This is a genomic window from Stutzerimonas zhaodongensis (assembly GCF_003696365.1).
Lineage (GTDB): Bacteria > Pseudomonadota > Gammaproteobacteria > Pseudomonadales > Pseudomonadaceae > Stutzerimonas > Stutzerimonas zhaodongensis.
On record NZ_RFFM01000002.1, the window covers coordinates 341,465 to 455,615 of the forward strand.

The 114,151-nt window shown below is 59.2% G+C and carries 106 protein-coding genes and 4 tRNA genes (2 of these 110 cut by a window edge); 32 read left to right on the top strand and 78 right to left on the bottom strand.

All coding sequences use genetic code 11. From position 1 onward, the window contains the following. Window positions 1-1,369: the 3' portion of an ATP-binding protein gene (locus EA797_RS09930; RefSeq protein ID WP_167468798.1), read on the top strand. It extends 320 nt beyond the left edge of the window; only the last 1,369 of its 1,689 coding nucleotides appear in the window; its start codon lies off the left edge, out of view; its stop codon occupies window positions 1,367-1,369. Between the two features lie 32 nt (window positions 1,370-1,401). On the opposite strand, the gene EA797_RS09935 is transcribed toward EA797_RS09930, so the two are convergent. The 13 genes from EA797_RS09935 to EA797_RS09995 all read right to left on the bottom strand — a co-directional run bounded on the left by EA797_RS09935 (window position 1,402) and on the right by EA797_RS09995 (window position 10,288). Beyond that, a complete protein-coding gene (locus tag EA797_RS09935) occupies window positions 1,402-2,454 on the bottom strand; it encodes an EscU/YscU/HrcU family type III secretion system export apparatus switch protein (RefSeq protein WP_122165047.1) in 1,053 nt (350 codons plus the stop codon). A 2-nt stretch (window positions 2,455-2,456) separates the two neighbouring features. Beyond that, window positions 2,457-3,269 carry a type III secretion system export apparatus subunit SctT gene (gene sctT / locus EA797_RS09940; protein ID WP_122165048.1) on the bottom strand — a complete coding sequence of 271 codons (813 nt, stop codon included), beginning with the start codon at window positions 3,267-3,269 and terminating at the stop codon, window positions 2,457-2,459. A gap of 14 nt (window positions 3,270-3,283) precedes the next feature. Next, window positions 3,284-3,553, bottom strand: coding sequence for a type III secretion system export apparatus subunit SctS (sctS, locus tag EA797_RS09945; protein WP_122165049.1), 270 nt, complete (start codon window positions 3,551-3,553; stop codon window positions 3,284-3,286). Between the two features lie 2 nt (window positions 3,554-3,555). Next, window positions 3,556-4,215: a type III secretion system export apparatus subunit SctR gene (gene sctR, locus EA797_RS09950; protein WP_122165050.1), complete on the bottom strand. Its 660-nt coding sequence runs from the start codon at window positions 4,213-4,215 to the stop codon at window positions 3,556-3,558. A gap of 13 nt (window positions 4,216-4,228) precedes the next feature. After that, on the bottom strand, window positions 4,229-5,299 hold the full coding sequence (sctQ, locus tag EA797_RS09955) for a type III secretion system cytoplasmic ring protein SctQ (protein WP_122165051.1): 1,071 nt from the start codon (window positions 5,297-5,299) through the stop codon (window positions 4,229-4,231). Beyond that, on the bottom strand, window positions 5,296-5,778 hold the full coding sequence (locus tag EA797_RS09960) for a hypothetical protein (RefSeq protein ID WP_122165052.1): 483 nt from the start codon (window positions 5,776-5,778) through the stop codon (window positions 5,296-5,298). Before EA797_RS09960 ends, sctQ begins: the two co-directional genes overlap by 4 nt. Then, on the bottom strand, window positions 5,775-7,100 hold the full coding sequence (locus tag EA797_RS09965) for a FliI/YscN family ATPase (RefSeq protein ID WP_122165053.1): 1,326 nt from the start codon (window positions 7,098-7,100) through the stop codon (window positions 5,775-5,777). The genes EA797_RS09960 and EA797_RS09965 overlap by 4 nt, the downstream gene beginning before the upstream one ends. Next, complete coding sequence (gene sctL / locus EA797_RS09970; protein WP_122165054.1) at window positions 7,097-7,684, bottom strand: type III secretion system stator protein SctL; 588 nt, start codon at window positions 7,682-7,684, stop codon at window positions 7,097-7,099. Before sctL ends, EA797_RS09965 begins: the two co-directional genes overlap by 4 nt. Further along, the gene (locus tag EA797_RS09975; protein ID WP_122165055.1) at window positions 7,681-8,292 is read right to left on the bottom strand and encodes a type III secretion protein; all 612 of its coding nucleotides are present in this window, start codon (window positions 8,290-8,292) and stop codon (window positions 7,681-7,683) included. Before EA797_RS09975 ends, sctL begins: the two co-directional genes overlap by 4 nt. Then, the gene (gene sctJ, locus EA797_RS09980) at window positions 8,289-9,059 is read right to left on the bottom strand and encodes a type III secretion system inner membrane ring lipoprotein SctJ (RefSeq protein WP_122165056.1); all 771 of its coding nucleotides are present in this window, start codon (window positions 9,057-9,059) and stop codon (window positions 8,289-8,291) included. Before sctJ ends, EA797_RS09975 begins: the two co-directional genes overlap by 4 nt. 2 nt (window positions 9,060-9,061) lie before the next feature. Next, window positions 9,062-9,403: a hypothetical protein gene (locus EA797_RS09985; protein WP_122166222.1), complete on the bottom strand. Its 342-nt coding sequence runs from the start codon at window positions 9,401-9,403 to the stop codon at window positions 9,062-9,064. A gap of 98 nt (window positions 9,404-9,501) precedes the next feature. After that, window positions 9,502-9,705 (bottom strand): hypothetical protein, encoded by a 204-nt coding sequence (locus EA797_RS09990; RefSeq protein WP_122165057.1) that lies wholly within the window; start codon window positions 9,703-9,705, stop codon window positions 9,502-9,504. 31 nt (window positions 9,706-9,736) lie between these two features. Continuing rightward, entirely contained in the window at window positions 9,737-10,288 is a 552-nt protein-coding gene (locus EA797_RS09995; RefSeq protein WP_244214093.1) for a type III secretion protein, read from the bottom strand. A gap of 177 nt (window positions 10,289-10,465) precedes the next feature. Here EA797_RS09995 and EA797_RS10000 point away from each other — a divergent pair, with 177 nt between their 5' ends. Continuing rightward, on the top strand, window positions 10,466-11,278 hold the full coding sequence (locus EA797_RS10000) for a tetratricopeptide repeat protein (RefSeq protein ID WP_167468799.1): 813 nt from the start codon (window positions 10,466-10,468) through the stop codon (window positions 11,276-11,278). A 38-nt stretch (window positions 11,279-11,316) separates the two neighbouring features. On the opposite strand, the gene EA797_RS10005 is transcribed toward EA797_RS10000, so the two are convergent. The 9 genes from EA797_RS10005 to EA797_RS10040 form a co-directional block, all read right to left on the bottom strand. Further along, window positions 11,317-11,733, bottom strand: coding sequence for a hypothetical protein (locus tag EA797_RS10005; RefSeq protein ID WP_244214094.1), 417 nt, complete (start codon window positions 11,731-11,733; stop codon window positions 11,317-11,319). Between the two features lie 10 nt (window positions 11,734-11,743). Beyond that, window positions 11,744-13,015 (bottom strand): type II and III secretion system protein family protein, encoded by a 1,272-nt coding sequence (locus EA797_RS10010; protein WP_122165060.1) that lies wholly within the window; start codon window positions 13,013-13,015, stop codon window positions 11,744-11,746. A gap of 11 nt (window positions 13,016-13,026) precedes the next feature. Continuing rightward, complete coding sequence (gene sctV, locus EA797_RS10015; protein ID WP_122165061.1) at window positions 13,027-15,171, bottom strand: type III secretion system export apparatus subunit SctV; 2,145 nt, start codon at window positions 15,169-15,171, stop codon at window positions 13,027-13,029. Next, window positions 15,168-15,524, bottom strand: a complete 357-nt coding sequence (locus EA797_RS10020; RefSeq protein WP_122165062.1) for a tetratricopeptide repeat protein — start codon at window positions 15,522-15,524, stop codon at window positions 15,168-15,170. The genes sctV and EA797_RS10020 overlap by 4 nt, the downstream gene beginning before the upstream one ends. Beyond that, window positions 15,521-15,883: a hypothetical protein gene (locus tag EA797_RS10025; RefSeq protein WP_122165063.1), complete on the bottom strand. Its 363-nt coding sequence runs from the start codon at window positions 15,881-15,883 to the stop codon at window positions 15,521-15,523. The genes EA797_RS10020 and EA797_RS10025 overlap by 4 nt, the downstream gene beginning before the upstream one ends. Window positions 15,884-15,886: 3 nt before the next feature. Then, complete coding sequence (locus tag EA797_RS10030; RefSeq protein WP_167468800.1) at window positions 15,887-16,825, bottom strand: SctD/MshK family protein; 939 nt, start codon at window positions 16,823-16,825, stop codon at window positions 15,887-15,889. A 148-nt stretch (window positions 16,826-16,973) separates the two neighbouring features. Beyond that, on the bottom strand, window positions 16,974-17,135 hold the full coding sequence (locus EA797_RS21815; RefSeq protein ID WP_167468801.1) for a hypothetical protein: 162 nt from the start codon (window positions 17,133-17,135) through the stop codon (window positions 16,974-16,976). A gap of 729 nt (window positions 17,136-17,864) precedes the next feature. Continuing rightward, a tRNA-Asp gene (locus EA797_RS10035) sits at window positions 17,865-17,941 on the bottom strand. A gap of 13 nt (window positions 17,942-17,954) precedes the next feature. Then, a tRNA-Val gene (locus EA797_RS10040) sits at window positions 17,955-18,030 on the bottom strand. A gap of 214 nt (window positions 18,031-18,244) precedes the next feature. Here EA797_RS10040 and rdgC point away from each other — a divergent pair. The 3 genes from rdgC to sugE all read left to right on the top strand — a co-directional run bounded on the left by rdgC (window position 18,245) and on the right by sugE (window position 20,619). Continuing rightward, entirely contained in the window at window positions 18,245-19,165 is a 921-nt protein-coding gene (rdgC, locus tag EA797_RS10045; RefSeq protein WP_122166226.1) for a recombination-associated protein RdgC, read from the top strand. A 63-nt stretch (window positions 19,166-19,228) separates the two neighbouring features. After that, window positions 19,229-20,173: a bile acid:sodium symporter family protein gene (locus tag EA797_RS10050; protein WP_122165065.1), complete on the top strand. Its 945-nt coding sequence runs from the start codon at window positions 19,229-19,231 to the stop codon at window positions 20,171-20,173. A 131-nt stretch (window positions 20,174-20,304) separates the two neighbouring features. Continuing rightward, window positions 20,305-20,619: a quaternary ammonium compound efflux SMR transporter SugE gene (gene sugE, locus EA797_RS10055; protein ID WP_122165066.1), complete on the top strand. Its 315-nt coding sequence runs from the start codon at window positions 20,305-20,307 to the stop codon at window positions 20,617-20,619. Between the two features lie 40 nt (window positions 20,620-20,659). On the opposite strand, the gene malK is transcribed toward sugE, so the two are convergent. Then, window positions 20,660-21,775: a maltose/maltodextrin ABC transporter ATP-binding protein MalK gene (gene malK, locus EA797_RS10060; RefSeq protein WP_122165067.1), complete on the bottom strand. Its 1,116-nt coding sequence runs from the start codon at window positions 21,773-21,775 to the stop codon at window positions 20,660-20,662. Window positions 21,776-21,881: 106 nt separating this feature from the next. Next, window positions 21,882-23,501 carry an alpha-glucosidase gene (locus EA797_RS10065; RefSeq protein WP_122165068.1) on the bottom strand — a complete coding sequence of 540 codons (1,620 nt, stop codon included), beginning with the start codon at window positions 23,499-23,501 and terminating at the stop codon, window positions 21,882-21,884. 335 nt (window positions 23,502-23,836) lie between these two features. On the opposite strand from EA797_RS10065, the gene EA797_RS10070 reads away from it, so the two are divergent. Beyond that, a complete protein-coding gene (locus EA797_RS10070) occupies window positions 23,837-25,117 on the top strand; it encodes a hypothetical protein (RefSeq protein WP_122165069.1) in 1,281 nt (426 codons plus the stop codon). 46 nt (window positions 25,118-25,163) lie between these two features. On the opposite strand, the gene EA797_RS10075 is transcribed toward EA797_RS10070, so the two are convergent. The 5 genes from EA797_RS10075 to malE all read right to left on the bottom strand — a co-directional run bounded on the left by EA797_RS10075 (window position 25,164) and on the right by malE (window position 32,322). After that, complete coding sequence (locus EA797_RS10075) at window positions 25,164-25,712, bottom strand: sugar O-acetyltransferase (protein ID WP_122165070.1); 549 nt, start codon at window positions 25,710-25,712, stop codon at window positions 25,164-25,166. Between the two features lie 69 nt (window positions 25,713-25,781). Next, window positions 25,782-28,526 (bottom strand): HTH-type transcriptional regulator MalT, encoded by a 2,745-nt coding sequence (malT, locus tag EA797_RS10080; RefSeq protein WP_122165071.1) that lies wholly within the window; start codon window positions 28,524-28,526, stop codon window positions 25,782-25,784. 73 nt (window positions 28,527-28,599) lie between these two features. Next, window positions 28,600-29,490 carry a maltose ABC transporter permease MalG gene (gene malG / locus EA797_RS10085; protein ID WP_122165072.1) on the bottom strand — a complete coding sequence of 297 codons (891 nt, stop codon included), beginning with the start codon at window positions 29,488-29,490 and terminating at the stop codon, window positions 28,600-28,602. Between the two features lie 11 nt (window positions 29,491-29,501). Further along, entirely contained in the window at window positions 29,502-31,067 is a 1,566-nt protein-coding gene (gene malF / locus EA797_RS10090; RefSeq protein ID WP_122165073.1) for a maltose ABC transporter permease MalF, read from the bottom strand. A gap of 67 nt (window positions 31,068-31,134) precedes the next feature. Then, entirely contained in the window at window positions 31,135-32,322 is a 1,188-nt protein-coding gene (malE, locus tag EA797_RS10095) for a maltose/maltodextrin ABC transporter substrate-binding protein MalE (RefSeq protein WP_122165074.1), read from the bottom strand. 258 nt (window positions 32,323-32,580) lie between these two features. Between malE and EA797_RS10100 the strand changes: the two genes are divergently transcribed. Both EA797_RS10100 and EA797_RS10105 read left to right on the top strand, forming a co-directional pair. Next, entirely contained in the window at window positions 32,581-34,647 is a 2,067-nt protein-coding gene (locus EA797_RS10100; RefSeq protein WP_122165075.1) for an alpha-amylase, read from the top strand. A 21-nt stretch (window positions 34,648-34,668) separates the two neighbouring features. After that, on the top strand, window positions 34,669-35,736 hold the full coding sequence (locus EA797_RS10105) for a protein kinase family protein (protein ID WP_122166227.1): 1,068 nt from the start codon (window positions 34,669-34,671) through the stop codon (window positions 35,734-35,736). A gap of 68 nt (window positions 35,737-35,804) precedes the next feature. Here the strand turns inward: EA797_RS10105 and EA797_RS10110 are convergent, their stop codons facing one another. Beyond that, window positions 35,805-37,475, bottom strand: a complete 1,671-nt coding sequence (locus EA797_RS10110) for a glucan 1,4-alpha-maltotetraohydrolase domain-containing protein (protein ID WP_122165076.1) — start codon at window positions 37,473-37,475, stop codon at window positions 35,805-35,807. Window positions 37,476-37,898: 423 nt separating this feature from the next. On the opposite strand from EA797_RS10110, the gene EA797_RS10115 reads away from it, so the two are divergent. Continuing rightward, complete coding sequence (locus EA797_RS10115) at window positions 37,899-39,170, top strand: maltoporin (protein WP_415846353.1); 1,272 nt, start codon at window positions 37,899-37,901, stop codon at window positions 39,168-39,170. Between the two features lie 162 nt (window positions 39,171-39,332). Continuing rightward, on the top strand, window positions 39,333-40,256 hold the full coding sequence (locus EA797_RS10120; RefSeq protein WP_122165078.1) for a MalM family protein: 924 nt from the start codon (window positions 39,333-39,335) through the stop codon (window positions 40,254-40,256). Between the two features lie 19 nt (window positions 40,257-40,275). Here EA797_RS10120 and EA797_RS10125 read toward each other — a convergent pair whose 3' ends face one another. The 4 genes from EA797_RS10125 to EA797_RS10140 all read right to left on the bottom strand — a co-directional run bounded on the left by EA797_RS10125 (window position 40,276) and on the right by EA797_RS10140 (window position 44,096). Next, window positions 40,276-42,153: an MFS transporter gene (locus EA797_RS10125; protein ID WP_122165079.1), complete on the bottom strand. Its 1,878-nt coding sequence runs from the start codon at window positions 42,151-42,153 to the stop codon at window positions 40,276-40,278. Between the two features lie 97 nt (window positions 42,154-42,250). Next, window positions 42,251-42,577 carry an AzlD domain-containing protein gene (locus EA797_RS10130; RefSeq protein ID WP_122165080.1) on the bottom strand — a complete coding sequence of 109 codons (327 nt, stop codon included), beginning with the start codon at window positions 42,575-42,577 and terminating at the stop codon, window positions 42,251-42,253. Further along, window positions 42,577-43,290, bottom strand: coding sequence for an AzlC family ABC transporter permease (locus EA797_RS10135; RefSeq protein ID WP_122165081.1), 714 nt, complete (start codon window positions 43,288-43,290; stop codon window positions 42,577-42,579). The genes EA797_RS10130 and EA797_RS10135 overlap by 1 nt, the downstream gene beginning before the upstream one ends. Before the next feature lie 236 nt (window positions 43,291-43,526). Continuing rightward, window positions 43,527-44,096 (bottom strand): GNAT family N-acetyltransferase, encoded by a 570-nt coding sequence (locus EA797_RS10140; protein WP_122165082.1) that lies wholly within the window; start codon window positions 44,094-44,096, stop codon window positions 43,527-43,529. A 495-nt stretch (window positions 44,097-44,591) separates the two neighbouring features. Between EA797_RS10140 and EA797_RS10145 the strand changes: the two genes are divergently transcribed. Both EA797_RS10145 and EA797_RS10150 read left to right on the top strand, forming a co-directional pair. After that, complete coding sequence (locus EA797_RS10145) at window positions 44,592-48,056, top strand: hybrid sensor histidine kinase/response regulator (RefSeq protein WP_122165083.1); 3,465 nt, start codon at window positions 44,592-44,594, stop codon at window positions 48,054-48,056. A gap of 80 nt (window positions 48,057-48,136) precedes the next feature. Further along, window positions 48,137-49,384, top strand: a complete 1,248-nt coding sequence (locus tag EA797_RS10150; RefSeq protein WP_122165084.1) for an MgtC/SapB family protein — start codon at window positions 48,137-48,139, stop codon at window positions 49,382-49,384. A 15-nt stretch (window positions 49,385-49,399) separates the two neighbouring features. On the opposite strand, the gene EA797_RS10155 is transcribed toward EA797_RS10150, so the two are convergent. Continuing rightward, complete coding sequence (locus EA797_RS10155) at window positions 49,400-50,875, bottom strand: DNA recombination protein RmuC (protein ID WP_122165085.1); 1,476 nt, start codon at window positions 50,873-50,875, stop codon at window positions 49,400-49,402. A 79-nt stretch (window positions 50,876-50,954) separates the two neighbouring features. Further along, window positions 50,955-51,308, bottom strand: a complete 354-nt coding sequence (locus EA797_RS10160) for a tetratricopeptide repeat protein (RefSeq protein WP_122166229.1) — start codon at window positions 51,306-51,308, stop codon at window positions 50,955-50,957. 558 nt (window positions 51,309-51,866) lie between these two features. Between EA797_RS10160 and EA797_RS10165 the strand changes: the two genes are divergently transcribed. The 3 genes from EA797_RS10165 to EA797_RS10175 are packed head-to-tail and all read left to right on the top strand — an operon-like array spanning window position 51,867 to window position 55,011. After that, window positions 51,867-54,434 carry an intermembrane phospholipid transport YdbH family protein gene (locus EA797_RS10165; RefSeq protein WP_122165086.1) on the top strand — a complete coding sequence of 856 codons (2,568 nt, stop codon included), beginning with the start codon at window positions 51,867-51,869 and terminating at the stop codon, window positions 54,432-54,434. 38 nt (window positions 54,435-54,472) lie between these two features. Continuing rightward, complete coding sequence (locus EA797_RS10170; protein WP_122166231.1) at window positions 54,473-54,664, top strand: YnbE family lipoprotein; 192 nt, start codon at window positions 54,473-54,475, stop codon at window positions 54,662-54,664. 2 nt (window positions 54,665-54,666) lie between these two features. Further along, the gene (locus EA797_RS10175) at window positions 54,667-55,011 is read left to right on the top strand and encodes a YdbL family probable chaperone protein (protein ID WP_122165087.1); all 345 of its coding nucleotides are present in this window, start codon (window positions 54,667-54,669) and stop codon (window positions 55,009-55,011) included. Between the two features lie 42 nt (window positions 55,012-55,053). Here EA797_RS10175 and EA797_RS10180 read toward each other — a convergent pair whose 3' ends face one another. The 9 genes from EA797_RS10180 to EA797_RS10220 form a co-directional block, all read right to left on the bottom strand. Continuing rightward, a complete protein-coding gene (locus tag EA797_RS10180) occupies window positions 55,054-56,280 on the bottom strand; it encodes a c-type cytochrome (RefSeq protein WP_122165088.1) in 1,227 nt (408 codons plus the stop codon). Then, the gene (locus EA797_RS10185) at window positions 56,277-58,043 is read right to left on the bottom strand and encodes a GMC family oxidoreductase (protein ID WP_122165089.1); all 1,767 of its coding nucleotides are present in this window, start codon (window positions 58,041-58,043) and stop codon (window positions 56,277-56,279) included. The genes EA797_RS10180 and EA797_RS10185 overlap by 4 nt, the downstream gene beginning before the upstream one ends. Further along, a complete protein-coding gene (locus EA797_RS10190; protein ID WP_122165090.1) occupies window positions 58,040-58,795 on the bottom strand; it encodes a gluconate 2-dehydrogenase subunit 3 family protein in 756 nt (251 codons plus the stop codon). Before EA797_RS10190 ends, EA797_RS10185 begins: the two co-directional genes overlap by 4 nt. Before the next feature lie 298 nt (window positions 58,796-59,093). Then, window positions 59,094-61,055, bottom strand: coding sequence for a PhoX family protein (locus tag EA797_RS10195; RefSeq protein WP_122165091.1), 1,962 nt, complete (start codon window positions 61,053-61,055; stop codon window positions 59,094-59,096). A gap of 35 nt (window positions 61,056-61,090) precedes the next feature. Then, complete coding sequence (locus tag EA797_RS10200; protein ID WP_122165092.1) at window positions 61,091-61,924, bottom strand: TonB family protein; 834 nt, start codon at window positions 61,922-61,924, stop codon at window positions 61,091-61,093. Continuing rightward, a complete protein-coding gene (gene tolR / locus EA797_RS10205; RefSeq protein WP_122165093.1) occupies window positions 61,921-62,382 on the bottom strand; it encodes a protein TolR in 462 nt (153 codons plus the stop codon). The genes EA797_RS10200 and tolR (EA797_RS10205) overlap by 4 nt, the downstream gene beginning before the upstream one ends. Before the next feature lie 12 nt (window positions 62,383-62,394). Beyond that, window positions 62,395-63,102: a protein TolQ gene (tolQ, locus tag EA797_RS10210; protein WP_122165094.1), complete on the bottom strand. Its 708-nt coding sequence runs from the start codon at window positions 63,100-63,102 to the stop codon at window positions 62,395-62,397. A 93-nt stretch (window positions 63,103-63,195) separates the two neighbouring features. Beyond that, window positions 63,196-65,127, bottom strand: coding sequence for a phytase (locus EA797_RS10215; RefSeq protein ID WP_122165095.1), 1,932 nt, complete (start codon window positions 65,125-65,127; stop codon window positions 63,196-63,198). Between the two features lie 86 nt (window positions 65,128-65,213). Continuing rightward, window positions 65,214-67,694 (bottom strand): TonB-dependent receptor, encoded by a 2,481-nt coding sequence (locus tag EA797_RS10220; RefSeq protein ID WP_122165096.1) that lies wholly within the window; start codon window positions 67,692-67,694, stop codon window positions 65,214-65,216. 415 nt (window positions 67,695-68,109) lie between these two features. Between EA797_RS10220 and EA797_RS10225 the strand changes: the two genes are divergently transcribed. Then, window positions 68,110-69,024 (top strand): GGDEF domain-containing protein, encoded by a 915-nt coding sequence (locus EA797_RS10225; protein ID WP_122165097.1) that lies wholly within the window; start codon window positions 68,110-68,112, stop codon window positions 69,022-69,024. A 2-nt stretch (window positions 69,025-69,026) separates the two neighbouring features. Next, complete coding sequence (locus tag EA797_RS10230; RefSeq protein ID WP_122165098.1) at window positions 69,027-70,055, top strand: AraC family transcriptional regulator; 1,029 nt, start codon at window positions 69,027-69,029, stop codon at window positions 70,053-70,055. Here the strand turns inward: EA797_RS10230 and EA797_RS10235 are convergent. From EA797_RS10235 to EA797_RS10245, 3 genes are all read right to left on the bottom strand, one after another. Beyond that, a complete protein-coding gene (locus EA797_RS10235; protein ID WP_122165099.1) occupies window positions 70,052-71,590 on the bottom strand; it encodes an L-lactate permease in 1,539 nt (512 codons plus the stop codon). The two genes, EA797_RS10230 and EA797_RS10235, sit on opposite strands and share 4 nt — an antisense overlap. Further along, window positions 71,590-72,591, bottom strand: a complete 1,002-nt coding sequence (locus tag EA797_RS10240) for a 2-hydroxyacid dehydrogenase (protein WP_122165100.1) — start codon at window positions 72,589-72,591, stop codon at window positions 71,590-71,592. The genes EA797_RS10235 and EA797_RS10240 overlap by 1 nt, the downstream gene beginning before the upstream one ends. 119 nt (window positions 72,592-72,710) lie before the next feature. Beyond that, window positions 72,711-73,358 (bottom strand): hypothetical protein, encoded by a 648-nt coding sequence (locus EA797_RS10245; protein ID WP_122165101.1) that lies wholly within the window; start codon window positions 73,356-73,358, stop codon window positions 72,711-72,713. A 158-nt stretch (window positions 73,359-73,516) separates the two neighbouring features. Between EA797_RS10245 and EA797_RS10250 the strand changes: the two genes are divergently transcribed. The 3 genes from EA797_RS10250 to EA797_RS10260 all read left to right on the top strand — a co-directional run bounded on the left by EA797_RS10250 (window position 73,517) and on the right by EA797_RS10260 (window position 77,238). Next, on the top strand, window positions 73,517-73,771 hold the full coding sequence (locus EA797_RS10250; protein ID WP_122165102.1) for a hypothetical protein: 255 nt from the start codon (window positions 73,517-73,519) through the stop codon (window positions 73,769-73,771). A gap of 498 nt (window positions 73,772-74,269) precedes the next feature. Next, on the top strand, window positions 74,270-76,555 hold the full coding sequence (locus EA797_RS10255; protein ID WP_122165103.1) for an MHYT domain-containing protein: 2,286 nt from the start codon (window positions 74,270-74,272) through the stop codon (window positions 76,553-76,555). Between the two features lie 413 nt (window positions 76,556-76,968). Beyond that, a complete protein-coding gene (locus EA797_RS10260; RefSeq protein ID WP_122165104.1) occupies window positions 76,969-77,238 on the top strand; it encodes a DUF1652 domain-containing protein in 270 nt (89 codons plus the stop codon). A gap of 392 nt (window positions 77,239-77,630) precedes the next feature. Here EA797_RS10260 and EA797_RS10265 read toward each other — a convergent pair whose 3' ends face one another. From EA797_RS10265 to dapA, 7 genes are all read right to left on the bottom strand, one after another. After that, window positions 77,631-78,542 (bottom strand): hypothetical protein, encoded by a 912-nt coding sequence (locus EA797_RS10265; RefSeq protein WP_147456814.1) that lies wholly within the window; start codon window positions 78,540-78,542, stop codon window positions 77,631-77,633. 164 nt (window positions 78,543-78,706) lie between these two features. Then, a complete protein-coding gene (locus EA797_RS21695) occupies window positions 78,707-79,408 on the bottom strand; it encodes a retron Ec48 family effector membrane protein (protein ID WP_147456815.1) in 702 nt (233 codons plus the stop codon). Then, a complete protein-coding gene (locus EA797_RS10270) occupies window positions 79,398-80,567 on the bottom strand; it encodes a reverse transcriptase family protein (RefSeq protein WP_122165106.1) in 1,170 nt (389 codons plus the stop codon). Before EA797_RS10270 ends, EA797_RS21695 begins: the two co-directional genes overlap by 11 nt. 515 nt (window positions 80,568-81,082) lie before the next feature. After that, window positions 81,083-81,172: transfer RNA gene (locus EA797_RS10275), tRNA-Ser, on the bottom strand. 138 nt (window positions 81,173-81,310) lie between these two features. Continuing rightward, on the bottom strand, window positions 81,311-82,180 hold the full coding sequence (locus EA797_RS10280; protein ID WP_122165107.1) for a phosphoribosylaminoimidazolesuccinocarboxamide synthase: 870 nt from the start codon (window positions 82,178-82,180) through the stop codon (window positions 81,311-81,313). A 132-nt stretch (window positions 82,181-82,312) separates the two neighbouring features. Continuing rightward, complete coding sequence (gene bamC, locus EA797_RS10285; RefSeq protein ID WP_122165108.1) at window positions 82,313-83,413, bottom strand: outer membrane protein assembly factor BamC; 1,101 nt, start codon at window positions 83,411-83,413, stop codon at window positions 82,313-82,315. 40 nt (window positions 83,414-83,453) lie between these two features. Next, a complete protein-coding gene (gene dapA, locus EA797_RS10290) occupies window positions 83,454-84,332 on the bottom strand; it encodes a 4-hydroxy-tetrahydrodipicolinate synthase (protein ID WP_122165109.1) in 879 nt (292 codons plus the stop codon). Between the two features lie 219 nt (window positions 84,333-84,551). Here dapA and EA797_RS10295 point away from each other — a divergent pair, with 219 nt between their 5' ends. Together EA797_RS10295 and EA797_RS10300 are read left to right on the top strand one after the other, a co-directional pair. Beyond that, the gene (locus EA797_RS10295; protein WP_122165110.1) at window positions 84,552-85,112 is read left to right on the top strand and encodes a glycine cleavage system transcriptional repressor; all 561 of its coding nucleotides are present in this window, start codon (window positions 84,552-84,554) and stop codon (window positions 85,110-85,112) included. A gap of 14 nt (window positions 85,113-85,126) precedes the next feature. Then, window positions 85,127-85,600: a peroxiredoxin gene (locus EA797_RS10300; protein ID WP_122165111.1), complete on the top strand. Its 474-nt coding sequence runs from the start codon at window positions 85,127-85,129 to the stop codon at window positions 85,598-85,600. A gap of 32 nt (window positions 85,601-85,632) precedes the next feature. Here EA797_RS10300 and EA797_RS10305 read toward each other — a convergent pair whose 3' ends face one another. Continuing rightward, window positions 85,633-86,712 (bottom strand): AI-2E family transporter, encoded by a 1,080-nt coding sequence (locus EA797_RS10305; protein WP_122165112.1) that lies wholly within the window; start codon window positions 86,710-86,712, stop codon window positions 85,633-85,635. A 17-nt stretch (window positions 86,713-86,729) separates the two neighbouring features. Continuing rightward, window positions 86,730-86,981, bottom strand: a complete 252-nt coding sequence (locus EA797_RS10310; protein WP_122165113.1) for a sulfurtransferase TusA family protein — start codon at window positions 86,979-86,981, stop codon at window positions 86,730-86,732. A 105-nt stretch (window positions 86,982-87,086) separates the two neighbouring features. On the opposite strand from EA797_RS10310, the gene EA797_RS10315 reads away from it, so the two are divergent. Beyond that, window positions 87,087-88,517 carry a M48 family metalloprotease gene (locus EA797_RS10315; RefSeq protein ID WP_122165114.1) on the top strand — a complete coding sequence of 477 codons (1,431 nt, stop codon included), beginning with the start codon at window positions 87,087-87,089 and terminating at the stop codon, window positions 88,515-88,517. A gap of 66 nt (window positions 88,518-88,583) precedes the next feature. Here EA797_RS10315 and nadA read toward each other — a convergent pair whose 3' ends face one another. The 17 genes from nadA to aspS form a co-directional block, all read right to left on the bottom strand. Then, a complete protein-coding gene (gene nadA, locus EA797_RS10320) occupies window positions 88,584-89,642 on the bottom strand; it encodes a quinolinate synthase NadA (protein ID WP_122165115.1) in 1,059 nt (352 codons plus the stop codon). 241 nt (window positions 89,643-89,883) lie between these two features. Continuing rightward, entirely contained in the window at window positions 89,884-91,380 is a 1,497-nt protein-coding gene (locus EA797_RS10325; protein WP_122165116.1) for an acetyl-CoA hydrolase/transferase family protein, read from the bottom strand. Between the two features lie 201 nt (window positions 91,381-91,581). Further along, window positions 91,582-91,657, bottom strand: a tRNA-Lys gene (locus EA797_RS10330). Window positions 91,658-91,715: 58 nt separating this feature from the next. Further along, window positions 91,716-92,387 (bottom strand): 7-cyano-7-deazaguanine synthase QueC, encoded by a 672-nt coding sequence (gene queC / locus EA797_RS10335; RefSeq protein WP_122165117.1) that lies wholly within the window; start codon window positions 92,385-92,387, stop codon window positions 91,716-91,718. A 40-nt stretch (window positions 92,388-92,427) separates the two neighbouring features. Beyond that, complete coding sequence (gene queE / locus EA797_RS10340; protein WP_122165118.1) at window positions 92,428-93,075, bottom strand: 7-carboxy-7-deazaguanine synthase QueE; 648 nt, start codon at window positions 93,073-93,075, stop codon at window positions 92,428-92,430. Window positions 93,076-93,191: 116 nt separating this feature from the next. Next, window positions 93,192-94,025, bottom strand: a complete 834-nt coding sequence (gene ybgF, locus EA797_RS10345; RefSeq protein ID WP_122165119.1) for a tol-pal system protein YbgF — start codon at window positions 94,023-94,025, stop codon at window positions 93,192-93,194. A 6-nt stretch (window positions 94,026-94,031) separates the two neighbouring features. Next, window positions 94,032-94,538, bottom strand: a complete 507-nt coding sequence (gene pal / locus EA797_RS10350; protein ID WP_122165120.1) for a peptidoglycan-associated lipoprotein Pal — start codon at window positions 94,536-94,538, stop codon at window positions 94,032-94,034. Between the two features lie 50 nt (window positions 94,539-94,588). After that, the gene (gene tolB, locus EA797_RS10355; protein ID WP_122165121.1) at window positions 94,589-95,890 is read right to left on the bottom strand and encodes a Tol-Pal system beta propeller repeat protein TolB; all 1,302 of its coding nucleotides are present in this window, start codon (window positions 95,888-95,890) and stop codon (window positions 94,589-94,591) included. Next, window positions 95,887-96,888, bottom strand: a complete 1,002-nt coding sequence (gene tolA / locus EA797_RS10360; RefSeq protein ID WP_122165122.1) for a cell envelope integrity protein TolA — start codon at window positions 96,886-96,888, stop codon at window positions 95,887-95,889. The genes tolB and tolA overlap by 4 nt, the downstream gene beginning before the upstream one ends. Then, window positions 96,888-97,340 (bottom strand): protein TolR, encoded by a 453-nt coding sequence (gene tolR / locus EA797_RS10365; protein ID WP_122165123.1) that lies wholly within the window; start codon window positions 97,338-97,340, stop codon window positions 96,888-96,890. The genes tolA and tolR (EA797_RS10365) overlap by 1 nt, the downstream gene beginning before the upstream one ends. Before the next feature lie 12 nt (window positions 97,341-97,352). Continuing rightward, window positions 97,353-98,045 carry a protein TolQ gene (gene tolQ / locus EA797_RS10370; RefSeq protein WP_122165124.1) on the bottom strand — a complete coding sequence of 231 codons (693 nt, stop codon included), beginning with the start codon at window positions 98,043-98,045 and terminating at the stop codon, window positions 97,353-97,355. Window positions 98,046-98,047: 2 nt separating this feature from the next. Beyond that, complete coding sequence (ybgC, locus tag EA797_RS10375) at window positions 98,048-98,491, bottom strand: tol-pal system-associated acyl-CoA thioesterase (RefSeq protein ID WP_122165125.1); 444 nt, start codon at window positions 98,489-98,491, stop codon at window positions 98,048-98,050. A 51-nt stretch (window positions 98,492-98,542) separates the two neighbouring features. After that, window positions 98,543-99,595 carry a Holliday junction branch migration DNA helicase RuvB gene (gene ruvB / locus EA797_RS10380; protein ID WP_122165126.1) on the bottom strand — a complete coding sequence of 351 codons (1,053 nt, stop codon included), beginning with the start codon at window positions 99,593-99,595 and terminating at the stop codon, window positions 98,543-98,545. Next, on the bottom strand, window positions 99,595-100,200 hold the full coding sequence (ruvA, locus tag EA797_RS10385; RefSeq protein WP_122165127.1) for a Holliday junction branch migration protein RuvA: 606 nt from the start codon (window positions 100,198-100,200) through the stop codon (window positions 99,595-99,597). Before ruvA ends, ruvB begins: the two co-directional genes overlap by 1 nt. Before the next feature lie 77 nt (window positions 100,201-100,277). Beyond that, on the bottom strand, window positions 100,278-100,802 hold the full coding sequence (ruvC, locus tag EA797_RS10390; protein ID WP_122165128.1) for a crossover junction endodeoxyribonuclease RuvC: 525 nt from the start codon (window positions 100,800-100,802) through the stop codon (window positions 100,278-100,280). A gap of 142 nt (window positions 100,803-100,944) precedes the next feature. Beyond that, on the bottom strand, window positions 100,945-101,691 hold the full coding sequence (locus EA797_RS10395) for a YebC/PmpR family DNA-binding transcriptional regulator (protein ID WP_122165129.1): 747 nt from the start codon (window positions 101,689-101,691) through the stop codon (window positions 100,945-100,947). A 76-nt stretch (window positions 101,692-101,767) separates the two neighbouring features. Then, complete coding sequence (gene aspS / locus EA797_RS10400; RefSeq protein WP_122166233.1) at window positions 101,768-103,543, bottom strand: aspartate--tRNA ligase; 1,776 nt, start codon at window positions 103,541-103,543, stop codon at window positions 101,768-101,770. A 370-nt stretch (window positions 103,544-103,913) separates the two neighbouring features. Here aspS and EA797_RS10405 point away from each other — a divergent pair, with 370 nt between their 5' ends. Next, window positions 103,914-104,384 carry a Dps family protein gene (locus tag EA797_RS10405; RefSeq protein ID WP_122165130.1) on the top strand — a complete coding sequence of 157 codons (471 nt, stop codon included), beginning with the start codon at window positions 103,914-103,916 and terminating at the stop codon, window positions 104,382-104,384. A 283-nt stretch (window positions 104,385-104,667) separates the two neighbouring features. Beyond that, window positions 104,668-105,300 carry a cold-shock protein gene (locus tag EA797_RS22120; protein ID WP_122165131.1) on the top strand — a complete coding sequence of 211 codons (633 nt, stop codon included), beginning with the start codon at window positions 104,668-104,670 and terminating at the stop codon, window positions 105,298-105,300. 67 nt (window positions 105,301-105,367) lie between these two features. Here the strand turns inward: EA797_RS22120 and EA797_RS10415 are convergent, their stop codons facing one another. Together EA797_RS10415 and EA797_RS10420 are read right to left on the bottom strand one after the other, a co-directional pair. After that, window positions 105,368-105,574 carry a SlyX family protein gene (locus EA797_RS10415; RefSeq protein ID WP_122165132.1) on the bottom strand — a complete coding sequence of 69 codons (207 nt, stop codon included), beginning with the start codon at window positions 105,572-105,574 and terminating at the stop codon, window positions 105,368-105,370. 5 nt (window positions 105,575-105,579) lie between these two features. After that, on the bottom strand, window positions 105,580-106,002 hold the full coding sequence (locus tag EA797_RS10420; RefSeq protein ID WP_122165133.1) for an HIT domain-containing protein: 423 nt from the start codon (window positions 106,000-106,002) through the stop codon (window positions 105,580-105,582). 461 nt (window positions 106,003-106,463) lie between these two features. On the opposite strand from EA797_RS10420, the gene EA797_RS10425 reads away from it, so the two are divergent. From EA797_RS10425 to EA797_RS10440, 4 genes are all read left to right on the top strand, one after another. Continuing rightward, the gene (locus EA797_RS10425) at window positions 106,464-107,753 is read left to right on the top strand and encodes an OprD family porin (RefSeq protein WP_122165134.1); all 1,290 of its coding nucleotides are present in this window, start codon (window positions 106,464-106,466) and stop codon (window positions 107,751-107,753) included. Window positions 107,754-107,913: 160 nt separating this feature from the next. After that, window positions 107,914-109,629: a proline--tRNA ligase gene (locus EA797_RS10430; protein ID WP_122165135.1), complete on the top strand. Its 1,716-nt coding sequence runs from the start codon at window positions 107,914-107,916 to the stop codon at window positions 109,627-109,629. An 8-nt stretch (window positions 109,630-109,637) separates the two neighbouring features. Next, a complete protein-coding gene (locus EA797_RS10435; RefSeq protein WP_122165136.1) occupies window positions 109,638-110,585 on the top strand; it encodes a hypothetical protein in 948 nt (315 codons plus the stop codon). Window positions 110,586-110,592: 7 nt separating this feature from the next. Continuing rightward, a complete protein-coding gene (locus EA797_RS10440; RefSeq protein ID WP_122165137.1) occupies window positions 110,593-111,165 on the top strand; it encodes a transglycosylase SLT domain-containing protein in 573 nt (190 codons plus the stop codon). Between the two features lie 19 nt (window positions 111,166-111,184). On the opposite strand, the gene EA797_RS10445 is transcribed toward EA797_RS10440, so the two are convergent. Then, window positions 111,185-111,640 carry a TlpA family protein disulfide reductase gene (locus EA797_RS10445; RefSeq protein WP_122165138.1) on the bottom strand — a complete coding sequence of 152 codons (456 nt, stop codon included), beginning with the start codon at window positions 111,638-111,640 and terminating at the stop codon, window positions 111,185-111,187. A 29-nt stretch (window positions 111,641-111,669) separates the two neighbouring features. After that, window positions 111,670-112,890, bottom strand: coding sequence for a virulence factor BrkB family protein (locus tag EA797_RS10450; protein WP_122165139.1), 1,221 nt, complete (start codon window positions 112,888-112,890; stop codon window positions 111,670-111,672). Window positions 112,891-113,048: 158 nt separating this feature from the next. Here EA797_RS10450 and arsC point away from each other — a divergent pair, with 158 nt between their 5' ends. The 3 genes in view from arsC to EA797_RS10465 are tightly spaced (each overlapping or abutting the next) and all read left to right on the top strand, a layout consistent with a single transcriptional unit that may run on beyond the window. Next, entirely contained in the window at window positions 113,049-113,402 is a 354-nt protein-coding gene (arsC, locus tag EA797_RS10455) for an arsenate reductase (glutaredoxin) (RefSeq protein ID WP_122165140.1), read from the top strand. Next, window positions 113,399-114,004 (top strand): NAD(P)H:quinone oxidoreductase, encoded by a 606-nt coding sequence (gene wrbA / locus EA797_RS10460; protein ID WP_122165141.1) that lies wholly within the window; start codon window positions 113,399-113,401, stop codon window positions 114,002-114,004. The genes arsC and wrbA overlap by 4 nt, the downstream gene beginning before the upstream one ends. Continuing rightward, a protein-coding gene (locus EA797_RS10465) for a DUF2069 domain-containing protein (RefSeq protein WP_122165142.1) crosses the window boundary here: on the top strand, window positions 113,997-114,151 show its 5' end (the start). 256 nt of this gene lie beyond the right edge of the window; only the first 155 of its 411 coding nucleotides appear in the window; its start codon is at window positions 113,997-113,999; its stop codon lies beyond the right edge, outside the window. The genes wrbA and EA797_RS10465 overlap by 8 nt, the downstream gene beginning before the upstream one ends.

A 114,151-nucleotide genomic window follows, 5' to 3' on the forward strand; every position in this document is an offset into this window, starting at 1 on the left:
TTGCATCGCGACGGTGCCCGGACGCGGCTATCGCTTCGTGGTCATCCCCAGCAGACAGAAAGAGCAGGCCAGCCGCTATGGTAGAGGTGACGCTCAGCCCTCCACCCTGCCTACGTTGATTCGCGAGACCATTGGCCGCGACACGGTGATCGAGCGGCTCTGCGAACAGGTCACCGATAACCGCATGACCTCGCTGGTCGGCCCCGGAGGCATCGGTAAAACCACCGTCGCTCTGGAAGTGGCGAAGCGCGTCGAAGCACGCTTCAAACGCGGAGCACGCTTTATCGATCTCAGCGAAGCGAACGACGCAGCTACGGTCAAGTCGGCGGTGAGTAAGGCGTTGGGCCTGACCGCTGACGATGAAGACCTTTGGGATCGAGCCCTGGCGGAAGTGCAGGACGGAGACATCCTGGTGGTGCTCGACAATTGTGAACACCTGCTGAGCGTGGTGTCGGACGTTGTCTGCTGCCTGCGAGAACGCGCACCCGGCTGCCGCATTCTGGCCACCAGCCGCGAACCGCTAAAGGCCGAAGGTGAGTGGGTAGAGCGCCTGCTACCGCTGGCACTACCCAGCAGCACGGAGACACGCCTTGGCGAACTTCTGCGCTCACCGGCTGTGCAAATGCTCGTTGAGCACGCTAGTGCGCAGGACAGCAACTTTGTGCTGCGCGAAGAAGATGCATCGGCACTCAACCAACTCTGCCAACGCTTGGACGGGGTACCGCTGGAAATTGAAATCGCCGCGGCGCGGATGGGCAGCTTCGGTATCGGTCCCCTGCTGAGCATGCTTGACGGTGAGTTTCGTCTGCAAATGGCTGGACGGCGTACCGCAGCAAAACGGCATCGGTCGATGGGCGCAGTGCTTGACTGGTCCTACATGAGATTACGCCCCCGCGAGCAGGCAGCATTGCGCCTGGCCTCGACCTTCACTGGCTCCTTCACCCGCAACGCGATCAGCACATTGATTGCCAGTGAGTTACGGCTCAGCAGCGACGAAGCGCTAACAACCGTGCAACACCTGGTGGACAAGTCACTGTTTTTGGCAGAAGAAGACGGCACTGGACGCTATCACCTGCTGAGCAGCACTCGCCTGTATGCAATGAGCAAACTGGAGGAAGTGGGCGGAACCCAGAGAGCGGTCATCCGTCACGCCGTATACGCCCTTGAAGTCGTGCGGAAAGCTGCCACCGACCGGAGGAGCTTTCCAGAGGCCTGGCAGCTCATACTCGGCGCCGAAGGTGATGTCGTGCGCTCTGCATTGGCCCAGGCATGTTCGGTTCCAGGCGAGGGATCGCCAAGCCTGGAATTGAAGATGGCCGCCCTGGGTCTCACCGTCACAACGCAGAACAGCCCTCTTGCAAATGGCTGACGACACGCCGTAGTCGGCCGGGCCGAAGGTCGCTAGATCAGTCGCGCCGCTACCAGTGCGTCTGCCACCGACTGAAACGCATTGGCTGGAATCGGCTCGCCAGGCTTAGCCATACGACCGATGCGCGCTGCAAGAGGGTCGTCCGCAGACCGTGGCACCCCGAGCTTGGCTGCCTGTTCAAACATTCCACGGGCGTTCTCCGGAGCCGCCGTACAGACCACTACAGGCACCGGCGTTTCGCCGCGCACATAGCGCACGCCGACCAGCCAGCCACCCTCCACACCAATCATCAAGGTGGCATGATTGAGGCCGACCTTGCGGCTGGTCAGGGTTTGCTGTTCGCGCCGCTGACGGTTGCGCTCGCGCTTGATCAATGGGTCACCATCGGCATCGCGCCGCTCTCGTTTCTGCTCGCTCTTGGTCATGCGCATCTCCCGGCTGAACAGCCAGCGCTGCATGAGCAGATCCAGCCCGCCCATGACCAGATAAGTGATCAGGACCGTAGCGACAAGAGGCTTGAGCAACAGGTAGAACACCGACTCCATGCACGAAGCGCCGCAGCGAGAGGACTCCATCAGCGTTTGCAACGCCACGCGCCCCACCACGTAGAACGCGGTGGACAGTACAGCGACTTTTCCCAGCCCCTTGAGAAACTCAATAAAGTTGCGCATGGAGAAGATGCGCTTGAAACCTTCCACGGGGTTGATGCGTTTGAAGTCGGGCTTGATCGGCTCCCCGGTGAACACCATGCCTTTCATGGTAATGATGTTGGTCAGAACCACGCAGCCCACGGTTATCGCCAGGATAGGCAAGGCTGTGGCCAACAGAATATGCTCGGCGGTATCAATCACCCTCGGCCACACCGTGGCAAAGGGTTCGGTGTAGATACCGGCAACCATGTCCAGCAACGCCCGCAGCTGCGCCTCGGTGCCCGATGCCAGATAGGCGATGCTCAGGGTGCATGCCAGGAGCACCATTGCCGACACCATGTCCTGGCTCTTGGACAGCTGCCCTTTCTTGCGCGCCTCGTCGAGCTTCTTGTCGGACGCCGGCTGCGATTTCTCTTCGCTGCTATCGCCGGCCATGATCAATCAGTTCCCGAAAGGGTCTTCAAGACTTCCACTACCCCGCGGAAATCTGCCAGCTGATCGAGCATCAGCGGAATCAGAAACGAGCAATAGATCACCATCAAAAACGTGAAGATAAGGTTCTTCACAGCCAGTGACAGGTCGAAGATATGCAGCTGCGGCGTCATTCGAGACAGGTAGGCCAGCATCATGTCAGCCACTAGCAGGGCGATGATCAGTGGAGCCACGATCATCAGGCCGATACGCATCACCTGGTCCAGAATCGCCAGCACGGCGTCCAGTGATGACACCGCAATGACCGGGGTAAAGGCCATCACCGGCCACAGGTTATAGCTGTGGTAGTAACCATCGACCATCAGGATGAAGCCGCCGGAAAGGAAAAACAGGGTAATCATCACCACCGTCAGGAGCGTTCCTGACACCCCGGCTTCGCCTGAGCCCAACGGGTCTACCAATTGAGCCATGGTCGAGCCGCGTTGCAGGTCGATCATTTCGCCTGCAGCCTCCGCCGCCCAGAAGGGAATGCCGAACAACAGGCCGACGGTCAAGCCGATCAGCAATTCCTTGACCATCAACCCGGCCAGGAAGAATCCGCTGTAATCCGGTTGGGTGGTCAACGCGATGTAGATTGGAAACGTCATGGGAATGGCGATGGCCACCGCCACGCAGCTGCGGATCATCCCCGTCAGGCCCAAGCGATTGAAGGCTGGCGTAATCAGCACCAAGCCCATGGCGCGGGATGCCGCCAACGCCGCTGAGGCGATGATCGGGTAGGCCACTTCAAGAAAACTCAGACCGAGCTCAGCATCCATGTTCTAGCGGTTACCTAGCGGGTCCAGGCGGGAAAACTATCCAGCACCTGGTTCATCAGATTGACCACCTGACCCGATAGCAGCGGGCCCAGCAGCATGACCACCAGCAACACCGCCACCAGCTTTACCGCCTGCGGCAAGGTCTGATCCTGGATCTGCGTAAGGGCCTGCAACAGGCCCACGCCGAGCCCAATGACGATGGCCACGATGAGCGCGGGCGCAGAGAGAATCAGCACGGTCATCAGGGCCTGCTTCATGAGCCCCAGGAATACGTCCTCACCCATGGCTACCCGCCTCCATAACTAAGGATCAACCCGTGCATGAGACGTGACCAGCCACTCACTGCGACGAAAAGAAAGATCTTCAACGGAATGGATATCAGCGTCGGCGAGACCATCATCATGCCCATCGCCATCAGCACGTTCGCGACCAGCAGGTCGATGACAAGAAACGGGATGTACAACAGAAAGCCGATCTCGAAGGCGCGGGTCAGCTCGGAGCTTACGAATGCCGGTATCAGCACCACCAGATCGTCATCGCGCAGGTCGGCTCGAGCTTCCTCTGACCATACGCTTTCAGTGGCCTGCATGAAAAAACCGCGCTCGGACGGGTTGGCGAAGCGTAATAAGTGCTGCTGCAACGGGGTGCGTAACGCCTCACCGAGGTCGCGAAACTCGTCCGCCTGCTCGAAGGTGAGGGAACGCCCCTCTACCTGGCGGTACATGTCCCCAATCAACGGCGTGGTGACGTAAACGGAAAGGATCAGCGCGATGCCATACAGCACCAGATTGGGCGGCGTCTGTTGAATGCCCAAAGCATTGCGGATCAAGAAAAGCACGATGGAGATTTTCAGGAAGCCGGTCAATGTGACGACGGCGAGCGGAATCAGACCGATCGTGGTGACAACCAGAATGATTTCAAGCAAGTTCGGTTGGTAGTCGGTCATCGTTGTCAGCCGATCACAGGCTAGCGAAACGTGTCAGGCGGACTCCCTGTCCGTCCCCCATTTTCACCAACTCGCCACGCCCCACACTGCAGCCATTGACCAACAGTTCGACGAAGTCACTGCCACCGTCTGGCAGCGCCAGCACACTGCCCTCCCCAAGCTGCTCCAGCTCGGCCAGCGACAGCTGGACGCTGCCTACCTGGCAGATCAGGTTCAATTGCACATCCCCCAACGAGACGTCGACGCTTTCTTCCGCTGCGCTTTGATTTTTAGCTCCGTCGCTGAAGGTTCCTTGACTCATCGGGTGCTCCCTTATTGGCTGACTACGATTTATCGCCTCGAGCAAGCGGATGCCCTGCTGCTCACGACGGGCTCGGGCCCGTCGACTATTTGCCAGAGACACCCATAGGTCGGCGTTGCCGGGCACCTCCAGCATCAACACATCGCCAGGACGCAAGCTGCGCAGCTCGCTGATGCTCAGCGCTTGCCAGCCAGCTTGCAGCACGAGTGGCAAGGTCAGACCCGGCATTTTCTGCGGTTGGCTGGGCAGCAAGCGGTCAAGCAAATCGGCGGTGATTTGCGCCGCGGGGATCGGCAACTCAATCAGCAGGGTGTGCAACTCGCCATCGGCCACCTGCACACCTAACCTGAGTGTCAGCGGCAAGATCAGGTCCGCTTCGCCCTGCACATCCACCGTTATCAGTTGCCCTAATTCCGCTTCCAGAGGTTCCAGCAACGGCAACAGCGCCTGTTCGAGCAAAATCGATTGGGCGTCCTTGGCGAGGTCTTCGAAGAACTCCAGCACGTCTTGGCCAGCCAGCAACTGGTTACGCAGGCTGAGGGGCAATAGCACGCGGGCGTAAAACTCACCGCTGGAAAGCCATAGAGGATAAGTACCAGCAGCGACTGCCCCGGCCCCCCCAGCCCAACTCAACGTCATGGCCTGGCCGGCACAGTGCGCATGAACCTTTTGCCGCCGGGCCTGCAAGCGGTTGTGCAAGGCAACGGTGTCAGGGTCAACAGCGTCGAGCAGTGGCCGTATCGCCTGCACCTCTGACGCTGCCAAAGTGATTTGGCAATTCATTGCGGCGCCTCCCAGCGCAGCGCAGCACGCTCGTCATACAGGTCTTCTTCGATGCTCTCATCGACACGCCGCTTTGCTCGCGCATGCTCGTCAAGCAATGGCTCGAGAGCGTCAGACTGCTGGCGACGAAGCATCAGAGCGTGTTGCAAAGCCGCCTTCCGCTGTTGCTCGGCAGCACTGTTCTGTTCCGCGCTTAGCAGCTGCTCATGCAGATACAGGCGATGCTGATCGAGAGCATCCAGCACTTCCAATGCCGCCTGGCAGGTACCCGCAGCCAGCGCGCCGGTACCCAGCAATTGCTGTAGGGCCTCCGCCTCACGTTGCAGTTGTTGCTTCGCCTGATCGATGGCCTCCTGTGCCCGATGCAATCTGGCAGTCGCGGCCATGCATCGTTCAGCCTGGCTGGCGAGTTGATTCTGCGCACGGCGTTCGCGCAGGTGCCGCAGCTGCTGCAGTTGCACAACCGCGTCGGCCTTCATGCCAGCACCGTGCGCAATCGCTGCAGACTGTCGTCAAAGCTGCTGTAGTCATCGCCATCCTGGCGTAGAAATTTCTCAATGGCGTCGTGGCGGGCAATCGCCTCATCGGCCAGAACGTCACTGCCCGCGACGTAGTCGCCGGTGCGCATCAACAACTCGATGTCCGCGTGACGCGCCATCAGTCCGCGCACATGGGCAGCCAACTGACGCTGCTGCGCACTGACGACTTTGTCCATCAAGCGGCTGCGGCTATGCAGCACGTCGATGGCAGGGAAATGGTTACGCTGCGCGAGTTCGGCGCTCAGCACGATATGGCCATCGAGAATCGAGCGGGCCTCTTCTGCTACCGGGTCCAGTCCGGCATCACCTTCGGTCAGAACCGTGTAGAGCGCGGTGATGCTACCGCGCTCTCCCGGGCCGCTGCGTTCGAGCAAACGCGGTAGTGCGGAGAAAAACGAGGGCGGATAGCCGCGCCGGGTGGGCGGTTCGCCGACTGCCAGACCGATCTCGCGCTGAGCCCGGGCAAAGCGGGTGAGACTGTCCAACAGCAACACCACATTGCGGCCCTGGTCGCGGTGGTACTCAGCCTGGGCGGTGGCCACATAGGCCGCTTTGACCCGTTCGGTGGCCGGTCGATCCGACGTCGACACCACAGCCACGGTGCGCGCTCTTGCCCCCTTCCCAAGGTGCACATCAAGCAGTTCACGCACCTCCCGGCCACGCTCACCAATCAAGCCAATGACGATCACATCGGCTTTGCAATGGGTGACGATCGCAGCCAACAGTGAGGATTTGCCCACTCCTGGCTCACCGAAAATGCCCACGCGCTGGCCACGAGCAACCGTCAGCAACGCATCGATAGCCCGAACCCCCAAAGGCATCGGCTCACTGATCAACTGCCTCGTGAACGGCGCAGGGGGCTCAGCCTGCAGGGGATAGCGCAGCAAGCCGGCTGTCGCAGAGGGCGCGCCGTCCAGCCATGAACCAAGTGGGCTGATGACACGACCCAACAACGCATCACCGACCAGGACGCCGGATCGCTCACCGGTGGCGACTATTTCAGTGCGGGTAGACAGCCCTTCCAGCGAGCCTATCGGCGCGAGAATCGCCTCGTCGCCATCAAAACCAACCACTTCGGCTTGCAAGGCGCGCTGACTCAAAGGGTCGCTCAGGTGACAGAGTTCGCCGATACCAACGCCCGCTACACTGGCGTGCACCAGGGTGCCACGGATGCTGCGAATGCGCCCGCGCATGGGCCGTGGCTGAGCATGACCCAGGCGTTTGGCCAAGGTCGGCAATAGGCTGTCCAGTGCAAACGTCATGCTTGCGACTCGGCGGTATGAGGCAACAAGCTCTGGCGGATGGCCCGCAACTGCGCCTCAAGGCCAAGTTCGACGGTGGCGATGGCGCTGCACAGGCGTGCCTGACCGGGTTCGACGGTCGCATCCGCCTCGAGGGTAATGCGTGCGGCCAAAGCCGGCTCGATGCGTGCTGTTAGCGTCTCCAGCTCGGTTGGCGCGACATACAGCGTCAGCGCCTGGCTGTCGCGAAATGCCGCCAGCGCCTTGCGCGTGCACCCAAGCAACAGATCACTGGAGCTCACGGGTTCCAGTACCTGACGGACGATATCCAATGCCAGGTCAGCCATGCTGCTTTCCAGGCCGGCCAGGTAGTTATCTACCTTGGCCGACGTCTGCACCAACAACACTGAAGCTTGCTCCAATCCTTCATCGCGGCCCTGGGCCAGTCCTTCGCTGCGCGCTTTTTCGACGATTTGCCGGGTGTTTGCGCGAATGGTTTTCGACTCTTCGCGCGCAGCTTCCAGAAAGGCATAGCCTTCGACCCACCGGGTCGCATCGTCGTGGCGAATGATCTTCTGCGGCGGCCGGCTCGGTAGTTCGTTCATCCAGCGAACTCCTTGGCCGCGATTTCCCGAATCAGGGTGATACCTTCAGGGGGAAAGTCGCTGAATTGCAGCCACCGAGAATCCAGGCGCAAGCGCAACCAGCGATGCAGGTCATCCGGGAGCGAGCAAAGCCACGCTCTGACACAAGCCTCGCCGTCGCGCTCGATGGCCTCGAGCAGTTGCTCTGCCTCGAAGTGCACACCCACCGCACCAGCCTGGTTGCGATGGGCCAGGGCAAATTCGAATACATCAGAACCCAACTTGTTCTTGAGCGCATGTACGGCGGTCCCGCGGATCTCACGAGCGAGTGCATTGGCATGCCAGGTCGCGCCGCATAGAAGCGCCAAGCGTGGTAGTTGCTCTACCGCGAGCAGCATGATGCGGATATCCGCCTCGACGCGTGGCTGTGAGAGCGGCACCAACTTGAAGTGATCGCTAAGCAGGCGTTCCAACCGCGTGCGGAAACGCGACCTGGCCAGTAACGCATTGAGCTGCTCGGCATTTAAAGAATGGGCGAAACACTCATTCAGACGTTCGGGCTGAACGTAGTTCAGCGGTTGGGCAGCGACGGCCTGCCACCGCTCGACAAGCGTGGGCTGCCCAGTCATTCACTTTCCTTCAATACGTAAATGCCCGGCGTCACCCGTTGCCGCCAGAAGTGCCAGGCAATCGCGCCTGCCATTCCCAACAAAAGAACCAGGCCGGAAAAAAGCATGACTTTGGCCCTCGCAACGCTCGCTTCGAGCATCCATAGACCAAGGAAGGATTTGAGTGGCGGCGTGCTGTCCTGGGAACGCACAACGGCCTTCACGGCAGTAACCGAGACGCCGTCATAGCCCAGCCCGGAAACACTGTTGGCGACGAGCGCCTTGATCTGTGGCACCAACTTGTCGACATCCGTGTTGGCCTCGTAGCGAATCAGTACCGAGGCCGATGACGGCGAGATCACACGCTTCAGCAGGTCGTTATCGGGAAGCACAACATGCACCCGTGCCGACAACACACCGTCAATCTGCGACACCGTATGTGACAGTTCTTCGCTCAGCGCATAGACCATCTGCGCGCGCTCCTGCACCGGCGAGGACACCAGGCCGTTGCCTTTGAACACATCACCCATATTGGAGAACTTCTGCTCAGGTAAACCGATGTCATCCAACAAGGTGACGGCTTGCGAGAGGCGATCCTGCGGCACGGTTACTGTCATCATGCCGTCGTCCTGTACCTTGCGCTGCGCAGCGATGCCATCACGCAGCAATGCGGCGACCATCTTGTTCGCTTCGCGCTCGCTGAGATTGGTGTAAAGCGAGGAATCGCAGCCTTGCAGCAGGGTAGTGAAGACGAGGATCAGCACCAGGTGCCAACTGCGCGTAGCCATGCCTACTGCCCTTTCATCAAGGTATTGGCTGAGCCAGAAATCTGTGTAGCACCACGCACCACCATTTGAGTTTCGATCGAGTAATCGAACACCCGGCTGAGTGCGCTCATCAGTTGATCGACCTGGGCTTCGCTGGTTTTGCCCGGCTCCACCGTTCCCGACTTGTCCACCCGAGTCATCTCAGGGCCACTGTTGGTATAGCGCTGATTGGTGGGTGACGTGCTGGATGCCCGCTCTGAGAAATGCTGGGAACGGTCGATGAAACCGTTAAGACGCTGCATCAGATTCTCGCCAACCTGATTAGGCCCAGCGCCAGCAGGCATGCCCTTGGAGTTGCTCGCCATGTGTTCGAACAGGTTCTGCGAGACGTGCGCCATCGCGTCCTGGCCCGCGACTGGCGGCGTAGCTACAGCTGCACTTGGAAGCATGTGCGACCTCGCGTCTATTCTTCGTCGTCGGCCTGGGCTTCTTTAAGTATTTCCTGAGCGCGCGGCATGATGATGAATTGACCACCTAGCACGATTGCCTGGCTGATCATCTGGTCCATCAGCTCTTCATCGTTCTGCGCGCTATTCAATGCTTCAGCGAAATCATCCGCCGAGTTGACCTGGCCGGCGGATGCGCCATCTACGGAATTCACTGCCATGATTTTCTCCTGGGTAGTAACTGGGTTGTGACTACTGCTTGGATTTCGCTTCCACCAATTCACTGGCGGCGCTGCCGCGGAACACCCTCACACCGTGCTCACGTACCGCCACCGGGCCGGGCTCAGGGCGGGCAATCTGCTCGATGCGTTGCTGGACCAACGCCATGAAGGCAGGAGGCCCTGAGACCATCAGCCCGTCGCCTTGAAAGCTGTTGCGCACGTGCAAGTGCTTTCCGCTGACACCAAGTTCATCGAGGCTGGCCTGCAGATCTTTTGCACTCAGGCCCACCGCTTCGAAGTTGCGAATCTGCAGATCGTCCTCACTGTCGACGTACAACATGTTGCCGTCTGAGAACCACGTAAGCGTGTTATTTGTTGTGAGTTTGTCGAGGAACGCGCCGGCGTTCGCTGCACGAAAGTTGGCCGGTGCCCGGCCTTTGACCTTGGCCGAAATCACCATCGGCACCCCCAGATTACGACCGAACGCCTGAAGTACACCGCGTACATCCTGATCGATAACCACGTAGGCATAAGGCCGAGAGGCCCATTCTGGCTGGTCTTGCGCGCTCGCCTCGGGTATCACCGAAAGCAATCCGACGGCGCAGAGAGCCGAAGCTGATACGCGACGTATCCGGCGATGCCAGACACAGGCCGCACAAATCACAAGTTTTCTCAGGCGGGCAATACGCCCGCCTTGTTGCACGCCGTTAGAATGGCCGCCGCGTTCGGCCAATTGGCCAGTACATTGGGAGTACCGAATTTGTTCAGCCCCGTTGCTTTTCGGCTGGTGTTTCTCGCCGCCAGCCTCGCACTCTCCGCCTGCTCCACAAGCAACAGCAGCCCCACTCTCCCGCCCACGCCAATCGACCAGACTAGCTACGGCCGCCTGATGAAACTGGCAGACGATGTTGACCAGCGCGGCGACCACGGCACCGCGGCTACTCTCTATCTGCGCGCGACTCAGGAACCGGGTGCCGGTATCGAAGCGTGGAACCGGCTGGGCGAGTTGAAGCTGGTAAGTCGCGATGCTGTAGGCGCCGAACGCGCCTTCCAGCAGGCGTTGGCACTGGACCCTGATAATCCGCATAGCCAGCTTGGGCTGGGAACGGCGCAACTGCGCCTTGGCTATGCCGAGCGAGCTCAACCGCTGCTCGCCAGCGCCGCACCGCGCCTGAACAGCGTGGCTGCCTTCACGCGACTGGGCGTCGCCGAAGCTTTGCTCGGACATACCGCCAGCGCTCAGGACGCTTTTTTCAGTGCCAAGACCTTGGCGCCCAATGACCTGGACACCCGCTGCAACCTGGCGCTGGCCTACATTCTGAATGACCAACCGGGCCTGGCTCTGGATGAAATCAACGGAGCCGACACGGCCCCTGCCGCGCAACCGCGCCACCAACGCAACGCCTTGCTGGTGCAGGTGCTGGTCGGCCGTCAGGGCAACCCCGCCGAGGTGCGCCTGGACGGTATTGATGCCCCTCAGCGGCAAGCGTTGATCGACGATGCCAAGCGTATCGCTGCTATCAAGGATCCCGCGACCAGAGCGCAGGCCATGGGTTTGGTTGAACGTCACTGAATGCTCGGTCATTGCCTGCCTGTCCATTGCACCCCTGGTCATTGCAAGCCTCCGGTGTCGCCCATGGCTTCCTGCGCTTCACGGCGGCGGCGCTGCAGTTCCGCCTCACTGCCCTGCAAGTAGTACTGGGCCGCCCGGCCAACGGGCGCAGCCAGGGTGGCGCCAGTGGTACGCCCGCGCTGAAGGTCTTCGCGCTGCTCAACCATCTGCAGCAGGTTGAAACTGTTGGCACAGCCAGGCGCCAGTTTCGTGGTCTCGTGCAGTTGCACCTCGACTTGAGGCGCACCCAGGCAGGCCTCGGGCAACAAGACCTGCCGTCCTTGGGCATCAGTCACACTCACGTAGTCGCGGGAATAGTCAGAGGACTGCAAACTCGTCGCGCAACCAGCAAGCAGTACGAAGATCGGCAGCACGGCCATCGATAGTGGCAGTTGCGGCAAAAGAGGCTTGCTCATGCACGACACCTCATTCCATGTAGAACCCGAACGGGCCGCCATCGCTGATGAGCGCGGCAGTAGTGGGTTGCGGTGGTGTATCGGTGGGTGACAACGTCGCTTTGGCGGTCTGGACGGGCTCGACCAGATACGGAGTGATGAGGATCACCAGTTCGGTTTCATTGCGCTGGAATCGCTTGGAACGAAACAGGTTGCCAAGGACTGGCATGTCGCCGAGCAATGGTAGTTTTTCCAGGTCTTGCGAGCTGTTGCGCTGGAACAGACCAGCAATCGCAAAGGTTTGCCCGCTGCCCACTTCCACCCTGGTATCGGCGCGTCGCACACGGAACGAGGGCACCTGATAACCGGAGACAGATAACGAAGCGTTACCCATCAAGGTACTTACCTCGGGCCGCACCTGCAGGGCGATGCGGTCGTTGGGCAGCAGCGTCGGGCTGAACACCAGCGAGACGCCATAGGACTTGTACTGCACCCCGACCAGGTCGCTGTTGACCGGCACCGGCACCGGTACTTCGCCACCAGCCAGGAAGCTCGCGGTCTCGCCAGTGCTGGCGGTGATATTGGGTTCGGCGAGAATCTCCAGTACGCCGTTGCTTTGCAGCGCCTCCAGCACCGAGTCGATATTGAAATGTCCCGAATCAAGACCCAAACCGATCAGGTTCGACGCCCCGGCAGCAGCCTGCGCCGGTAACGAGCCTCCGGTGAGCAGACCAAAGGAAAAGGTGCCGTTGTTGAACAAGGCATTCCAGCTCACCCCGTAACGCAACAGTTCGTCGCGGGACACCTCGGCGAAGCGCACGCGGATATTCACTTGCGCCGAGCCTCCGGCGAACTGGGCCGTATTGACCGAGCTTTCCCAGTCCTGCCCTTGCGGATCCAAAAGGGCGTTGAGGTTGATCGCCTCGCTGACGTCCCTTACCTGACCTTTAGCGGTCAGACGATTGCCGGCACCCGTCACCTGCACCCGGCCTTCGCTATTCAGCGCGCGGCTGACCGGCTGGGAATTGGCGCCCACATTGAGGCTCATGCCTGCAATCTGATTACTGTCCTTGTCGAGCGCCACCAGAGTGGTGTTGCCCGGGCGCTTACCGAATACGTAGATCACGCCAGGAGAAACCACCTGCAGGTCGGCAATTGCCGGCTCTGCAACAAGCACCGAATCCACGGGTTGGGTAAAGCGAATGACCCTGCCTTCGCCACTGCCCAGTTCAATTTCCGCATCCTGGACCTGAGCGATAGCCAAAGCCGGTAACAGGCTGAACGCAACCCACCAGCGGCGCATCCGCAGGCGGCTCAAGATGCGTTCGCCAAGGTATTGGCTTGGCTGTCAGCAGCCAGTGACGGCCTCGGGGCTGGCGCACTTTGGCTGATGACCTTGATCGCCTGCAGGCTGTATTCGGGCGCTAACTCGGTGAACGACAACACGGCAATCTCCAGTTCATCACGGGCACGCCAGCGCACGATATGGCGGCGCAATTCAGGGTGAACCACCAGCACCGCCTTCTGCGGGTCTGGCAGTGCAGCGCATTGGCTGCGCAGTTCTTTCATGAAGTGGCGGGCAATATCCCTGGGCCGCGCATCACCGCGCGCACTGTCTTGCGCACGCAACGTTTCAAGCATCTGCCCTTCAGTGCGCGCGCCGATCACGAAGGCCGCGATGACGCGATTGCCATCGCCGTACTGGTGGCTGATCTGCCGGGCCAAGGCCTTGCGCAGATGATCAGAAAGGCGTTCGGCGTCGCCGTCTCCATTCCACTCCACCATGGCCTCCAGCAAGGCGCGGCGATTGCGGATCGAGACGTTCTCGGCCACCAGGCGCCGCAGGGCATCGGCCATGCGCTGTACGGGCACTACACGCATAGCTTCTTTCACAAGCTCGGGGGCGCTCTCTTCCAGCTGCCCCAGCAGCTGGCGAGTTTCCTGTATCCCCAGAAAATCCCCGGCATAGCGGCGCAGGGCACGAGCAACCAGTTCCCGCAACAATTCGTCCGGGCGCAGGTAGGCAATGGCTGCCTCATCCAGCTGCGTGCAATGTTCTTGAGCGATCCATAAGGCTGGGCGACGATTGAGTGGCGACAACGCCTCAAGGCCCGGAACGTCGAGGAGCTCCAGATGCATGGGATCGTCCTGAAACAGCACGTGCTCCAGGTGCAAATCACCTTCATCGACGGGTATGCCTTCCAGGGCAATTCGGAAATGCCCCCCTACCCCGGCCTGGTCAACGTGCACCGCCGGCAACGGAAACTCGATACCCAGATCTGCGCGCAAATCGTTGCATAGCTCTTCCAGGCGCTGGCGCAGGGGGTGCAATGGCGCCGCCTCGGCTAGCGCAGGGCTGATTACCAGCAGTACTCGGCTATTGGGGGCGCCAGCGGGCTCGTCCGCTTCGTCCGGCTGGGGCACAGGAACCATTTCTTCAATAGCTTGCAGTGGCTCCTGCGGCTCGCCAGTCATCTTCGACTTTTCTCGGCGATGAAGGGTATACGCGCAAGCGCCGAGCACGCCCGACAAGCTGAGAAACACAAAGGCCGGAAAGCCGGGAATAAAGGCGACCCCCAGCAGAATCAAGGCAGTCAGCGACAGGGCGCGCTGGCTGGCGCCCATTTGGCGCATGATCTCGGTACCGAGGTCTTCTTCGATGTCCTCGTTATTGACACGGGTGACCACCGTGCCAGCCGCTACGGCAATCAGCAGCGCCGGGATCTGCGCGATCAGTCCGTCGCCAACAGTCAGAAGCGAATAGGTATGGGACGCATCGGCGAAGGTCATGCCGCGCTCTAGCATGCCAATCAGCAAGCCACCAATCAGGTTGACCGAGAGAATTACCAGGCCGGCGATGGCATCACCTTTGACGAATTTCATCGCCCCATCCATGGCGCCGAACAGTTGGCTTTCACGCTGCAAGTTGGAGCGCCGACGGCGGGCTTCTGGCTGATCGATATCGCCATTGCGCAGGTCGTTGTCGATGGCCATCTGCTTGCCGGGCATGGCATCGAGCGTGAAACGCGCGGCGACCTCCGCAACGCGCTCAGCGCCCTTGGTAATCACCACGAACTGGGCAATTGTGATGATCAGGAAGATCACCAATCCCACTACCACTTTGCCGGCAATCACGAACTCACCAAACGCCTCGACAATGTGGCCGGCATCGCCTTGCAGAAGAATGAGACGCGTGGTGGTGATAGACAGTGACAGGCGAAACAGCGTGCTGAGCAGAATCAAAGGTGGCAAAGCCGATAAATCGACCGGCTTGGCGATGTAGAACGCGACGATGAGAATGAGGATGCTCAGCGCGATGTTCACGCCTATCAGCATGTCCACCAGATAAGTGGGCAGCGGAATGATCATCATCACTACGGCCATCAGCATGAACGCGGCGATCACGACATCTGTCCGCTTAGCCGCCAGTCGGGCAAAGGCGCTCACACGACTCATCATGCGGCGTTGCTCCCGCGTCGGCTCAGGTATTGGCGAAACAACTGCCGCCCTTCATCTCCACGCCCGGCACGCAATAGCGCGCGGCTGCGCAAGAGCAGCAGCTCTGTGGGCTCATCCTCGCGCGCCCAGAGGCCGAGATGAGCGATGCGGTCCAGAGCAGCCAGCGCACGCTCGCCATCGCCCACCGCGGTGAACACCACCGCAAGGCGCCGCAAGAGTGTCGGATCGTCAGGAATGATCTGCGTAGCAAGCAGCAGCATCACCAGCGCCCGGGGGGACTGACCAGCACGCTGGTAGATATCCGCTAGCCCGTGGAGCAGGTGCGCCGCGTCACGATTCTCTCTGAGCATCATTCCCCCGAGTCCGCGCGCTGCTGATCCAGTGATCGACGGGTGTCGAGCTCGTCTCGCACCAGCGTCATGGCCAGGCTTTTGGTGTCTTCGTCGAGCTCGAGAGACGGCAGGATGCGCTCCAGGATGTCCTCAAGGATTTCGCCAGGGCGAGAGCCGGCAAAGAGCGAAGGATCGATGTTGCCAAGTTCACCGAGGCGCTCTACATCGCGGCGCAGCGAGCGGCCCGCGTGATCACCGACCGGAGTAGGCAGCAATGCATCGAAAAGCGCCGCCCGAGTTCGCTCAACGCGCTGCGCGCCTGCGCCGTCTAGAGGAGTGAGCAGCGTGTCGGAGGGGACGGCGCGCGGATCGACCTTCATCGCTTAGCTTTCGTCCGCCGGGGCTGCAGCCAAGGTGAAAAAGAAGATCTCGTCACCACGAGTCAGCTCCACCATTTCATTTCTGATGTCTTTGATCACCCAGCCGTCGCTAAGCGCCGCTCCTGCGTCTAGGCGAGCGCCAGAAGAATCGATGACATAGGGGTTTTCACCAAACCAAACCGCCTGAAAACTCACCCTTGGCTGAGCCCCTGACGCTCGCACGGCCACCTCGCTGCTTTGCAGGACAAAGTGGCGACCGTAGTGACCATCGAAGTATTGCTGCAGCGCGACCCATTGAGGGCGCTGCTCAGGAGTGATCGTGCCCTTGGCTTTGAGCTGGCCATTGGCAACGAGGAGATTCAGTTTTTTCAGACCAGCCTGGCTCGCTCTGGCGGCGAGATCGGCACGCACCTTGTCCAACGAGGGCACCTGTTCGACAGGGCGATCAACGCTGGTAGCGGCCAAGTTCTCCATAAAGGCCAGCGACTCTCCCGGCTGGGCGTCGCTGAACATCGCGAGCGCGCTGGCGCAAATGAACATGAAGGCGCCAGCGATCAGCCATTGCGGCTTGCCATACCATACCGGCGCTTCCGGGCGCGACGCACCGATAGGTGCCTGTAGTGAAATGCTTGCCTGGCCCACCTGGATTTCAAATGGCAACGCTGCCCGAAAGCCGTGCCCGCGGGCGATCCGCGTCGTCTTGCCGGCCGCGAGCAACTGAATGTCGCCGCCCAGCGCTTCGATGGTGACGTGCGATGCGGAAAAACGCAGGCGCACATGCTTGGTTTCGATGCCTGGATCGCCCAGCACCAGATCATCGCCCGGGCCGGCGCCGATCACGCAAACGGGCGCGTCCATTGGCAGCGACACTCCATGGTGCATGCCAGCGATGACCTGTAACGTCGGGCTGTCGTTATCTGCTTTGGACAAATGGGATGCCATGGCTGTCATTCGACCCACCCCGCCCAACTGCCGAAAACGGCACCAGGGCCTGAACGTACATGCACTCGCTGTGGGGCTTGCATGTACGCATTAATACGAAAAGTGAAGCAGGTTGCAGGCGGTGCAATACACCGCCTGCGAACCTGATTCAGTTCTGCGGACGCTGCTTGGTAGCGTCAAGCTCAGCTTTCTTAGCGGTAGTGATCTCGGTGATCTTGGCCGACTTCTCAATTGCCATATCGAAAACAGCGGCCATCTTGTCGATAGCGGCGTCCGAGTTACCGCTGCTTACTGCTGGTGTATCAGCCATGGGCTATCTCCACTTTCTTGAGGGTGTTTGCATTGGCGGTAACGCCCAGATAGACGCTACCGATTGCCGGCCATCCAACTTGTAATCGAACCGAGTCGAGTAGCTCTGCAACGCCTCAAATCCTAGAAGCAGAGAAACAGGGCGTGTTGTTAAAGGTTGTTAAAGCGCCTGGATGCAGACCACCTTCACGCTTTCGCACGGCCCCTGATCAGCGGTGTTGCCCGTGAACACCTCGTGAAAAAAGTTTGTGGCGGCGCGAGATGTCCGCTGCAGTTCCTGCCGATGGGTTTTCCGCGCTCTGCGCACAACTGCTGTGAAAGGGCCGCCACTCACCGAACGCCGAAGCGCACCGGCAAGCCCCATAGCCAGTTGTCAAAGATCGGCATGCGTACTGATCGACTTTATCTGAGCGACTTCAAGGGATGGATTCGGCGAAATGGTGAGGTCGTTCGCCCACCCTAGATGATCACAATGATTGCGATAAGAGAAAGCAGAGCAATGGGCAGGACGCAGCGCCGCTAATAGATGCAGGACTGCCAGCTTCGTCTCTGGTCAAGCAAAGTCTGGAGCGAACGAATTCGTGGTTGTGCGGGCGTGGTTGCGAAACGATGTGACAGTGTGTGGGGGCGGCTGCGAAGGAGTGCTCAGGAAATCCAGAAATAAAAAAAGCGACCCTAAGGTCGCTTTCTTGGCGCTATCAAGGCGTTCAGTGGTCCTTGATGGCAAATATGGCGCAGCGGACGGGACTCGAACCCGCGACCCCCGGCGTGACAGGCCGGTATTCTAACCGACTGAACTACCGCTGCGCTAAACCTCGAGTGGTGGGTGATGACGGGATCGAACCGCCGACCCTCTGCTTGTAAGGCAGATGCTCTCCCAGCTGAGCTAATCACCCGTTTGCTCTCGAAGTGGGGCGCATTCTAGAGAGGGTTCCTAACCTTGGCAACCCCCTTTTGAAAAAAAAATTGAAGAACTTACAAAGACTTAGGAAACCCTCTGTTTATTGCCGATTTTGCGGTTTCCATCGGCCTCCACGCTTTGCAGGGTTGGCCTGAGCCGCATGGAGGGGAATAATGCGCGCTTTGCTTTTACCGGAGTTTCAAATCGCCATGTGGTTTCGCAACCTGCTCGTCTACCGTCTCACCCAGAACGTCCCTTTCGATGTCGAGACACTTGAAGCTGCATTGGCCGCCAAGCCCGCCCGCCCCTGCGCAAGCCAGGAGTTGAGCACCTATGGTTTCGTCGCGCCTTTCGGCAAGGGCGAAGACGCCCCGCTGGTGCACGCCAGCCAGGGCTACCTGCTGATCTCCACCCGCAAGGAAGAGCGCATCCTTCCCGGCAGCGTCGTCAAAGACGCTCTGAAGGAAAAGGTCGACGAGATCGAAAACGAGCAGATGCGCAAGGTCTACAAGAAAGAGCGCGAGCAACTGAAGGACGACATCATCCAGGCCTTCCTGCCGCGAGCATTCATTCGTAAATCAGGCACCTTCGCCGCTATCGCACCTGAGCAAGGCCTTATCCTGGTCGACTCTTCCAGCCCCAAACGGGCCGAAGACCTTCTTTCCACCCTGCGTGAAGCCATCGGTTCACTTCCCGTTCGCCCTCTGACGGTCAAGATCGCGCCGTCTGCCACGCTGACTGATTGGGTCAAGACCCAGAAGGCAGCAGATGATTTCTTCGTGCTCGATGAATGCGAGCTGCGCGATACCCATGAAGATGGCGGTGTCGTGCGCTGCAAGCGTCAAGACCTGACCAGCGATGAGATCCAGCAGCATCTTGAAGTGGGCAAGCAAGTGACGCAGCTGTCGCTGGGCTGGCAGGACAAGCTGTCTTTCGTGCTAGACGACAAGATGGTGATCAAGCGCCTGCGCTTCGAAGAGCTGCTGCAGGATCAGGCCGAACAGGACGGTGGCGACGACGACCTCGGCCAGCAGGACGCGAGCTTCCTGCTGATGATGTTGACGTTCAAGGAGTTCCTCCCGGCTCTGTTCGAAGCCTTGGGTGGTGAGGAGATTCCGCAGGGCATCTAAACTGCCCTGTGCGCCGTCTGCCTGGCTGACGGCGCTCTCCCTTATAACCACAAGGTAAACCCGATGCGCGCTCTCGCCGCCCTCAGCCGCTTTGTTGGCAACACCTTCGCCCTCTGGGTTCTGCTCTTCGCCGTTCTCGCTTTCTTTCAACCCAGCTGGTTCCTCCCCGCCACCGCCTGGATCGTCCCGTTGCTCGGGCTGATCATGTTCGGCATGGGCTTGACCTTGAAGGCGGCCGATTTTGCCGAGGTCGCACGACGTCCTTTATGGGTCGCACTGGGTGTCGGCTCGCAGTTTCTGATCATGCCGGCACTCGCCTGGGTGCTCTGTCAGCTTTTGGGCCTGCCGGCTGAGATCGCTGTCGGTGTGATCCTCGTGGGCTGCTGCCCTGGCGGCACCGCTTCCAATGTGATTGCCTGGTTTTCGCGTGGAGACGTGGCGCTGTCGGTGGCGATCACTGCCGTCACCACCCTCCTCGCTCCGCTCGTGACGCCGGCTTTGATCTGGCTGCTGGCCTCAGCCTGGCTACCGGTCAATTTCGGCGCGTTGTTCATGTCCATTCTGCAGATCGTACTGTTGCCAATCGCGCTTGGATTGATCGTTCGCAGAGTGCTTGGCGATCGCGTCCATCACGTGGTGGATATTCTGCCGCTGGTGTCGGTAACCAGCATCGTCATCATTGTTGCTGCAGTGGTCGCGGCCAGTCAGGCCAAGATCGCCGAGTCCGGCCTGCTGATTATGGCGGTCGTGGTGCTACACAACAGCCTGGGGCTCGGAATCGGCTATCTGGTCGGACGCCTGTTCGGCCTGCCACTTGCGCAACGCAAGACACTCTCGATCGAAGTCGGCATGCAGAACTCAGGGCTCGGTGCGGCACTGGCCAGCGCGCATTTTTCGCCACTGGCGGCGGTACCCAGCGCGCTGTTCAGCGTCTGGCACAACCTTTCCGGTGCGCTGCTGGCAACCTTCTACCGGCGGATGAAGGACGACGATCAAACCACCCGTTAGCCATGCCGCCGCAGGTCCGGTCAACTTGCCCGGGCTTGCTGGCCATGCACAATGACACTTGCTGAGGACGACCTCAGGCTGCACAGACCCACCGGGGACGGCCCCACCCAATCACCGTCCCGGAGGTGCGTATGTCGTGGATCATCCTGTTCGTTGCTGGCCTGTTCGAGATCGGATGGGCTGTCGGCCTGAAGTTCACCGAGGGTTTCACGCGCCCTGTCCCCACCGTTCTCACCATTGCCGCAATGCTTGCCAGCCTGGGCTTGCTGGGCCTGGCGATGAAGGAACTACCGCTGGGAACCGCCTACGCCGTCTGGACTGGCGTAGGCGCTGTTGGAACGGTTATTGCGGGGATCATCCTGTTTGGCGAATCGATGAGTTTCTTTCGCCTGGGTAGCGTGCTGCTTATCTGCATCGGTCTGCTTGGTCTGAAACTCAGCCATTGATCAGGGACGGCAGCCGGTTGCCGACCGGCTGCCTAACCTTTCAGCCGAACAGTGCTGGCTCTCGATAGTGGCGCGCGCAGGCCGATCCGTCAGCGCGAAACAGGTGGCATTTGTTAGCCAGCAAACCGGTGGCATAGGTCTGCCCTACGGCGACGCGCCGATTGCCATCGCTGGCTACTGCGACCATATCGTCCACACCCTCGAAGTTCAGATGCAACAGGTTGTGATCACCGAGGCGTTCGGCTACGGCAATCTCGCCATTGAAGACGAAGTCAGCCTGTTCGGCGTCGACGAAGTGCTCGGGACGAATGCCCAGCGTCAGAGCGTCCCCAGGCGAGACCTGGCTGCCGTCAACAGGCAAGCGAAGTGAACTACCTCCCGGCATCGAAACCTCGACCGAATCGCTGCTCGCACTTACCGCCTGCACCGGCAGGAAATTCATCTGCGGCGAGCCGATGAAGCCGGCAACGAACTGGTTGTTCGGATAGTGGTAAAGCTCCAGCGGCGGCCCGACCTGAGCGATACGTCCGGCATTGAGCACGACGATCTTGTCGGCCAGGGTCATGGCTTCGACCTGATCATGGGTCACGTAGATCATCGTTGCCTGGAGGCGCTGGTGCAGGCGTGAGATTTCGATGCGCATCTGCACCCGGAGGAAGGCATCAAGGTTCGACAGCGGTTCGTCGAACAGGAAGACTTTGGGCTCTCGCACCATTGTCCGCCCTATCGCCACGCGCTGGCGTTGACCGCCGGACAGATCCTTGGGTTTACGGTCGAGCATCTGGTCAAGCTGCAGGATCTTCGCGACGGAATTCACCCGGCGATTGATTTCGCTTTTCTCGACCTTTGCCAGCTTCAAGCCGAACGCCATGTTTTCCGCGACGTTCATGTGTGGATACAACGCGTAGGACTGGAAGACCATCCCTACTGAACGGTCCATCGGTGGCAGCTCATTGACGCGTTCACCATCGATCTGCAGCTCGCCGTCGGTGATGTCCTCGAGCCCGGCGATCAGCCGCAGAAGGGTCGACTTTCCGCATCCCGATGGCCCGACGAACACCACGAACTCACCGTCGGCAATGTCCAGGTCGATACCGCGGGTAATGGGGACGTCGTCGAAGCTCTTGCAAATATTGCGCAGGGTAACGCTGGCCATTTTTGTTGTTCTCCTTGATACAGCCGCCGCGACGAATCGCGGCGAGCAAAGCAACGGGCGTCGGACTGGTTCGAGACGAGGCAGGCGCCTCGTCACGCCAGTGCAATTACCCGAGCCGGCGGGCAAATCCGAATCCATGCGCCGGCAAATGTACGCCATGACCCTCGAAAACCGCAGTCGCCGATGGCACGTGCAGGCCTTCGACCGGAGCTGACAGATCAAAGTGCCGCGCGCTGTCACCCATATTGAACAGGCACACCCAGACTTCGTCCCCCAGGCGACGCTCGTACACCAGCAGGGCTTCGTCATGGTAGACGGTGCGTATGCTGCCTTCGATCAGCAAGGGCTGATCCTGCCGCCAGGCGAGGAAGCGCCGATAGATGTTGAGCATCGAATTGGGGTCCGATTCCTGGGCGGCCACCGACATCGGCAGATGCCTGTCCGCCATCGGCAACCAGGGTTGCTCTCGGCTGAAGCCACCGTGCTGGTCCTGATCGTGCCAGGGCATCGGTGTGCGGCAACCGTCGCGCCCTTTGAACTCCGGCCAGAAGCGAATGCCGTAAGGATCGACCAGCTGCTCGAACTGCAGCTCGGCTTCATCCAGTCCCAGCTCTTCACCCTGATAGAGGCATACGCTGCCGCGCATGGTCAGCAGCATCGCCATGAACATGCGGCCGCGGGCCAGATCCGGCTGGTTTGCCAGCGCCCAGCGGCTCATGACCCGAACCACATCATGGTTGCCGATGGACCAGCACGGCCAGCCGTCGACGAGTTCGCGCTCGACGCAATCGATGGTGTGGCGCAGGAAGCCCGGACTGCATTGCTCGGTCAGCAGATCGAAGGAATACGCCATGTGCAGCGTATCGCTCCCGCCCGTGTACGCAGCCATGGTGCTCAAGGAATGATCGCAGCCGATTTCCGCGACGGTGGCACTACCGGGATAACGCTCAAGTAGCTGGCGGATGCGGCGCAGGAAATCGAGGTTCTCCGGCTGCGTCTTGTCATACACATGTTTCTGGAAGGCATAGGGATTGTCGGCACGGACCCCGATGCTGCCTTCGCGGATGTCATGGTTGGGCGGGTTGTCCCGTAGTTCTCGGTCGTGGAAGTAGAAGTTCGCTGCATCCAGACGGAAGCCGTCGACGCCGAGCTTGAGCCAGAACTCCATGTCCTCCAGCAGCTGCTGCTGCACTGCCTCGCAATGAAAGTTGAGGTCCGGCTGACTGGAGAGAAAGTTGTGCAGGTAGTACTGCTTGCGGCGGCTGTCCCAGGTCCAGGCCGGGCCTCCGAAGACTGAAAGCCAGTTGTTCGGGACGGTGCCGTCATCTTTCGGATCGGCCCAGACATACCAATCAGCTTTTTCGTTGTCGCGGCTCGAGCGGCTTTCCTTGAACCAGGCGTGCTGATCGCTCGAGTGGTTTAGCACCTGATCAATGAGAATTCGGATGCCACGTGCGTGGGCAACATCGATGACCTGCTTGAAGTCTTCCAGCGTGCCGAACAGCGGATCGACGCCGCGATAGTCGGACACGTCGTAGCCGAAGTCCTTCATCGGCGAGGTGAAGAATGGCGACAGCCAGATGGCATCGACATTGAGGCTGGCGATGTAGTCGATCTTCTCTACCACACCGAGCAGATCGCCGACCCCATCGCCATTGCTGTCGAAAAAGCTGCGCGGGTAAACCTGATATATGACGCCGCCGCGCCACCAGTCATTGCGATTCATACAACCAACCTTCGATGTTTGGGGGAACACGACGCCACTCTAGGTGCGTCAACCCGCCGCAACATCCTCCCGGCTATGCAATAGCGAGGCGTATCGATCGGGCGTAGAGGCATCCCGACCGGGGGGCGTAGAGCGGTCCGCTACCATTTCACCGATCCGAGTCAGTCACTCGTCATAAAAACGTCGACAAACAAGCGAATCGACACTTATCTGTCACGAGCGGCAGATAGGATCGATGCAGTTCCAGGACTGACCCCGCAGTAGCCGCCGCCCAGCAGATCTGCGCAGCCGCCCAGTCAGGAGCGACACGCATTCACAATCCATGGAGAGACGACATGTTCAAGTGCAAGCCCCTCGCAGCCGCCATCATCGCGATTCTGGCCACTCAGGCTCACGCCGACGACAACAGCGCAGAACAGAATCAGTCCGGTGCCGACAACATTGTCGAAGTAACCCAAACAGGCGGCCGGGACAATATTTCCTACCAGTCGCAGGTTGGTGCCAACAACGATGGCATGGTCACCCAGAATCAGGCCACGATGTCGGATGCCGTACAGACTCAGACAGGTAATCTGAATCGCGCAGACATCGTGCAGACCTCGACCGAGCAGACCGAGGCGATCCAGCTGCAGGATGGCGACAGCCATGACGCAAGCATCGTGCAGAACGACTCCTTCGGCGCCACGGCTCGTCAGTACCAGGAAGGCAGCTTCAACACTGCCATCACCGAGCAGACTGCCGCAGACCTGAGCACCGCGGTGATCGATCAGGACGGCAGCGATAACTTCGCCGAATCCATTCAGACCAACACTGAACTGAGCGTTTCGGAGCAGCGTCAGGTCGGCAACGACAACATCTCGCTGGTATGGCAGGAAGGCGGTGCGCGTAACGACGGCATGGTCAACCAGGAAGGTAATAGCAACGACGCCACCATCTACCAGGTGAACGCGTTCGATTCGAGCGCAACGATCGACCAGCAGGGTGATTCGCAGGTCGCATCCGTAGCCCAGGAAGGTTCCGAGCACAGCGCAGACATCCAGTCCCGCGGCCTGAACAACGAAGCCTACATCGACCAGAGCGGCTCGTTGCAAACAGCATCGGTCTACCAGGACGGCACCTCGAACAGCGCTGACATCTTCCAGGCTGGCGATAACAACACAGCCAGCACCGAGCAGACCGGCGACAACAACTACGCCGTTATCGATCAAGCTGACGGCAGCATGCTGACTGCCTCGCTGCAGCAGACCGGCGAGTACAACGAGGCTTACGTCACTCAGCAAGGCACAGGCAACCTGATCGACTTCGCCCAGGACGGCGCTGACAACCTGCTTACCGCCACCCAGAGCGGCAATGGCAACGAGCTGACCGGCTCCAGCTACGGTGACAACAACCGTGTTGACGTCATGCAGGGCGGCGACCTCAACGTAGCTGACATCCAGCAGATCTACGGCTCGGACAACGAAGTCAGCCTGACGCAAGATGGCCAGGACAACCTGGCGACCGTCATTCAGGGCGGCGTTGGCAACCAAGCCATGCTGATGCAGAGCGGTATGGGCGACTCGGCAATGGTGTCGCAGATGGGCTCGGGCAACATGGCCACCGTGACTCAGCAGTAAGTGGTATCGGCAGCCGGCCCAGCGCCGGCTGCCATTTCCCTCTCAATCAACGTGCACGAGCTGGATTACCCACCACCGTCGCCCCCGCCGCTACATCCCGCGTCACCACACTACCTGCCCCTATAACTGCGTCATCGCCGATGGTTACGCCCGGCAGGATGATTGCGCCCCCACCGATCCATACGTTCTCGCCGATCACCACCGGACGACCGAATTCCAGGCCGCTACGCCGTCCCTCGGCATCACGTGGATGGTCCGCCGAATAAATCTGCACGGCCGGGCCGATTTGGGTGCCGCTGCCAATGCGCACCTCGACCACGTCGAGAATCACGCAGTTGAAATTGAAAAACACATCGTCGCCCAGGTGGATGTTGTAGCCGTAGTCGCAGTGAAACGGCGGCCGGATCACTGCTCCCTCGCCGACGTTCCCGAGTAGCTCCTTGAGCAAGGCGCGGCGTAATGCCGGTGGTTCGCCGAGCGCTGCGTTGTAGCGCACCATCCACGCCTTCGCTGCAGCCTGGTCGGCTTGCAGCTCTGCGTCGCCAGGCCGATAGAGTTCGCCGGCAAGCATCTTCTGTTTCTCGGTCATCGACATGTAAGGCTCCAGTGGGACAAAAACGCACCCGATCTTGGACAGGCCGGATGCGCGATCACTCATGCAACGCTATTCGCCCTGGATCTTGCTCAACAGGCTGCGCGCCAGCTGCACGGCTTCGTTGCGATGGGTGATGTTGAGCTTCTGATAAAGGCTGCGGATGTGCGTTTTGATCGTCGTTGGGGCGACGTTCAGGTGCTCGGCGATCTGCTCGTTGGACTGCCCGGCGTGGATCAGGCTAAGCACCTGCCATTCACGCCTCGTCAGCGGCGAATGGCGGATCAGCTCGGGCACGTCCGGGCGATTGATGATGTCCTGTATCACCGCCTCGTCCAGGGTGATACGAATCGCCCGGCTGAAGTCGCGCTGCTGTTGGGCCAGCTGGATAAGCCGGTCGGCACGCTGGGCTTCGAGCTCATCGAGGCGACGTTCGTGCTGAAGGGCCTTGAGCATCGAGATGAGTAGCTTGCCGATGCGCAGGAAGCTGCCGATGGCACCGGTGCTGCTGGCCAGGGTCAATGCCAGCTGCAGGTTATCCAGCGCCTGCTGACGCTCTTCGCGCAACCAATGAAGCTGAGCGAGCAGGATGTGATTGCGGTTCAGATCCATCACCAGACCGTGCTGCTCGGCATCGATCTGCAACTGCCTAAGGATAGGCAGCGCCTTTTCGGTCTGTTTTAGCGAAAGGTAGGCACGCGCGTGGTTACGAGCGTTGTACTGAGCGAAATGATTGAGGCCGCGTTCGAGCGCTGGGGCGGTAAGCAACCACTGCTGGATCGCCGTCTTGTCCTGGGTCGAGTCCCAGTAGCTGAGCATTACCGCATGAGCATTGGCGAGCCAGTCGACGTGGTAATTATCGTCGGCCAGCATGCTCTGCATCTTGCCGATGTAATCCGCGCAGGCGCTCTGCTGGCCGCGGGCGTGAGCGATTCCGGCGAGCAGTGCATAGCATTGCAGCAGCCAGCGGTCGCCCACATCCTCCAGAATCTGAATACCCTGCAAGGCGCACTGCTCGGCCGCATCGAGGTGATGCCACTCAAGCAACACCTGCCCGCGCACCCGATAGATGAACTCCATGATCGGCGTTGCCTGCAACTCGGCCTGCTCGACGTATTGAATCGCCCGTTCCTGCAGCGAATAGGCTTTTTGCAGATAGCCCTGGGCGATGGCAATTTCCGAAAGCTGCCCAAGATTCCACACCACCAGATGCGAGGCGCGGATCTCCCGTGCGCGGCGCTCGGCCTCTTCATACTGCTTTTGCGCTTGGGGCAGCAGCCCTTGAACGAAGTGCGCCTCGGCCAGCCCGGACAGAGCCGCCACCTTGGAGGTTCGCATGATCAACGGCTCACGCTCCAAGGCTTCATGAGCCAAAGCGATGGCCTGCTGCTCGTCTCCCCGGTTCATCGCCACCTGAGCACGCACGGCATTGAATTCGCCGACGATGCGCGCCCAGTCCTCTTCCGAGCAGCTCTGTTGCAGCGCCTGCTCGCCGGCTTTGAACCAGCGCTCGACCTGGTCGAACTGGTATGAGTTCTGCGATACCCAGGCCTGCAGCAAGGTCATCAGTGGCGAACTGGCAATCACGGTTTCCGGGAGGGTCTCCAGGCATTGCTGCAGCAAGCCGAGGCGGCCTTGACGATAGAACTGGCGGCCGTGTCGCTCCAGCACTTCGCCGACCCGGGTTGGGCAGCCCGCCAGCACGGCATGCCGCGCAGCCTCTTCCGGCAGGCTTTCGGCCATCAGCGCTTCGGCAGCCCGCAGATGCAAGTCATAGAGCCGCTGCGGCTGGTGGGTGCGCAATTCTCCCTGCAAAAAAGTGGCGAACAACGGGTGGTAGGCGTACCACTGACGCAAGCTGTCGAGCGATTGCAGGAACAGCCCGCGCCGCTCAAGTTGCTCGATCATGTCGCGGGCGTTGCTGCCCAGGGTAAGGCGATCGGCAAGCGCGGCATTGAAACGATCCAGCAGGCAGGTGGCCTGGAGGAAGTCCAGGGTGGCGCTGCCAAGACTGGCAATCACCTGTTCACGCATGTAATCGCGGATATAGGGGTGGCCGAGCTGCAGGTTCTCCAGAAACACGTCCATGCCGCGGCCGGTCTGCACCTCCTGCAACACGAGCTGCAAGGCGCAGGGCCAGCCACCGATACGCCGGTTGAGGCGCTCGACCTGCTCGCGATTGATCGCGATGGGCAGGCCCAGGTCGAGCAATGCCTGCACTTCATCGGTCTCGAATGCCAGATGCTGAGCGTCGATGGTGAGGAGCTGGTGCTTGACCCGCAGATCGGCAACTCCCAGCTCCGGAAGCCCGCGACTGCAGACCAGCAGTGTCATCCAGGACGGCATGTTGCGAAGGAAGAAACGCAGTGCGGCAATCACCTCGGCGTCATGCAGGGCCTCGAATTCGTCCAGCACCAGCAGCAACGGCTCGTGCTCGCCGGGCAGCTCGGCCAGCAGATGGGTAAGCAGCGTTTCGAAGGCCTCTCTGCCCTGCCCCGCCAGCAACAGGCTACGCGGGCAGCCGTGTTCCAGCTGAGCATCGAGCACGTGCAGCAGATAGCGACCGAGCTGGAGCGGATCGTTGTCGCCCGGATGCAGTTGAAGCCAGGCAACTCGGCCATCGAAGGCCCGCGCCCATTGGCAGGCCAGTGTGGTCTTGCCGAAACCGCTGGGGCCATGCAGCACGGCCAGGCGGACCTCACCCAGGCGCTGGAACCACTCGTCAAGACGTGGCCTTGCCAGCACGCCGCGAGGCAACGAAGGCATGTTCAGTTTGGCCGGTATCAGCGGCAGAGGTGCAGGTATAGCGGCATTCATGGTCGTCTCCCGTGAATCATTCCCTGTTCGGGTGTCATGACGCATCGTGCTGTCCTGGGCAGATGCGCTCGCGCTAGCCTTTAACCCCACCCGCGGTCAGCCCGCCGACGATCCACTTCTGGCAATACAGGAACACTGCGGTGATCGGCAGTCCTGAGAGGACCGCTGCCGCCGCGAAATCACCCCAAAGGTAGTTCTGGTCGTAGAGGTATTGCTGAGCACCCACCGAGAGCGTGAGCTTGTCCACGTCCATCAACAGCACCGAGGCAATCGGGTATTCGGTAATGCTGGTGATGAAAGCGAGGATGAACACTACCGCCAGAATCGGCACGCTCATCGGCAACAGGATGTGCACGAAGGCCTGCCAGGTGGTCGCGCCGTCGACGATGGCCGCCTCTTCCAGCGAGCCATCGATGCTTTCGAAGTAGCCCTTGATGGTCCAGATATGCAGCGCCATGCCGCCCAGCGAGGCAATGATCACTGCCCCATGGGTGTTCACCCCGAGCCAGCTGACATGCTTGCCGAGCTGATCGAACAAGGCGTAGATGGCCACCAGCGTCAGCACTGGCGGGAACATCTGGAAGATCAACATGCCCTTGAGGATCGGCCCCTTGCCACCGAAACGGAGGCGGGCAAAGGCATAAGCGCTGGTTGTAGAGAGCATCAGGATCAGCACCGAGCTGATCAGTGCGATCTTCATCGAATTCCACAACCACGTAAGAACCGGGAACGGAGGGTTACTGACCTCGCCATTCTCATGGACGTATGGAATGCCCAACGCCAGCGACCAATGCTCCAGCGTCGGGTTGTCCGGCAGCAGGCTGCCAGTGGCGAAGTTGCCCTCGCGGAAGGAAATCGACACCACCATCAGCAGTGGAAACACGATCAGCGCGACAAAGGCGAGCAGCGCCGCGTGTGTCATCCAGATGCGGTATTTGACGGATTTTGGTTGAACCATGGCCATGTGCGTAATCCTCAGACCTTGACCTTGGAAAGTTTCAGGTTCAGCCAAGCCATGGCACCGACGACGATAAAGATCAGCGTGGCGATGGCGGCAGCCAGGGCGAAGTTCTGCCCCGAATCCTGGAAGGCGATGCGGTAGGTGTAACTGACCAACAGGTCGGTCGTGCCGGCCGGCGTCGTAGTGCCGAGAATGTCCGGCCCGCCGCGCGTCAGCAGCGTGATCAGCACGAAATTGTTGAAGTTGAAGGCGAAGCTTGCGATCAGCAGCGGCGCGAGCGGCTTGATCAGCAGCGGCAGCGTAATCTTCATGAGATTGTCCAGCGGCGTCGCGCCGTCCATTGCCGAAGCTTCATAAAGGTCGCGGGGAATCGCCTGAAGCAGCCCCATGCAGAGCAGCAGCATGTAGGGATAACCGAGCCAGGTATTGACCATCAGAATCATGCTGCGCGCCAGGGTCGGGTCACTGAACCAGTCCGGCCGCACCCCGAAGATGCTGTCGAGCATCAGGTTGATCTCGCCGAAACTCTGGTTGAACAGCCCCTTGAACACCAGGATCGAGATGAACGCAGGAACCGCGTACGGCAAAATCAGCATCAGCCGGTAGAACGCTTTGCCACGGACCATTTCCCACTGCAACAGACTGGCCAGCACCAGGCCGACGGCGAGGGTGAAGACCACCGTAAGCGCGGCGAAGCAGACCGTCCAGACGAATATCTGCAGGAACGGCCCACGAATCTTCGGATCAGTCAGCACCTTGGAAAAATTGCTCCAGCCGGCGTAGACCGTGTACCCCGGCGCGACTTTCTGTCCTTCGACATCGACGTAGAAGCCGATCTCATCGTTGGCAGTCAGGCGCTCGCCCGTCTGGTTGTTGACCAGCGAGCCGTCGTCGCGCAAGCGGTACAGCGGCTCCACGGCGGCTACTTCGCGCAGACCATATAGGCGCAGCAGCTGACCTTCGTGGCCGCGCATCACCCATTGTTCCAACTGGCTGCGTAGACCAATGACGTCGCGTAGCGGCAAGGCGTCGCCGAGGTCGTCGACCTCGGCTTCACGGCTCATGCCGAGGGGCTCGCCTTCAACCGGTTCGCCCTCCAGCGGAGCCGACACCCAAACGCCCTGCTCGCCCCGATCGACGCGCAGACGCATTTCATCTTCACCATTGTGGTGCAGGCTGAAACGGTAGCGGTCACCCGCCAGATAAGTCTGGTTGAGGTGGTAACGCTGGGCCTGCTCAAAGCTGAGCAGGTTGGTGCCACTGTAATTGGTGAAGCCGATGCCCACGGTATAGATCAGCGGGAATATGACGAACACCAGCATCCCGGCAATCGCCGGAAAGATGTAGCGGTGGGCGTAGGCGCGGCGATTGATGAAGACGAAACTGGCGATCCCCGCGACCACCAGTCCAAGCAGGGCAAACACGGTTTGCCCCTGGGCGTAGAGGGCGACGATCAGATATAGGGCGAAGGCATTGCACAGCAACCAAAGCCCCCATCGCATTGCAGCCGGCAACTTGGGCATGGACAGTTTCGGCACGGCACGGCCGGGCATCTCGGCGGGAACATTCACGGCGGACATCGGAATCTGAGCCTCGGGGCGCGCAGCCGAAGACACAGGTGTCCCCGGCTGCGGCTGCGGGTTGTCGTTACTTGACGATGCGTTTGGCGGCGTCATCCAGGGCGGCATCCACGGGTTGACGACCAGAGGTGATGTTCGTCAGGGCAGGCTCCATGGCCGACCAGAACACGCCCATCTGCGGGATGTTCGGCATCGGGCGGCCCTGCTGGGCGCTTTCGAAGGTGGCCTTGATCATCGGGTCTTCCGAAAGCTCGGCCATGTATTCCTTGTTAACCACGGCGCCCAGCGGCACGTCGGCGTTCACCGCCTTCAGCCCCTCGACCTTGAGAAGGTAGTTTTCCAGGAACTCGACCGCCAGCGCCTGGTTCGGGCTGGCTGCGTTGAGGGTTGCAGCCATCACGCCGGAGAACGGCTTGGACGGGCTGTCGCCAACTGCCGGAATCGGCGCTACGCCAAAGTCGATACCGCTCTTCTTGATGTTCGACCAGGCCCAGGGGCCGCTGATGAACATCGCAGACTCGCCCTTGTTGAATGCCGCTTCGGCCGCGCTGTAATCAGCGCCCTTGGGCATCACGCCTTCGTCGATCAAACGCTTGAGCATCGCTGCTCCCTGCTTGGCGCCGTCATTGTTGACGCCGGTCTTGCTGACGTCGAAACCCGAGCCTGTATCCTCGAACGCATAGCCGCCATTGGCAGCCAGCAACGCCCAGGTGAAGTAGGTGTTGTTGTAGTCCCAGAGGATCGCGCGCTTGCCATTGGCGGCGAGGTCCTTATGCATGGCCAGGACTTCATCGAAGGTTTTTGGAGGGGTCGACACCAGCGCCTTGTTGTAGATCAGCGCGGGTGCCTCAACTGCCATGGGATAGCCCCATAGCTTGCCGTTGTAGCTGACAGCGTCCCAGGCGAAGTCGGCAACCTCGCCTTTGGTCTCGGCGCTCGGAGTAACGGCGGTGATCAGGCCGCTTTGAGCCCATTCACCGAGGCGGTCGTGAGCCCAGATGAAGATGTCAGGGCCGTTGCCGGTAGCGGCAGCCTGCTGGAACTTGTCAGTAGCGGCGTCGGGATGAGCCACTTCGACCGGGATGCCTGTTTCTTCAGTGAACTTCTTGCCCACCTCGGCCAATCCCTTGTGGCCTTTGTCGCCATTTATCCAGACGACCAACTTGCCTTCTTCGATGGCGGCCTGGACGGACAGCGGCAAGCTCAGGGTTGCGGACAGACCGATCGCGGCCGCTGCAAACAGCTTTTTATTCATTTAGGTATTTCCTCGTGGCTTCTTATTTTTTATCCACAACGTTCTGCTTGCCGCCTGGCGGTCTCGCAGTGCATCCATACTCGCCCTGCCGATGGGCTAAGACATCCTCCTCCGGGGGAGGATGAGGGGCGTAGAAGCAGGGCGTAGTTTTGTCTTCGCGCTGTGTTTGCAAAGGCTTTGAATCGCCCATCTCAGCCTGCACGACGTGAAGAAAACAAGCTTGAATATAGCCATCTTCCCGCCAAGCCGGAGCCGGACATGCGCTCTCTGACGCCCCTTAGTCCATCTATCCTAGCCCTTTGTTTCGGTGTGCTCGCACCTGTTGTACAAGCCGAACCGCAAGTCTCTATCCGACTCAATGGTCAGCAGCTGCAACCGAGCTGGGAAACCCTGGCAGACGATCGCTTCGCGGCGGAGTTTGAACTGCCGGAAGGCATACTGCAGTTGGGCGACGACAGAGCAGACGGACAACCGCTCAAGCCGTTCCAACGACAGGAGCTCAACTCCGCCAGCCGCTTCGATTACCAGGTGACGAGACCGGGCCGCTACCGCCTGCTGATCCAGACCGGAGACGACGCCAATCTGCGACTGCTGCCGGTCCGCCAGGAGAGCAAAGCGGTCGAACAGGCGTGCCGTCCATGGAACGGCGAGGCCGTACAGGTGCCGGTCGCCGATGTGTTCGATAACGGCCAGCGCCTGCGTGATGCCTACAGTGGCAACACGGCAACTGTGCAGAACGGCATGATCGAGCTGACTCCAGCCCCGGAGAGCGATGGTTTGCTGTTGATCGAAGTGGCAGACGCGCCTTCGCATCAGCCGCGCGATTGGCGCAACGCGACCGTCTACTTTGCCCTTACCGATCGCTTTGCCAATGGCGACCCGAGCAACGACCGCAGCTATGGGCGAGAGCCTGACGGCGCGCAGGAGATCGGCACCTTTCACGGCGGCGACCTCAAGGGCCTGACGAGCAAGCTCGACTACCTGTCGGAGTTGGGTGTGGACGCGCTCTGGATCAGCGCGCCCTACGAACAGATTCACGGCTGGGTCGGTGGCGGCGACAAAGGCGACTTCCGCCATTACGCCTACCACGGCTATTACGCGCTGGACTACACCCAGCTGGACGCCAACATGGGCAGCGAGGCCGACCTGCGCGAACTCATCGCCGGTGCCCATGCGCGCGGTATTCGCGTGCTCTTCGATGTGGTACTCAACCACCCCGGCTACTCAACCCTCGCCGATATGCAAAACCTTGGATTCGGCACCCTGCGCGAGGGCATGGCCCAATACCTGCCCAAGCGCTGGACGACATGGCGGCCGGAGCCCTATGAAAACCTGCACTCCTACCACAACCTCATCGACTACGATCACCCGTCCTGGTCGCGTTGGTGGGGCAAGGAATGGGTGCGCGCAGGCATAGCCGATTACCCTGCCCCGCCAAGCGTACTGGTGGATCCGGTAAAAGGTTCGCTGGCGTTCTTACCGGACTTTCGCACCGAGTCAGAGAGCCCGGTCGGCCTTCCGGAGTTTCTTAGCCGCAAGCAACCGACCCGTGCTGTCGAGCGCGACGGCTATCGGGTGCGCGACTACCTCAATGAATGGCTGACCAACTGGGTGCGCGAGTTCGGCGTCGACGGGTTTCGGGCCGACACGGTCATGCACGTCGAACCAGCGGCCTGGGCACAGCTGCGCCAGAAGGCGGACGAGGCCCGCAAGGCATGGTCTGCAGCCAACCCGGACGATCCGATGGCTGGCGAGCCGTTCTGGATGGTGGGCGAAGTTTTCGGCCACGGCCCGGAAACCAGTGACTACCAGGCCAACGGCTTCGATGCGTTGATCAATTTTGCCTTCCAGGCGGAGGTCGCCGGCTCGGCCAGTGACTGCCTGCGTCGCGCCAATAACAGTTACGGGCAATACGCCAAGATGCTGGCGGCGACGCCCGGACACAACTTCATGAGCTACGCCTCATCCCACGACACTTCGCTGTTCAGCGCGCAGCACAACGGCGATCTGATGCGACAGCACGGCCTCGCCAGTGCACTCCTGCTGAGCCCCGGCGCGGTGCAGATCTACTACGGCGACGAAAGCGCGCGTCCCTTCGGCCCTACAGGCTCCGATCCCTATCAAGGCACCCGCTCGGATATGAACTGGGACGATCACGCCAAGCCGGAGGTAGCTGCGCTGATCCGGCACTGGCAGCGCATCGGGCAGTTCCGCGCACGGCATCCCGCTGTCGGAGCAGGCAGTCATCGTCAACTGGCCGAATCGCCTTACGTGTTCGCTCGCCAGCACGGCGACGACAAGATCATCGTGGTACAGGCTCGCTGAGCCATGTCGCTGGAGCAGACCATGACACCCGAACAAAACCGTCACGCTGCGCAGCTGGCTTTCGTCGCCAGCGGTGCAGAACTGAACATCGGCACACCTGAAGAGTGCCCGCTGCCGGTGGACCAGCTCGTCGCTACCCGAGGTGATGAGCCCTACGTGCGCGAGCGCTTCAGCGCGGGGCTCACTGCGCATGTCTATCGCATTCACGCACAGGGGCAGGACTGGACGCTCAAGCTCGCCCGCGAAAAATGCAAGGTGCAGAACGTCGACGGGCAGACGAGCTTTCTCAATGAGATCCAGCGCCGTGCCGACCTGCGCCACCTCAAGCACGATCCGCTGCTCACTGATCGATTGAGCGCAATCGTCGACACCCGCTACGCCAGCTTTCGCCATGGCGTGCTGCTCTCGCCGTGGATTGAGGGCGTGGCCATCCAGGCGTGGGACGAACGCCAGCTTCTGCAGCTGTTCGATACCCTGGTTGCGCTCTTGCTGGGGGGCCTTTTCGAGTGGGACCTCTGCACCGGTAACACGCTAGATGACGGTCAGGTGCGGCTGTTCGACTTCGGCTATATGTACCGTTTCGATCCGTTGCGCGCGTTCAATAGCAACGGTACCGCGATGCCACAGTTTCACGCCGCTGAACGCTTTGAAACTCGCCAATATTTTGCTCATCTGCTGAGACTGGAGCAGGACGGCGAACGCCTTGCGCTCGATGCCTTCACCCTGGAAAAGCGCATCGCCGTCGAGGCTTATCAGGGCTTGCGCGCAGAACTTGCAAGCCGCGGCGCCGCGCCTGTGGTGCTCGACTGGCTGGACGGAATCATTGCCACCTGGAAGCGCGCTCTGGTCAACGATGTTTCGGAGTTGTACCTCCAGGAAGCCTGGCGGTCCCACTGGCTGGATCTGCATGACGACCTCAGCGGCCAGACCTGCACGCCGTCGACCCTGGCGCGTATCGGCTGGCTGGAGCGCACGGCGCGCGAGCGCTACGCCGATGTACAGAGGCTCGTCGTGGTGGAGAGCAAGAACAGGCTGTTTGACCAGCTGAGGGAGGCTCGCCAGCTTGCCCAGCGCTGGCAAGTGGCTTGATACCGTCCGAGTCAACTAGCGGCAACAGAAGCCGGGCCCGAACGGACCCGGCAATACAGACTTAGGGGTTAGAACCGGCCGGTGGTGCTCGCACCCACGGCGCTGGTGACGCGGTTGTTGGCGCCCGATTGCCAGGTTTTCACCTGCGTCGGGTTGGCCTCGCTGCGCACGATGCACTTCCACTCAACGGCCTGACCGGCCGGCAGGCTTATCGTGCCTTTCCAGGTGGGGTAGCTGCTGACGTCCGTCAGCCGCACCGCACCCGCAGGGCTCCAGCTGCCGAGCTGGGTCAGGTTGCCGACGGCATAAACGCTGTCGCCCGGCTGAGTCACGCCGTTGTCACAGCGGAAATTGACACTGGCCAGACTCCCACCGCCACCGCCACCGCCACCGTCCGAGCTTCCGGTAGTCCAGATCTTCAGTTGGCCATTGTCCTCGTTCAACGCCTGACTGAAGCTGCCGCTACTGACCTGACCAGGGTTGTTGAGGTTTGAACCCAAGGCGATCACCAGCGTTTGCGCTGTACCACGTACCGTGGCCACCAGGCCTGAATAGCCGCTATGAAACTCGATCGCCGAATCGGCCCGCACACCTGCCGCACGGCGGATCTTGATCAGCTGACGAATCAGCGGTGCCTGACCCCAATCGTACATGTGTGACCAGTACACCACCGGCGTCCCAGGGCTCGAGAGAATGTAGGCATAGGCCTGACGCACCAGACCGTCCCGTAGCGCCCAGTGATGCTGTCCTCCATTCTGACCGGGTGAATAGCCCGTATCGTGGTTGTCGACGAAGGTCACCGCCACTTCACGCCAGCGAGGATCGGGGTTGCCGTTGAGACCGTTCTTCCAGTCGGCGATGGAGCCATTTTGCATACGCTCCTTGAGCGCGAAGTCGAAGACCGGGCACTTCGCGCGATCGGACCAGTCCTTGATTATCTGCTGCCAGCTGGCCGTGTTGCGCCAGTCCCAGCTCGGGTACTCACCAGGCGCTTTCCACAATTCGCCCACGCAGAACGAATTGTCGTGCGCCGCGCTCATCCAGGAGTTGACTCGCTCAGGGGCATAACCTCGGACGAAGTCGAAACGAAATCCTCCGGCGCCGTAATTGCTGCGCAGGTTTGCGAACTCATCGCGGAACATCCCGTACACCTGTGGGTTGGCGGTGTTGAGGTCAGCATCGCCACCCACAAAACGGTCGCCATCGTCGCAGTCATTGGCATAGTTACCCGGATCGGAGCAATCGTTGCGCCAGAAGCCTTGGCCCGCGGGCAGGTTGATTTCCTTGTTCGGATAGCCCCTGTTCATGTGATTGGGGACTGCGTCGTAGAGCACTTTCACCTGCGCACTATTGAGCGCGCCGGCCGCCTGCTTGAGTTGAGCGTCGCTGCCGTAGCGGCCATTCTTGTTGAAGTCATGCCAGAAGTAACCTTCGCCACCGCCGGAGTTGGCGCCATCGCTCCAGCTGGAGAAATCGCGCCAGGGCACTGGCATCCAGATTGCGCTGAATCCATCAGCAGCAATGGTCGGTGCCATCTCGCGCAGGGTGTTGTACCAGTTGTTGGGAGACTCCCGGACCACGTTCCAGTGAAACCCCTGGAGGATGATCTCGTCGCCGCCGTGGTAACGAACCCCAGCCGGGCTCTTTCCAGTGAGATCGGCCGCATGGGCGCCGCTGAGCGTCAGCAGCAGGGAAGACACCGCCAAGGCCAGGCGGGCAGGAAGCAAGGGATGTTTCATCGAAGTAGCTCCACTTTTGTAGTTGTTGTGAGCACCCGACAATGGTCATCGGTTCCCCGGACGACCGGGCGCAGACGGCGTTGAGAATTCCACCGTCCTGGCCAGACTGCCGGGCATTCCCGGCCCGCAATACCTCCCCGGCGGGTTTTTACCGGGATTAGTGGCCAGGCGTAGTGCGCCAGGCATTGCTTGCCGACCTCCCTCCTCCCTCGCTACGCCCTGGCGCTCCGCCTCGAAAAAAAGTTGCCGGGAGGATGTCGCGATCTGCGGCGATCCGCAGGCTTTCGTTCGCCGCCAGCCGGAACCCGTCTCGATCGGGGCGATGCTGGCGCCGCCGCTGGCAGTACTTGAACGGCCCGCATCCGGCCGAGCACAGACCAACAAAAAGAACAAAGGACTTTCGCGATGAACCGGCAACAATCCATGCGTCTTCTGCAACCCACCCTGCTCTGCGCTGCCATCCTGGCGGCCATGCCCTCGCATGCGGTGGATTTTCATGGCTACATGCGCTCAGGGGTCGGCGCAACCGCCGGCGGTGGAGACCAAGCCTGTTTCCAGGCTGCAGGCGCGCCGGCCAAATACCGGCTCGGCAACGAGTGTGAAACCTATGCCGAGATCGGCTTGGGCCAGGAAGTGTGGAAGGAAGGCGAGCAGAGCTTTTACGTCGACAGCATGATCGCCTACAACTCTCGCCAGGCGAACGACTGGGAAGCGACCCGCACCGACACCAATGGCGGCGCCAACAATCCGTTCGACGAAAGTGGCGACGTCGCGATCCGTCAGTTCAACGTGGTCGGCCACAACCTGATAGCAAGTCTGCCGGGGGCTGACATCTGGGCGGGCAAGCGCTACTACAAGCGCCATGACGTACACATCAACGATTACTACTATTGGGACGTATCCGGCCCGGGAGCGGGGATCGAAGACATCGACCTGGGCTTCGGCAAGGGAAGTATTGCCTGGATCCGTAACACCGATGGCGATTGGACCTACCAGGGCTCCGGTACTGGCACCAACATCGCCAACGACACGCTGGACATTCGCGTTGGGGAAATTGACGTGAACCCTGACGGCAAGCTCGAGGTTGGCTACGACTACGGCAAGGCCAATCTCACCGACGAGCAGGAACGCGACCCTGGCTACCTGGATCAGAAAGGCCACATGGTTACCCTCGAACATACCCAGGGCAACTGGTTTGGCGGCTACAACAAGCTCGCGCTGCAATACGCGACTGACGGCATCATTGGCAGCAGCGGTCGTAACAGCACCGGAAACAGCGACGGCGACATGATCCGTGTGGTCAACCAGGGTGTGGTCGGCCTGACCGACAACATCGAAATGATGTACGTCCAGATCTACGAGAACAAAGATTTCGACAACGATTCCGGCCAGCGCTGGCTCTCCTTTGGTGTTCGCCCTGTCTACAAGTGGAACGACACCATGAGCACTGCTCTGGAATTCGGCTATGACCATGTCGACCCACAGGCCGACGGCGAGCGAAGCCGCGATCTGAAGAAACTCACCCTCGCCCAGCAGTGGTCAGCCGGCCGCAGCTTCTGGGCACGCCCACAAATCCGTGTTTTCGCCACCTACGCCCAGTGGGACGGCGGACGTTATCAGGCAGCCAGCGAATCGATCGACGCTGGTGATGACGATGGACTGACCTTCGGCGTTCAGGCGGAGGCCTGGTGGTAAGCGCCAGAGGGTAATTGCCTGAGTGTCGGCGGCAAGGGCGTGCGGTCTCTCCTCCCGTATCGCCCTCCCCTGGCGAGTCTCATATTTCCGCTCCCACCGTCTTGGCGGTGTTTTTACCCCGACCGTGGCTGGCCGGGGTCTTTTTTGATTGGAGTAGCTCCAATGAACAACCCGAAATTCTCCCTGCTTGGCCTCGCCATGCTGATGGTTGCCGGCTGCGGCAGCGAACCTTTACGCCGTGTGGATGCACTGGCGCAGACCCCGGCCCCACTGGAAATGCCGATAGGCACCGCACGTCAGGCGCTGGCGCAAGCACCGATCTGTTGCGATGCAATGAAGAACTTTCCCTTTCAGCCTATTGCAGCAAATTTTTCAGCTGACGTGACGCTGGACGCGTCGGCCCCGGCCTATCGCTTCGACAGTGGTAAGAGCTTCTTCCGCGCCTTCGAACTGCCACGCGAGAGCAAATCCTTCGAGGTCCGCCTGTACAGCCAGGCAGGCGAGACGGTGCTGGCCCCAAGCGTCATGCTGCTCGACAGTCAACTGCGCATGACTCGCCTGCTGAATGCCGATGATTTCGCTTATGTGCCCGCCGAAGGCCTTAAGGGCGACAGCCTCGATGCACGCCTGCGTGTCGACCGCTTATATCTGGATAACCCGGGCAACGAACGCTACCTGGTGCTGTTCACCACCGACTCCGACAGCGCTGGCCAGACTGTTCTCCAGCACCCGGCCAAGGCCTACGCCAAAGCGCTGGGCAACGAGCCGCCCAGCATCCCCGACCCGATCGCCCGGCATTCACCGGTGGGTGTGATCAAGATGGTGCTGATCGAAGACAAGGCCGCTGGGCAGCAGGCCAACACTTACGTGCCCGCCTACAGTACTGGCCGTGAGATGGGTAACGAACTGCCATCGACACCCACTCCCGCTGTCCTGCCGGAGACCCAGGCGTACTACCGCCAAGGGATTGATGCAGCGCTGGCAAGCAAGGACCTGGAGCGCGCGCTGCGCCTGGCCGACGAAGCCGCGAGGGTCGGCGATGCCAGCGCCAAGGCCTATCTACTGGAGCGGATCGAGATCAAATAGCAGCCGGGGCGGCCAGCGCTTAGCGCCGGTCGCCCCGAAGCAGGCTGACCTGTGCCTGAAGCTGTTGACGGTTTGCCTCGCTGGCAGCGATAGGCGCGCTGGCGATCAAGTCCACCTGCGACCAGATCCGCCGAAAGAAGCCTTTATTTGGATCGCGGCTGAAAAAGCTGCCCCACAGCCCCCGCAGGGCCATCGGCACCACGGGCACCGGATTGGCATCGAGAATACGTTCTACCCCGGCCTTGAACTCGTTGATTTCGCCATCGGCAGTGAGCTTGCCTTCGGGAAAGATACAAACCACCTCACCTTTATCGAGATAGCGGCTGACGCGCTCGAACGCCTCTGTATAGATCGCCTCGTCTTCATGACGCGCAGCAATCGGTACCGCGCCTGCGGTACGGAAAATGAAATTGAGCACCGGGATCTGGAAGATTTTGTAGTACATGACGAAGCGCACCGGCCGGCGCACCGCACCGGCGATCAGCAGTGCATCGACGAAGGACACATGGTTGCAGACCAGTACTGCCGGGCCTTCGTCCGGGATGGCGTCCAGCCCTTGCTGGCGCACCCGGTACATGGAATGGCCAAGCAGCCAGACCAGAAAGCGCATGCTGAACTCCGGCACGATGCTGAAGATATAGGCGCTCACCGCCACGTTCATCAGCGAGACCACGAGGAACAGCTGCGGAATCGACAGCCCGGCGACACTCAATAGCACGATGGCGACTATCGCCGAGGCAACCATCAGCAACGCGTTGAGAATATTGTTCGCCGCGACGACGCGAGCCCGCTCGTGTTCGGCGGTACGCGACTGGATCAGCGCATACAGCGGCACTATATAGAAGCCGCCGAACACGCCAATTCCCAGTACCGAAGCCAGAATCCACCAGGCCTGGCCAAAACCGAGCAGCGCCAGCCAGTCATGGGGCACCGCGCCCTGCGGGAACCCGCCTGAGTGCCACCACAACAGCAGACCGAACAACGTCAGACCCATGGCGCCGAACGGGACAAGCCCGATTTCCACCTTGTGACCGGACAGGCGTTCGCAGAGCAGCGAACCGAGGGCGATCCCCACCGAGAATACCGTCAGAATCAGCGTGACGACGGTTTCATCGCCATGCAGCAGATCCTTCGAATAGGCCGGGATCTGGGTCAGGTAGGTCGCGCCGAGAAACCAGAACCAGGAGTTACCGATCAGCGAGCGCGACACCGACAGGCGTTGGCCAAGTCCCATGCGAAGGATCGCACCAGTCTGGCGAAACAGGTTCCAATCCATCTGCAGCGTCGGAAACGACGCACCCGTGGCGGGCACCGCCCGGCTGGCGAAGTAACCGGCGATTGCCACCAGCACTACGCTGCCGGCGATAAGCTGAGCGTAGCCCGCGCTGGCCATCATCACACCTGCCGTGATGGTCCCAGCCAAGATCGCCAGAAAGGTGCCCATTTCCACCAACGCGTTGCCGCCCACCAGCTCGTGATCTTCGAGCAGTTTGGGCAATACCGAATATTTCACCGGACCGAACAAGGCGGACTGGGTGCCCATGCAGAACAGTATGGCGAGCAGCAACGGCAGATTGCCCAGCAACATGCCGGCCGCCCCTGCAAGCATGATGAATATTTCACCAGCCTTGATCGCGCGGATGAGGCGCTCCTTGGGGTACTTCTCGCCAAGCTGACCACCCAGCGCGGAAAACAGGAAGAACGGCAGGATAAACAGCAGCGCACACAGGTTGATCAGCACACTGCTGTCCGCGTTGGAACCGATCTTGTAGAGGATCGCGAGAATCAGCGCCTGCTTGAACAGATTGTCGTTAAAGGCACCTGATAGCTGGGTCAGGAAGAACGGCAAAAAGCGCCGTTTGCCAAACAGGGTGAACTGGGAATGAGGCTTGGTCATCGCTCCGCTTCCATGGAAAAGACGTTGGTTATTTGAGCCTGAACGGTACGCGGAGGGCACATGGCTGTTGCCGCCGTGCAAGGGGCTGCGAGGTCTGTCACAGCGGCAACTGCCCGAACGCCCAGCGCAACAGAAAGAAGAACAGCAGCCCGCCGGCAATGGTCGCCAGCAGGTTTCGCGTGACGGCCGCGATCAGGATCGACAGCACACCGGCCAGCAGGTAGGCGTTGCGCCAATCCAGCGCCCATTCGCCGGTAGGCATCAGCATTCCTGGCACCACGATAGCGGTCAGCACTGCGACGGGCACGTAATGCAGCCCCTGCTCAACCAGGCGTGGAAAGCGCAGATTGGGCCAAGCGAAAAAGCTGTATCGCGTCAGGAAGGTGATGGCGAGCATGCCCAGAATCAGCAGCCAGATTTGCATCAGCAGGCCTCCCCTTGCAGCTGACGCTCGGCCCGACGCTCGAGCCAGACACCAACGACGATACCGGCCAGCGCTGCGGCGATCAGGCCGAGTTTGTAAGGCAGCTCCCAGGTCAGCAGTGCGACGACCGCGGCCACCAGTGCTGATGCCACCTGAGGCCGAGTGCGCATCATGGGAACGGCGATGCCGATGAAGGTGGCAATCATGGCGAAATCCAGTCCCCAGCTGGCGACATTGGGTACGGCCTGTCCGAACGCGATGCCTGCCAGGGTCGCTAGCTGCCAACTGAGATACATGGTCAGACCTGCGCCCAGGAAGTACCAATGTTTGAGCGCGGAAGTGTCGTCCCGCGCATAGCGGTGCTGAATGACGGCGAAGGCTTCGTCGGTCAGCCAGAAGGCCAGCGGCACACGCCAGCGGCTCGGCAGGTGCCGCACGAAGGGCTGCATCGAGGCGCTGTATAGTGCGTGGCGTAGGTTGACCACGAAGGTGGTGAGCAATACCACCGCCGCACCCACGCCTCCGGCGATCAGTGTGATAGCGATGAACTGCGCGGAGCCGGCGAACACGAAGGCCGACATGCCCATTGCCTGCCAGCCGGACAGCCCCGCGCCAATGGCCAGGGTGCCGAAGATGATGCCGAAAGGTACGGCGCCGACAATAAGCGGCAGGATATCGCGGCAACCATGCAGGAACTCTTGCGAGCGGGACATCGGGGCTCCTTAGCTGTGCACCGCACCAAAACGAGCTACGCACCGCCATCGAGGCCGGAGCGTATGGGAAGATGAAGTCGAACAGATGACCACGGGACGAATCGCCCGTGAGGCCATAGACATTACCCTAATGCGGGGGTCGAGGGCGACGGCACCATGGTCGACCGTCCATTTGGCAGGCTGCCCGTCACGACTCGCCCACGGGGGGTTCTGGACACTGCGCGCCGATAGGCCGATTAACCCGCAGCCCTCGCTTCGAGCGCAGACTTTACGTCCGGCCACTCGCGGTCGGTGATGCTATACATCACCGTATCGTCGAGGCGGCCGTCAGCGAGCCGCCGGTGATTGCGCAACAGCCCTTCACGATGGGCGCCAAGTTTTTCGATGGCGCGCTGCGAGCGCAGATTGCTGGCAGCAGTCTTCAATTGCAGGCGCACCAGCTGCCATTCCTCGAATGCATACCTGAGCAGCAGGAACTTGATCGAAGTATTCAGGCCACTGCCATGCTCGGCGCTGTCGAGCCAGGTCCAGCCCAACTCGGCAGCGGGCAGCAGCGGGTTGAAGTCGGCAAATCGCGTAGTGCCGACGATGCGCTCGCCCATGCGTAGGGTGAAGACCACAGCCCGGCTGTCGCGTTGCTCGGCCAGTGCGAGGCGATACCAGTCCGGGCGCAGCGGGCCGCTGAGATAGATGAGTTCATCCCGATTGCGCTCGGCAAGCTCCACCAGCGAAGGGATGTCTGCTTCCCTAAGCGGGTCCAGGCGCAGAGCACCCCTCTGCAACGTGACCGGGTGCGGCGTGAACATCAGACTCTCTCCAGCGATTGGATGGGGCGCAGTTGTGATCGCAACGCCAGCAGGAAGTGCCCGGCGATCTATCGCCTGAAGGTCCATCGGCACCGATCAGCTGCCCATGAGCGCCGATCATGCCGGAACCGCTCATGGTGAGCTTTGCCCTACCGGGCAGATGGTCTAGCTCAACCCTTTCATTGGTTACAGGCGCGACCACTCACCTCATGCGACCATGGTCGCAGCCGCGACACGCCGCCCCCTTTTGCTGCGAAACTTTGCAGATTCTTCTATCAATAAGTGGCAGCGTCCGGTTATCGAAAACGACCGAGATTGAGCAGCGCACCATGCGCAGATCCGAGCGTGAATGGCCTGAGTGCTTCGGCAGCCGCCGGCCCGCCTCATGAGTGTGGTCGGATCACCTTGGAATGACGCTGGCCTCGCTTTGCACGGCCCTGACTGCTCCTCGGAACAGTTGGCTAGCCCGCTTACATATGTGTTTACGGAGTTCGCATGTCGTTGTCTGGTGGGCTGATTGCGCTGGTCGCCTTTACCTACATGGCCTTGCTGTTTGCCATCGCGTTTTATGGCGATCGCAACCGCGGCCAGTTGCCCCCGCGAGTACGCGCGTGGGTCTACAGCCTGTCGTTGGCCGTCTACTGCACGAGCTGGACGTTTTTCGGCGCAGTCGGTCAGGCGGCCGAACAACTCTGGGCGTTCCTGCCGATCTATCTCGGGCCGATCCTGCTGATGCTGCTGGCGCCACAGGTCATCCAGAAGATGATCATGATCAGCAAGCAGGAAAACATCACCTCCATCGCCGACTTCATCGCCGCGCGCTACGGCAAATCCCAGACCCTGGCAGTGGTAGTCACCTTGATCTGTCTGGTCGGCGTGCTGCCTTACATTGCACTTCAGCTAAAGGGCATCGTACTTGGGGTGAACCTGCTGATCGGCAAGCATAGCGAGGCAGTCGCAGGTGCAGGCACGCAGGACACCGCCCTTATCGTTTCCATGGCCCTTGCGCTGTTCACCGTGCTGTTCGGCACCCGCAACCTCGACGTCACCGAGCATCATCGCGGCATGGTGCTGGCCATTGCCTTCGAGTCGCTGGTCAAACTGTTCGCTTTTCTTGCCATTGGCGCCTTCGTCACCTTCGGCCTGTTCGACGGTTTCGGCGACCTGTTCAACAAGGCGCATGACGCACCGGAGTTGTCGGCGTTCTGGCAAGAAACGGTCAACTGGCCGGCCATGTTAGTGCAGACCACCGTGGCGCTGATGGCCATTGTCTGTCTGCCAAGGCAGTTCCATGTCACGGTGGTCGAGAACATCGAGCCACGCGACTTTCGCTTGGCCCGCTGGGTATTTCCGCTGTATCTGATACTGGCTGCCGTGTTCGTCATCCCGATCGCCCTGGCTGGGCAATTGCTGCTGCCAAGCGGCATCAGTCCGGACTCATTCGTGATAAGCCTGCCGCTGGCCGAGTCGCACCCGGCGCTGGCGCTGCTGGCATTCATCGGCGGCGCGTCAGCTGCGACCGGCATGGTGATCGTGGCCAGCGTTGCGCTATCGACCATGGTCTCCAACGACATGCTGCTGCCGTGGCTGTTGCGTCGCAAAGAAGCCGAGCAGCCCTTCGAGGTGTTCCGCCACTGGATGCTTTCGGTGCGGCGCATCAGCATCGTCGCGATTCTGATGCTGGCCTACGTCAGCTATCGACTGCTGGGCTCCAGCGCCAGCCTTGCAACCATCGGTCAGATCGCCTTTGCCGCCCTCACGCAGCTCGCGCCGGCTATGGTCGGCGCACTGTACTGGAAGCAAGCCAACCGCCGTGGCGTATTTGCCGGCCTCGCCGCCGGTGCGCTGATCTGGCTCTATACGCTGATCCTGCCGCTGCTTGGCTGGCCGCTGGAAATGTTCCCCGGCCTGCAGTGGATGTACACCACCAATCTGCCCTTCAACACCAGCGCACTGACCCTTGGCGTCACCCTGTCGCTGGTGGGCAATGCGACACTGTTCTTCTGGGTATCTATCCTGTCGCAGACCCGCGTGGCAGAGCACTGGCAAGCCAGCCGCTTCATCGGCCAGGAAATTCACGCATCCGCCGGCAGTCGTCGATTGCTCGCCGTACAGGTCGAGGACCTGCTTCTACTGGCCTCGCGCTTCGTCGGTGCCGAGCGCGCAGAACTCAGCTTTCAGCGCTTTGCACGGCGTCATGGCCATGATTACTCGCCCAAGCAGCAAGCCGATGGCCAGTGGATCGCCCATACCGAACGCCTGCTAGCCGGCGTACTGGGGGCCTCGTCAACCCGCGCCGTGGTCAAGGCTGCGCTGGAAGGCCGAGACATGCAGGTCGATGATGTGGTGCGGATCGTAGGCGAAGCCTCCGAGGTGCTGCAGTTCAATCGGGCATTGCTGCAGGGTGCAATCGAGAACATCACCCAGGGTATCAGCGTGGTCGACCAGTCCTTGCGATTGGTGGCCTGGAACCACCGTTATCTGGAAATGTTCGAGTATCCGGATGGGCTGGTCTACATCGGCCGCCCTATCGCCGACATCATCCGCTATAACGCCGAGCGCGGACTCTGCGGACCGGGCGACCCCGATACCCATGTGGCCAAGCGGCTGTACTGGATGCGCCAGGGCCGCGCGCATACCTCCGAACGAACCTTCCCCAATGGCCGGGTGGTCGAGCTGATCGGCAACCCCATGCCCGGTGGCGGCTTCGTCATGAGCTTCAGTGACATCACCGCCTATCGTGACGCAGAACGTGCGCTCAAGGATGCCAACGAAGGCCTCGAACAGCGCGTAAGTGAGCGTACCCAAGAGCTGTCCGAGCTGAACAAGGCTCTGACGGCAGCCAAGAGCACGGCCGAAGCGGCGAGCCAATCAAAGACGCGCTTCCTGGCTGCTGTCAGTCATGACCTGATGCAGCCGCTGAACGCCGCGCGGCTGTTTTCCGCAGCGCTGTCGCATCAGCACGACGCCTTGCCGACCGAGGCGCGGGATCTGGTCAGGCATCTGGACAGCTCACTGCGCTCGGCAGAAGACCTGATCTCCGACCTGCTGGATATCTCACGCCTGGAGAATGGACGCATCACCCCCGATCGCAACCCCTTCCCGCTGGCGACACTGTTCGACACGCTGACAACCGAGTTCACCGTGCTTGCCGCCGAACAAGGGGTCGACTTCCGGGTGCACGGCAGCCGGCTGCGGGTCGACAGCGACATCCGGCTGCTGCGCCGGGTGCTGCAGAATTTCCTGACTAACGCCTTCCGCTACGCCAAAGGACGTGTGGTGTTGGGCGTACGGCGCCAGGGTTCATCACTGCGTCTTGAAGTCTGGGACCGTGGCCCGGGCATCGCCGAAGACAAGCTGCGGGTGATCTTCGAGGAATTCAAACGCCTGGACAGCCACCAGACACGCGCCGAAAAGGGCCTGGGCTTAGGGCTGGCGATCGCGGACGGATTCTGCCAAGTGCTCAATCATCCGCTCTCGGTACGCTCCTGGCCTGGTAAGGGCAGCGTGTTCAGCGTAACCGTCCCGATCGCCAGCCAGGTCGTCCGGCAGATCGCGGTCAGGGGCGAAGCGCAACAAACCGCGCTGACCGGCATCCAGGTGCTGTGCATCGACAATGAAGACAGCATCCTGGTGGGCATGAACAGCCTGCTTTCGCGCTGGGGTTGCCAGGTGTGGACGGCCAGCAACCAGGCCGAATGCGAGGTATTGCTGCGCGAAGACGTGCGGCCGCAGCTGGTATTGGTCGATTACCACCTCGACAACGGTGAAACCGGTTCGCAGTTGATGGCCTGGTTGCGCACTCGGCTCGGTGAACCGGTACCGGGCGTAGTGATCAGCGCAGACGGTCGTCCGGAACTGATCGCAGCGATCCACGCAGCAGGGCTGGACTTCCTCGCCAAACCGGTGAAGCCTGCAGCCCTGCGCGCACTGATGAGCCGCCACCTGCCGCTGCATTGAGGCGAGCTGCGCCAGCGCAAGTGCTGGCGCAGCGAGACGGCTAAACTCAAGCAATTCCCGGTTGTAAGCGAACCCTTACCATGACCCTCGAGCTGTTGTTGAACCTGGCCACCGCCCTGGGCGTCGGCCTCCTGATCGGTACGGAGCGCAGTTGGAGCGGAGGCGATCAGGACGGCCAGGAGATGGCCGGCATACGCACCTTTGGCCTCGCAGGGCTGTTCGGTGGGCTGGCGGCCCTGAGCGCCAGCCATTTCGGTGTATCCGCCTGGATTGCGATGTTCGTGGTGCTCGCCTTGCTGACGATTGCCGGCTATGTGATCGAGTCCACCCGCGTCAATGCGGACCGAGGCATGACCACCGAAATAGCGCTGCTATTGACCTTTCTGCTCGGTAGCCTTGCGGTAGCCGAAAGCCGAATCCTGGCCGCTTCGATAGCGGTGGTGGTGGCCCTGCTGTTGAGCCTGAAGTCGCGCCTGCACGGTGCCCTGCGCAAGCTCAACGAAGCCGAGCTCGGTGGCGCGCTCAAGCTGTTGTTTATTTCGGTGGTATTGCTGCCAGCGCTGCCGAACCAGGGCTATGGCCCATGGGAGGCGTTCAATCCCTACACCACCTGGTGGATGGTGGTGCTGATAGCCGCCATCGGCTTCGCCGCCTATGTGGCTATTCGGCTGCTGGGCACGCGCCATGGTCTACTGGTGACCGCACTGCTGGGCGGTATCGTTTCATCCACCGCCATGACCATCACGCTTGCGCGCCTGGACTCGCCAAAATTGCGGCCGGCACTGGCAGCCGGCCTGCTGGCCACATCGGCTTTGATGTTCCCCCGCGTGTTGCTCGAGGTCGGGCTGATCAATCGGGCGCTGCTGCCCACCCTGCTCGCTCCTATGCTGACTGCCGGTTCAATCTACGCTGCGGGTGCTCTACTTTATTACCTGCGCGCCGGCAGGCAGTCGGAAAACGCCGCCGAGCCGCCTTTGAAGAATCCATTCGAGCTGGGTCCCGCACTGCGCTTCGCCGGCCTGCTGGTGGTGATCCTGTTCCTGGTCGAGGGTGCGCGGCAGTGGATGGGCGACGCGGGCGTCTATCTGGTTTCGTTGCTGTCTGGATTGACCGACGTAGACGCCATCACCCTGTCTCTATCCAACAGTGCACGCACGGATCTGAGCGAAGAAGTCGCGGTACGCGGGATATTTCTCGCCGCTCTGAGCAACAGCCTGGTCAAAGCTGGCCTGATCCTGTTCATCGGGGGCCGCGCGGTGGCGATGATGACTCTGCCCTTCATGCTTGGCGGCCTGCTCGCCGGGCTTGCAGTGCTGTGGCTGATCTGAAGTCGGTGGCAGATCCTAGTCCTCGGACTCCTCCAACGGCGTCTCGGCACCAGCGCGCTCCAGCCAGTCAGCCGGCAGCCGCTTGCTCGCTCGCGCGCCCAGCAGCTTGAGCTGTTCGGCACGACCGACCAGATTGCCGCGGCCATCGGTCAGCTTGTTGCGCGCACCCAGGTAGGCCTTGTCCAACTGATGCAGCCGCGCGCCGATTTCGTCGAGGTCCTGAATGAAGGCCGCGAATTTGTCATACAGCGCCCCCGCCCGCTCGGCGATTTCCCGGGCGTTCTGGCTTTGCCGTTCCTGGCGCCAGAGGCTGTCGATCACCCGCAACGTGGCAAGCAGCGTGGTCGGGCTGACGATCACGATATGTTTGCTATAGGCCTCTTGAAACAGCTCGGGGTCGCCCTGCAACGCAGCCGCGAAGGCAGCCTCGATGGGCACGAAGAGCAGCACGAAATCCAGGCTTTGCAGCCCTTCGAGACGCTGATAGTCCTTGAGTGACAAGCCCTTCAGGTGATTGCGCAACGACAGAACGTGCTGCTTGAGCGCCAGTGCACGACTGCCGTCGTCTTCGGCGCAGCTCATCGCCTGGTATGCGGTGAGGCTCACCTTGGCATCCACCACCACCTGCTTGTCTCCCGGCAGCTGGATCAGCACGTCAGGCTGGAAGCGCTCACCGTCCGGGCTCTTGAGGCTCACCTGCGTGTGGTACTCACGGCCTTTCTCGAGTCCCGCGTGTTCAAGAACGCGTTCCAGGATCAACTCACCCCAGTTGCCTTGCGTCTTCTGGCCTTGCAGCGCGCGGGTCAGGTTGGTCGCCTCGTCCCCCAGGCGCTGGTTGAGCTGCTGCAAGCGCTCCAGCTCCTTAGCCAGGGAAAAACGCTCACGCGCCTCGTTCTGATAGCTTTCTTCGACCCTTTTCTCGAACGACTGGATGCGTTCTTTCAGCGGATCGAGCAACTGGCCCAGCCGTTCATGGCTGGTCTCGGCGAAACGCTGCTCGCGCTCGTCGAAGATCTTGCCTGCCAGCTCAGCGAACTGCGCGCGCAGCTCATCGCGTGCACCCTGGAGATCTCCAAGGCGTTGCTCATGTGTTTTCTGCTGCTCATTCAACTCGGCCTTGAGGGCTGCATGGGCGGCGCTCAAGGCGCGCAGCTCGGCCTGCTGGGCGTCGCGCTCGGCTTGCAGATCGTCCAGGGTTTCACGGGTTTCCACCCGCTGTGCCTGCAACCATTCAGCTTCACGACGCAGGACGGCAGCCTCGGATTGCAGCGCGGCGCGGGATTCATGAATGTCGGCAAGGTCCTGGCGACTGGTTTCGAGCTGGGCGCTCAAGCCTTCTTGCGCCATTACAGCCTGGCTCAACCGCTCATCGAGGAGCGACAGCTCAGCTTGCTGAAAGGCCAAGCGCCGCTGCAGCAGCACGGCTACGGCGACCAGTACCAGGCAGAGCACGCCAAGCGCAGCGGAAAGATAGAGGGGATCGAATGGCATGTACGGCTCCGGCTGAAGTGCCGGGCAGTATAGCCAGCATGACAACCCAGGTCAGGCCGGCCCGTCTGCGCTGCAGCTTTTAACGCTTGGCGACAAGCCTTTGAAGCAAACGCGAAGCCTCGACAGAACCCTGCGCAGCCGCCTGCTCCAGCCAGTGGCGAGCCTTGGTCAGCTCCTGGTGTTGCCCCTGGCAGTACAGCTGGCCCAGTTCAAGCTGAGCCTGACGGTCACCGGCACGGGCAGCCTGGCGCAGTAATTCGAAGCCGATACGCCGATCCCGCTGACTGTCGCAATCATGGCAGAGCAACCGTCCCAGGCGGCTCTGTGCTTCGACTACGCCCTCGAGTGCAGGCTGCTTGAGGATGCGGCCGGCAATTCGTTTAACACTCTTGGTCTGTCCTAGACGCTGGCTGTCTAGTAGCCACAACGCCATGCGCATGGGCAGGCGTGGAGAAGATGAAGTGCTCTCGACATTGGTCGAGGCGAGAGGACGCGTTCTCATGGTCACCGAATGCTTCGGGGGGACAAGGGCGGGCACTCTACTCCTTTTTTTCGAGAGTTAAAGTCTTGCAAAAAATCGAAAACCGCGATCTGCGTCACAGTGATATTTAATCCACAGAAGCTGTGGATAACTCAGTGGACAAACAGGGAGCAAATTCACCTAGCGCGTGTATTCAGGGGGCTGCAGTCAATCTGACGGTTTTTTGGTCATACCAAAAAATCGTTATATATCAGTAATTTATTCCCGATCTATAAGACGGCCTGAATTGCGACAGATTGTCATAAGCACTTGACATGAGCAGAGCGAAAATGTGCACAAGTTTGGCGCAGAGAATTTGAATGTGCGTGCAAACAGCTCCCGCGGCGTAAATATCAGCAATTAAGGGAACTTTTCAGTCGAAATCACGTCACGCCCACTACGCGCCACAGCTGATCGCATCCCCAGCTCCACCCGGCTTATGCTACGGCATCGATTTCGACGGGGCAGCTCATGACCAAGCGACGAAAATTCTTCGTCTGGGCGGTAGCAGGCGTGGCTTTGCTCGTTATGGGCGTGGTCATTTACGGGAGCCTTCGCTGGCAACAATTCAAGCACGAACATGGGATCGTATCTCTCGATGTCAGCGGCGTGCGGTTGTCCGCCGATCATTTGTCGATCGGCCAATTGAACCTGGTCAGGCAGCAGTCACCTGACGAACGGCAAGCCGTTGCTGTCCGCACGCTTCGCCTTGATTTCGCCGAGCGCTGGCAGCTGCTCCCGCTACGCTCACTCGTCGTCGATCACGTCGACGCCCATTGGCGGCCGGCAGCTGACACTCCTGAAGCCGGGCAACAAGGAACCCTGCCCAATCGCGAGCAACTGGAGCAGTGGTCAGTCTGGTTGCCTCGTAAAGGACTAGTCCAGTCGTTCTCGGTGACGATGCCGTGCGAACGCGGCGACTGCACTGAAACAGGGCAATTAACTTGGCAACTTGCCGAAACTCAACCGCTTTCCGCGGCCTTTGATCTGCAGCTTCGCCATCAGAGTCACCGCCTGGGTCTTGAGGGTAGTGCCTTCGAGCAAGGCATCGACACTCACGTCGATCTCGCGCTTCAACTGGATGGCCAGCAACGCGTGACCATGCAGAACCATTTCACGCCAGACGCCGATTCGACCTTGTGGCGCGGTACTCTGGCAATGAGCGAACTGCCCGAGGCGCCCTGGTTGCTGGAGTGGCTCGGCAGGTGGTTGCCCGATGAGCCTCAAGCGCTGCCCGAACTGCCCGAGCAGATGCGCCTCGGCGCGGGCTGGGCAACGCACATCGATACCTCTGCCCTGAGCCGTACATGGGAAGCGCTAGATGGCGAATTCAGGCTGTCGGCCAACCTGCCGGCGCCCTGGCCGGTGGTAGGCATCGGCCATGTTCAAGGCCAGCTGGACCTTTCCGCCAGGGCCGATAAGGGTTTCTGGCTGCCAACGGAGTTGTCGGCAGATCTGCGGCTGCGTCCAGAGAAGGCACTTACCATGGAGCTTCCTGCGCAGCTTCGCCCAGATGCCATCAGCCTGAAAATTACGCCACGCACGGCCCGCACGACCGACGCGACGACGCTCCCATTGCAGGTTCAGATATCAACAGCCGGCCCCACGACGCTCTCGCTGGAAGGGCCTGTGTCACTCAATACCGCCGCGCCCTATTCGGTGTCATTCGAGCAGACTCGACTGCGGCTGCGCAGCCCGACGCTGCCTCAGCAGGACTTGGTATTGAGGGGCCTAGACGCAGACCTGCGCCTGAGCGGACGGGTCGCCCAGGACGCCATCAGCATTCGCTTGGACAGGGACTCAAGACTTCTCCTGAACAGTCTTGCCCACGGAGCAGAACTCGCAGCCACCGACTTGCGAATGGAGCTGGCCGGAATCGGCATCGAAGCCGCTATCACCGGTGGAAAGCTGCAAAACCTGGCTGCCAAAGGCAAGGCGTCAGTGGTCGCGGGCGAGCTGAAACACTCAGCGCTGCGCGTTCAAGGCTGGCGCTGGAACGGTAATTTGTCGGCTGATCGGTCGCAGATCTCGCTTGATGGTCCGCTGAGCAATGATGCCGGTCTCACTCTGCCAGTAGCGCTCAAACACAACCTGGTCAACAGCTCGACACGCGTCAGCGCGACCCTGCCTGAAGTTTTCCTTCGCGCCGGCAATCCCCTGGCCGCCACGTTTGCCGACTGGCCACAGGCGTTGGAATTGAGCAATGGGCGGATTCAAGGCAAGACGCAGCTGAACCTGACAGCGAGCGGTCCGCTCGAAGCAACCGCTACGGTCAGCGCCAAGGGGCTGGGCGGCATTTACGACCGCACCGAACTCAGCGGGCTGGATGCAGAGCTATCGGCCAATGTGCAGCGCAATCAACTGCGCTTGGATATCACTGAACTGACGCTGCGTGAGGCCAATCCTGGATTCACATTTGGGCCGCTGAGATTCAACGGCGAATTTTCCGGCCCCCTCAGCGATCTGGCTAAAGGACGCCTGGCCTGGAGCCTTGCCGAAGTGCGGCTGCTGGGTGGCCGCCTGTGGCTGGATCCTGGCGCTGCCGACCTGGCGGCCGAGATTCAGCAACTGCAAGCAAATCTTCGCGGTCTGCAACTGCCGTTGCTGCTGGAAGCATATCCAGCCGAGGGGCTGACCGGCACCGGCGTGATTGACGGCAAGATGCTGCTGCAGCGGGCAGAGGCCGGCATCAGCATCGAGCAGGGCTCGCTCAAAGCGCGAGAGCCAGGTGGCGCGCTGCAGTTCCGTTCAGCCAAAATCCAGGCGCTGGGCCAATCCAACCCGGCCATGCGTCTGGTGACCGAAGCGCTCGATGACTTCCACTATGATCTGCTCACCAGTGACCTGCACTACGGCGCAGACGGCAAGCTGGATCTTGGATTGAAGCTGCATGGCCGTAACCCGGCGCTGGAGGGAGGACGGCCCATCAATTTCTCGATCAACCTGGAGGAAGACATCCCCGCCTTGCTGACCAGTCTGCAATTGTCCGATCGCGTCAGCGAAACCATTCAACGGCGCGTGCAGGAGCGTCTCAGATGAGGCACTGTAGCGGCGACACCGATCAGGAGAAGACCGTCATGCGGTTGAGCAATCCCCTCAGCATCCTGGCACTGGCATTAATGGCCAGCGCCTGCACCCCTCGGGTGGAACTGGCCGTGCCCAACGAGCCGATCAATATCAATCTCAACGTCAAGATCGAGCATGAGATCTACATCAAGGTCGACAAGCAGCTCGATTCGATCATCAACGAAGACAGCGGACTGTTCTGATCATGAAAACCTATCTGAAACTCGGAACCCTGCTCATGGCGCTTTGCCTGGCGCTGCCAGCCACTGCGATGTCACTCAACGAGGCCATGTCCGCCCTCGGCCAGGCCAAGGCCAGCGGCCAGCTCGGCGAAAGGCCAGACGGCTATCTGGGGGTGGTGCAGAGCGGTGGGCAGGCCGAAGAGATTGCCAGCCAGATCAACCAGGCGCGCCGCGCCGAATACCACCGGTTGGCGCAGAAGAACGGCATCAGCGTCAGCGACGTCGAGGCCATCGCCGGCAAGAAAGCCATCGAGAAAACCCCGCCCGGTCAGATCATTCAGTTGAACGGAAGCTGGATCAAAAAATAAGCCAGCCCCAGAGACGGCGCTGGCGTCGTCTCTGGGTTCCATTCAAGGCTTCATGTCATCGCGCAACGTCTCTACGTCTCCCGCGGATACCGGCTCAGCTGCGTTACCCCAGCTATTGCGAATGTAGGTCAGCACTGCGGCGATGTGCTCATCCGACATATTCCATGCGAAAGATGGCATTGCCGGCCCCGTGGGTGCTGCGTCCGTCGCAACCGCACGACTGCCAGCGAGAACCACCCGAATCAACGACGTTGCATCACGACTATTGACCAGAGGCGCCTGCGCCAGTCGCGGGAACAGGTTGGTGATGCCCTCCCCATCCGGGGTATGACAAGCCGAGCACTGATCTTCATAGATGAGCGCGCCCGTACGCATGGTCGCGTCCTCTGCAGCCCACGGCTCTGGCCGAGGCTGTTGCTCATCGCCCAGGCTCTTGATGTATGTGGCCACCGCAGAAAGATCTTCATCTTTCCAGTGCTGGGTCGAATGCTCCACCGCCTCGGCCATGGGGCCGGACGCCATATCGAACCGGTTGGCGCCCGTTTTGAGATAGTGAACGATTTCAGCCTCGCTCCAACTGCCCAGCCCGGTATGGGCGTTCCCTGTGATATCCGGTGCCATCCAACCTTGCAATACGCTACCTGTAAGGAATTCGTCGTTCTTGTCGCCGCCGATCAGGCTCTTGGGCGTGTGACAGCTGCCACAGTGACCAAGACCCTGGACCAGGTAAGCGCCCCTGTTCCACTCGGCGGATTGATTGGGGTCCGGCTGATATTCACCCTCCTTGAAAGCCAGCCAGTTCCATGCGATCAAGCTTGCCCGGATGTTGAACGGGAATGGCAGCTGGTTGGTTTCGACATCGTGCCTCACCGGCTCCAGAGAGTTCAGATAAGCCCAGAGCGCGCGATTGTCCTCTCGGGTCACCTTGGTATAAGCCGTGTAGGGCATTGCTGCATAGAGGCGTTTGCCGCCACGGGCGTGGCCGTTGGACATGGTGTTCTGGAAATCCTCGAACGACCAGCGACCGAGGCCGTTATCAGGGTCCGGAGTGATGTTGGCCCCAAGCACCGTGCCGAACGGCGTGTCGATGGCCACACCACCGGCAAAGGCTGGCTGGCCGGGTAACGAGTGGCAAGCGGTGCAGTCGCCCAGTACCGCCAGGTAACGTCCTCGCGCCACCAGATCATAGGAGTCGCTACCATCGCCTGCCTGCGCCAGGCTTGCAGCGAGGCCTAGCATGCCGGCGTAAAAAACGGGAAGAGTCTTCATACGGCGATCATCTCCCCTGGATTTTTCAGGTAGAGCCGGCGAATCGCGTCGGCCGCCTTGAATGCCAGCGCACCAACTGTCCCGGTCGGGTTGTAACCAGGGTTTTGCGGGAAGGCGCTCGCCCCAACGACGAACAGATTCGGAACATCCCAGACCTGCAAATGCTTGTTAACCGAGCTAGTGGAAGGGTCGCCACCCATAACGAAGCCGCCGACCACATGGGATGACTGATACGGACCGCTGTTCCAGTGCCCGTCCTGGTAAGTCTTGACCACATGTCGGGGATTCATCGGCGCGGCGATTTCGGCCAGCTTTTCTATCGAGAAGCGCGACATCTTGCGATCGTTCTCGGAGAAATCGAAGGTGATACGCAGCAGCGGTCGGCCATGCGGATCAGTGTAGGTGGGGTCCAGCGACAGATAGTTGCTGCGTGTGGTGTAGCTGCTAGCCTCACAGCCGATGGACATGGTGCTGAGGTAGTTGTCTACCGTGGCCTGCTTCCATTTCGAACCCCAGCGCGGGGTGCCCGGCGGCACCGGACGCGTGCCGATAGGCGCCGCACCCACCGGTGTCACCCGGATACTGCCGCCGCCGAAGAAGCCCAGTCCCGAATGATCGAAATTATCATTGTTGAACTCGTCGATACCCATCCCGACCGCACCGGCACCGATGAAGGGGTTGAAGTTCTTGTCATCGAAGAACAGCTGCACGCTATTGGCAGTCTGGTAAGCGTAGTTGCGCCCGGTGGTGCCTGTATTGGTGACAGGGTCGTAGGGTTGGCCAACTCCGGAGAGCAGCATCAGGCGCACGTTCTCAAAAGTGAAGGCACTGACAATCACCAGATCCGCCGGTTGCTCGAATTGGTTGCCGGAGGTATCGACATAGATCACTCCGGTTGCGCGCCTTCCGCTGGAGTCAAGGGTAACGCGCAGCACTTCGGCGTGAGTGACCGCCTTGAAATTTGGCTTACGCATCAGCGCGGGTAGCACGTTGACGATCGCGCTGGCCTTGGAATAGTTGGCGCAACCAAAATTGGTGCAGAAGCCGCAGAATGTGCAGGGCCCCATGGTGACGCCAAGCTGATTGGTGTAGCCCTGCGACGCTAGTGAGGAAGGCACCGGGAAAGGCTTGTAGCCAAGCTCGCGCACCGTGTCTGCAAACAAGGTAGGGCCGTAGGGCTGAGCCAGCGGTGGGGTTGGGTATTCGATCGAACGGCTACCTTCGAACGGGTTGCCGCCTTCCTGGAGCTGGCCGTTGAGATTGCCCGCTTTCCCTGACGTACCAGCCAATCGTTCGAACGCACTGTAGTGCGGCTCCATCTCGGTCCAGTCGGTGCCCCAATCCTGCAACACCAGCTCTTCGGGAATAGCGCCGGCACCATAGCGCTCGGTCAGGTGACTTTTGAGTCGGAATTCTTCAGGTTGAAAGCGAAAGGTGATGCCGGCCCAATGGTTGCCGGCCCCGCCGACGCCATTGCCCGGATGGAACGAGCCCCAGTCACGCATGGGCAGAGCCGTCTGTGACGGATTATTGCGCACCGTCACGGCGTTCTGCATCGGCCGCAGCATCAGCTCCTGGCGACGCAGGTAACGTAGCTCATCGGTAACCGATGCGATGTTGAAATCGCGCGCGGTATCGCGCCAGGGGCCCCGCTCAAGGGCGATGACATCGAGCCCCTCTTCGGCCAGCTCATTGGCGATGATAGAACCGGCCCAACCCAGTCCGATAACCACGACATCCGTTGCAGGCAGCTTCTTTATCATTTCGAAGCCCTCGCATTCCAGGAGTCGCCGCCGATGATCGATATCGGCACCAGGTCCAGCTTCTGGTTGTGCTGCGCGATATAGCGACGATAGTCATAGCGCGCGCCAGGAAAACCGATCATCTTCCAGGACACCATGTCGCGGTTGCCGCCGTAGATCGGATCCCCGAAAAAACCTTCCATCGTGTTACCGAGCACCTGTTCAAAGAACAGTTTCGAGTCCATCCCCTCCAGCGAGATACCGCCCTTCTCGAGCTCGGCAAGCAGCGCATCCTGCTGCTCAGCCGTCAAGCCGCTGAATGACTGCCGATGGCGCGATTGGCACAATTTTTCGAGCCCGGTGAGCCCTAGACGTACCCGCTCACGTGGTGTGAAACGAGACTGGTCGCCCTGCTCCGGTGTGCCTTCCTGAAAAGGTGCCGACATGTAAAGCCGACTGGCATCGCCATAGCTGCCTGCCAGTTGGCGATCCATGAACACCACGCAGCCAGCATCACTGCCACTGACGCTGAGCTCATCAGCCGGGATCAGCCGATCAACCATGGCGGTCACCACGCGGACCTCGTCTTCAGTAAAGAACCGCCAACCAGGCGAGTCATAGTGCATCGGGCCGTTATGATCGAAGGGCTGCCAGGGAGGGATGCCAGTAAGCGTGGCTGCCTTGGCAGTCGCAGCAGCGCCCGCAGCAAGTCCAGTCATTGAGGAGAAGAGAAGCTGACGGCGAGTCAATCCACGAGGAGTATCTGATTTCATGCGGGTCCCTTGAAGTGATGTGCAGACCGAACTGGCCATGCACTCACCAGACTTTGGCGAAACGAAGTGAATTACCGAGAGCGGTTACATTTCCGCCCGCAGACACCTACGTTTCGTCTGGGTATTCAAAAGACTGCCCACGAAATATTTTGTTTCATAAAGTTTTGTTGCGGCTTCGGAGTATAAGACCGAGGACAGTGGAACTGACCGCTTCAAGATCAAATCCAGACTGCGGCGGCAGCTCGCTCCACGCACCCCAGCGCGGAGCGGAACGGCTGGGATGAGCGACTGCGATGCATCAGGTCCCGATGACGCCCCCATCGTCCTTTGTTATGAGCACAGTGGAAGATCGTGGGCGCGACTTGCCGTCGCTGGCGGGAAAGCTCAGCTCTGGGTGCTGCACGTTGATCCACATGGTGCGGTAGTCCGGGCTCCAGGTGATGCCGGTGATCTCGCAGCCGCGCGGGCCGACCAGGAAGCGACGCACCTCACGCGTGCGCGGATCAGCGCAGAGCAGTTGGTTAGTGCCCATGGCCTGCATCGCCGTTTCCTCGTCGCCAAAGTCGGTCTCGATCCACAACCGGCCGGCATTGTCGAAAGCCAGCCCGTCGGGCGAAGAAAAAATGTCGCCGTTGATGGTGCCGGTGAGGTTGGCCGGTACTGGCTGACCCACTGCATCCTTGGCTCCGGGCTGCTCGCCTGCCAGAAGGAAGATCTCCCAGGTGAATGCGGTCGCGGTCGGGTCAGCATCCCTCTCGCTCCAGCGCAGGATCTGGCCGTGCAGATTCGCAGGACGCGGGTTGGCCTTGTCGGTGGGCCATTTCACGCCGCGGTTGTCGTTGTTGGTCAGCGTCACGTAGACCTCGCGGCTGCGCGGGTGCACGGCTACCCACTCAGGGCGGTCCATGGGTGTGGCGCCCACATGGTCACCCGCGGCACGGGCATTGAGCAGCACTTCGGCCTGATCGGCAAAACCGTTCTCGCGGGTCAGCCCGTTTTGTCCGTGCACCAGCGCCAGCCACTCGCCACTGCCATCGGCGTTGAACCGCGCCACGTAGAGAGTGCCGTCATCAAGTAGCTGGCGATTGGCTTGATCATCTCCCGCTACGTAGCGGCCGCTTGGGACGAACTTGTAAACGTACTCGCCTTTTGTGTCGTCGCCCGAATAGAAGGCCATGCGCCCGTTTTCGCCCAGCGAAAGCACCGAGCACTCGCGGCAATAACGGCCGAATGCAGTGCGCTTGACCGGCTTGCTCGCTGGATCGAAAGGATCGACCTCGACCACCCAACCGAAACGGTTCGGCTCATGTACATGACCGCCGTGAGGCTGCGTCGGATCGGGGGTGGCATTGAAGCGCGGGTCGGCCGTTTCCCAGCCGTAGAGTTTGCTCAGGCCCTTGCCCTCGATGCCATATCGCTTGTGAGACACGCGCTTGGCCATGTCCTCGGCGTCATGGTTGACGAAATAGTTGTGCCAGTTCTCCTCGCACACCAGATAGGTGCCCCACGGCGTGAAGCCGCTCGAGCAGTTGTTCAGCGTGCCGATGATTTCGCGCCCGCCCGGGTCGGATGCGGTTTTCATCGCATCGTTGCCGGCCAGCGGGCCGCTGACCGCCATCGGGGTCATGCCGGATATGCGCCGGTTGTAGCGCGACGGCATAACCCGTTGCCATTGCCCCTGTGCATCCTTTTTCACTTCGATGACGCTGACGCCGTGGGCCGCCTGCTCCTTGCGCACCTCATCCAACGGGCGCTTGCCATCGGTAAACGTCATGCCGTTAGGGTGAAGAGGCGGGTTCACGTACTCGTGGTTCATCACCAGCAGGCCGTGGCTATCCGGGTTCTCGGGAAACGGAAAGAAGTGCATGCCGTCATGGTTGTCACCGGCCTGCTTGAGCTGAGCTTGCCAGTCGTCGCTGGCGTCCGGGTTCCACTCCGGGGCGTCGGCCATGACGGCATCACCCCAGGAAAAGAACGTCCGAGCACTGTAGCCCGGCGCTACCTGCACACTGTCGAAGGTCGGGTCGAGCTGCGTCGGGATTCCCTTGAAACCGATCAGCGACTCGGACTGCACGGCGCTGCGACAGGCGCCCAAACTGCCGCCGAGAAATCCCAGTGCTGCAAGGCCCATCCCGCCTTTGAGCAGGTTGCGCCGGCTGCGATCGACAAGCTGCTCCAGCGAGGCGTTGGTGCTCGGGTTGATCGCCTGGTCGTCAAGGGCGGAAAGATTGGTGTGGAAACTCTGGAAATCCTGATTCATCAGTGACTCGTTCTGCAAAGTGGGTCCAGCCCGCATCACTGGATGCGGTAGTGAAAGGTGTTCTTGACCTCGGGAACGGTCACGGCGCGACCGTCGACAATCCGAGGTTGGTAGCGAAAGCTCTTAGCAGCCGTAAGTGACGGTCGGATAAACAGCGGATGGCAGTCTTCCAGCGCTTTCGGGTTTTCGATCCGCCCCTGAGGGTTGACCGAATAAGTGACGGTGCAGGTGCCCTCGATGCCCTTGTCGAGCGCACGCGAGGGGTAGTCGGGTGCGTCCTTGGCGATGGGCAGGTACTGACGGCTGGCTGCGGCTGCCTGGCGAGCCCGCTCTGCAGCGGCCGATGCCTCTGCACGCGCCGCCTGTTGGCGCTGTTGCTCCTCACGGGCCAGCAGCTCGCGACGTTCGGCCTCATGCTGCTGACGCTCAACCTCCAGCCGATCCTGCCGTTCGCGCTCCAGCTGCTCTTTGCGCTGTTGCTCATTGATGCGTTGCTGCTCCCTGATGCGCGCCTCTTCTGCCAACCTTTCCTGCTCGGCGCGCTTGTACGCTACCTCTGCCTGTTCCAGGCGCTGCTGTTCGATCTGCGGATCGACCTGCGGTTCCTCAATAGATTTATCGATCAGCGGAGCCGGTTCCGGTGCCCGTTCGGGCTCTTCGACTGGGTTGGGAGCTGGCAGGCTGATCAGCTGGGTCTTGAGCACCTGCGTCTGACTCGGGGCGCTCAGCTGCGGCGTCCAGCCGTGCAGTAACAGACCGAGCACCCCCGCGTGCAGCGCGAGGGTTACCACCGCCGCACCGGCGTGGCTGCGCCACTGCGCAGGCGCAACCGGGAAGCCCGCCGGTAGCGTCATGGTCAGGCTACTCATGGCTCAGACTGCCCAGGCGGCGCCTCGGTGATCAGACCAAGATTCACCACTCCGCCACGCTGCAGTTCGGCGATCCCCGCGACCACGCGCCCATAATCGGCAGCATCATCGGCGCGTACGTAGACTTGGGTATCGCCCCGCTCGGCGATGATCGCCGCGACCTTCTCGCGCATGTCATCGAGGTCGATGGCACTGTCGGTCTGATCCTCTGCATTCAGCTCGCTGCCCAGGTGCCAGTAAAAGCCCCCGTCAGCCTTTACCGAGAGGGTCAGGATCTGCCGTTCGTTCTCCATGGGCAGCGCCTCGGCGGCGACCTTGGGCAATTCGATCTTCACGCCCTGCACCAGCATCGGCGCAGTCACCATGAAAATCACCAGCAACACCAGCATCACATCGATGTAAGGCACCACATTCATTTCGGCTTTGGGGCCGTGTTTACGCTGCGGTTTGACCAGCATGGCGAAGCTCCTTCAGGCGGCCGCGGCGACGCTGGGCGATCCGGCATGGAGGCGCCGATGCAGGCGCGCCTGCAGCTCGTTGGCGAAGCTGTAGTAGCGCGCGCTCAGGGTCTGGCCACGGGCGGAAAACCGGTTGTAGGCCATCACGGCGGGAATGGCCGCGAACAGGCCGATGGCCGTGGCGATCAGCGCTTCGGCAATGCCCGGAGCAACGGTTGAAAGCGTCGCCTGCTGAACCATGGACAGACCAAGGAAGGAATTCATGATCCCCCACACCGTGCCGAACAGGCCGATATAAGGGCTGACCGAACCGACCGTGGCGAGGAACTGCAAACCGCCTTCCAAGCGCTCTTCCTGCTCGGATATCGCGACATACAGGCTGCGCTCCACCCCATCGATCACCGCATCCGGAGCAATGCCCGGCTGGCGCTGCAGCTGGCTGAATTCCTGAAAGCCCGCGTGAAAGATGTGCTGCAGTGCCGCCTCTCGGGGCAGCGCCTGATCACCGCCTTCACGATACAACTGCGTCAGCTCTGCACCGCTGCGAAAGCGCTGCAGAAACCCTCTCACCAGGCGCTCATTGCGGCGCAAGGACACGCCACGCTGAATGATGATGTACCAGCTGGCGATCGAAGCCAGCACCAGAATCACCATCACAAGTTGCACCACCACACTGGCTTCGCTGATCAGACCCCAGACCGACATGTGTTCACTTTGCATCAGTATTTCCTCTGGCCGTTCCGTGAGAAGGCACTCGTTGATTAGGTTCAGGCAACGCCACGGGCGTCACCTGACGCGCCCATGCGACCGAGGTCAGTCCAGCCCCAGCGCGTCGGCAACCGCTGCCCATGGCAGATACTTGTAGTTCTGAGCGCCTTCGGGCATGCGCTTGCGACCGTCCTGTACCACCACCATGCCGCGGCTCCAGATACCGCCGAGGTTGGCCGAAGTGACCTCCAGCCCATCGGTTTCCGATGCGCCATCGATACCGAACTCGGCATTCAAACCGACGCGAAAGGCGCCGCGAACGGCATAGGGCGCCGTGGCATCGAGCACCAGATAGCTGTCGTTGCCCTGACTCGAGATCACCAGGTAATCGGCCTTCTCACCCTGATAGAGCGCCAGCCCCTCGACATCGTCATGCAACGGGCCGCCGACACCGATGACCTTTTCCAGCTTCGCCGGCGCATCGCCGCGGGCATCAAGTGTCCAGACCGCTTCGTCTTCCTCGCCGACAAAGAGCCGTTGCGCCCGGTCATCGGCCACGCAGCCCTCGGGTTGGCTGCCGACCTTGAACTGCCGTACCAGCTCGCCGCGCGGCGAGCCGCCTGTTCCGTCAAGGCGGTACTGCAGAAAGGTACCGTCCTTGTCGTTGGTGATTGCGTGGATAGCGCCCTCGCGGTCCTTGAACATGCACAGTCCATAGATATCGGTGATCGGCGTGGCGATCTGGCCGATGTCACTCAGCTGGCCGCTCGCTGGATCGATGGCGAACAGATGCAGGCTGTTGTGATCGCGATTGCTGGCCACGGCAAGGTCAACCCGCTTGCCGCCGAGAACAAAGCCGGTGCGCACGTCCACATTGTTCAATCGCCCGACGGACAGGTACTGGAGCTGCTTGCCGGAGAGGTCGTACACGCCGAGCCCGCCCTTCTTGTCGGTGCCCAGCACACGGCTTCGGGCGCGGTCGCTGGCGTTGACCCAGATCGCCGGGTCATCGGCAGCATCCCCCAGGTGCGGCACCGGATCGGTCTGGACCTGAGCCGGCAGCATCGGAATGACAGGCGTCGCGGTGGGCGCTGGAGGCTGCCAATCCAGACGAGCCGAGTGGGCGCCACGCTCATCGGTCAGCAGCAATTCGAGGCCTCGCTCGGTCAATCGAGCGCTGATCTGCTCGGGCTCATCAAAGCCTTCGAGCGGTATTACCGAATGGCTACGCCAGGTGTCGGCGTCTTGCCCATAGAGGTGCAGCGCGCCAGCTTCCGGGTCCAACGCCAGCAATCCGCCCGGCACCAGTGCCATGCCGGCAGCGGCTTCGGCGATCCCACCGAAGGGCTGAACGATGTCTACGGGTTGGCGGACGAGTGGTGCTTCGGCAGCCGCCGCGTAATGCCAAAGGCCCACGCCTTCTTCGTTGACGATCAGCTCGCCGGTTTGATCCTCCACCTGGCAGTAGCCGCTTTCCGGCGGCAGGCTCAGCCCGCGTACGCGCTGGGGAGTTGCGAGTGGGCGCATGTCCGAGGCGACCAGCCATTGCTCGCCGATACCTTCTTCACCGACCAGAAAGAGGAAGCTGTTACGCGCCGCGTCGCGGTACAGGCACAGGCCTTCGATAGCGAAACTTGTCCGCGGGATATACAGCGGTTGGCTCCAGCGATGCTGGCTGTCGATACCTAGCAACATGGCCTGCTGGCGCTTGGAGTCGAGGGTGGCGATCAGCATGCCTTGCGCACCGATACGATGATCCAGCCCTTCGAAGCGGCCTTTGAAATCGCCGATCACCGCGCCTTGGACGTCGAGGATTTGCAAGCCCCGCGAATCCGGCCTGACGACCAGTTGCGAAGCATCCCGCCAGAATCCTGTTTCTGAAATCAGTTGTGCGCTCTCTGCCTCCAGCGGAGTTGTAGCCTTGATGCTCAGGCTCGGTGCAGCCTGGTTGCCAGGCTCGATGTCTGCACCGGACTGACAGGCCGCGAGCGCAATGCAGAGGCTGAGCAGCATGGGTTTATGCAATGTCATGTACATGGTTTTTCCAATCAGCAGCCGCGGGCCGCCACCGCTCTGAAAAGGGGAACAGAGCAGAGGCGAGGCGGCAAAAAAGTCGAAGTTGGTCAGAAGTGCGTCAGGGTCAGGCCGAGCTTGTAGGTCGGGCCGTATTCCTCGTACTGGGCGTTGTAGTTCTTGCGCCCGGTGTAGACGAAGTAAGACTCGTCCGTGAGGTTCAGCGCCTCGAGGGTCACCTGCAGGTTCGGCGTGATGAAGTAACCTGCCTTGAAGTCCACGAACAGCTGATCGTCTGCGTAGAGGTCGTGGGCTGCGTCATCGATACCGGCCACTTCCGCGAGGTACTCGGATTTGTAGTTGGCGGCCAGACGCATGTTGAACACTTCGTTCTCCCAGCCGACCATCAAATTACCGACGGTATCGGAGTGGTTCGGCAGATCGATGCTACGCCGGCTGCCCTGCCCTTCGATGTCGGCATCGGACTTGCTGAAGGTCGCGTTGGCGCCCAGCAGCACGCCGTTCCAGGGCGCAGGTAGCCAATCGAGCTTCTGCGAATAGGACAACTCGACACCATAGAGCTTGGCACTGCTGCCGTTCTCGAAGCTCAGCGCTTCATCGAACCCGGTCCATTGGCCAGTGCCGGCCAGGTCGGTGTTGTAGATGAAGTTGTCGATGTCCTTGTAGAAGAGGTAAGCCGACACGGCGCCCGCACGGCCCATGTAGTGCTCGATGCCAAGGTCGTAGTTGGTCGACTCGAGCGGCTTGAGCTCCGGATTGCCGAACTCCGCGTCGTCCCCATCGATGACGAAGCCGGGCGCCAGCTGCTCGAACGTCGGGCGCACTACGGTATTGGTCCAGGCGGCACGGATATAGGTATCGGGCGTCAGCTCATAGCGAGCGTGCAGACCCGGCAGCCAATGGTCGTAACGGTTGTCGCTGGACACGGCCTCGAACTCACCTTCGCGCAAGCCGGTGCCCTTGGCGCTGAACTCGGTGCCCTCGTAGCGCAAGCCGGCGATGATGCGCCACTTGTCCAGATCCACGGTATTCATGAAGTAGGCCGCGTTAATGTCTTCACTCATGTCGAAGTCACCGATGCGCGACTCTTCTTCGTCGAAGAACTCGCTCGCGTCGAGGCCACCAATCAGGCCCTTCAGACCGCTGGCGCTGATTCCCGAGCCGAAGCGGCCCAGCGCGTAGTCCACATTGCCGCTCTGAAAGTCAGCCAGTGTCAGGTCGTCGAAATCATCGTAGGCCCAGGTCTCCACGTCGTTGGTCTTGTCGCGCCGGCTGAGTTTGCCCCCGAACTTGAACTGCGAGGCGTAGCCCTGGAGGTCGTAATCACGAGCCAGATCCAGACGGATGTTCTTTTCCTTGTCGCGAGCGTCGCTCTTCTCCCACTCGATCTCGTCGAGCTCGAAGCTGGCCGGATCGTAAAAAGACGGATCGACTGTCAGTCGCGGTTTGCTAGTGCTCGAGAAACCGACATCAGCGAAGTCACCCTCGAACGTCGCGCTGGAAATGCCGCCCGGGTTGCGCTCGCGGGCCTCGCTGTAGCCAACCTGACCGCTGAGGGTCCATAGGCCCATCATGCGTTCGCCACCGAACACGTAGGACTGGATGGTCTGGGTTTCCTCGCGGGACTTCAGCTCACGCCAGCCCTCGGCATCGCCCAGCTCGCCGGCCCGTTGCGCATCTTCGAACTCGACACCGGCGGCATTGCGGGTCTCGGTGTCCTTGAAACGGCTGTACAGCGTGCGCAGGTAATAGCTGCTGAGCTCGTCCGGCTGGTAATCGAAGTTAAGGCCGAACCCGGTCCGCTCGCGTGTGATCTCGTAGTCGCGCTGCTCGAACTCTTCCAGCCGGGCGCCATCTTCGAAATCCCAGGCCCCGCCGGTTTCCACGTTATCCGAGCCAAAGTCGCGATCCTGCCAGCTCAGTGCTGCGGCCACTCCGAAGTTGTCGACGCCATCGCCCAGGCTGAAGCGGTTGCTGATGGCACCGGAAAACTTCGGGCTGGTCTTGCCGACGTTCTCGTCGTAGCTGGCTTCGGTGCTCAGGCTGTAGAACAGTCCATCGTGGTCGAAAGCCGAGAGGCTCTCCACCTCAATGGTGCCGCCCAGAGAATTGGCATCCATGTCCGGCGTGAGGGTCTTGACCACCGAGAGCGACTGCACCAGTTCCGAAGGCAGCACGTCCAGTGCTACCGCACGGCGGCCACTCTCCGGCGAGGGCACGAGGGTGCCATTGATGGTGACGCTGTTCAGGTCCGGCGCGATGCCGCGCACGCTGACGAAGCGGCCCTCACCCTGATCGCGCTCGACGGACAGGCCGGGGATGCGCTGTAAAGCTTCCGCAGCGTTGTCGTCGGGGAGCTGGCCGATGCCATCGGCATGGACGACGCTTTTCACGCTGTCGGAGCTGCGCTGTTCCCTCAATGCTTCGTCGATGCTGACGGCCTGGCCGATCACTTCGACGTGCTCCATGACAAGCGGCTCCTCGGCCCAGGCCGAACCGGCGCTGACAGCCAGGGCCAGCAGGCTGATACGGAACCCTGCATGACGGATGCCGCTGCGGTATGTGCTCATGAACAATCCCCCGAACGCTGATTACCGGGTCCATCCCGGAACTGGAGCGGACGGTAGGGTCGGGATATGGCGGTTCTGTGACAGGGGTTGGTGCCAGGGCGCTTGATGGCGGTTATTGGGATGGTTTTGGGTGGGGATTGAGCTGATATGACCTGTTTTGATGGGCTGCGGGGTGAGGCATGTCTGGAGTAGCGGTTCGTGCCGCTGCCCGTTGCCGCGTGGTCCGGGACGCTGGTTTCGCCCAGCAGGGCGAAACCAAGCCTTCAATCAACTCCTCGATCCCGCCCCACACACAAAACTCGAACGACCCCCTAAAAACCTCTGAGCCAATTCAACCCCCACCCCATTCATCCAACCGTCACATCCATCTGTTTCCGTGCCCTCACGCACTGGCACGCCTCGCCACGGAGACCCGATGAAATCCCTGCTGAAACTCCACACCCTGACCCTGCTCGGTCTCGCCTTCGCGGCCAACGCCGGTCTGCAGATCTACCTCGCAACAGGTGAAATCAAAACCTGGGCCGAGATCAACTGGATGGACGTCGCCGGCGAAGGCGGCTCGGCCGTGCTGTCCCTCGTCTGGTTGATCATGCTGCTGCACAGCCGCCCGGCAGGTCGGGTAACGCGGCTGCTCGCGTTGGGTCTTAGCTGCGTGTTCTTTTCCTGGTGGATGGACACGCTGGATGAATTCATTCACCTGCCGGAGCAGGCCATCTGGGACAACTGGCTGGAGACTGCGCCGATGCCCATCGGCCTATTGCTGTTGACGCTCGGCATCTATCACCTGAACCAGGAACAGCGCGCCATCAGCCAACAGATGAGTAAGCGCGAAAAACTGTTCCGCGAGCACCGCCTGTTTGACAAGCTAACGCCACTCGGCGCCGCCGAATACCTCAGGCAACAACTGCAGCGAGCCCTCGCGCAAGCCCATGAACAGGCGCAGCCGCTGTCGCTTGTGGTGGTGGATATAGACGATTTCAACGCCATCAACCAGCGCTATGGCCAGGCCGAGGGCGACGCTGTGTTGCAGGCGATGGCGCAATTGCTGCTGCTCAATCTGCGCCGCCAGGACCTCCTGTGCCGGCTGGCCGGAGACCGTTTCGTGGCAGTGCTGCCCAATACCGGGGAAGCCCAGGCGCGCCTTATCGCGGGTGAACTGCAACAGGCCGTCACCAGCCTCGCGCACAGGACCGAGCAGCAAGGCGAACGGCTGTATATCCATGCCAGCACCGCTGCAGTCATGGCCATCGACGAGAACGCCGAACAATTGCTTAAACGTCTGAACCTCTGCCTGGCGAAAGCCAAGCAACGTCTACCGCGCTGCGCCTGATTATGACCATGCCCCTCGGCTACGAATGCGATACCCGCTTCATCGCAGCGCACCATCAGCCAGCCGTGCTGATTGACCTGGCGCTATCGCGCGGAATCGACAGCCACCAGTTGCTTCGGGGCAGCGGTCTGTTCTACGAGGACGTGACCAGCGGCGAGGCGCGTATCAGCCCCGATCAATTCCGGATGTTGATCAGCAACGCACAACGCCTGTTGGCTGCGGATGACAGCAGCTTTCTGTTCGGCCAGCGGTTGCTGCCGGGCCATTATGGCGAAGTCAGTCATGCCCTGACCCACTCAGCTTCACTGCAGCAGGCACTTGAGCAGTTGCGGCAATTCCGCGCCCTGCTCTGCCCATTGCTGACGCCGCGCATGTTGCATGACGAAAAGCAGCTGCACCTGTTCTGGACAGACAGCTGTGGTACCGGGGAGCAGCAACGGTTCATCACCGAAGCCTGCCTGACTGCAGTGTTTGCCCTGACGCGGCGGTTGTCGGGTACGCGCTTGCCCTGGCGTTTTCACCTCGCCTATGCGCAGCCGCGGCATATAGAGCAGTACTGGGTGCATCTGGGCGAAGAACTGGCGTTCGATAGCCAGATGACGATGATGAGCCTGCCCATGGAATACCTGCACCAGCCATGGCCAAACGCTTCGGCGACTGCTGGACGCGTCGCGTTGCAGGCAAGTCAGGCTCAGCTTGAAAAGCTCGGATGGTCAGGCAGCTTCATCGATCAGCTGTACGATCACCTGCACGCCAACATTCGTTCGCCGCTTAACCTGGAGCGCGTCGCCCAGGCCTTCGACATGAGCCCGGCATCGCTTAAACGTAAATTGCACAAACATGGCACCGGCTTTCAGGAGCAGCTCGATCTGGCGCGCAAGCATGTGGCGCTTTACCTCTACCAGATGAAGGGCTACAGCAACGAAGAAGTCGCGAACTATCTGTGCTTCAACGACACCACTAACTTCCGCCGCTCGTTCAAGCGCTGGACCGGGCTCGCGCCCAGCGGCTTGCGCCAGCTGTTCGACTAGACGAACACCCAGAGCGCCAGCATCCCGCCCAGTAAGGCATAAATCAGCGCTGGGCCCAGCGTACGGCGCAGCACCTCGCCCTCTTGACCGACCAGGCTTACGGTAGCGCTGGCGGCGACGATGTTGTGAGGACAAATGATATTGCCGACCGCCGCGCCAAAGCCCTGTGCGCCCAGCAATGGCAGCGCGGGCATGCCGAGGCGTTCAGCCGTGGCTTGCTGGAAATCGCTGAACAGAATGTTGGATGCAGTAGCCGAGCCGGTCACGAAGGTACCCAACACCCCGACAAAGGGCGCGAACAGCGGCCAGGTACTTCCCGTGGCGCTCGCTGCAGCCAATGCCAACGTATCGATCATCTGCGCGTGCACCATCACACGCGATAACGCCAGCATCGCAGCCAGCGCCAAGGTCACTGTCACCATGCGCCTGAGGACCTGCCCGGCCGATGCAGAAACCTCCGCCAAAGCCGCGCGCTGACAGACTGCGCCGATGAGGAAACTCAGCAGCAGCAAGGTGCCGGGGTGATAGAGCACGGCCATGCTGCCGCTGAATGCCTCGAACTGCCACGCCAGGGTAATGCCCTGCAAGGCCTCGCGTATCGGCGTGATCAGCCGTGTCACCAGCACCAGCGCAACCAGCGCAAGATAGGGTGCCGATGCTCGCAGCAGTTGATGCCCGGATGCGCTGAGCTGCCCGGCTTGGGGGCGGTTTTCACGACGCCGCAAGCCTACGAGAACCGCGACGAAGATCAGCGCACCGAGCAAGGCGCCGCCAAGCGTGGGCAGTTCTGGTCCGATGAATACCGCGATCAGGTAGAAGGGAAGCAGGAATGCCACCGCGGCGAATAGTGGCCACAGCCACTGCGTCAGGGAGATCTGTCGACTGCCGGCAAATGCGCGCGAGACCAGCCACATGACCACCAAGGGCATCAACCAACCCAGCAGCACATGGTAGTTGGCAGTGGCCGCTGCCAGTTCGCCGCCGCTGAACGGCGTGACCGCCAACTGCGGCAGGATCGGCGTGCCCACCGCGCCAAAGGATACGCCAACCGCATGACCGATCAAGGCAATGCTCACCGCCTCCACCCGGCCAAATCCGGCACTCACCAGAAATGGCGCGGCCAGGGCCACAGACGTACCAAAACCTGCGGCGCCCTCGATGAACAGCACGAAAAACCAGGCCACCAGCAGGGCAACGATTCGCGGATCGTCAGACAGTCGCCCCATTGCCTCGCGCAACACGTCGATCGCACCCGTGCGGGACTGCAACTCATGGATGCACAGCGCCGGAAAGATGATCCAGAGGATGGTCAGCGCCAGGAACAGCGCTTCACCCAACGCCCCTGCAGTGGCAACCCCCACGCCCAGCTCCAGGAGTACCCGCGTGCCGTACCCGAATGCGAACCAGGCGATGCCAAGGGCGAGTAACAGGCCGACGCTACCCGAGCGCGCGGCCGACCATCGAAAGCCGACCATCAATACAAGAATTGCAATGATCGGAACTGCCGCAAGCCCGGCGAGCAGCAGACTCGACATCAGGCGATCTTGTCCGCAGCGACCCGATGCAAGGTGCCGCTGCCACTCTCGAAAGCGGTGATGTTGGCGATGGTGGTATCGGCGATGTTGGTCAGCGCCTCGGCGGTGAAAAACGCCTGATGCCCGGTGATCAGTACGTTATGAAAGGTGGTCAGGCGCATGAACTGATCATCGCTGATGACGCGCTGGGACAGGTCCTGGAAGAACAGGTGTTCCTCTTCCTCATATACGTCCAGCCCAAGGCGTCCGATCTTCCCGCTTTTGAGCCCTTCGATCACCGCCTTGGTATCGATCACCCGGCCGCGGCCGGTGTTGATGAGCATCACCCCGTCCTTCATCTGTGCAACTGCGCTGGAGTCAATCAGGTGATCGGTTTCCGGTGTCAGTGGGCAATGCAGGGAGACGATGTCCGCCTCGCCCATCAGGCGGTCCAGCGCAACGTACTCGACGAAGGCCTTGGCGTCCGGACTGGGGAATGGGTCGTAAGCCAGTATCTTGCAACCGAAGCCATGCATGATGTCTGCGAAGATCAAACCGATCTTGCCGGTGCCGATCACACCAACCGTCTTGCCATAAAGATCGAAGCCAAGGAGGCCATCAAGCGAGAAGTTACCTTCGCGCACACGGTTGTAGGCACGAAAGGTCATCCGATTGAGGCTCAACACCAGCGCCACTGCATGCTCTGCCACCGCATGTGGGGAGTACGCCGGTACGCGCGCTACGGTCATACCTAGCCTTTCGGTCTCAGGCAGGTCGACGTTATTGAAGCCCGCCGAGCGCAGGGCTATCAGCCTGGTGCCTTTGGCATGAAGCAGCTGCAGGACCTCGGCGTCGAGCTTGTCGTTGACGAAGGCGCACACGCCCGCAAACCCTGCAGCCAGCGGTGCCGTTTCGGCTGTCAGCCGGGCATCCAGATACACGAGCTCATGGCCGTGGCCTTCGTTGGCTTTGTCGAGAAAGGTCCGGTCGTACGGCTTGGTACTGAATACGGCGATTCGCATGAGCATTCCTCCTGAGTGGCATCTGCGCAGCCCGGCACGGTTGGCCGGCGGCTTATGCATACAAGTTTCGACAAAGGCTAGCAGAGACGGCGGCCCGCCCTGCCCGCTAATTCCCGATGCTAGGGCGTCTCCTTGAGCCATCCAAGCACTGTGCGACGATCGCGACGAGACAGCAGCTGCTCAGTGAATGGGCTCTCGGGTATCAATACGCAATCCGGCTCGCCACGGTCAGCCAATTGAAACCGACGCAGCACGCCTATGGGATGACGTTCAGGCCCGTAAAACGCTACAGCGCGCACCTCAAGGGTGTGGAACTTCCAGTCCCCAACAGGCTTGTAACCGTCCAGCTCGATTCCGTGACGTTCCGCGACGCCTTGCAGCATGCCTTTGAAAGTACCGACATGGATGAAGTCACCGCTGCGTATCGGCCCTTGGTGTGTCGCTTGATAAATGGCCAGGTCGGGCGATGCTGCTGTCTCGTCGTCGATGCTCTGGCGTATATCGGTGACATCGAGTTCCAAAGGCCCCTTGGACGATTCGATGCGCACCACCAACTGGTTGATGAACATGGGTTCAGCGCTCATGTTCGAAATCAGGCAGAGCGAACTCAGCCCATGCCCCGCCCCTCGATTAATGATGAGGCTCGGTTTGCGCTGACGCTGGAAGTTGAGCAACAGAAGTTGGGCATAGAACACCCAAACCAGCAGGGTGCTGGCGGATATCACCAGCGATATCAGCTGGTGATTGTCTTTTAGCCAATCGATCATTTTAGTCCTCGGAGTCGCTTGCTTGCCTAAGACAGCACAACAGCAGCGACGTGCCAGCCCGGTTTCTTTCAGGCCCGGCGATCGCAGGCACCCGAACAATCGCCTATGGGGCAGGTCCCAAACAGAGAGCATCCGCTTATTGCATCGAGGGCTAATAGATGAACATTTCGACTATGACAGCCACGCTTCTGGCTGCGCTGCTGGCGGGCACGGCAGTTCATGCGGCGCCATCGGAGAGCGGACAAGATTCCCGCCAAAGCCGGCAGCAACAGAACGACGACGCATCGGCTCATGGGTATCAGAACCCAACGGGCGAGGACCCGGATCCGCGCATGACCAACCACCCCAACAGCGAACCGGAAGTCACTGAAGAAGACGAAGCCGGCGAGGACGAAGGGGACAGCATGGATTGATGGCTTAGCAGCCAAGGAGATCGGTTGTGTTGTCAAACGCGACCGTGCTGCTGAGGGTTGCAGCTGTCAGGCGACGGTCAGGGTTTGGCGCTTACGGCCTCAGGCATGGAACTGGCCGCTGTAGGTTCGGGAACTAACGGGGCGGATTGACGTTGCTCACTGATTGAGTGCTTTGGCAACACGCTGAATGCCTTCCACATCAAGTAGAAGCTAAGGGCAATAGAACTTGCCATGAGCGTTAGCAGTATCACCGTTCCCATGTTTTTTCTCTCGCGAATTATAGCGACGCGAATGATGTCACAGTGATATCGAGCTGCACATTGGTTGCAGCAAGAAATATCGGTGTTTGAATGGTTGAGCACGGCTCGAACCCCGTCCATTCACCGATAGCAAGATCGAAAACCGGGTATCTAGAGGATTGCTGCCGCTTGTCTATATCTACGTCGGGCTTCGATAGGCATGCAAAACTCCAATCATCAACATCGGTAGTGAACGCCCATGCATACGACTTACAACCTCGCATTGGTCGCCCTTTCCATACTGATTGCAGTCGCTGGCTCCTTTACCGCCCTTGATCTCGCTGGGCGATCGCGCGTCGCGCACGGCTGGCCCCGTCATGTATGGCTGGCCGCCGCAGCCGCCTGCATGGGGCTGAGCATCTGGTCCATGCACTTCATCGGCATGCTTGCCTTAGGCATGCCCGGAATGGACATCCAGTACGATCTTGGTTTGACGGCACTGTCGTTCTTCGTGCCGATACTGGTAACCGCCATCAGCTTCTTCGCAGTAGGAGCCCGCTCTAACCTCATCACGCTAGGCGTCGGCGGCCTTTTCATGGGGCTAGGTATCGGCGCCATGCACTACATCGGTATGGAGGCCATGACCCTGCACGCCGAGCTGAGCTACGACCGAGCATGGGTTGCGCTGTCATTCGGGATTGCCATTGGCGCATCCACCGTTGCGCTATGGTTATCAGACAAGGGAGCGAGACCCTTGCTGCAAGGCGTATCGGCAGTAGCGATGGGATTTGCCATAGCCGGTATGCACTACGCCGCCATGGCTGGCGCTCGATTTGCGCCACTCGACGCGGACATGCCGATGTCCGGCCAAGGGCTGGACCTGATGACGCTTGCCTCCGCGGTATCGGGCGCCACATTCATCGTGTTGTACTTCGGTTTGGCAGCCTCGATGCACGACAGGCGCAAAGCGATGATAAGCGAGCGGGAGGCCTCGTCCTTGCGGCTGAGCGAAGAGCGCTTCCGGGAGCTTTACAGCAAGACTCCCCTACCCCTCCACTCCCTCGACTCGGATGGGCGGCTGGCCTCGGTGAGCGATACATGGCTGGCGCTCGTCGGCTACCGCCGCGAGGACGTGTTAGGGCGGCACCTAGTCAGCTTCATGACGGAAGCCTCGGCTCGGCAGATGCTCGAGCATGACTGGCCGCTACTACTGGAAACCGGTGAATGCCTCAATGCCGAGTACCGTCTGGTCGCCAGGGCGGGCATTTTCGTCGACGTGCTGGCTTCGACGCGAATCGAGGAAGTGTCCGGTGGGTCGCTCATTCTGGGCGGGCTGGTGAACATAAGCGAGCGGCGTCAGGCAGAAGCCGCACTGCGTCAGGCGCAAAAGATGGAGGCGGTCGGCAAGCTGACCGGAGGCATCGCCCATGACTTCAACAACCTGCTTGCGGTAGTAGCTGGGAATCTGGAGCTGCTGCGCAAGCGGGTGCCCCGTGCAGAGGGCCGGATAGAGCACTTGATCGAGAATGCGCTGCTGGCCACTCGGCGAGGTGAAGGCCTGGTCCAACGTCTACTGACATTCGCACGCAAGCAGGAGCTGCGGCCTAGCTCGGTCTCGCTTCCGGACTTGGTGATGGACATGCGCGAACTGCTGCAGCGATCGGTCGACGCCAACATTACTGTCGATATGCGCTTCCCGCTCAACCTGCCGCCGGCGTATGTGGATGCCAATCAACTCGAAATGGTGCTGATCAACCTGGTCGTCAATGCACGGGATGCGATGCCCAATGGCGGTGCGATCTGTATCGAAGGCCAGTGTCGGTCAGCGACGCTAGAGGGCAAAGACTGCAACCGGGAATATGTCGTCCTTGTGGTATGCGACAACGGTTGCGGAATGACCCCTGAAATACTGGCACGCGCAACCGAACCATTTTTCACCACCAAAGGCCCTGGCAAAGGCACGGGCCTTGGCCTGTCGATGGCGCACGGATTGGCTGAGCAGTCTGGCGGCCGTCTACAGGTCCATAGCACGCCTGAAAAGGGTACGACCATCGAGTTATGGCTTCCGCTTTCAACCATGAGCGCGGAAAAGCATGACGTCGAAAACTCAGAAAATAGCGGCAATCACGCTCATGCACTTGCCGTGCCTCCTCGTGCATCCCTCACGGTCCTTGTGGTGGACGATGATGCGCTGGTGCTCGAAAACACCTCCGCCCTGCTTGAGGATCTCGGCTACAGCGTTACTGCTGTCGACAGTGCATTGGCCGCACTGAGCCTGCTGCGAGGTCGCAGCCATTTCGACATCCTCGTTACAGACCACATGATGCCCGGAATGACTGGCGCACAGCTGGCGGACACCCTCCAGACGGAACGCCCCGGGCTGCCTGTCCTTCTCGTGAGCGGTTACGCCGACCTCACAGAAGGCAACCGTCGACGCCATACATTAGCGAAACCCTTCACCCAGGCCTCACTGGTTCAGGCAATGAATCAGGTGATGAATCGGCCAAACCCTGGCGTCGTGGTGGAGCTATATCCCTCTCGTTGAGCCTGTAGCACGTGCGCTAAATGTCCGCGCAACGGACAATCAGATAGCACATTGCCACTCGTCGGCCGTAAGTGAATGCTTACAAGATTAGCAGGCACTTTGCCATTACGGGCTTTCTCATCAGACCCAATAATGGGCATGCACATGACGCATAGGGATGCGCAAGCAACCGGGACCGTTTGCAGGATTGCGGAAATGGAATCCGCAAAAAGGAACAATGGATTAACGTGTGTAAGCCTCGCTTCGGCGAGGCTGCCCTTTATCTTCCCCACGACAGCGCTCAAACGACACTCGTCTGCACCTCGCTGACACCGCCGCTTGGAGTGGCGTAAGCGTATCAGCCGCTTGGCACCTTTCTCGACCCTGGCCGGACCGCTCCTACGTCCGACACCTTCTGCTTGCTCAGGATTACCATGCCTATCACCTTCAAGATGGCCAGCGCTATTGTCGAAACCGCGTTCACGCCGCTCTCTTGTCGCTGCTCGCATGATCTATCAAGCGCCAGGATCCGCATCTACGACGCCGCCACCGGAGAGCCGCGCCTTCTCGTCGCAGGCATTCAGATGAGTGGCTTTGGCACTGCGAAAGCTGTCAGCAAGCTCATTGGCGAACTCCGCCATGAGCTAACCGTGGTCAGCCTCTACACGTCACTGCACCAGCCGTCGCGCCTGAACTCCGATTAGCACCTTCTAAAAGCGCCAAAGCGACGGTTGCCAGCTCGCTCAGAGAATATGAACCACAGGCAGTAGAGCAACCAATAAGGGGGCCACCGGACCTAAAACAAAAAGCCCCGCAACACACTAAGTGTGGCGGGGCTTTCTGTTGTTCAGATTAGTGGCGGAGAGATAGGGAAATTATATTTTTACCCTCCAAACCCAGCAAACACGCGGTCTACGGGGCCTCAAGCCGGTTTTGCTACAAATTTTTGCTACAAATAGCATCAAAGCGATACTACTGGCATCAACAGGGATCAGAAGCAAGGTGGAAGTCAGGTAAACACGAATTTTGCACTGTATTCATGGCCTAAGATGTATTCTAACAGGCTGATTCTCTTAAAAACGTCCGAAAATCTGCGCTATCGCAACGCTACCTCGCCCTCAAAGTGCTTGAGGCCTGCACCAGCCTCGATAAGCAGCACGCCAAAAGCATATATACCCACCAAAAAACCGGCAAATAAGTTTAGTAGCCAGTATCCAAAAACAGGCTGAAAAAACAGTGAACCAATGTAGAACGCTACTGCAGGGGCTATAAAGCATAGAAGCAACGAGACACGAACCAAAAAACTCCAAACCGCCCACAATACTGGCGCGTGAGACTTCAACCAATTCCTTTTTTTGAGCGTCGGATAATAACCAACTGGAAAAACATTTATTACGTGGGGGTGCACGCTAAGAATATCAGCGTGCGTCCTAAAAGCTAGTATCTCCCGGTATCGGGTGTGATATAGGCTCCCTAGCCACAACAGCATCACTGGAGCCAGAGCGACCTGAAGGGCCTGTACAAAATTTGACATTGCAATTTGAATTTTTGTGCCGCCTAGACCAATGGAAGCAACATCCGGCATTTCAATACCATACATCTTTACGGGCTGCTTCCTTAGTTCATCTGCTAATCGCTTCAACTCCCTTACTGTAATATTCGGGTCTCTCTCAAAAAATCGGTCTTCATCGCTTATTGCTTGCCAGCATCTAAAATTTAGGCCGATGATTAATTCAGTCCGAAGGCGTGACCAATAAATCACCTCATCCCCAGATTTTATAGCCACTTCCTTGTCAGTCCTACCACTACTTTTAATTTCAGCCCAAACCTTTGAGAATTCTTCAATATCGTCATTTACGATCTTAGCAGCGGCATCGTAGCAGTTCGCCTTCACCCTATCCGAATAGGTGTTGTAGCCGACAGTGAAAATAAATACGGCAAACGCAGCGAGCGTTATTGGCGCTGCCCAAAAAAGCAATCTCTCATATCTGACACCTGGAGTACTCAAATGCCCGTCCTCACAAGACAGCACACGCAACGTTATCGTTTACATAGCAAAACGCGCTACTACCTGCGGCATGCCGTTCTGTTTATTGCGTAGCAGCAAATCTTCAAAGTTAAACCGATTCTTGCCCACCCAACGCATCCAACTCCGCCTAAGCAAAGTCAAACTCATGACTTGAACGCCGATCTATATAGCCGATCAATACCGGACAGCTGAGCATCGGCACAGCCAATGTTAGTATTCAAATTATCTAGAAACTTCAACGCCATTGTTTCGTGATTATAGGAATGAGCAGGTCGCTCTTCCTCAAACTCTATACTAAATACTTTCAACAAAGAATAAATAGATCGAGCGTGCTCGTCCCTGGAAAACCCTTCAGCACTTCCATAACCTGCACTTCTTGTTTTGATAAATTGACGCAGGTTATTGATTCGCAGCAAATAGTCTCTAGACGGATCGAAGCAACCATCAATCGACCTTGGAAATATCAAATCATAAAGTTCTTTAGCTTGGCTGGTAGTAAGCATGACGCCTGACATTTCAGAGGCAGAACGCACATGCTCCAAGACACCTATCATATGTACTTTTCTTTCCGCCGAAATTCGCGCTCTCACACTATCAATATAAGTCTGAAGCGCAAAATACACACCAATTACCGTGGCAAGTGATGCGCCAATTTCCAGAGTATATTTTGCAAAGCTCATTGAACCTTCAAAAACCTGAACAGCAAATCTGATACATTCTTCCGAGAAACAAAACGAATAGCCACGGATCATCGCGGTACGCACCGCAGAGAAGGTTGCCAAACTCAGGCCGGCGGTTAGAATAAACGCAACAAAAAGGAAAGGCGCTTTAAAATTAAATATCATTTTTGTATGTCGGCTTTAACCCTTTCAAGACCGCCCTCATTCGAACAGCTTCAGCACGATATGAGCGAGTCCGCTGAATTAGGTTCAACCTATTCTGGAGAAGGCAATAACGACGATAGTATCTAAAACTATGAACACCTTTAGCCGCATCAGCAACGACGCCATTATAAAGGCCTATGCATCTGTCATAGTCTTTATTCGAAGGCAGTGGTAATAATTTCTGAAGCCGCTTCCTATAACGATCATACTTCGAATGGCTTAATCTCTTGAGCTTATTGACTCGCCCAGAAGTGCTTTCGAAGAGCTTCCTGTACGCGATACTTGTTCGACAATTAGGTTCTGCCGCCCACTGCTCCACTTGATGTACTGCAACCCTAATATTCCGAGATTCTTCCTGCGTCATCTGAGGCTTAGGAAAGTTTATTCTCAGGCCGTGTATCTTGATATTACTGTTACCTTGATAATGCAGTCCTGTTTTAGCTTCATTTACTGAAAATCCTTTTTCGGTAATAAGGCGCCGTACCCTCTCTTCGTCTTTTGTGAAGTCGTATCCGTAGCTATCACAAGAAATGGTAATATCATCGATTAGCCGAGTATAGCGTAGACCCTGCCGATGCAGCTGCCGGACTAAAGAAGGCTCCTCCCTAAAAAAACACAAGTTAGCAAGATGGCTTGATGTAGGAGCCCCTTGTGGAACCCACCCTTCATGAGTGCATAGATTCGCTAATACGTCCGCAACCGGGAAAGGAAAACTGAAGAAATCTGAATAAATGTCTTCAACAACATTCGCACTAATGTTATCGAAGAATTTAGTTATGTCAATTTTCAAAACACTTTTTGACAGACAGTGGACTTGCGCGCACGAAATATAGTCACGGGGGAAACCAACATCCCGCAATGAACCATATAGATACCGAGGATATCGAACAAGATCAACCAAGATCCTGTTCTTTATTTTTCGCTGAATTTTTCTAATCAGCGGGTGAGGACGATACACCAAACGATTACCGTTGCCGGGACGATGGGGCGTGTATCGTTGATCGCTTGGTAAAGCTAGAGCCTCATCAATCAGCTCTTCAGATACATCAAGAGCGTAAGCAAGGTTAGCAATATTAGATATTGACTGGTTGGTAGTCTTGCTAAAAGAAAATTCGTCCATGATGACCCTAGATTAGGGTATCGACCTGACATCCCCGAACGGAGCAGCAGAGCGAAGCTGTTTACACCAAAACACCCAAAGAAAGCCGCCTTCACTCTGCAAGTCAGGCCGATCACTGGGGGTCTATTGTCGGTCCAAGGCTGAGGCCTGGCCGCCATCCCACGTGGCGCTGCATGCAACACCGCTAGCCTAACAACAGCTAGCAAAATCTCGGGTTTTTTCGTCTTGACTGTCACAGTTGGGCGGTACGCCCATGCGGTCTTGATCATATTACGCCTACTCATCGAGCGCAACGGCAACAGCGCGGTGCGGCTTTCAAAGAAGCGTCAGCGAGCCAACCTACCATCTCGGTATCGTACAGCAGCAGCAATTAGGCTCGCCGGAGAGCAGACGCAAACCACAGACGAAAAAAAACCTCAACTTGAAGCAACTGAGCAAGAATCTGCTACAAAGCGTTGCTACAAATTGAGGTTCACAAATCGCTGTAAGTGCTTGATTTACAACGATTTTTATGGTGGCGGAGAGATAGGGATTTGAACCCTAGGTACCCGCGAGGGTACAACGGATTTCGAATCCGTCCCGTTCGGCCACTCCGGCATCTCTCCAGCGGCGCGCATCATAGCAGTTCACGAACGATTGTCGAACCCCACCGAGCTGCTTTTTTCCCGCTTATCAGGGCTTTGCGTGCCGCTGTGTGCGCACGATATTACAGCCTCGATAAATCAAGTTGGTAGAACTCGCGATCAGGCGGTAAGTCGGGTCAGTGCCTCGCGGTACTTGTCGGCAGTCTTCTGAGCCACGTCAGTGGGTACAGGGGGGGCTGGTGGCTCCTTGTTCCAGCCGGTGGACTCCAGCCAGTCACGTACGAACTGCTTGTCAAAGCTCGGCGGATTGCTCCCTTCACGATAACTGTCTGCAGGCCAGAATCGGCTGGAATCGGGAGTCAGCACCTCGTCCATCAACGTAAGGGTGCCATTCTCGTCGAGGCCGAACTCGAACTTGGTATCGGCAATGATGATGCCGCGGGTCTCGGCATATTTGACTGCAGCGGTATAGAGCGCAATGGAGGTATCACGGACCTGAGCGGCCAGCGTTTCGCCGATGATGGCTTTGCATTGTTCGAACGAGATGTTCTCGTCGTGATCACCCACAGCGGCCTTGGTCGATGGTGTGAAAATTGGCTGCGGCAACTTGGCTGCTTCTTTCAAACCAGCCGGGAGTTCAATACCGCAAACGGTTCCGCTTTTCTGATATTCCTTCCAGCCTGAACCGACGATGTAGCCACGCACAATGGCCTCGACAGCAACCGGCTTCAAGCGCTTCGCCACCACTGCGCGCCCTTCCACCAACGGCAATTCCTCGGCTGAGACGACATCCTCTACCCTGTCACCAGTGAAGTGGTTGGGAACCAGCTCGGCTAACTTGTCGAACCAGAAGTTGGATATCGCGGTCAGGATCTTGCCTTTCTCCGGTATCGGCTCGGCGAGAATCACGTCAAAAGCGGATAGCCGGTCGGTTGCGACCATCAGCATGCGCTTGTCGTCGATCTCGTAGAGGTCGCGAACCTTGCCTGAGTAGATTTTCTTGAGGCTGAGTGAAGGAGTAATGGTCATGGTGACTCTCGCGGCTACCAAGTCATCGCCTGGCTGCGTGATCCGCAGCCTTGGCAATAGGTCTGTCATCAAACGAAACAGGCGAAACCAGAGGTTTCGCCTGCATTGACTGGAACGGATCGATTAGCGCGATCAGTCCAGACTTTCCTTGAGCATGTTCAACACACGACGCGCCACATCTGCCGGGGCAACCGTATCCAGATCCTTGTCGAGCGAGACCTGTACGTTGCCGCTGACATCGGTAAGGCGCAGCTGATACCGCTCGGCCCGTGCATCCAGTTTTTCGCGATCCGGCGCACCGCCGAACAGCCGAGAAAAGAAACCAGGTTTGTCGTCAGGGTTGGCCGCACCTTCAGCCAGGTTGATGTAATAAACACCCAGGCTCCGGTCCAGATCTTCCACAAGAATGTCGCTGGCCTGCAGTGCACGGCCTACGCTCGACCAGGCCCGGTTGAAGTCCGTGTCGAGCTGGAGAACTGGGCTGCCAGTACCTGCCTCGCTGAGCGTAACTCGGCTTGGAGCGTCATATTCACGCTCTGCGAGCAATGAGGCCGAACCGCCCTGCTCGGTGCTACGGTTGAGCCCTGCATGCAACTCATCAAGCAGCACGCGATCGAGTTCGGCATTGATCGGCGCGTCGGGCCAGGCCACGTCAGCACCGCTGCCGGCAGGACGTTGAACACTGACCAGATAGATCTCACTGGTATCTCGCTGCACGCCGGGCTCGATCCGGACCCGCACACGGGTTTCACCATCGCCAAGACCGAGGTTGCGCACCAGCGCCGGCGCCAGCTGATCGCGAGTCTGCCAGGCTGTTACGAACTCACCGGTCTGCGGCCGCTCTTCATCAATCTGAAAGCCATTGTCGGTAAAGAACTGCCGAGCCGCAGCCCAGACCTGCGAAGGGGCACGCATCGCCACCAGCCAGCGAGCACTATCAGAGGTTTGCAGAGAGAATTCGCCAGCTTCCTCCGCGATCAACAGGCGCTGAGGGCGCGGTACTTCGTACTCACCAGTAGAGCGTGAATCGGCCACTTGCTGAGGTATGGGAAGCAGCGGCTCGATAGGACGCAAAGCAGCGCCAGCCGGGACCTGCATCGGCGGCACTTGTTGAGCCTGCAGGTAGTCACTGCCACGGTCGCGGAAATATCCGTCGTCGCCCCACAACCAACCACAACCGCTGGTTCCAGAGATGATCAAGGCTAGGGTCGATAGGCCGGCCAATCGCTTCATGCATGTTCCTTCATTGTTAAATCAGTACACCGGAGACTATTCAGGCCAGTACACCGGACTGACGCATAGCATTGCGAAGCGGCTCCTGACAGCGCTGACTGAGCCACGTCAGAGGCAGGCGAATGCCGTCCGGCATCAGGCCCATCTCGTGCAGCGCCCACTTGACCGGAATCGGATTCGCTTCGAGGAACAAGGTCTGGTGCAACGGCATAAGCAGAGCGTTGATCGCCCGGGCTTTCTCCGCGTCACCTGCAATCGCAGCAGCACAGAGCTCACTCATTGCACGCGGCGCGACATTGGCGGTAACCGATATATTGCCCTTGCCGCCCATCAGCATCAGCTCGACCGCTGTGGCGTCATCGCCGGAATAGACGAGGAAATCCTTGCTGACACGATCAAGCACTTCCTGACCGCGCTTCAGATCGCCTGTCGCCTCCTTGATACCGATGATGTTCGCCACCTTGGATAGGCGCTCGACGGTTTCAGGCAGCATGTCGCAGGCAGTACGGCCGGGCACGTTGTAGAGGATCTGAGGAATTGCAACGGCTTCGGCAATGTGGCGGAAGTGCAGGTACATGCCTTCCTGGGTCGGCTTGTTGTAGTACGGCGTCACCAGCAAGCAAGCATCGGCGCCAGCAGCCTTGGCGTTTTCGGTCAGTTCGACGGCTTCGCGAGTGGAATTGGCGCCGGTTCCGGCAATCACCGGGATACGGCCATTGACTTGATCCACTACACGCCGGATCACTTCGATGTGCTCCGGAACCTCAAGCGTGGAAGCCTCACCTGTGGTGCCGACTGCAACGATCGCATTGGTGCCTTCCTGTAAATGGAAGTCGACAAGCTTGCTCAGGCTATCCCAATCAAGACCACCTTGCGCGTCCATGGGAGTGACCAACGCCACCATACTGCCCGCAATCATGCAACCCACTCCTGCCGGAAAAAGAGAGGCGTAATGGTACAAGGCTCCCGAGCGCTTTGCGAGTACGCTGGACGCATCCTACTGTCGGATGGATCAGACGCCAGCAACGCCCTTCGTCTCACTACGGCTGGCCCGTCATTCCCTCGCGCAACGCTTTTCGCTACCCTTAGCTGTTTTCGGCTTGGCTGGCCGACCGATTCACTACCGCCAGGAACATGAATGTCCACCCCCCCAGTACCCCGAGAACAGTTTCTCGTCATCAGCGCAATGGGTCGCAACCCAATGGCGCTTACCAGCGTGCTTTGCAGGACCAGCAATGAGAACCGCTGCGCCGTCGTCAGCACGCGCTTGACCCGGCATGGCGAATGCTGTGCATTGGTTCTGGAGATCACCGGCACATGGGACGCCCTTGCTCGCATGGAAACGGCACTTCCGGCGCTGGCCAAGAAGCATGAGTTCACCACCAACGTAGTGCGCAGTGAAGCATTGGAAACCCGCCCTCAGGCGCTGCCCTACGTTGCGTATGTAAGCTCGGTTTACCGCCCAGACATCCTCAATGAGCTATGCCAGTTCTTCATCGACCATCGCGTTGAGCTCGAGAGCCTGACTTGCGACACCTACCAGGCCCCTCAGACCGGCGGCACCATGCTCAATGCGACCTTGACCGTGACGCTTCCAGCCGGCACGCAGATCAGCTGGTTGCGCGATCAATTTCTGGACTTTGCCGACGCACTCAATCTCGATGCACTGATCGAGCCCTGGCGCCCGCAGAACCCCTGACAAGGAGGCCGACTATGGCAGTTCAAATCGACCAACACGTCCCGCCTTTTCACGCTCACGCCACCAGCGAATCCCAGGTCAGCCTTGAAACGCTCAAGGGCAAGCAAGCTGTCTTCTATTTCTACCCCAAGGACAATACGCCGGGCTGTACCACTGAGGGCCAGGGGTTCCGTGACCTTCACGAGGCATTCGGCGAGGCCAATACCCTGGTTTTCGGTATATCCAGGGACAGCCTGAAGACGCATGAGAACTTCAAAGCCAAGCAGGGCTTTCCCTTCGAGCTCATTTCCGACAAGGATGAGCAGCTCTGCCAGCTTTTCGATGTAATCAAGTTGAAGAAGCTATACGGCAAGGAATATCTGGGTGTAGATCGCAGCACCTTCCTGATCGACAGCGAAGGAGTGCTTCGTCACGAGTGGCGAAGCGTCAAGGTCCCGGGGCACGTCGAGGCTGTCCTGCAAGCTGCTCAGGCACTTCATCGTAAATGAGAGAAGGCCGGTTCATACCGGCCTTCTTCGCTCTACACGACGCTTTCAACCACAGGAACTGTAGCGGCTCTGCGCGGCCATGCATACAGAACAGCCTTGAACAGCGTTGCCAATGGGATAGCGAAAAACACTCCCCAGAACCCCCAAAGCCCACCGAACAGCAATACCGAACAGATGATCGCCACCGGGTGCAGGTTAACCGCCTCGGAGAACAGCAACGGCACCAGTACATTGCCGTCCAGCGCCTGGATGATGGCGTATGCAACCATCAGGTAGATGAACTGATCGCCCAGCCCCCACTGAAACAAGCCAATCAGGGCTATCGGGATGGTTACGACAGTAGCGCCGATGTAGGGCACCACGACAGAGATGCCTACAAGAAGCGCCATCAACGCCGCGTAGTTCAATTCCAGCGCCGCGAAGACCGCATACGACACCACGCCACATATCAGGATCTCGATGGCCTTGCCACGGATGTAGTTGGCGATCTGCATGTTCATTTCCTGCGACACCTGGGTAATCAACGCGCGCTCGCGCGGCAGGTATCCGCTCAACCAGTCACTGATCTGCTGACGGTCCTTGAGGAAGAAGAACACAAGAATCGGTACGAGGATCAGGTAGATCATCAGGCTTAGAAGCAGTGGCAGGCTGGAAAGCGAAGAAGTCAGCACCAGTTGACCGTAGCGGCCAACCTCACCGCGCATGAAGTCGATGCCCCGCAGCACCTGCTCCTCCGTTAGCAGCTGCGGATATCGCTCCGGCAGCAGCAACAGCAGTGACTGCCATTCGACCAACATCCGCGGCAACTCATTGAACAGTGTCAAAACCTGCTGCCAAAGCAAAGGCACCAAAAACAGAAGGCATATCGTTAACACCCCTACGAACATAAGGAACACCAGCCACACCGCCACAAGATGCGGAATTCGCGCGCGCTCCAGCGCCCCGACCAGCCCCTGCATCAGGAACGCCAGTACCAGGCCTGCAAGAACAGGGGCAAGCATGTGACCCAGGGTGAGTACCGTAGCAAATGCGACCACCAGCAAAACGGCCAGCACCACCGCTTCCTCGTCGGAAAAATAGCGATGGACCCAGCCACGTAACACGTTAAGCATGTATTTCCTTAGCGGCCTCAGGCCTTTCGCAACCAGTATTGATAGACGCCATTATCGACCTCTTCGCGCAGCAAGGTGTGCCCGGCCAGTCTGGCGAAGCTGCGAAAGTCACGCTGCGACCCCGGGTCAGTGGCGGTGACCTTCAAAGTCTGCCCGCTTCCCAGGCGATTGAGTTCCAGTTTCGCCTTGAGTAGAGGCATTGGACACTGCAGCCCCGCGGCGTCCAGCTCGGCATCACAGCCCGCGTCGGACACGCTCTGTTGAGTCATGGTCATCTCCTCGAAAGATTTGCAGGATACCGACCTGCCCCCGCCTCTGGCCAGTAACCAGGCACAAGGCTACAGTACCCCTCCCGTCCTCATGAGCCAGTCTGGATGAAACTGCTGCGCCCTACTCTGCTGACGCTCGCATGCCTGATCGGCCAGCCGGCGATGGCCAATGATCTTCCCTCCCTAGGCGACTCCAGCTCAGGCATCGTTTCGCCGGAGCAGGAACACCAGCTGGGTCGCGCCTGGCTGAGCTTGCTTCGCGGGCAGGTTCCGCAACTTTCGGATCCGTTGCTCAAAGACTATCTTGAGCGCAGCGTGTATCGGCTGGCCGAAACCAGCCAGCTACAGGATCGTCGCCTGGAGTTCGTTCTGCTCGAGAGCCCACAGCTGAACGCTTTTGCGGCGCCAGGCGGCATCATTGGTGTCAATGGTGGGTTGTTTCTGCATGCGCAGACCGAGGCAGAATATGCTTCGGTACTGGCGCATGAACTGGCGCACTTGTCCCAGCGCCACTTTGCGCGTGGCCTAGAGGCTCAAAAGCGTATGCAATTGCCGCTGATGGCTGCAATGCTCGCCGGGGTGGTCGCTGCGGCCGCTGGCGCAGGTGATGCGGGTATCGCTGCCATCGTCTCTACCCAGGCGGCCGCAATTCAGGCGCAGCGACGCTTTTCACGACAGAATGAGCAAGAGGCGGATCGAATCGGCATCGTCAATCTGGAGCGAGCCGGCTATGACCCTCGCGCCATGCCGCAGATGTTCAGCCGACTGATGCGACAGTACCGCTACGACCAGAAACCACCCGAGTTTCTCCTGACCCACCCGGTTACCGAATCGCGTATCGCCGATACCAATAACCGTGCCGAGCAATTCCCCGAAGGCGGCGTCAAGGATAGTCTGCGCTATCAGCTGATGAGGGCGCGCGTTGACCTCAAGTTCGAGAGCACACCAGGGCTTAGCGCCAAGCGCTTCCGTGCGATGCTTGCCGAAGACCAGCAACTGGACGCAGCACGCTACGGGCTGGCGCTCGCACAGATAAAGAGCGGACAGCTCTCGGAGGCAGGTAAAGAACTGGATCCATTGCTAGCGAAAGAGCCAGAAAACGTTATCTATAACCTGGCCCAGGTCGAATTGGACATCACCGCCAACCGGCTCGCCGCAGCCCGCGAGCGGACTCAACGACTGCTTCAGCTCTATCCTGGAAGCTATCCGGTGAGGCAGACCCACATTGATCTGCTGATAAAAGAGAATAAGCTGCAGGAAGCCGAAAGTGAGCTCGACAAGTTGGTCGCGGCCCGCTCGAAAGATCCGGACATCTGGTATCAGGTATCAGAGATTCGTGGGCTCACCGGAAACATCATCGGCCTGCACCAAGGTCGGGCGGAGTATTTCGCGCTGGTTGGCAATTATGATCAGGCGATTGAACAACTGGATTTCGCCAAGCGCCGCTCGAACAACTTTCAGGCAGCCGCTCGGATCGACGCCAGACAGAAGGCCTTGATGGACGAGAAGCGGATGGTCGAGGAAATGTTGCGCTAAAGGCCATTGGCTAAGCTAACTGGACAAGAAATTGCGCCAACGCAGCAGCCCTGCGTGGCGCAACGATCAGGCGTTACCTGCCTGCCTGATCCGGGCCGCCTGGGTAAAGCCCAGCATACGTTTGAGCGGCTTGACTGCCCGAGGCACCAGCGCCGGATCCACGAAGATCTCATTACTGCCCGCTCGCAAGCATTCCAATGTGCGCTCCAGAGTGTTCATCGCCATCCACGGGCAATGGGCACAACTGCGACAAGCGGCGCCGCTACCCGCCGTTGGCGCCTCGATAAACTCTTTGTCGGGACACAGCTGCTGCATCTTGTAAAAGATGCCGCGATCGGTGGCAACGATGAACCTTGAATTTGGCAGAGTCTGAGCCGCTTTGATCAGCTGACTGGTCGAGCCCACAGCGTCGGCGAGCTCGATGACAGCCTCAGGCGATTCCGGATGGACCAACACTGCAGCCTCGGGGTAAAGCGCTCTCATATCCTCCAACTGCTTGGCCTTGAACTCTTCATGAACAATGCAGGCGCCATCCCACAACAGCATGTCAGCGCCCGTTTCGCGCTGCACGTAGCTGCCCAAATGCTTGTCAGGCGCCCAGATGATCTTCTCGCCATTGTCCATCAGGCTTTCGACGATCTCGAGTGCGCAGCTGGACGTGACGACCCAGTCTGCCCGCGCTTTTACCGCCGCGGAGGTATTGGCATACACAACGACGGTACGCTCAGGGTGCTGATCGCAGAACGCGGAGAACTCTTCCACCGGGCAACCTAGGTCCAGTGAACAGGTGGCATCCAGTGTAGGCATGAGCACGCGCTTCTCGGGGTTGAGGATCTTCGCCGTTTCCCCCATGAACTTAACACCAGCGACCACGACAGTCTGCGCCGAGTGCTCATTACCGAAGCGCGCCATTTCCAGCGAATCAGATACGCATCCGCCGGTTTCTTCGGCCAATGCCTGTATCACCGGATCGGTGTAGTAATGGGCCACCAGGACCGCATTCTGCTTCTTCAGCTCAGCGGCAATCTCGCTGCGCAAGCGCAGCTCATCTGCAGGCGTAAGCGGGTGAGGCTGCTTGGCCGCCAGATGAGCCTGGACAAGGATGCGTTCGGGTATTTGCGTCATGTTCGCGACTTCCTGCAAGCACGGCGGAGCACGGATCGCCGGGGTATAGCCATTGAGGCGAGATTTGAGGACGTGTCAAGCAGGAGGTGACACGAAAAGACGAGCATCTCACCCCTGCTGTTTCCAAGGGGGCGGAATACTAGCTGATGCTTTCAGAGAAATGAAAGCGGAGAAAGTGATGACTCAAGACGAGCTGGAAGCGAGAAGCCCGCCAACTCATGTTGACGGGCTTCTGAGCGTGCTACTTGCCCTTGAGCATGTGTCCACGCTCTTCAAGGTTAGTATGCCAATCCATCGCTTCATGCAGCAGATGCGGCGTCTGACCACCCTTCTTGCAAGCAGCATCGAAGTAGGCGTTCAGCGCATCGCGATAGGATGGATGCACACAGTTGTCGATAATCACTCGCGCCCGCTCGCGCGGCGCCAAGCCACGAAGATCGGCAAGGCCCTGCTCGGTCACGAGAATACTGACATCGTGCTCGGTGTGATCGACATGGGCAACCATCGGAACGACGCTGGAGATGTTGCCGCCTTTGGCAATCGACTTGGTGACGAAGATGGCCATATGGGCATTACGGGCGAAGTCGCCTGAACCGCCAATGCCATTCATCATCTTGGTACCGCCCACATGCGTCGAGTTGACGTTGCCGTAGATGTCGAACTCGAGCGCAGTGTTGATACCGATGATGCCGATACGGCGCACCAACTCAGGATGGTTGGAAATTTCCTGCGGGCGAAGGATCAGCTTGTCCTTGTATTTCTCTAGGTTACCGAACACGCGACTATTGCAACGCTCGGACAGAGTGATGGAACAACCAGAGGCGAACACCATCTTGCCTGCATCGATCAGGTCGAAAGTGGAATCCTGCAGAACTTCTGAATACATCACCAGGTTTTCGAACGGGGAATCGATCAGGCCGCACATGACAGCGTTGGCAATATTGCCAATACCAGCCTGCAGCGGGCCGAGGCTGTTGCTCAAACGTCCTGCATCGACTTCTTTCTTGAAGAAATGGATCAGATGGTTGGCGATTGCCTGAGTCTCATCATCCGGGGGAGTTACGGTGGAGTAAGAGTCAGGCTGGTCAGTAATGACAATCGCAGCAATCTTGGCGGGGTCGATTGGGATGGCGCCCGTTCCGATACGGTCATCGACTTTCAGCAGTGGGATCGGCTGACGATTCGGACGCTCACCCGGGATATAGATGTCGTGCAAGCCTTCCAGATTAGGGTTGTGCGCCATGTTCAGCTCGATGATCACCTTGTCGGCGAACAAGGCCAGATTGGCTGAGTTGCCCACGGACGTAGTCGGGACGATATGCCCCTGCTCAGTGATGGCGACCGCTTCGATGATCGCGAGATCAGGCTTTTTGATCTGGTGATTACGCATCTGCTCAACAGTGTGCGAGAGGTGCTGGTCGATGAACATGACCTCACCTCCGTTGATCGCTTTACGCAGCGCAGCATCAGCCTGGAACGGCATGCGACGGGACAGCAGACCCGCTTCGGCCATCAAACCGTCCAGGTCGTTGCCAAGGCTGGCACCGGTGATCAGGCTGATCTTCAGCGGCTTGTCCTTGGCGCGCTTGATCAGCGCCATGGGAACGGCCTTGGCTTCGCCCGCGCGGGTGAAACCACTCATGCCGACGGTCATGCCATCGAGAACGTGGGTAGCTGCCTCGTCGGCGCTCATGACCTTGCTATGCAGGGAGGACAGGCGGATGCGATCAGAATACATTTGAGCCTCGAACCACTGTGAAATCGGAAAACCGGAGTCTAGTACGTTTGAAGACGCTCGGGTCATCTACCAAGGTCGTAGAGGATTGACCTTGATAACCGCACCGCTCGTTCGTTCTTGTATATCTATAAACTGCGGACATAAAAAAGCCGGATGACCTTAGCGGCCTCCGGCTTTTCTCTCTCCTTTAAAAGGAGAATTTGGTGGGTCGTGTGGGATTCGAACCTACGACCAATTGGTTAAAAGCCAACTGCTCTACCAACTGAGCTAACGACCCGTTGCGGTGCGCATGATACTGATTTGATTGATTAAATCAACCAGCTTTTTGAAAAAGTTCAGTAGTAACGAGTTGGATCTTCCACCCCAGCCGCTTCGAAACCAGCGGCCCTGAGGCGACAACTGTCGCACACTCGGCAGGCACGACCGTCATCGTCAGCTTGGTAGCAGGATACGGTAGAAGAATAGTCGACACCCAACTGCACCCCCATCTTGACGATTTCAGCTTTGCTCAAGTTCTGTAACGGAGCGCGGATCGAAAAGCCAGACCCTTCAACACCAGCCTTAGTCGCCAGGTTCGCCATCCGCTCGAAGGCATCGATGAACTCGGGTCGGCAGTCGGGGTAGCCCGAATAATCGACCGCATTGACGCCAATAAAAATATCCTGTGCGCCGAGCACTTCTGCCCACCCTAGTGCGAGCGACAGAAATACCGTATTGCGGGCGGGCACGTATGTAACCGGGATGCCTTCACCGAGCTGTTCCGGCACAGCGATGGCGCTATCCGTCAACGCAGAGCCGCCGATTCCGTCCAGATTGATGCCAATGACCTTGTGCTCTACCGCATGCTGGCGTGATACACGCTCGGCGGCCTGCAACTCAGCGCGATGGCGTTGCCCGTAATCGAAACTCATTGTGTAGCACGAATATCCCTGCTCCTTGGCGATGGCGAGTACGGTCGCCGAATCCAGCCCGCCCGAAAGAAGGATTACTGCTTTCTTATGATTCATTGCGTTTCCCGCGTATTCAGAAGATCAGGACATTGCGAGATCAATGGCCCGGCGCGTCGTTCCAGAGGATTTTATGAAGCTGGAGCTGAAGTCGGACCGGCAAATTGTCTGCGACGATCCACTCCGCCAGCAGGCGAGCGTCGAGCTGTCCCTGACTGGGTGAGAACAACACCTCCGCCACCCGTGCATCCAAGCGATACTCGATAAGCTTGGAGACAGCCCAGTCGTAATCCTCCCGCGAACAGATCACGAACTTGATTTGATCGTTGGCCGTTAGATGGCCAATGTTGTCATATAGATTCCGGCCCGACTCAGCGGAACCTGGTGTCTTTAGATCCACTACACGGCTTACGCGCTCGTCGGTATTGGAGATGTCAAGCGCACCACTTGTTTCCAGTGACACCTCGTATCCCGCGTCGCATAGCTGTCGCAGTAAGGGCAAACAGTTCGGCTGAGCCAGTGGCTCGCCTCCAGTTACGCAAACATAACGGGGATTGTAGGAAGCGACCTGCTGCAGGATCACGTCGAGCGGCATGATCTCCCCACCGCTAAATGCGTAGGCCGTATCGCAGTATTGACAGCGCAGGGGACAGCCGGTCAGGCGGACAAATACCGTAGGTAAGCCGCTGGTACGAGTCTCCCCCTGCAGAGAAAAGAATATCTCGGTTATTCGCAGGGTATGGTGCATATCTGGCCACGGGCGTGACGGCTAAACAGGCCATCCGCCACCGTTGCGGAAAAGGGCGTGAATTCTAACGAAAAAACCCGCCAGAAGGCGGGTCATTTGAGCATCAACAACATCATTTACCGATTGAGTTGCCGCTGGGCCAACTGGGCAGCTGAGCTGTTCGGATACTCCGAGATAACCTGACGAAGGATACCGTTAGCCTTGTCTCGGTTGCCCAGTCGTATCTCGACATCAGCGAGCTTGTAAAGCGAGTCCGGCACCTTGTTATGCTGCGGGTACGACTGACTGACCTTCGCAAAAGCCTGGCCCGCTCCCTGCAGATCACCTTTGGCAAGGTTTACCTCACCCAGCCAGTATTGAGCATTACCGGCGTACGGGCTGCTCGGATACTTGCGAAGAAAAGCAGAGAAAGCTTGGCTCGCCTTATCAAAGTCTTTTGCTTTGATCAGATCGAACGCAGCGTCGTAGTAAAGCTTTTCCTTTTCAGGGTCGGCCGACTCACCACCAGCTGCCTGCTGCTGAGCGCCCCTAGTGGGCGGCTCAAGAACTCCACGGGCGTCAATGGCGCCAGCGGATGAAGAATTAGTATTGCTGGCCGAACCGCCGGAAGCGGCATTCGACAAGCGACTGTCCAAGTCCTGATATCGCTCAAGACCTTCACGTTTCAGACTCTGGATTTCGTTCTGCTGAACCTCAAGCATGCCGCGCAGCTGTGCAATTTCTTCCTGCATCTGCTGCAACTGAACGAAGAGCATGCCCTGCGCTGAGGACGGAGCCGAAGCACCGCCCCCAGCATAAGCACCGCCAGTATCCGCTCCGGAAGAATATCCCGATCCAGACGAGCCACCTTGCTGGGCTTGCGAATCGTAGTCCACTACCGGAACCTGGGCTCCCGCCATAAGCGGCAAACCAAGCGCAATGAGCGTCAGAGCATAACGGTGCTTAAGCATGGCTTATTACTTACGCAGTTCTACGCGACGGTTCTGAGCCCAGGACTGCTCGTCGTTACCCATGGCAACAGGACGCTCTTCGCCGTAGGAAACCAGCTCAAGCTGGGCAGGGGAAACGCCCTGCAGTACCAGGTAGCGCTGGACTGCCTTGGAACGACGCTCGCCCAGAGCCATGTTGTATTCGCGAGTGCCGCGCTCGTCAGTGTGGCCTTCCAGGACTACACGGTTGCCAGCAGACTGCAGGTCCTTGGCATGAACGTCCAGAGCGCGCATGGCTTCCGGCTTCAGGTCAGAGCTGTCGTATTCGAAGTAGAAGGTAGTGATGGCGCGCAGGGCAGCCTCTTCACCGCTCATGCTACCATCAACAGCACCGCTGTTAGCGCCGTAGCCAGCGTTCGGGTCAATGGCAGAAGAACCTTCGCCTGAATCGTCGCCACCTTTGGACGAGCAACCAACAGCTACGGCCATAGCCAGAGCCAGCGCAGCAAACTTACCGAATTTAAGCATTTCCATGTGTAACAACCCCAGGTGTGTTTTTGGTTAGGTAAAGCATTAATACCGCATCAGTTCAGGTAAGGGGACCACGATGGCTCACGGACTTCGCCTTGAGCAGTAGGAAGCGGGAGCCTAACTCGACCATTGATTGATACGAGCATCAAGACTCCCCGGCCCTGCTGGCGGGTCGCGTAGATTAGCATGGTGCCATTAGGCGCAACAGTGGGCGACTCATCTAAACTCGTATCCGTAAGCAACCTCAAATTTCCGCGCTGCAGGTCCTGCGCCGCCACTTTGAAATTAGTGTAGCCGTCCTGACGATGAATCATCACCAGGGTTTTCTCGTCTGCAGACAACTTGGGATTGGCATTGTAGTTACCTACGAACGTAACACGCTCGGCATTGTTACTACCTACGCGCTGCTTGTAGATCTGCGGTTTGCCGGCGCGATCGGACGTAAAGTAAATGGTTTGGCCGTCTGCGCCCCAGAATGGCTCGGTATCAATTGCGTAATGATTCGTCAGCCGCTGCAACTGCCGAGAACCAAGATCCATCACGTAGATTTCCGGATTGCCGTCTTTGGACAGCACGAAAGCAAGGCGATTGCCGTCCGGCGAGAAGGCAGGTGCGCCATTAAGTCCTTCAAAATTGGTGATCTGTTCCCGACGACCGGTATCGATATGCTGCATGAATATGCGCGGCCGCTTCTGCTCGAAGGACACATATGCAATTCGTCCACTGTCCGGCGAGTAGCGTGGCGACAGAATCGGCTCACGTGACTGCAGTAGAGTGACCGCTCGCGCGCCATCGTAGTCGGATCGCTGGAGCGTGTACCGGGTATTGGCACCACCAAGGCGCTCGACAGTCACGTAAAGAAGACGCGTAGAGAAAGCGCCTTTAATGCCGGTCAGCTTCTCGAACGCCTGATCCGATGCATAGTGCGCCATGTCTCTCAATTGGTCCTGCCCACCTCCAACAGTGCCAGTCATGACCTGCTGCTCAGTGGTGACATTGAACACCTCGTAACGGATCTGAAGCTTTCCTGCCGAGGGTTCGATGTTGCCAACCATCACGTATTGGGCGCCGAGTGCTTTCCAGTCACGGAAAATGATTTCGCTTCCACGCGTCGGAAGGCTGATCATATTCTGCTTCGGAATCGGCTCGAAGATGCCGGAGTTGCGCATATCGTTACCAATGATACCGGCCATATCCTCTGGCAGAACGCTACCGCCCTGCCAACCGAATGGCACCACCGCGATAGGAATCGCGCGATCAGCACCGCTGGTAACAACAATGTTCTTCTCTTGCGCCACGGCAGAGCCGAACACGAACAATAGAAGGACGAATAAACCTCGAAGGGGATTGATCACAACGCAAGATCCTCAGGCGTGAATGTCATCGTGAACGAGCGATACGGCTGGAATTCCTGAGCAGTAAGCCCCTGCATCTCGGTCAGCCGACCAATATTCTTGACCGCGGCAACCGCGGAATTATCGAATGGAGCATCTCCGCTGGAGCGGGAAACGGTAACGGCCGTGATGGTTCCATCAGGCAGCATGTTTACTCGCAGCGAAACCGACATGTTGTTACGTGCCGACGGCGGGCGAGACCAGCCTTCCGCAGCACGAATTCGAATCAGATCGTCAAAATTCCCGGAAGTTTGATCGCCTTGCGTGTCAGCCATAGCCTGCTGACGCTGCGTGTCTTCAGATAGCAACTCTGCAAGCGCTTGAGCTTTCTTGTCTTCGGACGCTTTACGTGCAGCTTCTGCCGCTTTCTTTTTGGCGTCCTCGGCAGCTTTTTTCTTGGCTGCTTCTGCAGCGGCCTTCTTCTTAGCCTCTTCAGCGGCTTTCTTTTTTGCTTCCTCTGCGGCAGCCTTTTTCTTGGCCTCTTCGGCAGCCTTTTTCTTAGCCTCTTCGTCTGCAGCTTTCTTCTTGGCAATGTCTGCCTGCTTCTGCTGCTCAGCTTTTTTAGCTTCTTCGGCCTTCTTCGCTTCCGATGCCTTTTTCTCGGCATCTGCTTTTGCTACTTCGGCCTTTCGAGCCTCGTCAGCTTTTTTTTGTTCCGCGACTTTTGCGGCTACCTGCTTTTCCTGCTCGACCTTACGTTGCTCCATCTGCTCGGCTTCGTATTGCTTAGCGGAGGTCTTCTGCGCCTCACCGGCAATTTTCTGGTTGGTCTGAGTCGTAGCCTGGCTCTGTGATTTTAGCTGGTACAGAGTAGCCTGGACGAAAGGCTTGGACGGCGGTAGCTCAGGAGTCATGGCGAAGCTGACGAAAAGCGCCCCGAACAGGATGACATGCAAGCCGACCGCAAGAATGGTCGGCCAATAATAGCTCTCCGAGCGCGAACGTTCCGGCTGCTGCATCAAGGCGCCTCGGTAATCAAGCCGACATTACCTACGCCGGCTTCCTGCAATCCGCCCATGGCGGACATTACCGAGCCGTAGTCCACCGCCTTGTCGCCGCGCACAAATACTTGAACCTGCTTACCCTGGCTGCGGTTCTGATTCATGATTGCCGTAACCGCCTTGGTCATCTCTTCAAGCGTCAACGCCTGATCCTGGACAGTATCAGTATCGACCTCGCTACCAATGTTCCAGAAATAGGTCTTGTCAGCCTTGATCGAGACCGTCAGAACACGAGCATCGTTGTCCTGCGGCAGCACCTCGCTACTGACCTTTGGCAGATCGACCTTCACACCCTGATTGAGCATGGGCGCTGTCACCATGAAGATAACGAGCAGCACCAACATCACGTCGATGTAAGGCACCACGTTCATCTCGGCGACGGGTTTGCGTCTGTTGCGAATTCTTGCCATGGCCTGCGGGCCTCAGTCTTCTGTGGTGTGAACTTTGCGATGGAGAATCGCCTGGAACTCGTCGGCAAAGGTGTAATAGCGGCCGATCAGCATTTCGCCACGAGCAGAGAATCGGTTGTAGGCAATGACCGCGGGGATCGCCGCGAACAGACCAATGGCAGTCGCAATCAACGCCTCAGCAATACCAGGCGCCACCGTAGCCAGGGTCGCCTGCTGAACCTGCGCCAGGCCTCGGAACGAGTTCATGATGCCCCAAACGGTACCAAACAGGCCGATGTACGGGCTGGTGGAGCCGACCGTTGCGAGATATGGCAGGCTCTGGTCGAGCTTTTCTTCCTCACGTGAGATGGCGACCCGCATTGCCCGGTTGACGCCGTCCATGACTGCATCAGGATCCACGCCCTGCTGCTGGCGCAGGCGAGAGAATTCTTTGAAACCGGCACGAAATATCTGCTCGACGCCTGAATCAGGATCAGGATTGCTTCCGGCCTGGCGATACAGTTTCGAAAGATCGATGCCCGACCAGAAACGCTCTTCGAAACTGTCGAGCGAGCGTTTTGCGGCACGGAGCATATTGCCGCGCTGAAAAATGATGATCCAAGAGGTCACCGAGGCGCCCACCAGAATGAGCATGACCAGCTGAACTACAAAGCTGGCGTTGCTGATCAGGCTCCACATGGACATATGATCGACGTTGGCTTCCACGCTTACTCTCCTGCAGGGGGTAGACCCGCCCCGACGAACGCCGCACGCAGCGCCTCGGGAATGGGACGGGGTTTCAAACTCTCGGTGCGCACACAAGCCACCACAAACTGCCCTTCGCAGAGCAGCAGATCATCCTTCGCTCGTCGTACTTGCTGCTTGAAACGCAGGCTTGCACGCTTAAGCCCTATCACCTCTGCCGTAACCAGCAATTCATCGTCGAGACGCGCCGGCGCGTGATAGCGCGCTTCACTTGAGTGCACGACGAAAAGCAGGTCTTCACCCACCAGTTGCGACTGGGCGAAACCCAGGCTGCGCAACCGCTCGGTACGGGCCCGCTCCATGAACTTGAGGTAATTGACGTAATAAACGATGCCCCCCGCATCGGTATCCTCGTAATAAACGCGACACCGATGGAAGAAGGGTTGAGCATGTGATTCCGCGCGCATACTAGTGCCAGGCCCTGCAAATGCCAATCGGGTGAAACAAAGAAATATTTGTCACTCTGTTTCGCTGCTGAAAAGGTCTGGGGTTGGAGAATCGCTCATGCGTTTGGGCAGGTTCAGGCCGAAATGCAGAAAGGCGTGACGCGTGACAACGCGGCCACGCGGTGTGCGCATGATGTAGCCCTGCTGAATCAGATAGGGCTCGAGAACATCTTCAATGGTATGACGTTCTTCGCTAATGGCTGCCGCCAGACTGTCTATCCCTACCGGCCCTCCGTCGAACTTTTCGATCATGGTGAGCAGCAGGCGGCGGTCCTGGTGGTCCAGTCCACGCTCATCGACATCGAGCATGTTCAGGGCAAGGTCTGCAGTTGTGCGAGTGATCTCGCCATTACCACGCACCTCCGCAAAGTCCCGCACCCGACGTAGCAGCCGATTGGCGATCCGCGGGGTGCCGCGAGCGCGGCGCGCAATTTCGACAGCCCCTTCAGGGTCTATCGTAAGGCCGAGAATGCCGGCGGACCGGCCAACAATGGTCGCCAGATCGGGCGTAGAGTAGAACTCCAGACGTTGAACGATACCGAAACGGTCCCGCAGCGGGTTTGTCAGCATCCCTGCACGAGTTGTGGCACCCACCAATGTGAATGATGGAAGATCGAGCTTGATGGAGCGTGCCGCCGGCCCCTCGCCAATCATGATGTCCAGCTGGAAGTCTTCCATCGCCGGATAGAGCACCTCCTCCACGATTGGCGACAACCGGTGAATTTCGTCGACAAACAGCACATCGCCTTCTTCAAGATTGGTCAGTAGTGCTGCCAGATCACCTGGCCGCTCCAATACCGGGCCGGAGGTGCTCTTGATAGAAACGCCCATTTCCTGAGCGATGATATTGGCAAGGGTCGTCTTGCCTAGCCCGGGCGGGCCGAAGATCAGGGTGTGATCAAGAGGCTCGTTACGCGCTCTCGCCGCCCGTATGAACAGATCCATTTGCTCGCGGACTACCGGCTGACCGATATAGTCAGCGAGGCTCAGGGGGCGAATGGCGCGATCGAACTGCTCCTCGCGGTCGCGCCCCGTACCGGCGATGAGACGATCAGCTTCGATCACTAGACCATTCCCTTGAGGGCGCGGCGGATCAAGTCTTCACTACTCAAATCGTCTTCCTGCACGGCGGATACGGCACGGCTCGCCTCTTGCGGCTTGAAACCAAGGGAGATCAGTGCGCTGACTGCGTCTGTCTCGGCGCTTGAGACTGCCACAGTCCCGCGGGGTTCCACCACCAGGTTGGCGATGGACGGCATGGTCTCCCAAGCTTTGAAGCGATCCTTGAGCTCAACAAGCAACCGTTCCGCGGTCTTTTTACCGACGCCCGGTATTTTCACCAGCACGGAGGTGTCCTGCGCTTGAACGCATCGAACCAGCTCGTCGACCTCAAGTCCGGACATCAGCGCCAAGGCAAGCTTTGGACCGACGCCATTGAGCCTGATCAACTCGCGAAAAAGCTCTCGGTCGCGCTTTTCTGCGAATCCATACAAAAGATGCGCATCTTCGCGCACGACGAGATGAGTATGAAGCGTCACCGGCTCACCCACAGAGGGCAGCCGATATAATGTGGTCATAGGCACTTCCAGCTCATAACCGACGCCATTGACCTCAATTATCAGATGCGGCGGCTGCTTCTCCGCCAAAGTGCCACGTAAGCGTCCAATCACCTTTATGCATCCTCGTTCGACCCGCGAGCGGCAGGTAAGCTTTTACTTTTCTAGACCCGACGACACGGGACGACGAATCACAACCGCAGCCGGCCGCCTCTGCGCTTCGCTCCAACCAGCCCGTGCGGAATCAGGCTCTGACGATGGTGGGCATGACATAGCGCAATCGCCAGGGCATCGGAGGCGTCAATCTGCGGCTTCTGAATCAGTTTCAAAAGGTGCATTACCATCATCTGCACCTGCTGCTTATCCGCGCCCCCTGTGCCGGCTATCGCTTGCTTGACCTGCGTGGCGGTGTACTCGGCAATCTCAAGCCCCTGCTCTGCTGCAGCAACAATGGCAGCGCCTCGGGCTTGGCCCAGTTTCAGCGCAGAGTCTGCATTCTTGGCCATGAACACCTGCTCGATACCCATGGTCACCGGACCATGCAGCCGGATTACCTCCGAGACTCCAACGAACACTGCCTGCAAACGTGCGGATAGCTCGCCGCTGCCGGTTCGAATACAGCCAGATGCCACGTACTCACAATTACGACCGGTATCCCGCACTACGCCGTATCCGGTAATCCTTGAACCGGGATCGATCCCGAGAATGAGCGTCATGCAATCGCCGTACTGTCTATTTATCCAGGCACGAGTATAGGGAGCTCATTGCGCTCCGGCCAGAGCCAAAATCCAGACCTCGATCACCCATTGAAAGGCCGGAAGCACACAGGATGTACTTCTGGCCAAGCTCCCCTGAGATTTATTCCAGTTGTTCCAGAATATCGTCCGGGATTTCCGCGTTGTGGTAGACGTTCTGGACGTCATCCAGGTCTTCCAGCGCATCGATCAGACGCAACACCTTCTGCGCAGTTTCGACGTCGCCGAGTGGCGCAGCAATAGAAGGAATCATTGCGATATCCGCTTCTTCGCCTTTGAACCCTGCCGCTTCCAGCGCCTCGTTCACGGCGTGGAAATCGGCAAAGCTGGTGGAGACCATCGCCGAGCCGTCTTCGCCCATCTCGACATCGTCGGCCCCCGCCTCCAGGGCCGCCTCCATCAACGCGTCTTCATCGACGCCTGGTGCGAAACTGATCTGCCCCTTGCGATCGAACATATAGGCGACCGACCCATCGGTGCCCAGATTGCCGCCGTGCTTGCTGAACGCATGGCGCACTTCGGCGGCGGTGCGATTGCGGTTGTCGGTCATGGCTTCGACGATGATCGCAACGCCACTGGGCGCATAGCCTTCATAGGTCAACTCCGCCATGTTGTCGGCTTCGTTGGTACCCGCGCCGCGCGCGATAGCGCGATCGATGGTGTCGCGCGTCATATTGGCGACCAACGCTTTGTCGACAGCCAGACGCAGGCGCGGATTGTCCGCAGGTATCGGCCCGCTCTTCGCGGCCACGGTCAGCTCGCGGATAATTTTAGTGAAGATCTTGCCGCGCTTGGCGTCCTGGCGACCCTTGCGATGTTTGATGTTGGCCCATTTGGAATGACCAGCCATTAACTGCCTCCCTTTCTGATCAACTTTCAGATTGCTGAAACCAAGAGCCCAGGTTTCCCTGGGCTCCGACGCGCCATCATTCGGCTTTTGGTTGCTCGCGCAAGCGGATGTGAAGCTCTCGCAATGCCTTGCCATCCACTGAACCCGGCGCCTGGGTCATTACGTCTGCAGCACTCTGGGTTTTCGGGAAGGCGATCACTTCGCGAATGGACTGCGCACCGGTCATCAGCATCACCAGGCGATCTAGGCCGAAGGCGAGACCGCCATGCGGCGGTGCGCCAAACTTGAGCGCATCAAGCAGGAAGCCGAACTTTTCGTTCTGCTCCGCTTCGTCGATACCCAAAATGCGGAAAACGGTTTGCTGCATTTCCTTGCGGTGAATACGGATCGAGCCGCCGCCCAACTCGGTTCCATTCAGCACCATGTCGTAAGCCCGCGAAAGCGCACCGGCCGGGTTGGCTTCCAACTCTTCTGGCGTGCATTTGGGCGCGGTGAACGGGTGGTGAAGGGCACTCAGCGAGCCGTCATCGTTCTCTTCGAACATCGGGAAGTCGACGACCCACATCGGCGCCCACTCGCAAGTCAGAAGCTTAAGGTCGTGGCCGAGTTTGATACGCAGCGCACCGAGCGCCTCGGAGACGATCTTCGCTTTGTCGGCACCGAAAAAGACGATATCGCCATCGACTGCTCCGACGCGATCAAGGATCACATTGAGCTTGTCTTCCGGGATGTTTTTGACGATGGGCGACTGCAGACCTTCCACGCCCTTGGCGCGCTCGTTGACCTTGATGTATGCAAGGCCCTTGGCTCCGTAGATGCCAACAAACTTGGTGTAGTCGTCGATCTGCTTGCGGGGCATGCTGGCGCCGCCCGGCACGCGAAGCGCCGCGACTCGGCACTTCGGATCGTTCGCCGGTCCACTGAAGACCTTGAACTCGACTTCCTGCAGCTGATCGGCCACGTCGACCAGCTCGAGCGGAATGCGCAAATCGGGTTTATCCGAACCGTACCGACGCATCGCCTCTTCGAACGGCATATGCGGGAAGTCTCCGAACTCAACGCCCAGAACTTCCTTGAACAGCTTGCGCACCATGCCTTCGGTAATGCCGATGATGTCGGACTCATCGAGAAAGCTTGTCTCGATGTCGATCTGGGTGAATTCCGGCTGACGATCAGCGCGCAGGTCTTCGTCACGGAAGCACTTGGCGATCTGGTAATAACGATCGAACCCGGCAACCATCAACAACTGTTTGAACAGTTGGGGCGACTGCGGCAGTGCAAAAAAGTGACCCGGATAAGTACGGCTTGGCACCAGGTAATCGCGCGCGCCCTCAGGCGTCGGACGACCAAGAATTGGGGTTTCGACATCGAGAAAGCCGTTCTCGTCGAGGTAGCGCCTGATGCTGGTGGTTATGCTAGAGCGCAGCTTCAGCTTTTCCGCCATTTCAGGACGGCGCAGATCGATAAATCGATAACGCAAGCGGGTTTCTTCGCCCACATCGCTGTATTCGTTGAGCGGGAACGGTGGCGTTTCTGCCTCGTTCAACACGACCAGCTCGTAACCCAGCACTTCGATGGCACCGGAAGCCATGTTCGGGTTGACCGCGCCAGCCGGTCGCAGTCGAACCTTGCCGGTGATCTTCACGACGTATTCGCTGCGCACCTTGTCCGCTGCAGCAAAAGTTTCGGCTCGATCCGGATCAAATACGACTTGTGCCAAGCCTTCACGATCACGAATGTCGAGGAAGATGACCCCGCCGTGGTCACGGCGGCGATGAACCCAGCCGCAAAGAGTAATTTCCTGGCCGTCCAGGCTTTCGTTCAACTGGCCGCAATAGTGGCTGCGCATCATGGTGGGGTTCGCTTCTCGTATCTTGAAAAATTCGTAGGGTCGCTTGACTCGCGACTGGGCAGACGGCTCCATCGCAGCGCAACCAGGCAGTTTGCCCCAAGCTCAGATGAGGGATAACTGCGGGGTATTGAAACGCGCTTGGCCCTTAGACATACGAGCCGCCCGATACAAGCGCGGGATTATATCTGCATAATCGGCTCAACGCAGCCGGCTGCGATAGCCTCCAGCAATCAGCCTGATAGTCCTCACGTTGGAACCGCAGCGCTGCAGACACTTCAAAAGAACATTGCAACTGGCGACAGTACGCCACTCGCTACCTGCATCTAATTTCTGGCATAAATGCCAGTGAATCCACTAAACGGAGAGAACCATGGAAATTGACATTGGCATCGCTGAACAGGATCGCGCCGCTATTGCCGAGGGCTTGTCCCGCCTGCTGGCCGATACGTACACCCTGTACCTGAAGACCCATAACTTTCATTGGAACGTGACCGGCCCGATGTTCAACACGCTCCACACGATGTTCGAGACCCAGTACACGGAACTTGCAGTGGCCGTGGATGACATCGCTGAGCGCATTCGTGCCCTTGGATTCCCGGCGCCGGGAACCTATACCGCCTACTCCAAGCTCTCTTCTATCAAAGAGCAGGAGGGGATTCCGTCGGCTGATGAAATGATCAAGCTGTTGGTCGAGGGCCAGGAAGCGGTCGTGCGAACCGCGCGCGGGATTTTCCCTCTGCTGGAAAAAGTGAGCGACGAACCTACCGCTGACTTGCTGACTCAACGGATGCAGATTCACGAAAAAACAGCCTGGATGCTGCGCAGCTTGTTGGCCGCTTAATGATCTAGCAGCCACGGCCAAATGTTTATAGCCGCCTCCGTGCGGCTATATCACCTGACCCCACGATCAGTCCCGCCTGTAGTAAGTCAAAGCCTGACAAATTGGCAGATTCTGCTCTCAATGATTGAGGCAGCGATTTGAGCGACGCCCTCCTTTGCTGTTAAATTCGCGCGCGCCGCAGGCTGGCACCATCACGAGCAATCGTTTCATTCCCTGCTCAGCTTTTCGCCTTGCCATTACGCCTGCCGCTTTCTGAAGTGCTATTTAACCGTGAGCAATACGAATGCTTAAGATCATCCATGTTTTAACGGGCGTCGCCGCCCTCATATTGTCCTTCGTCCCCAGCCTGACCGGCGGGATGCCATTCCTGATTCACCCCGATGCGCTTTGCTTGCTATTGCTCGGCCTCCTGAACGTGCAATTCGCGTCAAACGCACAATTGAATGTCAATGGACATAATCGTCCGATAATACTCGGCGCATCTGCACTGCTGATTGCTGCCGCGGCAGTCCAGGCTGCGGTGTTGCTGATACCAGTTGGTACCTTTGCCGGCCAACCCGCGACTCTTGCCAGCATTGTGCTTGCACTCATCGCGGTAGTGCTTCAGCTCGCCACATCTCGATCCAAAACAGCCGTAAAGACCCACCGCAGTAAAGCATCCATACCGCGCAAGCCCCAACAAGCTCACGCATCCACTACAGGGCGCGAAAGAGGCACGGTAAAGTGGTTCAACACCTCTAAAGGTTTCGGCTTCATCTCACGGGACAGTGGTGACGATGTCTTCGTGCACTTCCGGGCAATTCGAGGCGAAGGACACCGAGTACTGGTCGAAGGCCAGCGCGTTGAATTCACCATCATGATGCGGGACAAAGGCCTGCAGGCCGAAGACGTCGTAGCAGCACAGCCAGGACAATAAAAACCTGCGGCAGGACTCCCAGGGTTCTGCCGCCCAGCTCCTCTTTTGCGTCACACCAGACCTGGCATTAATAATGGGGCGGAGGCGCTTCGTCCCCCTCGCCCTCCATCCTGCTCTGCAAGTCTTCCTGTCGTCTCGCCAGCAAACCGAACTGCGCCTCCAATCGCTCTACGCTGCGCTGCTGCGCAACAAGCACATCATTCAACGTTTGTATGGTGTCATCCTGAAAGGCCAGACGGGCCTCCAGATCAGCTATGCGCTGTTCGATATCCATGGCGGTCACTCCGTGAATTTGAAGCTGTTGGTAAGCACCAGTTTCAGCTTGTTTCTGATCGCATGGATCTGCTCTTCGCTATACGAAACGGCTGGCTGACGACCCCAGACGGGCGCTGGCCAAGTTGCGTCATCCAGTCGCCGGCCGATAACGTGCACGTGTAGCTGCGCGACTACGTTGCCCAACGTCGCAACATTCATCTTATCGGCACCAAAGGTATCTTTGACGATCTCGGCCAGTGCGGTCACCTCTTCCCATAACAGCTTCTGGTCCGCTGTCGCCAACTGGAAAACTTCACTGACCTCCTCGAGCCTCGGCACCAGGATGAACCAGGGATAACTGGAGTCATTCATCAACAGCAACCGACACAACCTAAAGTCCCCAATTGAAACTGTGTCCTGCTCTAAACGTGTATCGAGAACGAACATAAGGGCTCTCCGATCCTTGATGGATTCAGTCCGTACCTGAATCGGCCGGTCCGATTTGCGATAAGAATACTCCAGCGAACCGAGGCCTTCATCCGAATAAGGCGCACCAGCCAAGGGCATTGACCTGCCATAGAGGCCCCGCTTTGGCGCGGCACACAGCACCAAACGAGTCGCCGTCTCGCCAAAATCCTGCGATTTCGATTTGTGCACAGTTCTTGCTGTAGAGAAAAAACCACCGCGGGAGGGGGCAGAAAATCGGAAATAGCTGAGTTAAGCTTGCTGGCGCTAGTTTACCCAGCTACACAGTAATTCTCGGAGATACATTCCCAGGCTTGCTGCCGGTCTCCACCGGCTGGGCAAACAAAGGACTCAATTGAGCTTGTATACCGAAAATAAAGATGCCTCTTTCCGGCGCACGCTGGAAAGCAAGCACCAATTTGAAACCAAAGGAGCAATCACGAATGAAAGTGATGAAGTGGAGCGTTATCGCCATGGCCGTTGCGGCCGGTACGTCGCAGATGGCCCTGGCGTCCAGCCAGTCCGAATCGAAAGGCTTTGTTGATGACAGCAGCCTGACCATCCTGAACCGCAACCTCTACATGAACCGTGATTTCCGTGATAACGGTGCTGGCGGCACCGATGCGCGTGGCCAGAGCTACCGCGAAGAGTGGGGCCATGGCTTTATCGGCACCTTTGAGTCAGGCTTCACTCAAGGCACTGTTGGTGTAGGTGTTGATGCAATAGGCTTGCTGGGCGTGAAACTGGACACTGGTCGTGGCCGCCAAGGCAACGGTATCTTCCCGTCCGTCGAGGGTGACGACCATGTCGCCGACGACTATTCGCAGGCCGGTGCAGCAATCAAGTTCCGCGTATCCAACACGGTTCTCAAGTACGGCACTCAGTTTGTCGCCCTGCCCGTGTTCTCCACTGACGACAGCCGCCTTCTTCCTGAAACCGCGGTTGGTAGCATCATCAGCAGCAGTGAGATTGACGGGCTTGAGCTGAACGCAGGCCGCTTCACTGCCCTCAGCGCCCAACGCGAATCGAGCCGCGATTCGCTAAGTCTGAATGAAATCAACTTCATTGGCGGCACCTACGCATTCAGCGACAATTTCAGCACATCGCTGTATTACTCCGACTTGAAAGATGCCTTCGAGAAATATTACGGCAACGTCAACTACAACGTTGACCTTGGAGGGGATCAGTCGCTGGCGTTCGACTTCAACATCTATCAGAGCGAGTATGAGGCTGACTACGTCGGCACAACTAGCGACGAAGACAATACTATATGGAGCCTTGCTGGGACTTACGCGTTCGACGCTCATAAGTTCACGCTTGCATATCAGCAGTCCCATGGCGGTGTAGATGGAGTGGGCTACATCTATGGCGACGATGGTAATGGCACTGTCTGGCTTGCTAACTCCATTCAATACTCCGACTTCAACGGCGAAGATGAGAAATCCTGGCAGGCTCGTTACGACCTGAACATGGCTAGCTATGGCGTACCTGGCCTGAGCTTCATGACTCGCTATGCACAAGGCTGGGATATCAGCACCCCTACCGGTGAAGGAAAGGAACGCGAGTGGGACGTAGAGGCCAAGTACGTCGTACAGGAAGGCGCGGCGAAAGACCTTTCGCTACGCCTGCGTCATGCCAAGTACTGGTCTAATTCGGATTACGCACCAGTCTACCAAAGCTCAGACCTCACCGATGTCCGCTTGATCGTCGAGTATCCGCTGAGCATCCTGTAACACAGACCGCTCAGTTGTAACTGCGTTAAGAGAAGCCCGGCACCCTGCCGGGCTTCTTCGTTTTTGAGGCCAGCAGCCTTCCCCAAGCATTCTGTACGCCACCTTGAGACAGCCGTACAATGCCGAGCCTAATTCTGCTCTGCAAGGACACAACGGCCACATGCGCACCAGTCAGTTCCTGCTCTCGACTCTTAAAGAAACGCCGTCCGATGCCGTCGTCATCAGCCATCAGCTGATGCTGCGTGCCGGCATGATTCGCAAGTTGGCTTCCGGCCTCTACACCTGGATGCCGATGGGGTTGCGCGCGTTGCGCAAGGCCGAAGCCATTGTTCGCGATGAAATGAACAAGGCCGGTGCGCTGGAAGTTCTGATGCCTGCAATCCAACCGGCAGAACTCTGGCAGGAATCCGGACGCTGGGAGCAGTACGGCCCCGAACTTCTGCGAGTGAAGGATCGTCATGACCGCGAGTTTTGCGTCGGCCCCACTCATGAAGAAGTCATTACCGATCTGGCACGCAACGAGCTGAATAGCTACAAGCAATTGCCGATCAACTTCTATCAGATTCAAACCAAATTTCGCGACGAGATCCGCCCACGTTTCGGCTTGATGCGGGGCCGCGAGTTTCTGATGAAGGACGCATATTCATTTCACGCAGACCAACAGTCCCTGCAAGAAACCTATGACCGGATGCATCAGGCGTACTGCAATATATTCACGCGCCTGGGATTGAATTTCCGCCCTGTACAGGCAGATACGGGTTCAATCGGTGGCACTGGCTCCCATGAATTCCACGTCTTGGCCGAATCTGGCGAAGATGACATTGCATTCAGTGACAGCTCCGACTATGCGGCGAACATAGAGAAAGCCGAGGCTATCCCTCGCGAAACCGAGCGTGGCGCTGCCACTGAAGAGCTCCGCCTGGTAGATACGCCGAACTGCAAGACGATTGCTGCACTGGTCGAGCAGTTCCAGATACCTGTCGAGAAAACCATTAAAACGCTGCTCGTGCGCAGCACTGAGAAGGGTCAGTTGGTGGCGTTGATCGTTCGCGGCGATCATGAACTGAACGAGATCAAGGCGGCTAACCTTCCTCAGGTCGAAAGCCCGCTGGTATTCGCAACCGAAGCGGAAATCCGCGCCACCATGGGTGCCGGCCCTGGCTCGCTAGGCCCGGTAAATCTGCCGATCAGCTGTGTGATCGATCGCTCTGTAGCGCTGATGAGCGACTTCGTGGCCGGTGCGAATCAGGAGGACAAGCACTATTTCGGCGTCAACTGGGAGCGTGACCTGCCGCTGGCAGAGGTGGCGGATCTGCGCAACGTGGTTGCCGGTGACCCTAGCCCGGACGGGTCAGGGACGCTGATCATCAAGCGCGGTATCGAAGTCGGTCATATTTTCCAGCTTGGCACCAAGTACAGCCAGGCGATGAACTGCAGCGTGATGGGCGAGAATGGCAAGCCGGTCATCTTGACCATGGGCTGCTATGGGATTGGCGTTTCGCGGGTCGTTGCCGCAGCGATCGAGCAGAATTACGACGATCGAGGAATCCTCTGGCCTGAAGCCCTTGCTCCGTTTCAGATTGCACTCGTGCCGATGAAGTACGAAAACCCGGCCGTTCGCGAGGCGACCGATAACCTGTACGCAGAACTGACTGCAGCTGGTTATGAGGTCCTACTCGATGACCGTGACAAAAAAACTAGTCCCGGCGTCAAATTTGCCGATATGGAATTGGTGGGGATACCGCACCGCATCGTTGTAGGCGATCGTGGGCTTGCCGATGGCACGCTGGAGTACAAACACCGGCGAGATGCAGAGAGTCAGGCAGTTCCCGCCGCAGACATCATTGGGTTCATCAAATCGCGCGCCAATCGCTAACGGACATCATGCTCAACCGAAGTGCTTCAATCTGCGCCGCGCTCAGCGTGGCGCTTTTCATAACTGGCTGCGCCAACCAGCTGCCTCAGCGCAGCGAACACGAAGCCCGTACCGAGCGCAAGCTGCTTGACCACAGCCTGCGCATCGAAGTGGGAGCCCCTCTTCTGGAGCTGCCACAGCGTCGTATTCGCGTGCTTGATCAAAAAACCTTCGAAGTCACCGACTTCGAAGTGACCCGTCGCTATGACAGATACACCCCCTATCAGCCATGGCGCGAGCTCTATGAGATTCCTCTTGGTGCAGTCGCCATTGTCGCGGGCGTGGGCGCCAATGTGCTCAACGTGGTATTGCTCGGCAATTTGCCAGAAAGCGTCACCCGCGACTGGATCAGTTACGGTTTCGCTGGAATAAATCCCTTCGTCAATGCGGAGTCCAATGGTCGCTCGCAACAGAACCTGGCCAGTCTCGAAGAGCAGCGTCGTGACGCTCGACTCGAGTACTCCAGCTTGCCCTGGGCTGACCGTCCGGTGCAGGTGATCGCAGGTAACGAAACCCATGAATTAAGTACCGACCGCAACGGCGTGCTGCGACTGAATCTTCTAGACGGGCCGTTCGCCGAACAGGACATCGGTCAGGTCGGCAAACTTCAGTTGCGTGTCGAAGACCCGCAGGACGCAACCCGAGCAGACGCTACCTTGCTCGTTAGCCGCAGCCTGCGCGGCAAGCTGATCGAAGCCCACGACCTGATATTCGAAGACCTTGAAGGCGACGATGTAAGCGAGTGGGTGCATCGGGTCAAACGCCTTTCCGAACTAGGGCTCGAGGAGGAAGCCAGCGAGCTTGAGCAGAGCTTGATCGAGTTGACTCGCAACGATCCGGACCTACAGCAGGAGTTTCTTCGCAGCCTGATGCAAGACGCCGGGCGGCAAGCCCGCGATCCGGGCGAAGACGGCTAGAAGCACCGTGAAGACCCTTTCCTGCCTCGGGCTGTTGGCTTTACTCGCCGTATGCCCGGCCTTTGCAGCGGTTCGCCAGGCGCCGGAGCCTGAATTGCGCGCATTGATGCAGCGCACCGTGGCGGAAGCTGAGAGTTTTCAGGATCGCTTTGATGCCGAAGTCTGGCTGCTGGATATGTCGACGCGTCTGAAACGATACGTCTCAGACCCTCAGGAGCGCTTGACACTGTTGCGGCTCGTCCATCAGGAAGCAAGCAAGGCTGGGCTGAAACCCGACGTCGTGCTGGCGCTGATACACGCAGAGAGTCGCTTCGACCGTTTTGCCATATCCAGTGTTGGCGCTCAGGGGATGATGCAGGTCATGCCCTTCTGGAAAGCGGAGCTGGGACGCCCACAGGACAACCTTACCGATAACGCCACGAACCTTCGCTACGGTTGCACCATCCTCAGTTATTACCTGAAGAAGGAAAAGGGTGATATGAACCGTGCCCTGGCCCGTTATAACGGAAGCCTAGGCAAGCCCCACTATCCTGCGAAGGTGATCGGGTTCTGGCAGGACTTCTGGTACGTCAAACCCTGATTGAACATCAGATTTGGGTTCACTTCTGTTGCAGCTTCTCCAGGCGAGCGAGCAGCCCCTCCGCCGTCTGTTCGCCGACCAGGCTGTCACGCACCTTGCCATCAGCGTCCACGATATAGGTCACTGGCAGCACCTCACTGCGTGGTAGCTCAAGCCGCTCGGCAGGGTCGACACTCAGTACTCTGAAATCGATGTTCAGCGCGTTTGCCGCCTCCGACAACTCCTTACCCTGCAGGCCATCGAAATTGACGCCGAGGACGGTGATGTCATCTCTGGATTTATCCAGCGCATTGAGCTCCGGTATCTCGGCGCGGCAGGGCCCACACCATTCAGCCCAGTAATTGATCAGCAACCATTGATCATTCAGTTGTTGAGCAGTGACATCAGCGCCGTGCTGATCAGGCCCCCAATCCTCTGCACAGCCAGCAAACATCACAGTTGCCAGAAGACCAAGAAGTCTTAAAGGTCGATTCATCATCTCTATCCTTGCATTGCTGGGCATCATCAATCCCGCCGCGCCTGCAGCCAATCGGCGACACTGCCGCCAAACAGGCTGGACTGCTCTTTGCGAAGCAATTCGAGGGACTGTCGCAGCGTGGGATACCAGGGCTCGTCCAGGTGCTCAGGCAACCCCTGCCTGCCCGAGAGCGGCCAGGGATTGCAGCGCATCAACTGATCGAAGCTGTAATGGTTGAGGTCGCGGCATAAGACCCAACCTGACGAGCCCGTCCTGCAAACCAGCTGCTCGCGTTCGAAAAACTCGAGAATCTCGTCCCACTCGTCCTCAGGAAGCTGCCAGCCGCTGCGGTGAGCGTCACGTAAGCGTACTTCGCGCCCGGCCTGCTGGCTTTCGAACAACACCCTCAACAGGCCCAGCATGACAAGCAGCCTCGGCACTGAACGTCTTCGCCACTGCTGTGACGACGACATGCCGCACACCAGCTCCGCACCAAAGAGGACGATCATCCAGGAGAGGTACACCCAGAGCAGGAACAATGGCACCGCCGCGAACGCACCATAGATCAACTGGTAGCTGGGAAAATAGCTGACGTATAGACCGAACAGCTGCTTGGCCGCCTCGAATAACACGGCAGTAAATACACCCCCGACCACGGCATGGCGTAGCGGTACGCGTGTGTTCGGCACGGCCGCATAGATCAGGGTGAAAGCCGCGACGCTGAGCACAAGCGGCATCCCCTTGAGAATAGTGCGGGCGCCAATCACCGCATGTGGGCCAGAAATCAGCGACAAGGAGGTGATGTAAGTGCTCATGGCGAAGCCTGCACCAAGCAATAACGGCCCAAGACTGAGAATGGCCCAATACAGCAGAAAGCTGGAAATGCCCCGTCGCGGTTGTCGCACCCGCCAGATGACATTGAATGCCTTTTCAATGGTGAGCAGCATCATCAGCGCCGTGGCCATCAGAAACCCCACACCGAACCAGGTCAGCTGACGCGCCTGATCGGTGAAGGCGACCAGATATTCCTGAATCGTTGCGCCAGTGGAGGGAATGAAATTACTGAAAATGTACATCTGGATTTGCTCGCCGATCCCCTGGAATGCTGGGATCGCGGACAACATGGCGAAGGTTACGGTCATCATTGGCACCACGGCGAACAGCGTGGTGTAGGTCAAGGCGGCGGCGCTGTGTGGGCCACGGTCCGCCAGGAATCGTTGCACCAGAAAACGACCGAACTCTACAAAATCCTTGATCCGCTGCTGCATTCCATCCCCTCGGTGGCATCGCGATTGTCGAAGACCTACGTCGCAGGCTTATGACAAACGAAAGCCTACCTTGGCAGACAGTCGTCTGCGAGCAGCGTTTCAGGCCGTGCCGCATAGAAGGGTAGAATGGCCGACAACATTGGCGCGAAGTAACTCTGATGACCGAACTGACGCTCTATCACAACCCACGCTGCTCTAAATCACGAGGCGCACTTGAACTGCTCGAACAGCGCGGCCTGGCCCCGAAGATTGTCCGCTATCTTGAAACACCACCCTCAGTGACCGAACTGGAGCGAATCGTCGCCAGGCTTGGCATCGATCCGCGGCAGCTGCTACGCACCGGCGAAGATGAATACAAGACGCTCGGACTCGCCAATCCAATGCTCACAGACGCCGACATCATCGAGGCCATGGCGAACCACCCCAAATTGATCGAACGACCGATTCTGATTGCCGGTGATGCTGCCGTGATCGGCCGCCCACCCGAGAAAGTACTGGAGGTCCTGCCATGAGCGCACCCTACGTCCTGGTGCTTTATTACAGCCGCCACGGCGCCACCGCGGACATGGCGCGTCAGATAGCGCGCGGAGTGGAGCAGGCCGGTCTCGAAGCGCGCCTGCGCACAGTGCCCTCGGTTTCCGCCGACTGTGAAGCGGTAACGCCTGCAATCCCTGAGCGAGGGGCGATCTACGCCACCCTCGACGACCTGAAGAACTGTTCGGCGTTGGCGCTAGGTAGCCCAACTCGCTTTGGCAACATGGCGGCTTCGCTGAAGTATTTCCTTGATGGCACCAGCGGGCTGTGGCTAACGGGTGAGCTGGTTGGCAAACCGGCCGGGGTTTTCACCTCGACTTCGAGCCTGCACGGCGGCCAGGAATCCACCCTGTTATCCATGCTCCTTCCACTTCTGCATCACGGAATGCTGGTGCTGGGCCTGCCCTACAGCGAAAACGCCCTGCTCGAGACCCGTGGTGGCGGCACACCCTATGGTCCTAGCCACCACGCCGGAGCTGACGGTAAGCGCCAGCTGGACGAGCATGAAATAAGCCTCTGTCGCGCGTTGGGCCAACGCCTCGCGCTAACCGCCAAGCGCCTGGAGAATTCACGTGGCTAGAACGCCCAAGCCCCTTCCGTCGCTCGACTGGCTGACGCCGCGGGTAAAAACCAGCCGCGCTATCAGCTTGGCCAGCTTCATTTCCCTAGGGGCGTTGTTGCTCGTTTGGAATCTGGCATTCGCCGATCTGCATGGCGCACGCATCTG

Excerpts from the sequence above, each read along its gene's own strand:
- EA797_RS10240 (WP_122165100.1), bottom strand. The coding sequence starts at position 72,591 with ATGCGAATCGCCGTATTCAGTACCAAGCCGTACGACCGGACCTTTCTC.
- EA797_RS21695 (WP_147456815.1), bottom strand. The coding sequence starts at position 79,408 with ATGATATTTAATTTTAAAGCGCCTTTCCTTTTTGTTGCGTTTATTCTA.
- sctL (WP_122165054.1), bottom strand. The coding sequence starts at position 7,684 with ATGAACGAACTACCGAGCCGGCCGCCGCAGAAGATCATTCGCCACGAC.
- sctQ (WP_122165051.1), bottom strand. The coding sequence starts at position 5,299 with ATGAATTGCCAAATCACTTTGGCAGCGTCAGAGGTGCAGGCGATACGG.
- EA797_RS10425 (WP_122165134.1), top strand. The coding sequence starts at position 106,464 with ATGAAAGTGATGAAGTGGAGCGTTATCGCCATGGCCGTTGCGGCCGGT.
- EA797_RS10025 (WP_122165063.1), bottom strand. The coding sequence starts at position 15,883 with ATGAAGGTCGATCCGCGCGCCGTCCCCTCCGACACGCTGCTCACTCCT.
- wrbA (WP_122165141.1), top strand. The coding sequence starts at position 113,399 with ATGAGCGCACCCTACGTCCTGGTGCTTTATTACAGCCGCCACGGCGCC.
- EA797_RS10325 (WP_122165116.1), bottom strand. The coding sequence starts at position 91,380 with ATGTATTCTGATCGCATCCGCCTGTCCTCCCTGCATAGCAAGGTCATG.
- EA797_RS09975 (WP_122165055.1), bottom strand. The coding sequence starts at position 8,292 with ATGACTGGGCAGCCCACGCTTGTCGAGCGGTGGCAGGCCGTCGCTGCC.
- EA797_RS10175 (WP_122165087.1), top strand. The coding sequence starts at position 54,667 with ATGAAAACCTATCTGAAACTCGGAACCCTGCTCATGGCGCTTTGCCTG.
- EA797_RS10270 (WP_122165106.1), bottom strand. The coding sequence starts at position 80,567 with ATGGACGAATTTTCTTTTAGCAAGACTACCAACCAGTCAATATCTAAT.
- EA797_RS21815 (WP_167468801.1), bottom strand. The coding sequence starts at position 17,135 with ATGGCTGATACACCAGCAGTAAGCAGCGGTAACTCGGACGCCGCTATC.
- sctR (WP_122165050.1), bottom strand. The coding sequence starts at position 4,215 with ATGACCGACTACCAACCGAACTTGCTTGAAATCATTCTGGTTGTCACC.
- EA797_RS10220 (WP_122165096.1), bottom strand. The coding sequence starts at position 67,694 with ATGAGCACATACCGCAGCGGCATCCGTCATGCAGGGTTCCGTATCAGC.
- EA797_RS10180 (WP_122165088.1), bottom strand. The coding sequence starts at position 56,280 with ATGAAGACTCTTCCCGTTTTTTACGCCGGCATGCTAGGCCTCGCTGCA.
- EA797_RS09960 (WP_122165052.1), bottom strand. The coding sequence starts at position 5,778 with ATGAAGGCCGACGCGGTTGTGCAACTGCAGCAGCTGCGGCACCTGCGC.
- EA797_RS10110 (WP_122165076.1), bottom strand. The coding sequence starts at position 37,475 with ATGAAACATCCCTTGCTTCCTGCCCGCCTGGCCTTGGCGGTGTCTTCC.
- EA797_RS10120 (WP_122165078.1), top strand. The coding sequence starts at position 39,333 with ATGAACAACCCGAAATTCTCCCTGCTTGGCCTCGCCATGCTGATGGTT.
- EA797_RS10255 (WP_122165103.1), top strand. The coding sequence starts at position 74,270 with ATGCATACGACTTACAACCTCGCATTGGTCGCCCTTTCCATACTGATT.
- EA797_RS10395 (WP_122165129.1), bottom strand. The coding sequence starts at position 101,691 with ATGGCTGGTCATTCCAAATGGGCCAACATCAAACATCGCAAGGGTCGC.
- tolQ (WP_122165094.1), bottom strand. The coding sequence starts at position 63,102 with ATGCAAAGTGAACACATGTCGGTCTGGGGTCTGATCAGCGAAGCCAGT.
- EA797_RS10010 (WP_122165060.1), bottom strand. The coding sequence starts at position 13,015 with ATGCGCCGCTGGTGGGTTGCGTTCAGCCTGTTACCGGCTTTGGCTATC.
- malG (WP_122165072.1), bottom strand. The coding sequence starts at position 29,490 with ATGGCCATGGTTCAACCAAAATCCGTCAAATACCGCATCTGGATGACA.
- EA797_RS10190 (WP_122165090.1), bottom strand. The coding sequence starts at position 58,795 with ATGAAATCAGATACTCCTCGTGGATTGACTCGCCGTCAGCTTCTCTTC.
- EA797_RS10225 (WP_122165097.1), top strand. The coding sequence starts at position 68,110 with ATGAAATCCCTGCTGAAACTCCACACCCTGACCCTGCTCGGTCTCGCC.
- tolR (WP_122165123.1), bottom strand. The coding sequence starts at position 97,340 with ATGGCAAGAATTCGCAACAGACGCAAACCCGTCGCCGAGATGAACGTG.
- EA797_RS10445 (WP_122165138.1), bottom strand. The coding sequence starts at position 111,640 with ATGAATCGACCTTTAAGACTTCTTGGTCTTCTGGCAACTGTGATGTTT.
- EA797_RS10430 (WP_122165135.1), top strand. The coding sequence starts at position 107,914 with ATGCGCACCAGTCAGTTCCTGCTCTCGACTCTTAAAGAAACGCCGTCC.
- EA797_RS10065 (WP_122165068.1), bottom strand. The coding sequence starts at position 23,501 with ATGAATCGCAATGACTGGTGGCGCGGCGGCGTCATATATCAGGTTTAC.
- EA797_RS22120 (WP_122165131.1), top strand. The coding sequence starts at position 104,668 with ATGCTTAAGATCATCCATGTTTTAACGGGCGTCGCCGCCCTCATATTG.
- EA797_RS10260 (WP_122165104.1), top strand. The coding sequence starts at position 76,969 with ATGCCTATCACCTTCAAGATGGCCAGCGCTATTGTCGAAACCGCGTTC.
- EA797_RS10170 (WP_122166231.1), top strand. The coding sequence starts at position 54,473 with ATGCGGTTGAGCAATCCCCTCAGCATCCTGGCACTGGCATTAATGGCC.
- EA797_RS10420 (WP_122165133.1), bottom strand. The coding sequence starts at position 106,002 with ATGTTCGTTCTCGATACACGTTTAGAGCAGGACACAGTTTCAATTGGG.
- ruvC (WP_122165128.1), bottom strand. The coding sequence starts at position 100,802 with ATGACGCTCATTCTCGGGATCGATCCCGGTTCAAGGATTACCGGATAC.
- queC (WP_122165117.1), bottom strand. The coding sequence starts at position 92,387 with ATGAATCATAAGAAAGCAGTAATCCTTCTTTCGGGCGGGCTGGATTCG.
- EA797_RS10165 (WP_122165086.1), top strand. The coding sequence starts at position 51,867 with ATGACCAAGCGACGAAAATTCTTCGTCTGGGCGGTAGCAGGCGTGGCT.
- EA797_RS10135 (WP_122165081.1), bottom strand. The coding sequence starts at position 43,290 with ATGTCCCGCTCGCAAGAGTTCCTGCATGGTTGCCGCGATATCCTGCCG.
- EA797_RS10130 (WP_122165080.1), bottom strand. The coding sequence starts at position 42,577 with ATGCAAATCTGGCTGCTGATTCTGGGCATGCTCGCCATCACCTTCCTG.
- tolR (WP_122165093.1), bottom strand. The coding sequence starts at position 62,382 with ATGCTGGTCAAACCGCAGCGTAAACACGGCCCCAAAGCCGAAATGAAT.
- sctV (WP_122165061.1), bottom strand. The coding sequence starts at position 15,171 with ATGATGAGTCGTGTGAGCGCCTTTGCCCGACTGGCGGCTAAGCGGACA.
- EA797_RS10450 (WP_122165139.1), bottom strand. The coding sequence starts at position 112,890 with ATGCAGCAGCGGATCAAGGATTTTGTAGAGTTCGGTCGTTTTCTGGTG.
- rdgC (WP_122166226.1), top strand. The coding sequence starts at position 18,245 with ATGTGGTTTCGCAACCTGCTCGTCTACCGTCTCACCCAGAACGTCCCT.
- tolA (WP_122165122.1), bottom strand. The coding sequence starts at position 96,888 with ATGCAGCAGCCGGAACGTTCGCGCTCGGAGAGCTATTATTGGCCGACC.
- sctJ (WP_122165056.1), bottom strand. The coding sequence starts at position 9,059 with ATGGCTACGCGCAGTTGGCACCTGGTGCTGATCCTCGTCTTCACTACC.
- EA797_RS10300 (WP_122165111.1), top strand. The coding sequence starts at position 85,127 with ATGGCAGTTCAAATCGACCAACACGTCCCGCCTTTTCACGCTCACGCC.
- EA797_RS10125 (WP_122165079.1), bottom strand. The coding sequence starts at position 42,153 with ATGACCAAGCCTCATTCCCAGTTCACCCTGTTTGGCAAACGGCGCTTT.
- dapA (WP_122165109.1), bottom strand. The coding sequence starts at position 84,332 with ATGATTGCGGGCAGTATGGTGGCGTTGGTCACTCCCATGGACGCGCAA.
- malE (WP_122165074.1), bottom strand. The coding sequence starts at position 32,322 with ATGAATAAAAAGCTGTTTGCAGCGGCCGCGATCGGTCTGTCCGCAACC.
- EA797_RS10200 (WP_122165092.1), bottom strand. The coding sequence starts at position 61,924 with ATGAGTAGCCTGACCATGACGCTACCGGCGGGCTTCCCGGTTGCGCCT.
- EA797_RS10155 (WP_122165085.1), bottom strand. The coding sequence starts at position 50,875 with ATGCCATTCGATCCCCTCTATCTTTCCGCTGCGCTTGGCGTGCTCTGC.
- EA797_RS10215 (WP_122165095.1), bottom strand. The coding sequence starts at position 65,127 with ATGTACATGACATTGCATAAACCCATGCTGCTCAGCCTCTGCATTGCG.
- malK (WP_122165067.1), bottom strand. The coding sequence starts at position 21,775 with ATGGCCAGCGTTACCCTGCGCAATATTTGCAAGAGCTTCGACGACGTC.
- EA797_RS10050 (WP_122165065.1), top strand. The coding sequence starts at position 19,229 with ATGCGCGCTCTCGCCGCCCTCAGCCGCTTTGTTGGCAACACCTTCGCC.
- EA797_RS10415 (WP_122165132.1), bottom strand. The coding sequence starts at position 105,574 with ATGGATATCGAACAGCGCATAGCTGATCTGGAGGCCCGTCTGGCCTTT.
- EA797_RS10070 (WP_122165069.1), top strand. The coding sequence starts at position 23,837 with ATGTTCAAGTGCAAGCCCCTCGCAGCCGCCATCATCGCGATTCTGGCC.
- arsC (WP_122165140.1), top strand. The coding sequence starts at position 113,049 with ATGACCGAACTGACGCTCTATCACAACCCACGCTGCTCTAAATCACGA.
- EA797_RS10315 (WP_122165114.1), top strand. The coding sequence starts at position 87,087 with ATGAAACTGCTGCGCCCTACTCTGCTGACGCTCGCATGCCTGATCGGC.
- EA797_RS10005 (WP_244214094.1), bottom strand. The coding sequence starts at position 11,733 with ATGAGCAAGCCTCTTTTGCCGCAACTGCCACTATCGATGGCCGTGCTG.
- sctS (WP_122165049.1), bottom strand. The coding sequence starts at position 3,553 with ATGGGTGAGGACGTATTCCTGGGGCTCATGAAGCAGGCCCTGATGACC.
- ybgC (WP_122165125.1), bottom strand. The coding sequence starts at position 98,491 with ATGCGCGCGGAATCACATGCTCAACCCTTCTTCCATCGGTGTCGCGTT.
- EA797_RS10230 (WP_122165098.1), top strand. The coding sequence starts at position 69,027 with ATGACCATGCCCCTCGGCTACGAATGCGATACCCGCTTCATCGCAGCG.
- EA797_RS10030 (WP_167468800.1), bottom strand. The coding sequence starts at position 16,825 with ATGGCATCCCATTTGTCCAAAGCAGATAACGACAGCCCGACGTTACAG.
- EA797_RS10185 (WP_122165089.1), bottom strand. The coding sequence starts at position 58,043 with ATGATAAAGAAGCTGCCTGCAACGGATGTCGTGGTTATCGGACTGGGT.
- EA797_RS10280 (WP_122165107.1), bottom strand. The coding sequence starts at position 82,180 with ATGACCATTACTCCTTCACTCAGCCTCAAGAAAATCTACTCAGGCAAG.
- EA797_RS09985 (WP_122166222.1), bottom strand. The coding sequence starts at position 9,403 with ATGGCGAGCAACTCCAAGGGCATGCCTGCTGGCGCTGGGCCTAATCAG.
- EA797_RS10295 (WP_122165110.1), top strand. The coding sequence starts at position 84,552 with ATGTCCACCCCCCCAGTACCCCGAGAACAGTTTCTCGTCATCAGCGCA.
- sctT (WP_122165048.1), bottom strand. The coding sequence starts at position 3,269 with ATGGATGCTGAGCTCGGTCTGAGTTTTCTTGAAGTGGCCTACCCGATC.
- EA797_RS10305 (WP_122165112.1), bottom strand. The coding sequence starts at position 86,712 with ATGCTTAACGTGTTACGTGGCTGGGTCCATCGCTATTTTTCCGACGAG.
- malT (WP_122165071.1), bottom strand. The coding sequence starts at position 28,526 with ATGAATGCCGCTATACCTGCACCTCTGCCGCTGATACCGGCCAAACTG.
- EA797_RS10100 (WP_122165075.1), top strand. The coding sequence starts at position 32,581 with ATGCGCTCTCTGACGCCCCTTAGTCCATCTATCCTAGCCCTTTGTTTC.
- queE (WP_122165118.1), bottom strand. The coding sequence starts at position 93,075 with ATGCACCATACCCTGCGAATAACCGAGATATTCTTTTCTCTGCAGGGG.
- EA797_RS10150 (WP_122165084.1), top strand. The coding sequence starts at position 48,137 with ATGACCCTCGAGCTGTTGTTGAACCTGGCCACCGCCCTGGGCGTCGGC.
- EA797_RS10310 (WP_122165113.1), bottom strand. The coding sequence starts at position 86,981 with ATGACTCAACAGAGCGTGTCCGACGCGGGCTGTGATGCCGAGCTGGAC.
- EA797_RS09935 (WP_122165047.1), bottom strand. The coding sequence starts at position 2,454 with ATGGCCGGCGATAGCAGCGAAGAGAAATCGCAGCCGGCGTCCGACAAG.
- EA797_RS10250 (WP_122165102.1), top strand. The coding sequence starts at position 73,517 with ATGAACATTTCGACTATGACAGCCACGCTTCTGGCTGCGCTGCTGGCG.
- EA797_RS10020 (WP_122165062.1), bottom strand. The coding sequence starts at position 15,524 with ATGATGCTCAGAGAGAATCGTGACGCGGCGCACCTGCTCCACGGGCTA.
- EA797_RS10405 (WP_122165130.1), top strand. The coding sequence starts at position 103,914 with ATGGAAATTGACATTGGCATCGCTGAACAGGATCGCGCCGCTATTGCC.
- nadA (WP_122165115.1), bottom strand. The coding sequence starts at position 89,642 with ATGACGCAAATACCCGAACGCATCCTTGTCCAGGCTCATCTGGCGGCC.
- EA797_RS09990 (WP_122165057.1), bottom strand. The coding sequence starts at position 9,705 with ATGGCAGTGAATTCCGTAGATGGCGCATCCGCCGGCCAGGTCAACTCG.
- pal (WP_122165120.1), bottom strand. The coding sequence starts at position 94,538 with ATGGAAATGCTTAAATTCGGTAAGTTTGCTGCGCTGGCTCTGGCTATG.
- ybgF (WP_122165119.1), bottom strand. The coding sequence starts at position 94,025 with ATGCTTAAGCACCGTTATGCTCTGACGCTCATTGCGCTTGGTTTGCCG.
- EA797_RS10145 (WP_122165083.1), top strand. The coding sequence starts at position 44,592 with ATGTCGTTGTCTGGTGGGCTGATTGCGCTGGTCGCCTTTACCTACATG.
- EA797_RS10105 (WP_122166227.1), top strand. The coding sequence starts at position 34,669 with ATGACACCCGAACAAAACCGTCACGCTGCGCAGCTGGCTTTCGTCGCC.
- sugE (WP_122165066.1), top strand. The coding sequence starts at position 20,305 with ATGTCGTGGATCATCCTGTTCGTTGCTGGCCTGTTCGAGATCGGATGG.
- EA797_RS09965 (WP_122165053.1), bottom strand. The coding sequence starts at position 7,100 with ATGACGTTTGCACTGGACAGCCTATTGCCGACCTTGGCCAAACGCCTG.
- EA797_RS10235 (WP_122165099.1), bottom strand. The coding sequence starts at position 71,590 with ATGTCGAGTCTGCTGCTCGCCGGGCTTGCGGCAGTTCCGATCATTGCA.
- EA797_RS10245 (WP_122165101.1), bottom strand. The coding sequence starts at position 73,358 with ATGATCGATTGGCTAAAAGACAATCACCAGCTGATATCGCTGGTGATA.
- aspS (WP_122166233.1), bottom strand. The coding sequence starts at position 103,543 with ATGATGCGCAGCCACTATTGCGGCCAGTTGAACGAAAGCCTGGACGGC.
- malF (WP_122165073.1), bottom strand. The coding sequence starts at position 31,067 with ATGTCCGCCGTGAATGTTCCCGCCGAGATGCCCGGCCGTGCCGTGCCG.
- EA797_RS10435 (WP_122165136.1), top strand. The coding sequence starts at position 109,638 with ATGCTCAACCGAAGTGCTTCAATCTGCGCCGCGCTCAGCGTGGCGCTT.
- EA797_RS10160 (WP_122166229.1), bottom strand. The coding sequence starts at position 51,308 with ATGGCGTTGTGGCTACTAGACAGCCAGCGTCTAGGACAGACCAAGAGT.
- EA797_RS10140 (WP_122165082.1), bottom strand. The coding sequence starts at position 44,096 with ATGTTCACGCCGCACCCGGTCACGTTGCAGAGGGGTGCTCTGCGCCTG.
- bamC (WP_122165108.1), bottom strand. The coding sequence starts at position 83,413 with ATGAAGCGATTGGCCGGCCTATCGACCCTAGCCTTGATCATCTCTGGA.
- EA797_RS10195 (WP_122165091.1), bottom strand. The coding sequence starts at position 61,055 with ATGAATCAGGATTTCCAGAGTTTCCACACCAATCTTTCCGCCCTTGAC.
- EA797_RS10115 (WP_415846353.1), top strand. The coding sequence starts at position 37,899 with ATGCGTCTTCTGCAACCCACCCTGCTCTGCGCTGCCATCCTGGCGGCC.
- EA797_RS10075 (WP_122165070.1), bottom strand. The coding sequence starts at position 25,712 with ATGTCGATGACCGAGAAACAGAAGATGCTTGCCGGCGAACTCTATCGG.